The 114,963-nt window shown below is 64.4% G+C and carries 107 protein-coding genes (2 of these 107 running past the window's edge); 52 read left to right on the forward strand and 55 right to left on the reverse strand.

What is annotated here, in order from left to right; genetic code table 11:
* The 4 genes from X741_RS158215 to ftsZ all read right to left on the reverse strand — a co-directional run.
* Positions 1-490, reverse strand: partial view of an AAA family ATPase gene (locus tag X741_RS158215; protein ID WP_023777024.1) — the start only. 590 nt of this gene lie to the left of the window's left edge; only the first 490 of its 1,080 coding nucleotides appear in the window; its start codon is at positions 488-490; its stop codon lies off the left edge, out of view.
* A 31-nt stretch (positions 491-521) separates the two neighbouring features.
* On the reverse strand, positions 522-1,949 hold the full coding sequence (locus X741_RS158210; protein WP_023777025.1) for a DUF5691 domain-containing protein: 1,428 nt from the start codon (positions 1,947-1,949) through the stop codon (positions 522-524).
* Positions 1,946-3,325 carry an SWIM zinc finger family protein gene (locus tag X741_RS158205; protein WP_245272672.1) on the reverse strand — a complete coding sequence of 460 codons (1,380 nt, stop codon included), beginning with the start codon at positions 3,323-3,325 and terminating at the stop codon, positions 1,946-1,948. Before X741_RS158205 ends, X741_RS158210 begins: the two co-directional genes overlap by 4 nt.
* 224 nt (positions 3,326-3,549) lie before the next feature.
* Positions 3,550-4,587, reverse strand: a complete 1,038-nt coding sequence (ftsZ, locus tag X741_RS158200; protein ID WP_023777027.1) for a cell division protein FtsZ — start codon at positions 4,585-4,587, stop codon at positions 3,550-3,552.
* 413 nt (positions 4,588-5,000) lie between these two features.
* Here ftsZ and X741_RS158195 point away from each other — a divergent pair, with 413 nt between their 5' ends.
* From X741_RS158195 to X741_RS158185, 3 genes are all read left to right on the forward strand, one after another.
* A complete protein-coding gene (locus tag X741_RS158195) occupies positions 5,001-7,043 on the forward strand; it encodes a N,N-dimethylformamidase beta subunit family domain-containing protein (RefSeq protein ID WP_023777028.1) in 2,043 nt (680 codons plus the stop codon).
* Positions 7,044-7,227: 184 nt separating this feature from the next.
* Positions 7,228-7,926, forward strand: a complete 699-nt coding sequence (locus X741_RS158190) for a GntR family transcriptional regulator (protein ID WP_023777030.1) — start codon at positions 7,228-7,230, stop codon at positions 7,924-7,926.
* 430 nt (positions 7,927-8,356) lie between these two features.
* Positions 8,357-9,712 carry a glutamine synthetase family protein gene (locus X741_RS158185; protein ID WP_023777031.1) on the forward strand — a complete coding sequence of 452 codons (1,356 nt, stop codon included), beginning with the start codon at positions 8,357-8,359 and terminating at the stop codon, positions 9,710-9,712.
* Between the two features lie 6 nt (positions 9,713-9,718).
* Here X741_RS158185 and X741_RS158180 read toward each other — a convergent pair whose 3' ends face one another.
* A complete protein-coding gene (locus X741_RS158180; protein ID WP_023764791.1) occupies positions 9,719-10,576 on the reverse strand; it encodes a MurR/RpiR family transcriptional regulator in 858 nt (285 codons plus the stop codon).
* A 205-nt stretch (positions 10,577-10,781) separates the two neighbouring features.
* Between X741_RS158180 and murA the strand changes: the two genes are divergently transcribed.
* The 9 genes from murA (at position 10,782) to X741_RS158135 (ending at position 21,635) form a co-directional block, all read left to right on the forward strand.
* The gene (gene murA, locus X741_RS158175) at positions 10,782-12,038 is read left to right on the forward strand and encodes a UDP-N-acetylglucosamine 1-carboxyvinyltransferase (RefSeq protein ID WP_023777032.1); all 1,257 of its coding nucleotides are present in this window, start codon (positions 10,782-10,784) and stop codon (positions 12,036-12,038) included.
* Entirely contained in the window at positions 12,035-12,916 is an 882-nt protein-coding gene (locus X741_RS158170) for an N-acetylglucosamine kinase (protein ID WP_023777033.1), read from the forward strand. The genes murA and X741_RS158170 overlap by 4 nt, the downstream gene beginning before the upstream one ends.
* A gap of 173 nt (positions 12,917-13,089) precedes the next feature.
* Positions 13,090-14,013 carry an N-acetylmuramic acid 6-phosphate etherase gene (gene murQ, locus X741_RS158165; RefSeq protein ID WP_023777034.1) on the forward strand — a complete coding sequence of 308 codons (924 nt, stop codon included), beginning with the start codon at positions 13,090-13,092 and terminating at the stop codon, positions 14,011-14,013.
* A gap of 121 nt (positions 14,014-14,134) precedes the next feature.
* Entirely contained in the window at positions 14,135-15,652 is a 1,518-nt protein-coding gene (locus X741_RS158160; protein ID WP_023777035.1) for an ABC transporter substrate-binding protein, read from the forward strand.
* Between the two features lie 91 nt (positions 15,653-15,743).
* Positions 15,744-16,703, forward strand: coding sequence for an ABC transporter permease (locus X741_RS158155; protein ID WP_023777036.1), 960 nt, complete (start codon positions 15,744-15,746; stop codon positions 16,701-16,703).
* The gene (locus tag X741_RS158150) at positions 16,703-17,542 is read left to right on the forward strand and encodes an ABC transporter permease (protein WP_023777037.1); all 840 of its coding nucleotides are present in this window, start codon (positions 16,703-16,705) and stop codon (positions 17,540-17,542) included. The genes X741_RS158155 and X741_RS158150 overlap by 1 nt, the downstream gene beginning before the upstream one ends.
* Complete coding sequence (locus X741_RS158145) at positions 17,539-19,281, forward strand: ABC transporter ATP-binding protein (RefSeq protein WP_023777038.1); 1,743 nt, start codon at positions 17,539-17,541, stop codon at positions 19,279-19,281. Before X741_RS158150 ends, X741_RS158145 begins: the two co-directional genes overlap by 4 nt.
* Positions 19,282-19,510: 229 nt before the next feature.
* Entirely contained in the window at positions 19,511-20,509 is a 999-nt protein-coding gene (locus X741_RS158140; RefSeq protein ID WP_023777039.1) for a serine hydrolase, read from the forward strand.
* 10 nt (positions 20,510-20,519) lie between these two features.
* Positions 20,520-21,635 carry an anhydro-N-acetylmuramic acid kinase gene (locus X741_RS158135; protein WP_023777040.1) on the forward strand — a complete coding sequence of 372 codons (1,116 nt, stop codon included), beginning with the start codon at positions 20,520-20,522 and terminating at the stop codon, positions 21,633-21,635.
* On the opposite strand, the gene X741_RS158130 is transcribed toward X741_RS158135, so the two are convergent.
* From X741_RS158130 to X741_RS158120, 3 genes are all read right to left on the reverse strand, one after another.
* Positions 21,632-22,054: a GNAT family N-acetyltransferase gene (locus X741_RS158130; RefSeq protein ID WP_023777041.1), complete on the reverse strand. Its 423-nt coding sequence runs from the start codon at positions 22,052-22,054 to the stop codon at positions 21,632-21,634. The genes X741_RS158135 and X741_RS158130 overlap by 4 nt on opposite strands.
* A gap of 325 nt (positions 22,055-22,379) precedes the next feature.
* Complete coding sequence (locus X741_RS158125; protein ID WP_023777042.1) at positions 22,380-23,783, reverse strand: sigma-54 dependent transcriptional regulator; 1,404 nt, start codon at positions 23,781-23,783, stop codon at positions 22,380-22,382.
* Entirely contained in the window at positions 23,780-25,681 is a 1,902-nt protein-coding gene (locus tag X741_RS158120) for a sensor histidine kinase (RefSeq protein WP_245272673.1), read from the reverse strand. Before X741_RS158120 ends, X741_RS158125 begins: the two co-directional genes overlap by 4 nt.
* Positions 25,682-25,923: 242 nt before the next feature.
* Here X741_RS158120 and X741_RS158115 point away from each other — a divergent pair, with 242 nt between their 5' ends.
* Positions 25,924-27,252, forward strand: a complete 1,329-nt coding sequence (locus tag X741_RS158115; RefSeq protein WP_023764778.1) for a dicarboxylate/amino acid:cation symporter — start codon at positions 25,924-25,926, stop codon at positions 27,250-27,252.
* A gap of 120 nt (positions 27,253-27,372) precedes the next feature.
* Here X741_RS158115 and X741_RS158110 read toward each other — a convergent pair whose 3' ends face one another.
* From X741_RS158110 to X741_RS158055, 12 genes are all read right to left on the reverse strand, one after another.
* Positions 27,373-28,392 (reverse strand): ROK family protein, encoded by a 1,020-nt coding sequence (locus X741_RS158110; protein ID WP_023777044.1) that lies wholly within the window; start codon positions 28,390-28,392, stop codon positions 27,373-27,375.
* The gene (locus X741_RS158105) at positions 28,389-29,111 is read right to left on the reverse strand and encodes a ribulose-phosphate 3-epimerase (protein WP_023777045.1); all 723 of its coding nucleotides are present in this window, start codon (positions 29,109-29,111) and stop codon (positions 28,389-28,391) included. The genes X741_RS158110 and X741_RS158105 overlap by 4 nt, the downstream gene beginning before the upstream one ends.
* Entirely contained in the window at positions 29,108-29,941 is an 834-nt protein-coding gene (locus X741_RS158100) for an alpha/beta hydrolase (RefSeq protein ID WP_023777046.1), read from the reverse strand. The genes X741_RS158105 and X741_RS158100 overlap by 4 nt, the downstream gene beginning before the upstream one ends.
* Positions 29,941-30,759: a sugar phosphate isomerase/epimerase gene (locus X741_RS158095; RefSeq protein WP_023777047.1), complete on the reverse strand. Its 819-nt coding sequence runs from the start codon at positions 30,757-30,759 to the stop codon at positions 29,941-29,943. The genes X741_RS158100 and X741_RS158095 overlap by 1 nt, the downstream gene beginning before the upstream one ends.
* Positions 30,759-31,835 carry a Gfo/Idh/MocA family oxidoreductase gene (locus tag X741_RS158090; RefSeq protein WP_023777048.1) on the reverse strand — a complete coding sequence of 359 codons (1,077 nt, stop codon included), beginning with the start codon at positions 31,833-31,835 and terminating at the stop codon, positions 30,759-30,761. Before X741_RS158090 ends, X741_RS158095 begins: the two co-directional genes overlap by 1 nt.
* A gap of 11 nt (positions 31,836-31,846) precedes the next feature.
* A complete protein-coding gene (locus X741_RS158085; RefSeq protein ID WP_023777049.1) occupies positions 31,847-32,668 on the reverse strand; it encodes a sugar phosphate isomerase/epimerase in 822 nt (273 codons plus the stop codon).
* A gap of 99 nt (positions 32,669-32,767) precedes the next feature.
* The gene (locus X741_RS158080) at positions 32,768-33,610 is read right to left on the reverse strand and encodes a carbohydrate ABC transporter permease (RefSeq protein ID WP_013896870.1); all 843 of its coding nucleotides are present in this window, start codon (positions 33,608-33,610) and stop codon (positions 32,768-32,770) included.
* 4 nt (positions 33,611-33,614) lie between these two features.
* Complete coding sequence (locus X741_RS158075) at positions 33,615-34,511, reverse strand: sugar ABC transporter permease (RefSeq protein WP_023777050.1); 897 nt, start codon at positions 34,509-34,511, stop codon at positions 33,615-33,617.
* Between the two features lie 134 nt (positions 34,512-34,645).
* On the reverse strand, positions 34,646-35,893 hold the full coding sequence (locus tag X741_RS158070) for a sugar ABC transporter substrate-binding protein (protein WP_023777051.1): 1,248 nt from the start codon (positions 35,891-35,893) through the stop codon (positions 34,646-34,648).
* Between the two features lie 107 nt (positions 35,894-36,000).
* On the reverse strand, positions 36,001-37,146 hold the full coding sequence (locus X741_RS158065; protein WP_023777052.1) for an ABC transporter ATP-binding protein: 1,146 nt from the start codon (positions 37,144-37,146) through the stop codon (positions 36,001-36,003).
* 89 nt (positions 37,147-37,235) lie between these two features.
* Positions 37,236-38,186: a PfkB family carbohydrate kinase gene (locus X741_RS158060; RefSeq protein ID WP_023777053.1), complete on the reverse strand. Its 951-nt coding sequence runs from the start codon at positions 38,184-38,186 to the stop codon at positions 37,236-37,238.
* Between the two features lie 3 nt (positions 38,187-38,189).
* Positions 38,190-38,990, reverse strand: coding sequence for a class I fructose-bisphosphate aldolase (locus tag X741_RS158055; protein ID WP_023777054.1), 801 nt, complete (start codon positions 38,988-38,990; stop codon positions 38,190-38,192).
* A 161-nt stretch (positions 38,991-39,151) separates the two neighbouring features.
* On the opposite strand from X741_RS158055, the gene X741_RS158050 reads away from it, so the two are divergent.
* From X741_RS158050 to X741_RS158040, 3 genes are all read left to right on the forward strand, one after another.
* A complete protein-coding gene (locus tag X741_RS158050) occupies positions 39,152-39,913 on the forward strand; it encodes a DeoR/GlpR family DNA-binding transcription regulator (protein WP_023764767.1) in 762 nt (253 codons plus the stop codon).
* A 262-nt stretch (positions 39,914-40,175) separates the two neighbouring features.
* A complete protein-coding gene (locus X741_RS158045; RefSeq protein ID WP_023777055.1) occupies positions 40,176-41,324 on the forward strand; it encodes a Gfo/Idh/MocA family oxidoreductase in 1,149 nt (382 codons plus the stop codon).
* 101 nt (positions 41,325-41,425) lie between these two features.
* Complete coding sequence (locus X741_RS158040; RefSeq protein ID WP_023777056.1) at positions 41,426-42,376, forward strand: alpha/beta hydrolase; 951 nt, start codon at positions 41,426-41,428, stop codon at positions 42,374-42,376.
* On the opposite strand, the gene X741_RS158035 is transcribed toward X741_RS158040, so the two are convergent.
* Entirely contained in the window at positions 42,364-43,398 is a 1,035-nt protein-coding gene (locus X741_RS158035) for a LacI family DNA-binding transcriptional regulator (protein ID WP_023777057.1), read from the reverse strand. The two genes, X741_RS158040 and X741_RS158035, sit on opposite strands and share 13 nt — an antisense overlap.
* Before the next feature lie 254 nt (positions 43,399-43,652).
* On the opposite strand from X741_RS158035, the gene X741_RS158030 reads away from it, so the two are divergent.
* The gene (locus X741_RS158030; protein ID WP_023777058.1) at positions 43,653-44,606 is read left to right on the forward strand and encodes a sugar kinase; all 954 of its coding nucleotides are present in this window, start codon (positions 43,653-43,655) and stop codon (positions 44,604-44,606) included.
* On the forward strand, positions 44,603-45,886 hold the full coding sequence (locus X741_RS158025) for a D-tagatose-bisphosphate aldolase, class II, non-catalytic subunit (RefSeq protein WP_023777059.1): 1,284 nt from the start codon (positions 44,603-44,605) through the stop codon (positions 45,884-45,886). Before X741_RS158030 ends, X741_RS158025 begins: the two co-directional genes overlap by 4 nt.
* 13 nt (positions 45,887-45,899) lie before the next feature.
* Here X741_RS158025 and X741_RS0134345 read toward each other — a convergent pair whose 3' ends face one another.
* From X741_RS0134345 to X741_RS157975, 11 genes are all read right to left on the reverse strand, one after another.
* Positions 45,900-47,414, reverse strand: coding sequence for a zinc-binding dehydrogenase (locus X741_RS0134345; RefSeq protein ID WP_023777060.1), 1,515 nt, complete (start codon positions 47,412-47,414; stop codon positions 45,900-45,902).
* Between the two features lie 9 nt (positions 47,415-47,423).
* Positions 47,424-47,861, reverse strand: coding sequence for an SRPBCC family protein (locus X741_RS158020; protein WP_023777061.1), 438 nt, complete (start codon positions 47,859-47,861; stop codon positions 47,424-47,426).
* A gap of 306 nt (positions 47,862-48,167) precedes the next feature.
* A complete protein-coding gene (locus X741_RS158015; protein WP_023777062.1) occupies positions 48,168-50,354 on the reverse strand; it encodes a flotillin domain-containing protein in 2,187 nt (728 codons plus the stop codon).
* An 83-nt stretch (positions 50,355-50,437) separates the two neighbouring features.
* Positions 50,438-52,663, reverse strand: a complete 2,226-nt coding sequence (locus tag X741_RS158010) for an ABC transporter permease (protein WP_023777063.1) — start codon at positions 52,661-52,663, stop codon at positions 50,438-50,440.
* The gene (locus X741_RS158005) at positions 52,656-53,441 is read right to left on the reverse strand and encodes an ABC transporter ATP-binding protein (RefSeq protein WP_023777064.1); all 786 of its coding nucleotides are present in this window, start codon (positions 53,439-53,441) and stop codon (positions 52,656-52,658) included. Before X741_RS158005 ends, X741_RS158010 begins: the two co-directional genes overlap by 8 nt.
* Before the next feature lie 22 nt (positions 53,442-53,463).
* Positions 53,464-54,711 carry an ABC transporter substrate-binding protein gene (locus tag X741_RS158000; protein WP_023777065.1) on the reverse strand — a complete coding sequence of 416 codons (1,248 nt, stop codon included), beginning with the start codon at positions 54,709-54,711 and terminating at the stop codon, positions 53,464-53,466.
* 52 nt (positions 54,712-54,763) lie between these two features.
* Positions 54,764-55,789 carry a branched-chain amino acid ABC transporter permease gene (locus X741_RS157995; protein WP_023777066.1) on the reverse strand — a complete coding sequence of 342 codons (1,026 nt, stop codon included), beginning with the start codon at positions 55,787-55,789 and terminating at the stop codon, positions 54,764-54,766.
* On the reverse strand, positions 55,786-56,787 hold the full coding sequence (locus X741_RS157990) for a branched-chain amino acid ABC transporter permease (RefSeq protein ID WP_023777067.1): 1,002 nt from the start codon (positions 56,785-56,787) through the stop codon (positions 55,786-55,788). The genes X741_RS157995 and X741_RS157990 overlap by 4 nt, the downstream gene beginning before the upstream one ends.
* Before the next feature lie 44 nt (positions 56,788-56,831).
* On the reverse strand, positions 56,832-58,160 hold the full coding sequence (locus tag X741_RS157985) for an amidohydrolase family protein (protein ID WP_023777068.1): 1,329 nt from the start codon (positions 58,158-58,160) through the stop codon (positions 56,832-56,834).
* A gap of 52 nt (positions 58,161-58,212) precedes the next feature.
* Positions 58,213-58,992 carry an alpha/beta fold hydrolase gene (locus X741_RS157980; protein ID WP_023777069.1) on the reverse strand — a complete coding sequence of 260 codons (780 nt, stop codon included), beginning with the start codon at positions 58,990-58,992 and terminating at the stop codon, positions 58,213-58,215.
* Positions 58,989-59,867: a fumarylacetoacetate hydrolase family protein gene (locus tag X741_RS157975; protein WP_023777070.1), complete on the reverse strand. Its 879-nt coding sequence runs from the start codon at positions 59,865-59,867 to the stop codon at positions 58,989-58,991. The genes X741_RS157980 and X741_RS157975 overlap by 4 nt, the downstream gene beginning before the upstream one ends.
* Before the next feature lie 223 nt (positions 59,868-60,090).
* On the opposite strand from X741_RS157975, the gene X741_RS157970 reads away from it, so the two are divergent.
* Positions 60,091-60,762 carry an FCD domain-containing protein gene (locus tag X741_RS157970; RefSeq protein ID WP_023777071.1) on the forward strand — a complete coding sequence of 224 codons (672 nt, stop codon included), beginning with the start codon at positions 60,091-60,093 and terminating at the stop codon, positions 60,760-60,762.
* Positions 60,763-60,855: 93 nt separating this feature from the next.
* On the opposite strand, the gene pobA is transcribed toward X741_RS157970, so the two are convergent.
* Genes pobA through pcaD form a run of 6 tightly spaced genes read right to left on the reverse strand, consistent with a single transcriptional unit; the run spans position 60,856 to position 65,668 of the window.
* A complete protein-coding gene (pobA, locus tag X741_RS157965) occupies positions 60,856-62,028 on the reverse strand; it encodes a 4-hydroxybenzoate 3-monooxygenase (protein ID WP_023777072.1) in 1,173 nt (390 codons plus the stop codon).
* Positions 62,028-63,080, reverse strand: coding sequence for a 3-carboxy-cis,cis-muconate cycloisomerase (locus X741_RS157960; protein WP_023777073.1), 1,053 nt, complete (start codon positions 63,078-63,080; stop codon positions 62,028-62,030). Before X741_RS157960 ends, pobA begins: the two co-directional genes overlap by 1 nt.
* Positions 63,081-63,099: 19 nt before the next feature.
* Positions 63,100-63,714, reverse strand: coding sequence for a protocatechuate 3,4-dioxygenase subunit alpha (gene pcaG, locus X741_RS157955; RefSeq protein ID WP_023777074.1), 615 nt, complete (start codon positions 63,712-63,714; stop codon positions 63,100-63,102).
* Positions 63,714-64,469: a protocatechuate 3,4-dioxygenase subunit beta gene (gene pcaH, locus X741_RS157950; protein ID WP_023777075.1), complete on the reverse strand. Its 756-nt coding sequence runs from the start codon at positions 64,467-64,469 to the stop codon at positions 63,714-63,716. Before pcaH ends, pcaG begins: the two co-directional genes overlap by 1 nt.
* Positions 64,459-64,866, reverse strand: coding sequence for a 4-carboxymuconolactone decarboxylase (gene pcaC, locus X741_RS157945; RefSeq protein ID WP_023777076.1), 408 nt, complete (start codon positions 64,864-64,866; stop codon positions 64,459-64,461). Before pcaC ends, pcaH begins: the two co-directional genes overlap by 11 nt.
* Positions 64,859-65,668: a 3-oxoadipate enol-lactonase gene (pcaD, locus tag X741_RS157940; protein WP_023777077.1), complete on the reverse strand. Its 810-nt coding sequence runs from the start codon at positions 65,666-65,668 to the stop codon at positions 64,859-64,861. Before pcaD ends, pcaC begins: the two co-directional genes overlap by 8 nt.
* Before the next feature lie 92 nt (positions 65,669-65,760).
* Here pcaD and pcaQ point away from each other — a divergent pair, with 92 nt between their 5' ends.
* Positions 65,761-66,726: a pca operon transcription factor PcaQ gene (gene pcaQ, locus X741_RS157935; RefSeq protein WP_023777078.1), complete on the forward strand. Its 966-nt coding sequence runs from the start codon at positions 65,761-65,763 to the stop codon at positions 66,724-66,726.
* A gap of 33 nt (positions 66,727-66,759) precedes the next feature.
* On the opposite strand, the gene X741_RS157930 is transcribed toward pcaQ, so the two are convergent.
* From X741_RS157930 to X741_RS157900, 7 genes are all read right to left on the reverse strand, one after another.
* Complete coding sequence (locus X741_RS157930; RefSeq protein WP_023777079.1) at positions 66,760-68,160, reverse strand: FAD-binding oxidoreductase; 1,401 nt, start codon at positions 68,158-68,160, stop codon at positions 66,760-66,762.
* 214 nt (positions 68,161-68,374) lie between these two features.
* Entirely contained in the window at positions 68,375-69,634 is a 1,260-nt protein-coding gene (locus tag X741_RS157925; protein WP_023777080.1) for an ABC transporter substrate-binding protein, read from the reverse strand.
* 60 nt (positions 69,635-69,694) lie between these two features.
* On the reverse strand, positions 69,695-70,126 hold the full coding sequence (locus X741_RS157920; RefSeq protein WP_023777081.1) for a DUF4440 domain-containing protein: 432 nt from the start codon (positions 70,124-70,126) through the stop codon (positions 69,695-69,697).
* Positions 70,123-71,178, reverse strand: coding sequence for an aldo/keto reductase (locus X741_RS157915; protein ID WP_023777082.1), 1,056 nt, complete (start codon positions 71,176-71,178; stop codon positions 70,123-70,125). The genes X741_RS157920 and X741_RS157915 overlap by 4 nt, the downstream gene beginning before the upstream one ends.
* The gene (locus X741_RS157910; RefSeq protein ID WP_023777083.1) at positions 71,175-71,528 is read right to left on the reverse strand and encodes a TIGR04076 family protein; all 354 of its coding nucleotides are present in this window, start codon (positions 71,526-71,528) and stop codon (positions 71,175-71,177) included. Before X741_RS157910 ends, X741_RS157915 begins: the two co-directional genes overlap by 4 nt.
* A gap of 1 nt (position 71,529) precedes the next feature.
* A complete protein-coding gene (locus tag X741_RS157905) occupies positions 71,530-72,012 on the reverse strand; it encodes a DUF3830 family protein (RefSeq protein ID WP_023777084.1) in 483 nt (160 codons plus the stop codon).
* Positions 72,009-72,740 carry a GntR family transcriptional regulator gene (locus X741_RS157900; protein WP_023777085.1) on the reverse strand — a complete coding sequence of 244 codons (732 nt, stop codon included), beginning with the start codon at positions 72,738-72,740 and terminating at the stop codon, positions 72,009-72,011. Before X741_RS157900 ends, X741_RS157905 begins: the two co-directional genes overlap by 4 nt.
* A gap of 127 nt (positions 72,741-72,867) precedes the next feature.
* Between X741_RS157900 and X741_RS157895 the strand changes: the two genes are divergently transcribed.
* Genes X741_RS157895 through X741_RS157875 form a run of 5 tightly spaced genes read left to right on the forward strand, consistent with a single transcriptional unit; the run spans position 72,868 to position 77,591 of the window.
* Positions 72,868-73,662 carry an ABC transporter ATP-binding protein gene (locus X741_RS157895; RefSeq protein WP_023777086.1) on the forward strand — a complete coding sequence of 265 codons (795 nt, stop codon included), beginning with the start codon at positions 72,868-72,870 and terminating at the stop codon, positions 73,660-73,662.
* Entirely contained in the window at positions 73,659-74,405 is a 747-nt protein-coding gene (locus tag X741_RS157890; RefSeq protein WP_023777087.1) for an ABC transporter ATP-binding protein, read from the forward strand. Before X741_RS157895 ends, X741_RS157890 begins: the two co-directional genes overlap by 4 nt.
* Complete coding sequence (locus X741_RS157885) at positions 74,402-75,310, forward strand: branched-chain amino acid ABC transporter permease (protein ID WP_023777088.1); 909 nt, start codon at positions 74,402-74,404, stop codon at positions 75,308-75,310. The genes X741_RS157890 and X741_RS157885 overlap by 4 nt, the downstream gene beginning before the upstream one ends.
* Positions 75,307-76,290 carry a branched-chain amino acid ABC transporter permease gene (locus X741_RS157880; RefSeq protein ID WP_023777089.1) on the forward strand — a complete coding sequence of 328 codons (984 nt, stop codon included), beginning with the start codon at positions 75,307-75,309 and terminating at the stop codon, positions 76,288-76,290. The genes X741_RS157885 and X741_RS157880 overlap by 4 nt, the downstream gene beginning before the upstream one ends.
* A complete protein-coding gene (locus X741_RS157875; RefSeq protein WP_023777090.1) occupies positions 76,287-77,591 on the forward strand; it encodes an FAD-dependent oxidoreductase in 1,305 nt (434 codons plus the stop codon). The genes X741_RS157880 and X741_RS157875 overlap by 4 nt, the downstream gene beginning before the upstream one ends.
* Before the next feature lie 27 nt (positions 77,592-77,618).
* Here the strand turns inward: X741_RS157875 and X741_RS157870 are convergent, their stop codons facing one another.
* The 4 genes from X741_RS157870 to X741_RS157855 are packed head-to-tail and all read right to left on the reverse strand — an operon-like array spanning position 77,619 to position 81,959.
* Positions 77,619-78,275 (reverse strand): GntR family transcriptional regulator, encoded by a 657-nt coding sequence (locus X741_RS157870; RefSeq protein ID WP_023777091.1) that lies wholly within the window; start codon positions 78,273-78,275, stop codon positions 77,619-77,621.
* Positions 78,276-78,285: 10 nt separating this feature from the next.
* Positions 78,286-79,602, reverse strand: a complete 1,317-nt coding sequence (locus X741_RS157865; protein WP_031249908.1) for an aspartate aminotransferase family protein — start codon at positions 79,600-79,602, stop codon at positions 78,286-78,288.
* Positions 79,603-80,661 (reverse strand): phosphotransferase, encoded by a 1,059-nt coding sequence (locus tag X741_RS157860; protein ID WP_023777093.1) that lies wholly within the window; start codon positions 80,659-80,661, stop codon positions 79,603-79,605. It lies immediately after the preceding gene.
* A complete protein-coding gene (locus X741_RS157855; protein WP_023777094.1) occupies positions 80,658-81,959 on the reverse strand; it encodes an ArgE/DapE family deacylase in 1,302 nt (433 codons plus the stop codon). The genes X741_RS157860 and X741_RS157855 overlap by 4 nt, the downstream gene beginning before the upstream one ends.
* A gap of 173 nt (positions 81,960-82,132) precedes the next feature.
* Between X741_RS157855 and X741_RS157850 the strand changes: the two genes are divergently transcribed.
* The 8 genes from X741_RS157850 (at position 82,133) to X741_RS157815 (ending at position 91,200) form a co-directional block, all read left to right on the forward strand.
* Positions 82,133-82,780, forward strand: coding sequence for a GNAT family N-acetyltransferase (locus X741_RS157850; RefSeq protein WP_023777095.1), 648 nt, complete (start codon positions 82,133-82,135; stop codon positions 82,778-82,780).
* The gene (locus X741_RS157845) at positions 82,777-85,491 is read left to right on the forward strand and encodes a LuxR C-terminal-related transcriptional regulator (protein ID WP_023777096.1); all 2,715 of its coding nucleotides are present in this window, start codon (positions 82,777-82,779) and stop codon (positions 85,489-85,491) included. The genes X741_RS157850 and X741_RS157845 overlap by 4 nt, the downstream gene beginning before the upstream one ends.
* Positions 85,492-85,576: 85 nt before the next feature.
* Complete coding sequence (locus X741_RS157840) at positions 85,577-86,698, forward strand: class II histone deacetylase (protein WP_023777097.1); 1,122 nt, start codon at positions 85,577-85,579, stop codon at positions 86,696-86,698.
* The gene (gene urtB / locus X741_RS157835; protein ID WP_245272674.1) at positions 86,661-87,560 is read left to right on the forward strand and encodes an urea ABC transporter permease subunit UrtB; all 900 of its coding nucleotides are present in this window, start codon (positions 86,661-86,663) and stop codon (positions 87,558-87,560) included. The genes X741_RS157840 and urtB overlap by 38 nt, the downstream gene beginning before the upstream one ends.
* Complete coding sequence (locus tag X741_RS157830; protein WP_023777099.1) at positions 87,557-88,543, forward strand: branched-chain amino acid ABC transporter permease; 987 nt, start codon at positions 87,557-87,559, stop codon at positions 88,541-88,543. The genes urtB and X741_RS157830 overlap by 4 nt, the downstream gene beginning before the upstream one ends.
* Entirely contained in the window at positions 88,540-89,244 is a 705-nt protein-coding gene (locus X741_RS157825) for an ATP-binding cassette domain-containing protein (RefSeq protein ID WP_023777100.1), read from the forward strand. Before X741_RS157830 ends, X741_RS157825 begins: the two co-directional genes overlap by 4 nt.
* 2 nt (positions 89,245-89,246) lie before the next feature.
* Positions 89,247-89,948 carry an ABC transporter ATP-binding protein gene (locus tag X741_RS157820; protein WP_023777101.1) on the forward strand — a complete coding sequence of 234 codons (702 nt, stop codon included), beginning with the start codon at positions 89,247-89,249 and terminating at the stop codon, positions 89,946-89,948.
* An 82-nt stretch (positions 89,949-90,030) separates the two neighbouring features.
* Positions 90,031-91,200 (forward strand): substrate-binding protein, encoded by a 1,170-nt coding sequence (locus X741_RS157815; RefSeq protein WP_023764723.1) that lies wholly within the window; start codon positions 90,031-90,033, stop codon positions 91,198-91,200.
* A gap of 48 nt (positions 91,201-91,248) precedes the next feature.
* Here the strand turns inward: X741_RS157815 and X741_RS157810 are convergent, their stop codons facing one another.
* Positions 91,249-92,895, reverse strand: a complete 1,647-nt coding sequence (locus tag X741_RS157810; protein ID WP_023777102.1) for an acetolactate synthase large subunit — start codon at positions 92,893-92,895, stop codon at positions 91,249-91,251.
* Between the two features lie 115 nt (positions 92,896-93,010).
* Positions 93,011-93,913, reverse strand: a complete 903-nt coding sequence (locus X741_RS157805) for a LysR family transcriptional regulator (RefSeq protein WP_023777103.1) — start codon at positions 93,911-93,913, stop codon at positions 93,011-93,013.
* Positions 93,914-94,015: 102 nt separating this feature from the next.
* Here X741_RS157805 and X741_RS157800 point away from each other — a divergent pair, with 102 nt between their 5' ends.
* From X741_RS157800 to X741_RS157790, 3 genes are all read left to right on the forward strand, one after another.
* Entirely contained in the window at positions 94,016-95,005 is a 990-nt protein-coding gene (locus tag X741_RS157800; protein WP_023777104.1) for a zinc-dependent alcohol dehydrogenase family protein, read from the forward strand.
* Between the two features lie 196 nt (positions 95,006-95,201).
* On the forward strand, positions 95,202-95,495 hold the full coding sequence (locus X741_RS157795; RefSeq protein WP_013896928.1) for a zf-TFIIB domain-containing protein: 294 nt from the start codon (positions 95,202-95,204) through the stop codon (positions 95,493-95,495).
* 72 nt (positions 95,496-95,567) lie between these two features.
* Positions 95,568-96,548 (forward strand): Tim44 domain-containing protein, encoded by a 981-nt coding sequence (locus X741_RS157790; protein WP_023777105.1) that lies wholly within the window; start codon positions 95,568-95,570, stop codon positions 96,546-96,548.
* Positions 96,549-96,595: 47 nt separating this feature from the next.
* On the opposite strand, the gene X741_RS157785 is transcribed toward X741_RS157790, so the two are convergent.
* A complete protein-coding gene (locus tag X741_RS157785; protein WP_023777106.1) occupies positions 96,596-97,693 on the reverse strand; it encodes a lactonase family protein in 1,098 nt (365 codons plus the stop codon).
* 200 nt (positions 97,694-97,893) lie between these two features.
* Between X741_RS157785 and X741_RS157780 the strand changes: the two genes are divergently transcribed.
* From X741_RS157780 to X741_RS157745, 8 genes are all read left to right on the forward strand, one after another.
* Positions 97,894-98,445, forward strand: coding sequence for a MaoC family dehydratase (locus tag X741_RS157780; protein ID WP_023777107.1), 552 nt, complete (start codon positions 97,894-97,896; stop codon positions 98,443-98,445).
* Between the two features lie 2 nt (positions 98,446-98,447).
* Complete coding sequence (locus X741_RS157775) at positions 98,448-99,608, forward strand: CaiB/BaiF CoA-transferase family protein (protein WP_023777108.1); 1,161 nt, start codon at positions 98,448-98,450, stop codon at positions 99,606-99,608.
* Positions 99,609-99,640: 32 nt separating this feature from the next.
* Positions 99,641-100,786, forward strand: a complete 1,146-nt coding sequence (locus tag X741_RS157770) for an extracellular solute-binding protein (protein ID WP_031249911.1) — start codon at positions 99,641-99,643, stop codon at positions 100,784-100,786.
* Between the two features lie 26 nt (positions 100,787-100,812).
* Complete coding sequence (locus X741_RS157765) at positions 100,813-102,000, forward strand: ABC transporter substrate-binding protein (protein ID WP_023764714.1); 1,188 nt, start codon at positions 100,813-100,815, stop codon at positions 101,998-102,000.
* 72 nt (positions 102,001-102,072) lie between these two features.
* Positions 102,073-102,810, forward strand: a complete 738-nt coding sequence (locus X741_RS157760; protein ID WP_023777110.1) for an ATP-binding cassette domain-containing protein — start codon at positions 102,073-102,075, stop codon at positions 102,808-102,810.
* Entirely contained in the window at positions 102,803-103,552 is a 750-nt protein-coding gene (locus X741_RS157755; protein ID WP_023777111.1) for an ATP-binding cassette domain-containing protein, read from the forward strand. Before X741_RS157760 ends, X741_RS157755 begins: the two co-directional genes overlap by 8 nt.
* Positions 103,549-104,499: an ABC transporter permease gene (locus X741_RS157750; protein ID WP_023777112.1), complete on the forward strand. Its 951-nt coding sequence runs from the start codon at positions 103,549-103,551 to the stop codon at positions 104,497-104,499. The genes X741_RS157755 and X741_RS157750 overlap by 4 nt, the downstream gene beginning before the upstream one ends.
* Before the next feature lies 1 nt (position 104,500).
* Positions 104,501-105,472, forward strand: coding sequence for an ABC transporter permease (locus X741_RS157745; RefSeq protein ID WP_023777113.1), 972 nt, complete (start codon positions 104,501-104,503; stop codon positions 105,470-105,472).
* Between the two features lie 10 nt (positions 105,473-105,482).
* On the opposite strand, the gene X741_RS157740 is transcribed toward X741_RS157745, so the two are convergent.
* Complete coding sequence (locus X741_RS157740; RefSeq protein ID WP_023777114.1) at positions 105,483-106,322, reverse strand: amidohydrolase; 840 nt, start codon at positions 106,320-106,322, stop codon at positions 105,483-105,485.
* Positions 106,323-106,388: 66 nt separating this feature from the next.
* Positions 106,389-107,174 carry an IclR family transcriptional regulator gene (locus X741_RS157735; RefSeq protein WP_013896938.1) on the reverse strand — a complete coding sequence of 262 codons (786 nt, stop codon included), beginning with the start codon at positions 107,172-107,174 and terminating at the stop codon, positions 106,389-106,391.
* 170 nt (positions 107,175-107,344) lie between these two features.
* Here X741_RS157735 and X741_RS157730 point away from each other — a divergent pair, with 170 nt between their 5' ends.
* The 8 genes from X741_RS157730 (at position 107,345) to X741_RS157695 (ending at position 114,657) form a co-directional block, all read left to right on the forward strand.
* A complete protein-coding gene (locus X741_RS157730; RefSeq protein ID WP_023777115.1) occupies positions 107,345-108,664 on the forward strand; it encodes a sugar ABC transporter substrate-binding protein in 1,320 nt (439 codons plus the stop codon).
* A 148-nt stretch (positions 108,665-108,812) separates the two neighbouring features.
* Positions 108,813-109,709, forward strand: a complete 897-nt coding sequence (locus X741_RS157725) for a sugar ABC transporter permease (protein WP_023764707.1) — start codon at positions 108,813-108,815, stop codon at positions 109,707-109,709.
* Between the two features lie 2 nt (positions 109,710-109,711).
* On the forward strand, positions 109,712-110,578 hold the full coding sequence (locus tag X741_RS157720) for a carbohydrate ABC transporter permease (RefSeq protein ID WP_023764706.1): 867 nt from the start codon (positions 109,712-109,714) through the stop codon (positions 110,576-110,578).
* A 4-nt stretch (positions 110,579-110,582) separates the two neighbouring features.
* Entirely contained in the window at positions 110,583-111,680 is a 1,098-nt protein-coding gene (gene ugpC / locus X741_RS157715; RefSeq protein ID WP_023777116.1) for a sn-glycerol-3-phosphate ABC transporter ATP-binding protein UgpC, read from the forward strand.
* 3 nt (positions 111,681-111,683) lie between these two features.
* Positions 111,684-112,796, forward strand: coding sequence for a mandelate racemase/muconate lactonizing enzyme family protein (locus X741_RS157710; RefSeq protein WP_023777117.1), 1,113 nt, complete (start codon positions 111,684-111,686; stop codon positions 112,794-112,796).
* A gap of 10 nt (positions 112,797-112,806) precedes the next feature.
* A complete protein-coding gene (locus tag X741_RS157705) occupies positions 112,807-113,136 on the forward strand; it encodes an L-rhamnose mutarotase (protein WP_023777118.1) in 330 nt (109 codons plus the stop codon).
* On the forward strand, positions 113,129-114,205 hold the full coding sequence (locus X741_RS157700; RefSeq protein WP_023777119.1) for a Gfo/Idh/MocA family oxidoreductase: 1,077 nt from the start codon (positions 113,129-113,131) through the stop codon (positions 114,203-114,205). The genes X741_RS157705 and X741_RS157700 overlap by 8 nt, the downstream gene beginning before the upstream one ends.
* Positions 114,205-114,657: a MaoC/PaaZ C-terminal domain-containing protein gene (locus tag X741_RS157695; protein WP_023777120.1), complete on the forward strand. Its 453-nt coding sequence runs from the start codon at positions 114,205-114,207 to the stop codon at positions 114,655-114,657. The genes X741_RS157700 and X741_RS157695 overlap by 1 nt, the downstream gene beginning before the upstream one ends.
* A 22-nt stretch (positions 114,658-114,679) precedes the next feature.
* On the opposite strand, the gene X741_RS157690 is transcribed toward X741_RS157695, so the two are convergent.
* A protein-coding gene (locus X741_RS157690; protein WP_245272675.1) for a GntR family transcriptional regulator crosses the window boundary here: on the reverse strand, positions 114,680-114,963 show its 3' portion. It continues 397 nt past the right edge of the window; 284 of the gene's 681 nt are visible here — the last part of the coding sequence; its start codon lies off the right edge, out of view; the stop codon is at positions 114,680-114,682.

A 114,963-nucleotide genomic window follows, 5' to 3' on the forward strand; every position in this document is an offset into this window, starting at 1 on the left:
CGTCCGAGCCCATGCGCGTCAGTTCCTCGAGGCGGCAGAGCTTGCCGTCCTGCATGGCGCGGTAGAGCGGCGTCGGCACCAACGCCTCCTGGCTGGGGCCTTTGGCGAGAAGCTGCGCATAGTTCCAGCCATAGCGGATCTGGTTCTCGTCGGTGCCGGCCGTGCACTGCACGATCAGCGTCGAATCCCCCATGATGGCAGCCGCAAGATGCTCCGACACCCAGGATTTGGCGGTGCCGGGAACGCCGAGCAACAACAGCGCGCGGTCGGTCGCGAGCGTCGCCACGGCGGTTTCCATCAGCCGGCGGCGGCCGACATATTTGGGTGTTATCAGCGTGCCGTCGTCGGCCTTCCCGCCGAGCAGATAAGTCAGCACCGCCTTTGGCGACAGGCTCCAGCCGGCGGGCTTCTGCCTGTCGTCATTGCGCGCGAGCGCCTGCAACTCGGCCGCGCAGGCCTGCTCGACCGGAAGACGGATGGCTGCGTTCATTTGCTGTTCTCCGCAAGGATCATGTGTTGGTTCAAAGCCCGGCCAAGGATGCGTTGAGACGCAAAAGGCCGAGCGAAGGTGCTGCCGGCGCCATGCCGGCCGCGACGACATCGCCGATCAACTTTTCCGCCGCCTCCGCGGTAGTGAGAAAGCCCAGCGTTTCCAGGAGCTGATCAACGCCTCGCTTCACGGCGTCATCGTTTCCCGCAACGGCGGCGCGAAGTGCCGGGAGCGTCTTGCCGTTTATCAGGTCTCCCCATTCCAGCCAGCCTGCTTCGACGCCTTCGACTTGGGTGAGCGCGCCAAGATGCTGCGTGTCCTTCAGGATCAGCCTGATCAGGACACGCTTCCTGCTTCTGTCCAGACGCGGCATTAAATGGAGGACCAAGAGTGCAGGCTTGCCGCCTTCGGCAACAAGCGTGTCTGCCATGTGCGTGACCGCGGCATCGCTGCCTGACGCCGCGGCCATGCGCGCGACAAGGATATCGGCATTGTTGTCCGCGCCGAACTGCCATGCCCCGATGAAGTCGGATTCGGTGACACCGAAGCGCGCGGCAAGATCAACCATATTGCAGGTTTCGAACAGTTCGGCGCGGCGGCGTTCCTGCGCCGGGGACTTCAGCTTTGCCGGCGTGTAGGTGGTACGGCGGCGGATGAAGCCGGATTTGCCCTCAGCAATGAAGGCCGCGAGCTCCGCCACTGGATCTTCCGGTCCGCCATCGCCTGGCTGGCCGTGCTCGCCCAACCGTGCCAGCAGCCGGCCGGCCAATTCGCGCACCTTGCCGGAGCGATCGGCGGACAGGCTTTTCAGGAAGGGCACGTCATCGGATCCGAGGCCGAAGTGCATGAGTTCGATGAGTGCAAGCCTGACCTCCGCCGGCTCGCTTGGGCCCTTGGTTTCGATCAACTGCCGGGCCGAGGCTGGCGCGGTGCGGCGCATATCGGCCAGCGCACTGCGGCGCGCGGCCGGATAGAAATCGTCCCAGTTCTGCGCCGTCAGTTGCTCCAGGCTTGTGTGTTTTTCGCCATCCACCCCGGCCTGCCAATCGATCCAGGGCCCATAGACATCCGGGCTGGTCTGATCCGACGCGGCGGGCATCCAGTCCATCGGATGCAGCACGAAGCCGCGGCTGGCGACGAGGGCCACCACACGCGACTTGGTTCTGGCGTCGGCGGCGTGTTTCAGCGCTGCCCGCAAAACCGGCCGCAGCCGCTCAGGCAGCATCGGCAAGGCAAGCTCGGGCAACGGCGGGCGCCGCTTCAGCGTCTTCGGCGCGGCCGGCCGCAAGGCGATTTCTAGGGCTTGCGCGGCGATCGCCAACAGCCGGCGTTCACGCTCGTCGGGGTTTGCACTGCCGGCAATCTCCTTCCACGCGGCCGGAGCCAGGTCGAAGCTTGTCCCACCGGTGATCCAGCTGTCGCGCATCGTCGCGAGCCCTGTCTGCTCGATCTCGTTCACGACAGATCAAGCCTCCCGAACCTGCTTTGCGCCGCCAACAAATGAAGCCGGCTGCCGCTCCAAAGCGCGGCCGTCGCCGCGAGGTCCAGCCCAAGTAACGTCGGGCTGACGGTATCGGCGATCGGCAAGGCGATGCCGTGCGGATCATCGGCGGATTGCCACCAGGCATCGCCCCGATCATCCTTCAGGATCGCGCCGGGCGGCAGCATGACAGGACAGTCGGTGAGCCAGGGGGCTCTATCCTGGTAAGCGACATGGGCCGCGAGCGGATCGGCTATGTCAAAGCCGAAATCCGGCCATTCGCCCGACGAGATATCGCTTTTGCGATCGACCACGAGCGCCCGCAGCGGCTGGCGTGCCGGATAAAAGGCCAGCCGGGCATCGAAGCGATCCCCCGGTGTGAAAGCGTTGGAACGACGGCCGGCAGAGGCCGGAAAATAGTCGAGCAGGAGTGCAAATCGCGGACTGGCGCTGTTCAGGTCGAGCAGCCAGGTCGAGTGACTGACGAGACCATCACGGCGAGTTTCGATCTTCTCGCCGAGCACCTCCCAGGCGCTTTCGATCTGCGTCGCATCGGGATTGGCCAGAACCTGCTCGCGGCTTTCGGAGCTCGATACCAGCCGCTTCAGCTCAGCGTCATCAGGCGTCAATCGCCAAGCCTTGGCCAGCAGCACAAGCTTGCCGAGTTCGCGGATCGCCGCGTCCGGGCGCTCCTCGCTGCGCAACCCCATCAGCCGTGACGGAATCTCGTCGATGCGGCCGGCAAGCGCTGTCGCCTTCATGTCGACCAGCCGCGCCGCGATGCGGCGGCAACGATCACTGCTGTTGTCGACAAAACCGGCAAGGCCGAGCCGCAACTGATCCGATATCCATTGATCGAGTTCATCCAAAGCCGCCGAGACCGCGGAGCGCGTATCCTGGGCGCGCTTGCGCTGCGCGGCTTCGCGGCGCTCGACCGAGGCCGCGTCCTCGGCAGCGATCATTTCATCGTCGCGCGAGGCCTCGCCGATGCTCTTGCCTCCCGCACCGGGCGCTGGTGCCTGCGGGGTGGTTTTCCGGCGACGGCCGAGCCAGTCATTCACCCATTCGGGCGTCGAGCCGGCGGCGGCGAAACTGGCTGGCGTGGTGGCGGCGATCCACATCAGCGCCAATGTGTGCTTGCAGGGAAACTTTCGCGACGGACAGGTGCATTTGTAGCCGTGGTCGCCGGTGTCGACGACGACGCGATAGGGATTGGAACCGGAGCCCTGGCATTCGCCCCATATCAGCGCCAGCTGTTCGTTCTTTTCGAGCCGTGGCCAGTTCGATTGCTTGGTCAACTTGGAAGCGGCGCCCAACGACACCTGATCGGGCGCAAGCGCCTCGATGGTTTTCAAGTCAAATTCCAAGCCGTGCCCCTCGTCGCTCGAACGAATGCCGGTCGCCAGTATAGATGGCTATCCGTGACGGATTCTTGTAGCAGCAGCGGGCTATAGATCGATACTGCCGGCCGCATTAATTTTGCGTCGGCCAACCTGATCCTATGCAATGCACGCTACTGTTTAGCGGCCTCCCCCCACGGGAAACAAGTCTCGCCTAGGATGCGCCCGCAAGGGGCAGCTTACTGCAAGATCCGCGCGGCGGGCGGCATGGAATGGTCATGCTGGATGCCGGCATCGGCGTCGCCGACGCCGAGTGCGCGGTCGAGACCGGTCGCCACCACCGAAACCCGGAAGCGGCCTTCCATGCTCTTGTCGAAGATGGCGCCGACGATGATATCGGCGTCCTCGTAAACCTCCTCGCGGATGCGGGTGGCGGCCTCGTCGACCTCGAACAGGGTCATGTCCCTGCCGCCCGATATCGAGACCAGGACGCCCTTGGCGCCCTTCATCGACACCTCGTCGAGCAGCGGATTGGCGATCGCGGCTTCCGCCGCCTTCATGGCGCGGCTTTCGCCGGACGCTTCGCCGGTTCCCATCATGGCGCGGCCCATGCCGCGCATCACCGATTTGACGTCGGCGAAGTCGAGATTGATCAGGCCTTCCTTGACGATGAGATCGGTGATGCAGCTGACGCCGGAATAGAGCACCCGGTCGGCAATGACGAAGGCGTCGGCGAAGGTGGTCTTGGCATCGGCGATCCGGAACAGGTTCTGGTTGGGGATCACGATCACCGTGTCGGCGGCCTCGCGCAGCCGCTCGATGCCTTCTTCGGCCATCTGCATGCGGCGCCTGCCCTCGAAGGTGAAGGGCTTGGTGACGACGCCCACGGTCAGGATGCCGGCCTTGCGCGCCGCTTGCGCAATGATCGGCGCAGCGCCGGTTCCGGTGCCCCCGCCCATACCGGCGGTGACGAAACACATATGCGTGCCGGCCAGATGATCCATGATCTCGTCGAGCGATTCCTCGGCCGCGGCACGGCCGATCTCGGGGAGCGATCCGGCGCCCAGCCCCTCGGTGACGTGAGCGCCAAGCTGGATCAGCCGCGTCGCCTTCGACATGGTCAACGCCTGCGCATCGGTGTTGGCGGCAATGAACTCGGTTCCCTGAAGCTGCTCCGCGATCATGTTGTTGATGGCGTTGCCGCCGCCGCCGCCGACACCGATGACGGTGATCTTCGGTCTCATCTCGGAGATCTCGGGCTTTGTGAACTCTGCCATGCCGCTTTCTCCTTCATGAATTGCGCGCGCTTCACGGCCCACCCGCACATGCCCTTTGAGGGCAATGCAACCGGGCGGCACGACGCGAATCAGTCTGCCCAAGTGGGTACCCCAAAAAGCCAGAGAGCGGCCAGAGGTGCAAGTCCGCGCAAGCTCAAGATTTATGATGAAGGGGCCGACCCTTGCACGACCGACCTGTCCGGCCCCGGCGATCGGGCGCGGTCCGGTGGCTTTTCAGGACGCCTTGCGCTCGAAAACGTGGCTGGGTCGCCCGCTCCATGATCGCCATGAGCGCGAACAATTCCGCCTGCTATGAAAGACGCATTGTTGTAAAAGCTGCTTGCGAAAAGCAGGGATGCGAGCGATTTGTCCAGTATGCCCTCCGAGGAAGTACACAGGCCGGGATCGCGGAAATGAAACGTCCCGTCGATCATGGCGCCATGGCCGTTTCAGGCTACACGGTACCCTGGCACACGGGGGCCGGGACGCCTATCGCTCTCCATGTCTCCTCGTCACGGCAGGTGCGCGATGTGCGGATCGTGCGGCTCGACACAGCCGAGTTCATGGACTGGCATGTCGAACCGACCGGCAATGGCCCGTCGCATCGCGACTTCGATCATGGGTCCTTTCTGAAGATCGCGGCGTCGGAACTGGCCAAGGCTGCGGAAATCACTGGCGTCGCCTTCGAAGTGTATTTGACCCGCAATGACGGCGCCCGCGTGCTATTCGAAAGCGGAAATCTGCGTCTCGGCTTGGAGGACGGACGGCTGACGTGGGGCCATGACGGCAAGCTGCTTGAAAAGATATTGCCGGCAAACACCTGGCTGACGGTCGAGATTTCGTCCGATGGCAGCGGGACAGCACTATGGATAAGCTCGGACGATCTCCTGGCGCCGTTTCGCCTGTATCGTCAATTCAATCGACCCTGGTCCGTGTCCGGCGATATGGTCTTCGGCGCCTGCGCGGCAAACGATGTCAGGTCGCTCAACGCCAAATTCTCGTCGATTGCGCTGCAAACCGAAGCCGGTCGCATCGGTTGGACCTTCCCTACCCTGCTGCCGAGTGGCCCGATCACCTCGACAGGCGGCGATAGCGTCCTGTTTCTGGAACTGGTCAACCAGCCGGCGTTCTGCATGACCTCGCGCCGCTTTGACGGGTCAAGCTTCGATCCAAGGCTGGTGCCGTCGCACTACGACGCGGTGCATTGCCATGACGACGATATGGGCGCCCTGCAGTGGCCCGCCTCCTACCATTTGCAGATCCCGGCGGAAGCGTCTGCCGGCGTTTATGCTTTCGAGGTCGGGCATGGGGGTGGATCGGAGCGCATCGTCTTCTTCATCACTTCGACAACACGCCGGGCGCCGCTGCTGTTCCTGGTGCCGACCGCCACCTATCTCGCCTATGCCGATGAATTCCTGCCGGCGCATCTCTACGAATGGATGTGCGAAGACCGTGGCCATCGCTTCGCCATCGATAACAATCTGAAATCGCTCTACGACTATCACTGCGACCTCAGCGGCGTGTCGATCTCGTCCTACAAAAAGCCGAAGGCGACGCTGCGCGACGACTACAATTATCCGCTGTGTGGCTGCCCGCACAATCTGCCCGTCGACCTGCATTTTCTGCGCTTCTGCCACAGTAACGGCATCGCCTTCGATCTCATCACCGACCGCGACCTGCATGAGCGGGGCGTTGCGGGCCTTGAGGAATACCGGGCGGTCATCACCGGCAGCCATCCCGAATACATGTCGGTCGATATGGAACATGCGCTGCGCCAGTTCGCGGCGGCTGGCGGCAGCATCGCCTATCTCGGCGGCAATGGCTTTGCCGGCAAGGTCGCGTTCCAGGGCGATCTGATGGAACTGCGCCGCTCGCCACTCGAGGCCGCCCGGACCTGGGACGGGCCGCTCGCCGAACAATCGCTGTCGATCACCAACCAGCCGGGCGGCTATCTCCGCGCCAGCGGGCTCGGCGAATTCTCGCTGACCGGCGTTGCCATTTCGCTGATGGGTTTCGATGCCGCGCAGCCCTTTACGCGCACGCCGGAAAGCCATGACGCTTCCGCGGCATGGTTGTTCGATGGCGTCACTAGCGAGACCTTCGGCGACGAGGGCATCGTGCTTGGGGGTGCTGCCGGCTATGAGGTCGACGCCACCGACCCGCATCTTGGCACCTCTCCCGATACGATAGTCATTGCCCGCGCGACCGGCTTCCCCGACAGCTTCGTCCACGACGCGACGCGCTGGTACGAGGGCGGCGCGGACGAACGCGCGTCTCGGCACTGCGCGGAGATGACGCTGCGCCATCTGCCTTCGGGCGGTCTGATTTTCTGCGCAAGTTCGGTCGCCTGGTGCGGCGCCTTGCCTGCCGGCGACGCCATGAACGACGTCGGCAGGATCACGAAGAATTTGCTGATGCATCTGGCGGCAAAGGGCCGGGCGAACCCTGATCGATGAGCGTTCTCGCGCCTGCGAGCCGCATCATGGAACTCGCGTCAATGCCGGCCGAGAACCGAGACCTCATCCGCCTGCGGCATCGCGCGTTGGCTTGCCGGTCGATGATCGAAGCGTCTATCATGCCTCATCCGCGGCTGTTGTCGTCAGGCTAGATTTCAGAACGAGCGAAGTAGCGCCCCCGCCAATGGCCGACAGAACACAATTCGGGTTGACCGCCGTCGACACCGTCCCCTTGCATGAGAAGGTCTATCTGGAGCTCGTGCGGGCCCTGATGTCCGGCCAGTTCGCCCCCGGCCAGAGGCTGACCTCGCGCAAGCTCGCCAAGGAGCTCGGCACCAGCGACATGCCGGTGCGCAGCGCCTTCATGCGGCTGCAGGCGCTGCGGGCGTTGAGCCCGATGCCGAACGGCAGCGTCGAGGTGCCCGTCATTTCTGCCGAACGGTTCTCGCAATTGACCGCCGCGCGCACCATCCTCGAAGGCTCGGCGACCGAACTTGCGACCAAACGCATCAACGGCAACAATCTGCGCGCGATCCGACGCCTTTGCAGCGAACTGACGCTCGCGGCGCGCGAAGGCGACATCGACGACTATCTCAGGAAAAACCACGACTTCAAATTCTCGATCTATCGCCATTGCGGCAACGAGCAGATGATCTTCCTGATCGAGACCGTCTGGATGCAGGTTGGCCCCTTCCTGAGGAACCTCGCCATGGGCTTCGAGGACGACCTCTCCTCCATCCTCGACATCGACTATCACGAGGAGGTCGTCGCTGCGATCGAGGCCCAGGACGCGACGCGCGCCCGTGCGGCCATCGTTCGCGACATCGACGAAGGCGCCGCCCACATCCTGCGGCAAGCCAGGTTTCCGGAATCCAGGAGCTAGGATTGGGACTTCTGATAGGCGGCTATGGTTCTTTCCACCTTGGAGATTGGCTGAAGCCTCTCGTCATCCTATGGCGGAGCAAGGAGCTCCGCCCGTGGATGACGAAATCATTGATGTTTCCGCTAATCGCAAGGCATGCGGTCCATCAACGCAAGGGGATCAAGACTTCCTGCCGAAGGACCAGCATCCACCCAAGAGCTGCGGGCCTAGAAATGCCCCTTGGCTTTCCACCTTCTTGCCTCTATGTTGCGATCGCAGATCGCGCAATTGATTTTTGAAATGCCTCCCGACATCCCCGCTAATGAGTTGAAAAAATAAGGAAAGCTATCCGGCAGCTGCCGGATATGCTTCCCGAAAACTCACAAGCATTTTTACCAGGGATAGCGCAGCCAGCCGGGCTTGGGCACGTTGAAAAACCAGGGGTTTGAAATTGAGCGATGCAATTGCGGACGTGTTGAGCTGGCTTGAAAGCAGAAACGACATACAGAGCCTGAGGGCGGCGGTGTGCGACCTCAACGGCGTCATGCGCGGAAAACGCATCCCCGTCGAGCAGGCGCGCAAGGCGCTGGAGGGCAAGCTGCGCATGCCCTATTCGCTGATCGGATTGGACATCTGGGGCGAGGACATCGAGGGCAACACGCTGGTTTTCTCGACTGGCGACGCGGATGGACTTTGCCAATGGACGGGACGCGGCATTCTGCCGGTGGAATGGACGGCGCATCCGACGGCGCTCGTCCCGCTCTGGCTCGCCGACGAAAACGGTGCGCCCTATCTCGGCGATCCCCGGAGGGCGCTGGCCCGCATCCTCGACCGCTACAAGGCGCTCGGCCTGACCCCGGTCGCGGCAACGGAACTTGAGTTCTACCTGGTCGATCCGCAATCGCAGCGGCCGGTCGGGCCTGTCTCGCCGGTCACCGGGCGCCGCCTCGATTCCGACGCGGCGCTGTCGATCGACGAGATCGACGACTTCGAGGCCTTCATCCACGACGTCTATGAGGCCTGCCGGGCGCAAGGCATTCCCGTCGATACGGCGATTGCCGAAAACGGCGTCGGCCAGTTCGAGATCAATCTGAACCATGTCGCGGACGCGTTGCGGGCGGCCGACGACGCCGTGCTGTTCAAGCGCACGGTGAAGGGCATTGCCCGCAAGCACGGCTTTGCCGCCTGCTTCATGGCAAAACCCTATGGCGACCGGGCCGGCAACGGCTTTCATGTCCATTTCAGCGTGGTCGATGCCGAAGGGCGCAATGTGTTCGACGACGGCACCGATCAGGGTTCGGAAACCATGCGCCACGCGGTCGGCGGGCTGCTCGCGGCAATGGCCGAGAGCACGCTGGTGTTCGCACCGCACTTCAATTCCTACCGCAGGCTTCGCCCGCGCTCCTATGCGCCGACCGCTGTCGCGTGGGGTTACGAGAACCGCATGGTCGCGATCCGCATTCCCGGCGGCCCGACCGCCGCGCGCCGCATCGAGCATCGCGTGTCGGGAGCGGACGCCAATCCCTATCTCGTGCTGGCCGCCATACTGGGCGCGGCACTGATCGGCATTGAAAGGCAGATGTCGCCGGGCGAGCCGACAGGCAGCGATGGACAAGGCGTTGTCCCAGCCAAGCTGCCGCCGGACTGGGCGTCGGCGATCGCGACGTTCGAAAGCGGAACGCATGTGGCGGAGATCTTCCCGGCGATCCTGCGCGACTCCTTCATCGCCTGTAAACGCCAGGAGCTGAACACGTTCGCCCTCAATGTCAGCGACTTCGAGATCGAGACCTATCTCGAAAGCGTCTAGGCCCTACTACGACCGCTCTGCCTTCAGCACCGAGACCGCCGCCTCGCTGTTGTGGACATAGTCGTTGGCGTCCGGCTGCCTCTGCACCAAAAGGATGAACAACAGGTCGGTCAGCGCCAGCTGCGCGTCGCGCGCGGTGATGGAGGAGGAGCGCGCACGCTCCTCGTCGGCGATGGTGTAGAGGCAGATGTCCGCGACGCGGCTCAGCGGATTGTCGTGGAGGCCGGTGACGGCGATCACCATCGTGCCGCGCTTGCGGGCCAGCTCGGCGATGCGCAAGGTTTCGATGCTGGCGCCGGAATAGGAGAGCGCGAACAGCACGTCGCCGGGTCCGAGCGTCGCGGCATTGGCCATCTGGATGTGGCTGTCGCTGTCATGCAGCACATTGCGGCCGAGCTTCATCAGCTTGTAGGAGAAATCGCGCGCCACCAGCGAGGAGGCGCCGACGCCGGCCAGATGGACGCGGCGCGCGCCATCCAGCAATTCCAGCGTCCTGGTGATGATGCGCTCCGTATTGGCGGCGACGGTCTGCTGCATCGACAGAAGCTTGCTGCCGATCAGCTTCTTCAGGATCACCTGGTAGCCGTCGCCGACCTCGATCGACCCGTGGATGACGCCGGCCGGCACCTGCCACTCCTGCGCCTTGGCCTCGCTGACCGCGAGCTTGAGTTCCTGGTAGCTGGCATAGCCGAGCTTCTGGCTGAACTTGACGACGCTCGACTGGCTGCGCCCGATCTCGGCCGCAAGTGCCGCCGTCGAGAGCCGCAGCATCTGGTCGGGATTGTCGACGATGTAGCGGCCGATCTCGCGATCGCCGGTCGCCATGCCGTCGAGCTTCGCATTGATCCTGTTCAGAATGGACAAGGGATTGCCTCGCGCTTTTCGGTCCCGCACGCCGACAGCCCGTTGTCATCGCTCCTGGCTGGCAGCCTATGGAACCAAGGAATAAATTATTCCAATTTCGATTGACAGCCGAGAATGCAGAATTAATTCTCGAACGGGATCGGGTCGAAATCCGGATTCTGAACAGACCCGAACGCCCCGGCTTTCGTCGCACAAGGTTTCAGCCATGGACAGATTGCGGATCGTCGGCGGGCATAGGCTGCAAGGCGCGGTCACCATATCCGGCGCCAAGAACGCCGCGCTGCCGCAGATCGCGGCCGCCCTGCTCAGCCCCTACCCGCTCGAACTGACCAACCTGCCCGATGTGACCGACGTCGAGAACATGCTCGGCGTCGTGCGGCTTCACGGCGCCGAAGTCACACAGTCCGCGCATGCCGCGACGATCGACACCAGTGCCGCCGTTTCGAAGGAGACATCCTACGACACGGTCCGAAAGATGCGGGCGACGGTGCTGGTGCTGGCGCCGCTGCTGGCACGTTTCGGCCATGCGCGGGTTTCGCTGCCGGGCGGCTGCGCCATCGGCGCGCGGCCGGTCGATATGCATGTTTCGGCGCTAGCAGCCTTGGGCGCCACGATCGCCATCGAAAACGGTTCGATCGTCGCGTCGGCGCCGAACGGGCTGACCGGCACGCGCATCGTGCTCAGTTCGCCGTCGGTCGGGGCAACGGAAACCGCCATGATGGCGGCAACCACGGCCAAGGGCGAAACCGAGATCCTCAACGCGGCGCGCGAGCCGGAAGTGGCTGACCTCGCCGCTTGCCTCACCGCCATGGGCGCGCGCGTCGAGGGCGCCGGCACGCACCGCATCCTGATCGCCGGCGACACTTCCTGGCAAGCGGCCAGGCACGACATCATCCCGGACCGGATCGAGGCCGGCACCTATGCCATTGCCGCGGCGATCACCGGCGGCCAGCTCGAGCTCACCCATGCCCGGCTCGAGCACATGGCCTCGGTGGTGCAATTGCTGGAGGCCACCGGCGTCAGCGTCTGGCCCGGCGACCGTGGGCTGATCGTCTCGCGCGACCGGCCGCTTAGGGCGGTCGACCTTACGACGGAACCCTATCCGGGATTTCCAACCGACCTGCAGGCGCAGTTCATGGCGCTGATGTGCTGTGCGGAGGGCGCATCGCTGCTGCGCGAGACCATCTTCGAAAACCGCTTCATGCATGTGCCCGAGCTGATGCGGCTCGGCGCCAACATCAAGTTGCAGGGAACCATGGCGCTGGTGCGCGGCGGCGAGACACTGCACGGCGCGCAGGTGATGGCCACCGATCTGCGCGCTTCGGTGTCGCTGGTGCTGGCGGCGCTGGTCTCCCAGGGCGAGACCATCATCAACCGCGTCTATCACCTCGACCGTGGGTACGAGCAACTGGACCGCAAGCTGCGCCTTTGCGGCGCCGATATCGAGCGGCTGAGCGCATGAGCGGCGGCCGCCCCGATTATTTCCTCGGCGTCGATGGCGGCGGCACCGGATGCCGGGCCCGCATCGAAGACGCTGACGGAACCGTGCTGGGACAGGGCCTGTCCGGCCCGGCGACGACGCGGCTCGGCATCGATGCTGCCTGGGCCTCGATTTCCAGAGCATTTGACGCGGCGGTCGAGGAGGCCGGTTTCGGCCCGGACGAGACCGCCCGCATCCGAGCCGGCATCGGCCTTGCCGGTATCGGCCGCAAGGGCGCGCTGGAGGCGTTGCGGGCGATCGCGCATCCCTTTGCCAGCATCGATTTCGTCAGCGATGGCGTCGGTGCCTGCCTCGGCGCACATTCCGGCCAGGACGGCGCCATCGTCATTGCCGGCACGGGCTCCATCGGCCTGGGCTTTGTCGAGGGCCGCGACCTGCGCGTCGGCGGTTACGGCTTTCCGATTTCCGACGAGGGCAGCGGCGCCGATCTTGGCCTGAAGGCCGTGCAGCTGGCGCTGCGCGCCCATGACGACCGGCACGAGCGGACGCCGTTGCTGGCCGAGGTGATGCAGCGCTTCGAAGACGATCCCATGGAAGCGGTCGCCTGGATGGACCGCGCCAGCGCCACGGACTACGCCGTGCTGGCGCCGATGGTGATGCGCCATGCCGACCAGGGCGACCCGGCCGGGCGGCGCATCGTGCAAGGTGCCGCCGAGCAGATCGATACGCTGGTGCGGGTGCTGTTCGAAAAAGGCGCGCCGCGCGTGACCTTGCTGGGCGGCCTCGCCAGTCCGCTCGAGCCCTGGCTTTCTCCCGATGTGCGGCGCCGGCTGAAACCCGCCGACGGGGACGCCGTATCCGGCGCGATCATCCTTGCCAAAAGGGCGCCTAGCGTCTGACCCCGTAGGAATAATCTATTCCAGATATGTGTTGACGCTACGAATATTCAATTCTAAAAAGTTAACAAAGGCGAGCACGGCGGCAAGCACGGACCTTATAGGCGGTACGCGGCGTTTCAGGCGAAGAGCGCTGCCTCGCCGCTGGCTCCGCCGTATGGTTTGAAAGCATTGGAATGACCGAGCAAGGGTTGATGTCTGAGCTGGATCGGCTGATTTCCGAGGGTCGAAATCCTCGAACTGTCGATATCGACCTGCTGCCGACCATCGACGTGCTGCGCAAGATCAATGACGAGGACAGGGTTGTGCCGGCGGCTGTCGAAAAGGTGCTGCCGGAAATAGCCGCCGCGGTCGATTGTATCGTGCTCGCCTTCCAGAAAGGCGCACGGCTGATCTATTTGGGCGCCGGCACCAGCGGGCGGCTTGGCGTTCTCGACGCCTCCGAATGCCCACCCACCTTCGGTGTGCCCGAAGGTATGGTGGTTGGCCTGATCGCCGGTGGTGCCGATGCCTTGGTGCGATCATTGGAAGGCGCCGAGGACGATCCGAAAATGGGCGCCAGGGCCTTGCAGGAGATCGGCCTTACACAGGACGACGTTGTCGTCGGCATCGCGGTCAGCGGGCGCACGCCCTATGTCGTTGGCGGGCTGACCTATGCCAGGCAGGTGGGCTCAACCACGGTTGCCCTGTCCTGCAATCCGGCATCGACCATTGCCGGTATCGCCGACATCGCGATCTCGCCTGTCGTCGGCCCGGAGGTGCTCACCGGCTCGACCCGGCTGAAGTCGGGGACCGCGCAGAAGCTGGTGCTCAACATGCTGACGACGGCCTCGATGATCCGAATCGGCAAGAGCTATGAGAATCTGATGGTCGACCTCAACCCGTCCAACAGGAAGCTGGTGGCGAGGGCCATCAGGATCGTCATGCAGACAACCGGCTGCCCGGCGCAGCAGGCCAGACAGGCGCTCACCCAGACCGGTAACGACGTCAAGCTGGCGATCCTGGTGACGATCACCGGCATGGGCGTCGAGGAGGCGCGGACAGCGCTCGGCAAGGCTGGAGGATTCCTGCGCAAGGCAATCAGCAACGGGAAGGCATGAAGCCGCATGGGACAGACGGCGTCAGGCCGCATAGACTGGGCCGATACTCCGAAGCATGTGTGTCTGGAAGCGGTCGGCTGAAACTGCAAGGCATCAAGTCAAATCATAATGGGAGACGAAAATGACAAGGCATTTCACGAGAACCCTGCTGTCGGGAATCACAGTTGCGGCGATGCTCGGCGTGGCAGCGGCCTCGGCCCAGGCGGCAACGCTGCACATGGCCTGGTCGCAGGACGCCACCGGGCTTGATCCGCACAAGCAGACGGCCTTTTCGTCGCTGCGGCTGCTGGAACTGATCTATGAGCCGCTGGTGCGGGTCGATGCCAGCCTGCAGATCATCCCCGCCATCGCCACGTCCTGGCAGTTTTCGCAAGACGGCAAGGAACTGACCTTCAAGCTCGATCCCAAGGCGAAATTCCAGGATGGCACGGCCGTCACCTCGGCCGACGTCAAGGCCTCGTTCGAGCGCATCCTCGACGAGAAGACGGCGGCGGCCGCCCGCGCCAATTTCCTGTCGATCGCCAGCATCGACACGCCCGACGCGGCGACCGTCGTGTTCCATCTGTCGCAGCCCGACGTGCCGATCCTGACGGCGATGAGCGACGTCAACGCGGCCATCGTCCCGGCCAGCGAGATCAAGGCCGGCTCGATCGGCACCAAGGCGCTCGGCTCCGGTCCGTTCAAGCTCGACAAATGGGACCCCAACGCCAATGAAGTCTTGAGCGCCAACAAGGACTGGGCCGGGGGTGCTACCGGCGTCGACGGGATCGAGATCAGCGTGCTGCCCGATGAAGCGGCGATCCTGGCCGCCATGCGCAGCAAGCAGATCGATTTCGCGCTGCTCAACGATCCGCTGGTCGCCACGCTGGTGCCGAAGGAGGCCAGCCTGCAGCTCAACCGCGCGCCGGTGCTCGCCTATAACGTGCTGCAGCTCAATCCGTCGCGCAAGCCGATGACCGAGCTCAAGGTGCGCCAGGCGATCTCCTGCGCCATCGACCGGCAGGAGGTGCTGGACACCGCCGCGCTCGGCGAAGGCAAGGTCACCGGCCCGCTGACCATCCCGGCGCTCGCGACCGATCCCAGCCAGCTGTTCTGCTACAAGCGCGACGTCGAGAAGGCCAAGAAGCTGATGGAAGAGGCCGGCTTTGCCGACGGCTTTTCGGCGACCGTGATCGGCGCCACCGGCGAGCCGCCGACGGCGGCGGCGGAGGCCCAGGTCATCCAGTCGCAGCTCGCCGAAATCGGCGTCAAGCTCGACATCAAGATGATGGAGCTCAACGTCTATGTCGACGCCTGGCTGAAGGGCGATTTCGACATGGCGATCGCGCTCAATGGCGGCCGCGCCGACCCCTATACGATGTACAACCGCTACTGGACCAAGGCAGGCAATCTGCAGAAGGTGGCGAACTACATCGACGACACGCTGGACAGCCAGATGCAGCAGGGCCGCGCCGAGACCGATCCGGCCAAACGCAAGGCGATCTTCGCCGCGTTCGAGAAGCACCTCGCCGAGATGTCGCCATGGATCTGGCTCTACACGTCCTACAGCTACACGGCCCAGCAGAAGACCGTCGCCGGCTTCGTGCCGACACCGACGGGCACGCTGTTCAGCCTGAGCAAGGTTACCATCCAGCAGTAGCCGCCTCCAGATCAGTAGATAGAGCGTGATGTCGTCGGAAAACCGCTTCACACTTTTCGGCATCATGCTCTAGGCGAGAGGACTTCTTCGCGTGAACTATCTGATGCGGCGACTGGCGACGTTTCCTCTCGTCCTGCTTGGCGTGTCCATCCTGGTCTTCGTCGCGATCCGGATGGTGCCGGGCGATTCGATCACGGCGATGCTCGGGACCGAAGCCGGCCTGCTGACGCCGGCGCAACGGGATGCGCTCGCCGCCTATTTCGGCATCGACCAGCCCTGGTTCGTCCAGTACTGGCGCTGGATAGGCGGTATCCTGTACGGCAATTTTGGCATCTCCGTCACCTATGGCAGGCCGGTGCTCGACGTCATCCTCGAGCGCTTTCCTCTGACGCTCGAACTGGCCGTGCTGTCGATGGTCATCGCGCTGGCGGTCGGCCTGCCGGCAGGGATCTACGCCGCCACGCATAGTGAAAAAGCGTCCGATCTCGGGGTGCGCATCGTCGCCATGATCGGCCAGTCGACGCCGAGCTTCGTGCTAGGCCTTTTGATCATCTACACGCTGTCGGCGGGCTTCGGCGTGCTGCCGGCGATGGGCGAATTCGCGCCGCTCTGGCAGGATCCGCTGCGCAATCTCAGTCAGCTGATCCTGCCCGCCATCACGCTCGGCTTCGCCTTTGCGGCGTCGGTCACCCGCATCGCGGGCTCGGCCATGCTCGACGTATTGAGCGACGACTATGTGCGCACCGCCCGCAGCAAAGGCGCGTCGGCACGCAGCGTCATCTGGCGGCATGCGCTGCCCAATGCGCTGATCCCGGTGGTGACGCTGAGCGGGATCGAGTTCGGTTATCTCCTGGGCGGCGCCGTCATCGTCGAGCAGATCTATGCGTTGCCAGGACTCGGCCGCATGGTGCTCGACGCGATCCTGCAGCGCGACTACGCGCTGGTGCAGGGAGCCGTGCTGTTCATCGCCTTCAACTTCATGATCGTCAACCTCCTGGTCGATCTCGCCTATGTCGCGCTCGATCCGCGCATCCGGCTGGGAGAGCAATGATGCGCATTCCGCGCGCCATTTTCGGGCACGGCAGTGGCCGCATCGGCGGTGTCATCGTCGGCGTCTATCTCGTACTCGCTATACTCGGCCTGCTTGGGCTGACGCCGCACAACCCGATCACGCAGTTCCGCGTCGACCGGCTGCATGCGCCGGGAGCCGCCTACTGGATGGGCACCGACCTGTTCGGCCGCGACGTGGCCAGCCGGCTGATGGCCGGCATTGGCCAGTCCTTCACGGTCGCCTTCTTCTCGGTCGCCTTCGCCACACTTGCCGGGACGGTTCTGGGCCTGGCCGCCGCCTGGCTCGGCCGTCGTTGGGACGGCGTGGTGATGCGGATCATGGATGTGCTGCTGGCATTTCCAGCGATCCTGCTGGCGCTGCTCATCGTCACTGTTGCCGGGCCGGGCACCTGGACCAGCGTCGTTGCCATCGGCATCGTCTACACGCCGATCTTCACGCGAGTGGTGCGCGGCCCTGCTCTGTCGCTCAAGGCACGCGAATTCGTCGATGCCGCGCGCACCTTCGGCAGCAGTTCGAGCTACATCGTGACGCGGCACCTGCTGCTCAATCTGGTGGCGCCATTGACCGTCCAGGTGACGCTGGCGCTGGCCTGGGCGCTGCTGACGGAAGCGGGCCTCAGCTTCCTCGGGCTCGGCACGCAGCCCCCGGCCGCGTCGCTCGGCCTGATGCTGAGCGACAGCCGCAACCTGATGGAGACCGCGCCCTGGCTGATGATCTTCCCCGGCCTGACCATTATGATCAGCATCCTCGGCTTCAACCTGCTTGGCGACGCGCTGCGCGACATCCTCGACCCGAAGATGCGGAGGGCGCCGGCATGAGCCTCTTGCTATCGATATCGGACCTGCGCGTCGGCTTCGGCCGCGATCCGCAAGCCAACGAAGTGGTGCGCGGCGTCAGCTTCGACCTCGCCGATGGCGAGACGCTGGCCATTGTCGGTGAAAGCGGCTCGGGCAAATCCGTCACCGCGCTGTCGATCAACCGGCTGGTCGATTTTGGCGGCGGCCGCATCACCGGCGGCGCCATGAAGCTGAAGCGCGCCGACGGCAGCCTCTTCGACCTGATAGACGCCACCGAGCCGCAACTGACCCGCATTCGCGGCGCCGAGATCGGCATGATCTTCCAGGAGCCGATGACCTCGCTCAATCCGGTGCTGACCATCGGTTCGCAGATCGAGGAATCGTTTCGCCTGCACCGCGGACTGACCGGCAGGCAGGCTACGGCCGCAGCCAAGGATGCACTCGACCGAGTGCGCATTCCCGATGCCGCGCGGCGGCTGAAATACACGCCCAACCAGCTGTCGGGCGGCATGCTGCAGCGGGTGATGATCGCCATTGCGCTGGCCTGCAATCCGCGCCTGCTGATCGCCGACGAGCCGACGACCGCGCTCGATGTCACCGTGCAGGCGCAGATCATGGCGCTGCTGGCCGAGCTGAAGCGCGAGACCGGCATGTCGATGATTTTCATCACCCATGACATCGGCCTGGTTGCCGGCATTGCCGATAAGGTGATGGTGATGCAGAACGGACGGGCCGTCGAACAGGGCGAGCTGAACCAGATCCTCGACAGGCCGCAGCATCCCTACACGCAGCATCTGCTGCAGGACGTGCCGCATTTCACCAATGGCAGGGCGACACGTGCCGACGGACAGCGCGACAAGCACGTACACTCAGAACCGGCCTTGAAGGTCGACGGTCTTGTCGTGCGGTTTTCGCTCAAGAGCAATTTCTTCAGCCGCGCGACTGGTGCGGTGCACGCCGTCGACGGCGTCGACTTCGACCTGATGCCGGGCGAAACGCTGGCGATCGTCGGTGAGAGCGGCTCGGGCAAATCGACCACGGCAAAGGCGGTCCTTGGGCTGGTGCGTTCCACGCGTGGCAGCTTCTCGGTCGGCACCCGAAAGGCATCGGCGGAGCACAAACCCGTGCAGATGGTGTTCCAGAACCCCTACGCTTCGCTCAACCCAAGGCTGACCATTGAGAGCATCCTGGCCGAGCCGGTGATCGCCACCAGCGGCCGCGCGAATGCCGAAGCCCGAACCAGGATGGCGAGCCTGCTGGAACGCGTCGGCCTGCCCAAGAACAGCCTGGAGCGCTATCCACATGAATTCTCCGGCGGCCAGCGGCAAAGGCTGTGCATAGCGCGGGCGCTGATGCTCAACCCGTCCGTGGTCGTGCTGGATGAAGCGGTGTCGGCGCTGGACGTCTCGGTGCAGGCCAAGGTGCTTGAATTGCTGGTCGACCTGCAGCGCGAGTTCGGGCTGGCCTATCTGTTCATCTCGCACGACATGGCGGTCGTCGAGCGGATCGCTCACCGCATCGCCGTCATCTATGCCGGCCAGATCGTCGAGATCGGCGACGCGACCTCGGTGCTGTCGAAGCCGCGGCATTCCTATACGAAAAAGCTGATCGCCGCCGTTCCGACCATCGAGCGGCGGCGCGAGCATTTCGAGATCGATACGCGCCAGGTACCCTCGCTGGTGCGCCCGCAGGGGTTCGAACCGGCGCCGGCGCGGTGGGAGGAATTTGGCGGGGATCATCGAGCGAGGGTGGAAGGGTGATGCCTGTGCTGCAGAAATATCCAAACTCGGCGGGACAGCACCCCCCTCTGCCCTGCCGGGCATCTCCCCCGCAAGGGGGGAGATTGGATGCCGCCACCGCTTTCGCCAATCTCCTGCGTTGGAAGGGGAGCGGAAGGCCAAAGTTGCCAATCTCCCCCCTTGCGGGGGAGATGCCCGGCAGGGCAGAGGGGGGCGCCGTAGAGCGCCAACTTTCGAGTGGAGGCCGGCCTTGACCGCCCTCGCCCAACTCTTCGACCGAGCATTCCAACCGTTGGAAGCCGCAGTGGCCGCCAGGCGCATTCCCGGCGGCGTGCTTGGCATTGTCGACGAAAATGGCCACCGCAACGTCAGGGCAATCGGCTCCGCGCAGCTCGTGCCGAAGCAGCGGCCGATGACCGTCGAGACATGGTTCGACCTGGCGTCGCTGACCAAAATCATCTTCACCACGCCGCGCATCCTGGCGCTGGCGGAAGACGGCGTGATCGACCTCGACGCCCCACTCATCTCGGTGCTGCCCGACCTTCGCCAGTATGACGCGACGGCCTGGGAGCGGCAGGTGACGTTTCGCCAGTGCCTCGGCCACCAGACGCCGTTTCCGGCGGTCGAGCCGATCTACACTTACGGGCGCGATCCCGAGCTGCTGCGCGCCTTCATCCTGCAGCGCGAATGGCGGGCTCGCGATCCTGTTTATTCCGACATCAATTTCATCCTGCTCGGCTTCGCGCTCGAGCGGTTGTCGGGCAAGACCATCCGCGACATCGATCCCGGCCCGGGATTTGCCTGGTCCGCCGAACCCGACGCGTCAGCCGCGACCGAGGACTGCACCTGGCGTCATCGCGTGCTCTCCGGCGAGGTGCACGACGACAATTGCTCGGCGCTGCAGGGCGCGGGTCATGCCGGCCTGTTTGGAACGGCGGCTTCTGTGCTCGACTTCGCGCAAGGGCTGCTGACCGGCGCTTCCGAACCTTCGCCCACGTTGATGCGCACGCCCTTGTCCGCCACCCGCACGCATGGCTGGGAGCGCCCCTATGAGGGCTGGTCCGGTGGCGCCTTGTGCAGCGAGGGGACCGTCGGCCACACCGGCTTCACCGGCACGGGACTCTGGATCGATTTCGAGAGAGGCAAGGCCTGGACCTTGCTCACCAACCGGATCCATCCGACACGTCATTTCGACAGTGGAATCGTTGCGCTTCGGCAAGCGGTCGGCGATCTCATCAACAGCGACTAAGGAAGCGACCATGGAACCAATCTGGGCCGTCGGACTGATGACCGGCACCGTGCTTGACGGCAACATCGACGTCGCGCTGATCAAGACCGATGGCGAGCGCATCGACGATTTCGGCACCTACCGGCTGATGCCCTATCCCGCCTCGATCCGCTCGCTGCTGGAAGAGACGCTGAAGGAGGCGCGAGCCTGGAATTTTGTCGGACCGGAACCGGCGATCTTCCGCGAGGCCGAGGAAGCGCTGACGCGCGCCCAGTCGGCGGCGGTCAAGGAATTGGTCGAAGGCTACGGCATGACGATGGCCGATATCGGCGTCGTCGGCTTCCACGGCCAGACGGTGCTGCATCGCGCGCCGCAGGCCGGACGGCTCGGCCAGACCCGGCAGCTCGGCGACGGCGAACTCATGCACGCCATCTTGGGCACCAAGGTCGCCTATGATTTCCGCTCGGCCGACATGCGTGCCGGCGGGCAAGGCGCGCCCTTGGCCGCCGCCTATCACACCGCGCTGATGCGCAGCGCTGGCGCCAGCGGCGAGGTGGCCGTGCTCAATCTCGGCGGCGTCGCCAACGTCACCTGGTGGGACGGCGCCGACAATGTCGTTGCCTTCGACACCGGCCCGGCCAACGCGCCGCTCAACGATTTCATCAAATCGAAGGGGCTCGGCGAAATGGACCGCGACGGCGCGCTCGGCCGTGCTGGCAAGGTCGACGAGGCCCGGCTCGCCAAGCTGCTGGAGCATCCTTATCTGACCAAGCCCTATCCCAAATCGCTGGACCGTTTCGATTTTGGCGCTGCGATGGCGGACGGGCTGGACGCCGAGGACGGCGCAGCCCTGCTCACCGCCTTCACTGCGGCGGCCGTCGGCAAGGCGCTCGACCTTTTGCCAAGCCGGCCGAAAAGGCTGGTGGTCAGCGGCGGCGGCCGTCACAACCCGACCATGATGGCAATGCTGGCCAGCCGCGCCGGCGTCGAGGTGGTGCAGGCGGAAAGCCTCGGCTGGAGCGGCGACGCGGTGGAGGCCGAGTGTTTCGCCTTTCTCGCCATGCGCGTCCTGCGCGGCCTGCCGATCAGTTTTCCGAGCACCACCGGCGCGCCGCAACCGATGCGCGGCGGAAAGCTCGCCGGTTAAACCAGTTTCTTCTGCAGGAAGATGCGGCTGCGGCCGACCGGGAAATCGGCCAGCGTGCCGAAGGGCTGGTAGCCCTGGCGCTGGTAGACCTTGGCGGCGTTCGGATTGAAGGTGTCGATCCAGGCGTTCCCGCAGCCGCGTGCAACGGCTTCCTGTTCGGCCGCGTCCAGCATCTGGCCTGCCATGTGCTGGCCGCGCAGCCTTTCATCGACCCACAGCCACTGCACATAAAGCCAGCCCCAGGCGGTGTAGCCCGAAATGCCGGCAACGACCGCGCCAGCCTCGTCACGCACGAACACTGCCAGGGCCTTTCTTTCGGAAGCGCCGACATCGCCGTCGTTGAACGCAGCCAGGCGCTCGCCGAGAAAGGCGATCTCTTCCGGCAAGGGGTTTGCCGTCGTTTCGAGTGTCGTGTTCATGGCTCTGTCCGGGTAGTGTCTCAGTCTAATTTGGGCGTTTACCCTGCCTCAACCACCAGTCTGACGCCCAAAATCCTAATCCGAGCACAATCAATGTTACCGGCCAATAAGCAATCGCCCAAGTAAAGCCGATGAGGGCCGCCCACAGGAGGCCCCCTCCATGGCGTTCTCCCAGGAAAACTTCGAGGATCGACAATCCCGCGAACAAGAAGCCGAGCCATCCAATAATGAGAACTTTAACCTTCAGGACACGCTCCTCCCTTCCTTTCCACGAGGTATAGGCAGTTTCGCCTGCGCGTCAAACGCGACCGATGATCTTCTGAATTCAAACTGAGACGTTATCCTTTTCCGTGATAGGTCGCGGATCGGCATCGCCGCCATTGCGAAATTCGGACGCGGCGATGCCATAGCGCTTGAGCTTGTCGTAAAAGGTCTTGCGCGGCACGCCGAGCGCGTCGATGGCGCCGCGCACATCCCCGCCATGGTCGCGCAGCGCCTCGCGGATGAGCTGTGCCTCGTAGTGGCCGACGCGTTCGGGCAACGGGGCCGCCGGCTCCGGCGATCGCGGAGAAGCCGCCCTCGCCTCATCGTCCGGGCCGAGGCCGAGCGCGATGCGATCGGCGAAATGGGCGAGTTCGCGCACATTGCCTGGCCAGGCATGCGACTGGAGATGATCGCTCACTGCGGCATTCACCCTGGCGACCGGCCGGCCGAAGCGTTCGGCGGCCTTGCCGAGGAAATGGCCGAACAGCATCGGGATGTCGCCGCGCCGCTCGCGCAGCGGCGGGATGCGCAGCGTCACCACGTTGAGGCGGAAATAGAGATCCTCGCGAAAATGGCCGCGCTGGTCCGACTGGCCGAGATCCACCTTGGTCGCCGCCACGACCCTCAAATCGATGCGCCTGACATCATTCGAGCCGAGCGGGGTGAGACTGCGTGTCTCCAGCACCCGCAGCAGCTTGACCTGGACGGCCGGCGGCATGGATTCGATCTCGTCGAGGAACAGCGTGCCGCCGCTGGAATGCTCGATGCGGCCGATGCGCCGCCGCTGCGCGCCGGTGAAGGCGCCCGCCTCATGGCCGAACAGCTCGCTTTCGATGACGGTCTCCGGCAGAGCGCCGCAGTTCAGCGCCACGAAGGGTTTCGCCCGGCGCCGGCCCCACCGGTGCAACAGGTCCGCCACCACTTCCTTGCCGGTCCCGGTCTCCCCTTCCACCAGCACGTCGACGTCCATGTCGGCGATCTGGCGCAAGGTTTCGCGCAGCCGGCTGATGGCGGGCGCTTCGCCGATCAGCGGCAGGCCGTCGGCGGCCTGGGCCGCGGCTTCGCGCAGCCGCCGGTTCTCCACGACCAGCCGCCGCTTCTCCGAGGCTCGTCTCAGCGCCTCGACGAGGCGGTCGCCGGCATAGGGCTTCGGGATAAAATCGTAGACGCCGTCCTTGAGCGCGGCCACCGCGAGATCGACGTCGCCATGCCCGGTGACCAGGATCACCGGTATGTCGGGATCGATCGTCTTGATGCGATCGAACAGTTGCAGCCCATTCATGCCGGGCATGCGGATGTCGCTGACGACCACGCCGTCGAATTCCCGGTCGACGACAGCAAGCGCTGCCTCGGCTGCCTTAAGCGCGACCACCGTGAAGCCGGCGAGATCGAGCAATTGCGTGGTGGCGTGAAGCAGGTCCGCATCGTCGTCGACGAGTGCCACTAACCCTTGTTTCTGCGTCATTCGATCCGCCTCAAGTCGATGGTGAAGGATGCGCCGGTGCCATTGCCGGGGCCGCCGGCGTTGCCGCGATCGAGCCGCAGCGTGCCGCCCAGTTCCTGGGCGATCTCTTGCGAGATCACCAGCCCCAGCCCAAGCCCCTTCTCCTTGGTGGTCTGGAACGGCATGAACAGATTGCCGGCGGCTTCAGGACCGAGGCCGGGACCGTTGTCGCGCACCGAAATCAGCACCCGGTCGTCCCGCTCGGCGAGTTCGATCTCTATGCGGGGATCGGGCCGATCCTTCATGGCGTCCAACGCATTCTGCAACAAATTGACCAGGATCTGCTCCAGCCGGATACGGCTCGCCATGACCATCGGCGAGGCGCTGCCGAGCGGCTTGACGATGGTGACGCCGGAATCGCGGATGCGGCCGGACAGAAGCGACAGCGCGCCGTCGATCGCCTCGCGCACCGGCAGCGGCGAGGCGGCGACACCGGGCCGCCGAGCGAAGGTGCGCAGCGTATTGGTGATGGCGCCGATGCGTTCGGTCATCGAGACGATCGATGTCAGATTGCCGCTTGCCGGTTCGGTTTTGCCGGTTTCGAGAAAGCGTCCGGCATTCTCGGCATAGGTACGGATCGCGGCGACCGGCTGGTTGATCTCATGCGCCACGCCGGCCGCGATCTGGCCGAGGATGGAGAGGCGGTTGGCCTGGGCGAGATCGTCGCGCAGCCGGCGGACCTTGGCTTCGGCGCTCTCACGCTCGGAGATTTCCTCGGCGAGTGCCGTGTTGGAGCGCGTCAGCTCGGCCGTCCGGGTGCTGACCCGGCTTTCGAGCTCTGCATTCATGCGCGCCAAGGCCTCCTGCCGCAACCGGCGCGTACGGCGGCGCCGGGTGAGCACGTAGGCAAGCAAGCCTGTCAGCAACAGCCCCAGCAGCGTTGTCAGGCGCGCCGTGTTGGCGGCCGACGAGAGGGCGGCATCGGCCGGCGTCAGCAGCCAGAGTCGCCAACCGGGGACCGCACCGGGCAGGTCCTGCACCACTTCGACGAACTGGCGCGATTTTCCAGAACCGTCGATCGTCGCCAGGCCGTCACCGGCACCACGCCGTATCGGCAGTGGTTCGAAGGCCGCATCGGCCAGCTGAAGCTGCTCATGCGCGGCGGCGGCAGCGCCAGCGGAGAGCGGCGCCAGCGCGTGAAAGCGCCATTCGGGCTGGCTGGTGGCCAGCACGACGCCGCGTTCGTCGGTGACGAAAACGAGGAAGCCGCTGGAGCGCCAATTGGCTTCGACGCCGTCGAGTTCGACCTTCAGCACCGCGACGCCAAGCGGCTTGCCGCCGTCGTCGACGCGGCTGGCCAGGTACAGACCGGGCTTGCCGCTGACCGTGCCAAGGCCATACTGGCTGGCGGCGCCCTTCGCCATCGCTTGCTGGAAATAGTGCCGAAAATTGTAGTCGATGCCGACAAAGCTCGCCGGCTCGCCGGCATTGCTGGCCGATATCGCAATGCCGGCCGTATCGATGACATAAATGGCGGAGGCCGAGGCATCGCGGGCAATCGCCTTGAGCTTGTCGTTGAGAGCGGCTTCCTGCATCTTTCCGGCCCGGCGCAGCGCTCCGCGCACCGCATCGTCGCGGGCCAGCACCAATGGCACCAGGCGCTGCTTGTCGATTTCGCCGGTCAGCGTGCCCGCCGCCAGCGGCAGGGCGGCAAGCGCTGTATCGCGCAGATTGTCGGCCGCCTGGTCGGAAGCGATACGGCCGGCAATGGCGATCGCGCCGGCCAGAACCGCAAGGGCAATGACGACGACAAGCCAGCGGCCATCGCGCAGCCGGGCCACCGCCTCGCGCAGCAAGTCACGGCCGACGGTCCCCGCGTTGCCGCTATCGGTGCCTGCTTCCGGCGCTGGCTTGTCCATTTGTCCTCGGGTCTTCGCCGCCACTGTAATGCGAAATTCCGCCCAGGCAAACGCTCCTTGTGCGGAAATCCGCACAGGCATTTGCCGCATGAGCGCGAACAACGCCCGAAATCCGGGGATTCCGGGTTTTCCGCGATCTGGCACGGCGCTTGCAAAACTCTCTCCAGCGGCGTGCGACCGGAGCGCCGCGATGGGAGAAGTCACGCAGGGCGGGTTCCGTCCATCCGGCCAGGGAGAGTTCGATGCACATCGCAGATCAATCGGGCGCGCCTGCCGCGCAGCGCAAGCCCCTCTATGCCCAACTCTACGTACAGGTTCTGGTGGCGATCACCGTCGGCATCCTGCTCGGCCACTACTATCCGTCGATCGGCGAGAGCATGAAGCCGCTCGGCGACGCCTTCATCAAGCTGGTCAAGATGATCATCGCCCCGGTCATCTTCCTGACGGTCGCGACCGGCATCGCCGGCATGAGCGACCTGCAGAAGGTCGGCCGCGTCGCCGGCAAGGCGATGCTCTATTTCCTCACCTTCTCGACGCTGGCGCTGATCATCGGCCTTGTCGTCGCCAATGTCGTGCAGCCGGGCGCCGGCTTCAACATCGACCCCGCGACGCTCGATGCCTCGACCGTCAGCACCTATGCCGCCAAGGCGCATGACCAGTCGGTCACCGGCTTCCTGATGAACATCATCCCCGGCACGATCGTCGGCGCCTTCGCGGATGGCGACATATTGCAGGTGCTGTTCTTCTCGGTGCTGTTCGGCATCGCGCTGGCGTTGGTCGGCGACCGCGGCGCGCCGGTGCTCAACTTCCTTCAGGCGTTGATGGCGCCGATGTTCAAGCTGGTCAGCGTGCTGATGAAGGCAGCCCCCATCGGCGCGTTCGGCGCCATGGCCTTCACCATCGGCAAATATGGCATCGGCTCGGTCATCAATCTCGCCATGCTGGTCGGCACCTTCTACGCGACGTCGCTGCTGTTCGTGTTCGTCGTGCTCGGAGCCGTCTGCCGCTACAACGGGTTTTCAATCCTGTCCTTGATCCGCTACATCAAGGAAGAGCTACTTTTGGTTCTGGGGACCTCCTCTTCGGAAGCCGCGCTCCCCTCGCTGATGGAGAAAATGGAAAAGGCCGGCGCCAAGCGCTCGGTGGTCGGGCTGGTCATTCCGACCGGCTATTCCTTCAACCTCGACGGCACCAACATCTACATGACGCTTGCCGCGCTGTTCATCGCCCAGGCGACGAACATCCATCTGTCGATCGGCGACCAGATTCTGCTGCTGCTGGTGGCGATGCTTTCCTCGAAGGGCGCCGCCGGGATCACGGGCGCCGGTTTCATAACGCTGGCCGCGACGCTTTCGGTGGTGCCTTCGGTGCCGGTCGCCGGCATGGCGCTGATCCTCGGCGTCGACCGCTTCATGTCGGAGTGCCGGGCGCTGACCAATTTCGTCGGCAACGCCGTCGCCACGCTGGTGGTCGCCCGCTGGGAAGGCGAGCTCGATGAGGCCAAGCTGGCGAGAGCATTGGCTGGAACAGCCGACGACAGCCTGCCGGCGGATATCGTTCCCGCCGAGTAATCCGAACGGCGCATCACAATGCAAATGGCCGGAGGCAGCGATGCCTCCGGCCATTTTTTCATGCGCTGACAACGTCAGGCGGTTTTGCCATGCGGAGCGAGCGCGCCGCGCAGCTTGAGCTCAGCCCTTGAAGTCCCTCCTGATGTCCGGATAAGTGCTTGGACCGACAGGCATGCGCGCCGCCAGGCTGCCATCATCGAACAGGACAAGGCTGGCCGCGCCAACCAGACCGGCGTGGCGGCCGAGCTGCGCCTCGACAACCGGCACGTCACGGTAGGCGCGCATGGCACGCTGCCGGATGGTCGCCTCGATCACAGGCGCCATCAGGTCGAGGCCATTGGCGATGCCGCCGCCGACAACCAGCACGTCGGGCGAATAGAGATGCAAGAGGTTGGTGAAGCCGATGCCCAGCCAGCGGGCCTCTTCCTCCAGCAGGGCCACAGCGAGATCGTCCTCCAGCCGCGCCGCCTCGACGACGTGGCGGCCGGTCACCTCGGCGTTGGCCGAGAGGCGGCGCAGCGTCGAGCCATCGAACGCCGATGTCGCGGCATTCGCGCGGCGGCCAAGCGCGGTTCCCGAGGCAATGGCCTCGAAGCAGCCGACGACACCGCAGACGCAGCGTTCGCCCTCATTGGTGATGGTCATGTGGCCGATCTCGGCGGCAAGGCCACGGCGGCCGTGCAGGATGCGCCCGTCGACCACGACGCCGCCACCGATGCCGGTCGACACCGTGACGAAGACCAGCGAGCGTGCGCCGTGGCCGGCACCGAAGCGCCATTCGCCAAGTGCCGCCGCGTTGGCGTCGTTCTCCAGCCGCACCGGCAGGCCGAGCCGGCGCTCGAGGATGTCGGCCAGCGGCACGTCCTGCCAGCCGGCGAGCGTCGGCGGTCCGACCGCGATACCGGCCAGCGGATCGAGCGGCCCCGGCGCGCCGACGCCGACACCGACGACGGTAATCGCAGGCGCCTCGGCGTGAACGGTCGCGGCCAGCGCCTCGATCTGCCCGATCACCACATCGGGACCGGCCTGCGCCTGCGTCGGCACGGCCGAGAAGGCCAGGATCTTGCCGTCACGGTCGACCAGCGCGGCACGAAGCTCGGTGCCGCCAAGATCGATCGCGAGGGCGGCTTCGGTGGTCATGCCGCAACCTTCAGCCCATGCAGCCAGCCGATGCGGCCGGCCAGATCCTTGTCACCAAAGGCGAGCGAACCCAGGACCACGGTCTCGGCGCCCGCGGCGCGCAACATGGGCACCGTCTCGTGGCGAATGCCGCCATCGGCGGCAAGAACCACGGCTGCCTCGCGGCCGGCCTCTGCCAGGATGGCACGGGCAGCGCGCAGCCGGTCGCAGGCTTTCTCCGACAGGCCCTGGCCCTTGACGCCGATCGCGGTGCCGAGAAGCGTGACGAAGCCGACCTCGGAGACGAACGGCGTCACCGCCTCGACCGGCGTCTCCAGCCGGAGCACCACGCCGGCTTCGGCGCCGAGTTCACGCGCCAGCCGCACGGCGCGTAATCCCGCCTCGCCGTTTTCGGCGTGGACGCTGATCATGTCGGCGCCGGCCTCGATGAACTGGCGCGTCTGCGCCTCGACGATCCGATCATCGACCATCAGATGGACATGGATGGGTTTCGCCGTCAGCCTGGCGATGCGGGCGACGAGATCGGGAAAGAACAGGAAGGATGGCGCGAAATGACCATCCGCCACATCGACATGGTGAAGGTCGACATAGGGTTCGATCCGCCTGAGATCGCTCTCGATATTGACGAGGTCCGCGGACCACGACGAGAATTCGGCAATCATGCGGTCGCGCGGCAGTGCGGCGATGGCGGCCGGGCCAGAGAGTGGTTTCGAGATCATGATGGGTCCTGGTTGTTGAAATTCATGTCGAGAAAGCCGCCTATGGCGGCACGGATCTCAGCGAAATGGCGGTCCTTGTCGGTCGCCTTTGGTGTCACTTCGGCGAAGATCGCGTTGGGGATGATCTCAGCGAGTTCGCGGGCGGTCGCCAAGGGATGGACGAGATCGAGGCCGCAGCCGATGACGAGCGTCGGGACGGCAAGCGCGCCCGCGGCAGCCCGCGAGACGCCGGGCCCATCGGCTGCGATCGCCTGCATCACCTCGGCAAAGACGGTGGCGTTTTCACGCTCGAAGAAGCCGAGCAGCGAGGCGAGATTATCCGGCGCCCCGCTGCGTAAGCGGGCCGCAGTCGCGGAGGCTGCGAAGGCGTCACGCGCCTCTGCCAATGGAAGCCGATTGATGAGTTCCGCAACTTCGACGTAAGGGCGCATGTTCCGCGGCGCCGCGTCGAAGGTCCAGGCAGGCCGCACCAGCACCAAACCGATGACACGCTCGGGGTGGCGAGAGACCAGGTGCAGCGCGATCGCCGCGCCCATCGAGATGCCGCCGGCGACGAAACGGTCGAGCCCGGCCGCATCGGCGGCAGCCAGCACGTCGTCGGCGAACATTGCTATCGAGAATGGACGCTTGCTGCCGGCGCCGGAGCCACCCTGCGCGCGGCATTCGACGGTCAGCCGGCGGTATGATGGTTGGTCAGGAAAATTCTGTGCCACCTGATTGGCATCGCCGCCGAGACCATGCTGGAAGATAACGGGAAGCCCGCCCTGCCCCGTATCGAAGACGCAAAGCGCGGCATCGTCGCGAAGCATGATCGTCGGCGCCGCACTCATCAAAGCAGCCCGCGCAGGAAGGCAGCGACGCCGGGGGCTTCATCGGCGGACAGCCCGTGGGTGACGAGCGCCCCGTCGAAGCCCACGGCCTTCAGACGCGCGATGAAATCCGGGAAATCGACGATGCCTTGCCCTGCCGTGGCGAAGCGGCCGTCACCATGCCGGTCCTTGGCGTGCGCCATGGCGATGTGGCCCGCCGCCTCATCGATCGCGGCGGCGACGATGGCACGTGCTTCGTCGGGGCTCGCGTGCTCGAACAGGTTCGCCGGATCAAGCACGATCTTGAGGTGCCTGGAGCCCATCTCGACAATCAGCCGCGTCGCATCCTTGGCCGAGGTGACGATGTTGGCCTGCTCCGGCTCGATGCCGAGATCGACACCGGCGGTCTCGGCCAGCGCCAGCGCCTTCGCCATCTCGACGGCCATGTCCGACCAGGCGGCAGGCGTGGCATTGTCCGGGTGATACGCCCATTGATCGGCGGCGTTGCGCGAGCCGGTGCAGAGCGTCACCAGCGGAATGCCGAGGGCGGCCGCCGTCTCGATGACGACAGCTAGACGGCGAAGCCCATCCTCGCGCACGGCTTTGTCGGGATGCGCCATGTTGTAGGTGCCCGAGAGTGCAGCGAGCGAAACGCCTGATGATCGCGCGGCGGCACCAATCGCAGCGACGGCATCCGCAGGCACGGCATCGGGCATCGACGGCAGGCCGGCGCAGGCGAGATTGAACTGCGTCGTCTCATAGCCCGCTTGCCGCACCGCCGTCAGTACGGCGGCCGGCTCGGTGCCGGCAAACGTCTTGGCGAAAATGCCGAGATGCATCAGACCGCACCCGAAACCGAGGCGAGCTCGACCCGTTCGCCCGTTTCCACCGAGCGGGCAATGGCGACCATGGCGCGGATCGAGGCAATGCCGTCGTCGACATTAGCGCCGCGCATCGGTGTGCCGTTGAGCACCGTGTCGGCAAGACCCTCCAGCTGGCGGCGGAAGAAATGGCCGTCGGCGCCAAGCGGTTTTCGCGAGGTCGCGTCCTTCTCATGGAAGATGTCGACCTCGCTGGCCCGGAAGTACCAAGGGTTGAATGTCTTGGCGATGACGGAGCCGTTCTCGCCATAGAGCTGGAACCCTTCGTGCCAGTCCATGCGCACGGCGACGGTGAGGTCGAGATGGCCGAGCGCGCCGCTGGCGAATTCGGTTTCGACGAACCAGCAATAGGCGCCGAAGCGCTCGTTGAGGCGCGCGCGGACGGCCGTGATCTCGCCGCAAAGGAAACGTGCCGTATCGACGAGATGCGAGCCGTGTGCCAGCATGAAATACTGCCTGAGATCAGCCTTGGGATTGCCCGCCGGCTTCTTCGCCAGTTTGCTGGTGACCGGCAGCGGCTGAATGGCGTCGGTGTTGGTGTAGCGATGGGTCGAATCGCAATACCAGGCCTTAAGCGCCAGCACCTCCCCCATCTCGTCGCGGACGAAGTCGCGCACGGCCTCCAGCGCCGGGTCGAAGCGCTTCATGTGCCCGACCTGCAGAACCTTGCCCGAGCGCCTGACCGCCTGCGCCAGCGCCTCGCCTTCCTCCACCGAGGTACCGATCGGCTTTTCGCAGAGAACATGCTTGCCAGCGTCGAGCGCCTTGATCGACATCGGCACGTGATAGGCGTCCGACGTGGCGACGATCACCGCTTCCAGCTCGGGATCGGCGAGCATCGCGTCGTAGTCGGCGTAGATCTTTTGCGGCTCGTAGGTGGCGCCCATGCGGGCGAGCAGATCGGGGGCCGCGTCGCAGATGGCGTAAAGGTCGGCATTCCCGGCCTTCACGCAGGATTGCAGATGCGCGAACTGCGCGATGGGGCCGCAGCCGAGCACACCGACCCTGAGGCGTCTGTCTTGTTTCTTGATCATCGTCTCGTTCTTCAGGCGCCGTAGCCGCGCATTGTCTGTCGGTTGGTCTTGACCGCGCCGGCGGGATCGGCGGCGGCGGTATCGGATTCCTCTTCGAGCACCAGCCAGCCGTTGAAGCGCGGCGCGGTGCCGGCAATCTCGATCACTTGGGCGGTGTCGCAGACGCCCTTGCCGAGCATTGCCCAGGTGCCGTTGGCATCGACGTCCTTCAAATGGATATAGCGGATGCGGTCGCGGTAGGTGCGCAGCGTGTCGGCCATGTCCTTGTGGCCACGCAGGATGTGGCCGCTATCGGGCACCCAGCCGACCAGATCGGGGTCGAGAAGCGCGAAGATCGTGTCGTAGTCGGCGCGATCGAACAGCAGCGTGTTGTGGTGCGAGCTCGGATGCACCGCGACCTCTACGCCGGCCTTGCGTCCAAGTTCGCCGGCCTTGTTGTAGACTTCGGCGGCGATGGCGAACTTGTCGCCGCGCGGACCGTCGGACACGACGGTCGCCGACCCCATCGACACCAGGGCGTTCGGAAGGGCGGCGGCGAAATCGATCCAGCGTTTGGCAGTTTCGAGATCGGCGCCGATCTTCTCCTTCAACGTAAAACCACTGTCCGAGCCGAAGGCGAAGGAGACCAGCGTCAGCCCGGACGCATTCAGCGCGGCGGCGAACTCCGACGGCCGATCCGCGTAGTGGCCGATCATGGTGTCGGTGATCTCGATACCGGCATAGCCACCATCGGCGATCGCCTTCAGCAGATCGTCGGGACCGCCGGTGAACCGGTCTCCCAGCATTTCCCAGGTGAAGGTCTGGCAGCCGACTTTGAGGTCTTTCACGTTCATCCTTTCATTCCTTGATATTCCTGATGCGCCTTGCGTCAGCCGTTCGATGATGTGGCGCTGATACGCGAGGGCCCGCTCCTTCTCCTTGGGAGGGGCATCCTACTTGACCGAGCCTGCGGTCATGCCGGCGAGGAAGTACCTCTGGGCAACGAGGTAGATGAGCAAGAGCGGTAGCGAGCCGAGCACGCTCATCGCCATCATCTGGTTCCATTCGAAGGCGTGCTGCCCCATCAACAGCTGGATACCGATCGGGACGGTGCGCATGGACGTCGACTTCGTCAGCGTCAGCGCAAAGAGAAATTCGTTCCAGCACAACAGGAAGGTGTAGACCGACGTCGCCACGATACCAGGCAGTGAAATCGGGACGATCACCCGCCAAAGCGCCGTCCAACTGGTGCCGCCATCGACAGCCACGGCTTCATCGAGGTCGCGGGGCAAGGTGTTCAGATATCCCGTCATCAGCAGGATCGCGTACGGCAGCGTAAACACCAGGTAGGTCAGGATCAGTGCGACGTAGGTATCGAAGATACCGTATGAGACGACAAGCCCGAAGAAGGGGATCAAAAGTGTGATCGGCGGAATCGTCTGCGTGCTGATGATGATTGTGTTCAGGCTGCCCTTGCCGCGGAAGTTGAAGCGGCTGAACCCGTAGGCAGCCAGCAAGGCGATCAGCACCGTCAGCACGGTCACCGCTCCCGCCACGAAATAGCTGTTGAAGAAGAAGCGCAGTTTCACCGGGTCGCCAAGGATGGCTGCATAGGCTTCCAGGGTGAAGGCCTTTGGCAGGATGGTTGGCGGCAGGGCAAAGATTTCGGTATTCGATTTGAACGAACTGCTCAGCATCCAGTAGATCGGGAATGCCGCGAAAAAGAGCCCCGCTGCAAGCGCTGCATGGAGCGCGACGGTGATCAGCCTGTCTTTCGGCGTATGCCTTTTCCTCATGTGACTACCGAGCCTTTTGATAGCGGATGTAGAACAGCGTCAGGCCGAGAGAGATCAACAAGATGACCACAGCGCTCGCCGAAGCCTGCGACAGGTTGTAGCTCGAAAACGCCAGCTTGTACGTGTAGGTGCTGAGGACCTCGGTCGAGTAGATCGGACCACCGCCCGTCGTTATCCAGATCAACGGGAAGACCTGCATGGTCCAGATGAAGTCGAGCAGCGAGATGCTGATGATGATCGGCATCAGCTGCGGGATCGTGATGAAAATCAGCTTCTGGTAGGCTTTCGCCCCGTCGATATCGGCCGCCTCGTAGAAATCCTTGGGAATGCCCTGCAGGCCCGCGAGCAGGCTGACCATGAAGAGCGGATAGCCCGCCCAGATATTGGCGAAGGTGACGGCGTGCAGCGCGGTCTCGGGCGAGGAAAACCATTCGACCTTGGAACCGATGATGCCGATTTGCATGAGAATGCTGTTCACGACACCGTTCGGCTCAAGCAGGAGGCGCCAGATCACGGCGATGATCACCGCGGTGAACAGCCAGGGCAGTATGTAGAGCACGCGCAGGATATTGCGCAGCGTCGGATTGATGCGGTCGCTGTTCAGCATGAGCGCGAAGACCATGCCGATGGTCATGTGGAAAATGACACTCATGCATGTGAAGTAGAGCGTGTGCCACAGCGAAGCCCAGAACACCGGGTCGTAGAAGATCGCCTGGTAGTGTTTCAGTCCGGCAAAGGATGGGTCGCGACGCAGCACCGCGCTGTTCTGGAACGAGTAGGCAATCACCGTCACCATCGGCAGCAGCATCAGAAGCCCGATTATGAGCAGCGAGGGCGACAGATAGAGGTAGGGTGCGACCGCTCGTTTCAGCTTATGGTGGGAGCGCTTTTGCCGGGTCATGTGCCAACCTTGGGATACGCCTTCAAGAGAAGGTGAGCTTCAAAAACAGGTCCATCTCAAATTGCCGATCCGTTGTTGCCGGGTGGCCTGCCCGAAGTCAGGCCACCCGGTCGAAGCAACTGGGAACGGGCCGATCAGAATTTCGCCATCCAGCCCTTCTGAGCGCTGGCTGCGGCTTGTTCCGGAGACTGTTCGCCTGCCAGCATCTTCTGGGCTTGCACGTCGAACTGGGTCATCAGGTCTTCAGCCACCGGCAGGCCCGTGAACTCATTGGCGAGATAACCGGTCTTGAAGATTTCAAAAGCCTTGCCGAAAGCCTTGTCCGAGGTCACGAAATCGGGCTTGGCGTTGACGTTGCCCGGGAAGGCGTTTGCAAGCGACACGAGCTTGGCGTTCACCTTTTCACTCATCAGATATTGGACGAGTTTCCAGGCCTCTTCCTGATGTTTCGACGCAGCAGAGATGCCGATGCCCCAGGAGGCATAGGGAAGGCCGCGCTTGCCGGTATAGTTTTCCACGACCGGGACCGGGATGAGGTCGAAGTTCAGCTTGGGATTGCGCTTCCGGATGAGGTTCACATGCGCGAGCGAGTCGATCATCATCCCGACGCGGTCGTTGACGAACTCCTCGACCTTTTCCTGCTCGGTCTTGGTGGCGATGCCGGGCGAGATGGTGCCGGCGTCGTTGAGCGATTTGACGAAGGTGAGCATATCCACCACCGGCTTGCCTTCAAGGTCCGGCTTGCCGTTCGCCATCATCGACTGGCCGGAAGCCCAGACCCACGACATCATGTCGTTCTGGACGCCGGACGGCGTTTGCAGCGAAAGGGGCAGCACCCAGCCATACTGGTTCTGGTCGGCGTGCGTCATCTTCTTGGCGGCTTCGAGAAACTCCGCACGGGTCGACGGCAGCTTGGTCACGCCTGCCTTGGCGGCGAGGTCCAAATTCACGAAGACCGGATAGACGAAGGAAGCCACGGGAAACATAACCGCCTTGCCGTCCACCTTGATGATGTCCGCGACTTGGGCTTTGTCGAACTTGCTCGCCTCCATCATCGGGTTCATGTCGGCCAGCGCGCCCTGCGCATTCAGATTGTTCACCCAGGCACCGTCGAGACCGACGACGTCGCTGAGCGTTCCGGTTGCAGCACCAACCGAGATCTGGTCTCGCGTGGTGGCGTAGGGGCCGCTGACCAGCGTCACTTTGATTCCGGGGTTTGCCGCCTCGAACTCATCCATGATTGACCTGAGCGAGCCAGCCGGCAATTCGGGCTCCCACCATTGGGTGAATTCCAGCGTCGTATCCGCCATGGCGCCGGTTGCTCCAAGCAACCATGCGGCCGCGGCTATTTTCAGCATCGCGGGTTTTATGCGAAACATCATTTTCTCCTCCTTCTTTAGGATCGACCGCACAATGCGCCCGATCGTCTGGTTATTAAGAAGTCTCCTTATGCAGGTGCCTCACCCTCACCCGCGTCTGTCGCGTATATTCAGATCGCCAGATGCGTCTCGGGATCGAAGAAATGGAGCTTGGCGTCGTCCAGCGCCAACGTGATTTCCGCGCTGGAGCGGACTGTGCTGACCGGTTCGAATCTCGCCACCGCATTCGACGCCAGGCCGAAATCCTGCACCGCGTCAGGGTCGCCGGAGTCCACCCGGACCGCGTCGATGTTGAGATGGACGATATGTTCGGATCCGAGTTCTTCGATCGAGGTTACCCTTGCCGGTATCGTCTGATACTTGCGGCCGGATTCGAGGCTGCTGTCATAGAGATCCTCCGGTCGTATCCCGAACACGACCTTGCGACCCGCATACGACCTCAAGCCTGGCCTGCGCACGAAGGCTGCATCCTGCAGCCGGATGGCAAAGGCGCCGGACGTCAGTTCGTCGCCCGTCAGGGTCGCCTCGAAAAGGTTCATCGAAGGGGATCCGATGAAGCCGGCAACGAAGGCGTTCACCGGCGATTCATAGAGCCTCTTAGGTGTGTCGACCTGCTGCAGCACGCCGCCTTTCAACACCGCGACCCTGTCACCCATCGTCATGGCTTCGGTCTGGTCGTGGGTCACATATATGGTCGTTACGCCGAGCTGCTTTTGCAGACTGGTGATCTCGGCGCGCATCTGGACACGCAGTTTCGCGTCCAGATTGGAAAGGGGTTCGTCCATGAGAAAGGCTGCCGGCTCGCGCACCATGGCGCGGCCCATGGCAACCCTTTGACGCTGTCCGCCTGAAAGGTTCGCGGGTTTGCTGTCCAGCAGAGATGTCAGTTGAAGGGTTTTGGCGATCTCGTCCACGCGCTTCTTGCGCTCGGCTTTCGGCTTGCCTGCCAGCCGCATCGAAAAGGCGATGTTTTCGGACACCGTCATATGCGGGTAGAGGGCGTAGCTCTGGAAGACCATCGCGATGTCGCGATCCTTGGGCGGCATGTCGACGACGTCTATTCCGCCGATCCGAAGGCTGCCGCTGGTGACGTCCTCCAACCCCGCGATCATCCGCAATGCGGTGGATTTGCCACAGCCGGACGGCCCGACGAGAATCAAGAACTCGCCGTCCTCGACCGACAGGTTCAATTGGTCGATTGCGTGAAAATTGTTCCCGTATGTCTTGCAGATATTCTCAAGAACGACTTCTGCCATATTCCTCCCTCCACAAGTCCAAGCCACTGATTTTTATGGTTGCCTTCGGCTTATGTTCACCTGCGAAATCTTTCCTCGTATAGTTCGGGCTATGTTCCGGTATCGAGCCGCGCATAGTTCAGTTCGACCGCCGACGGCGCTTTCGTCGATGCCAGGAGTTCCGTGACCTGGTCGGCGGTCGGAAGCGCTTCGCGCCCGCCCCGCCCCGTTATCGAAAGGGCCGCCGCCGCGGCCGCGAATGCAACCCGGCCCGCGGTGTCGGCCCCCCGCGTCAAGGCAAGGGCATAGGCGCCATGAAAGCAGTCGCCGGCACCGGTCGAGTCGACGACGGCAACCCGGTGCGGAGGCAGGTGCCAGAGCCCTGTCTCGTCGCGTCCGCGATAGAAGACACCCCTGCCGCCATCCGTCAGAACCACGGCGGACCGCGACGGCAACCACAATGCATCGAGTATCTCGGCCGGCGACCGGCGGCCCGTGGCGGTCCGCGCAAAGCCGAGCGGAAGAATGAGATGGTCGCAGAGCCCGATCAGTGTCTCGGTGGCTGAGCCGTGGCTCCACTCGATATCGCCGAGGATCGCAAGGCCGAGATCGCGAGCCCGAGCCACGACATCCAGCGACCCGATCCCGTAGCTATCGACGATCAGGACGCTCGCGCGGCTGAGGACCTCGTCCGGGAAGTCCGGCGCGGTGCCCAGCATCGCTTCGTCGTCATAGGCGATGAACCGCTCCCCGTCCGACCCGACGGTGATCCGCGAGCGCACCGGGCGCGCGTGCGGGTGGCGCGGCGCGAACGCGGTTTCAACGCCGCTTGCAACGAGGTCGCACAACACGGCGTCGTCGGCGGCACTGCCCAGCCAGCCGACGAACCCGGCGGTGCCGCCAAGCCGCGCGACTGCAGCAAGTGCCGTCGCGACATTTCCCCCGAAAGCTCGGGCACTTTGCAGAACCTTCCCCTTGCCCGCCGACAACGGCTGATCGACATAGACGATGTCGTCGATCGCAATAGCTCCGAAGCCGAGGATTGAAGGGACGGTGGGCATTGTTCAGGCACCAGCCTTGGCCAAGGCGTCTTGCGCCGAAAGGCCGTCATGGATGACGCCCCGAAAGGCAATCGCCGCCTTTTCCGGATCGCCATGCCCCCAGAGATTGCGGCCCACAACGGCACCGCGCGCGCCGGCACGGATGGCGTCCGCCGTCTGCTGAAGGGCGCCGAGCAGCGTGTCGGTCTTCGGACCACCGGCGATCACAACCGGCACCGGACAGGTCCGAACGGTCTCTTGAAACGACTCGAAATCGCCCGTGTAACCGATCTTGATCACATCGACGCCGGACTCGTAGCCGATGCGTGCCGCATAGGCGATCTCGTCGGGGGTGAAGACGATTTTTGCCCCGTCGGTGAAATCGCGAGGGTAGATATGCGCCACCACCGGCATGCCGTAGCGGGCCGCCGCATTCACCGAATCGGTCAGCCAGCGTATGTACTTGCCCTCGGTCGCGCCGCGCACCGGAATGGCCACGGCCAACGCATCGGCGCCAGCGCGCACCGCATCCTCGGGCGTTGCAATCAGTTCGCTGATGCGGTCGTCTGGAGTGAAGCAGCCGGCCTGGATCACCAGGGAGGCCTTGCCCGCGTATTGCGGCCACAGATGGCGCGCGGTGCCAGGCTGAATGCTGACATAATCGGGTTTGCCCACCATGACGCGTGCAAGCGCGCCCGGCAGGTCGGCAAGACCTCCTTTGCGCACGTCGCCATAGCCGACAAAGTGGTCGACCGCGCCGCCAAAAAGATTGCCCGATGGATGTGAGAAGAGGCGCGCCAGGCGCACCTTGGTTCCGAGGCTCATGAGTCTAAAACTCTCCAATCGATTGGTTTCAAAATCCCGGATCCAGTGTTTGCGAAAGAAAAGATAAATGCAATCTTTCGAAAGCTTTCGAATTCGCGTATTTTGGTAGAGTGAACCGAGGCCAGCGCGATCGCTTGGCGCATGGAGGCAAGGACAGGGCAATGTTGTCGGAGCAGAGACGCCAGTCGATCCTGGGTGAGGTGCAACGCAGCGGACAGGTTCGCATCAAGGACCTGTCCGACGAATTTGGCGTGTCGGAAGTCACGGTGCGCTCCGACCTCGAGATACTGGACCGCAAGGGACTGCTGACCAAGACCCGCGGAGGGGCGGTGACCCGGACGACGGATTCGACCACGGCCGCGTTCGCCCGGCGGATGCAAACGAACCTCGACGCAAAGAAACGCATCGCCCGGGCAGCGGTAGACCTGTTCGAGGACAACCAATCGGTCATCTTCGACGGCGGCTCGACGTTGATGCAGGTTGCCATGCTGCTACCACCGCTCAGCAATGTCGTGGTCGCGGCCACGGCGATGAATATCGTGCAGCATCTGATGCATCGGCCGGGGCTCGACGTTCACATGATCGGTGGCCGGGTCTATCCAGACACGGTGAGCACGCTGATCACCGATGCCGACACCGCTCTCGGCGGCCTGGTGGCGCATCAAGTCCTTGTTGGAGCGCATGCGATTGACTCGTCACTGGATGTGGTCGACGTGAACGAAGACATGGCGCGAACCAAGCGAAACCTCGTGCGCATGGCCCGGCGCGTTGTGCTGCTTGCGGATTCGAGCAAATGGGGCGTCAGCGGAACCTCCAAGGCATTTTCGCTGTCGAGCGTCGATGTCGTGATCACCGACGATGGTCTGTCCGACCCAATACGCAGCCAGCTCGATAGGACCGGGGCCAAGGTGATCTATGCCTGACCCCCATCGCGCTCCCTGGCCGCGACGTAATATCTGTGCGCGCAAGCCCACGGGATCCGCATCGGCGGCCGGCCGTTTTTTCATGTCTGTCATTTCCTCCTCCTAGGGCTGGCAGCCTCCAGTGTCGCCAGCGTTTTCGCATGTTCTATAAAAATTTTACGCGCGTCAATATTTAAAACGTTGTATAGCGCTTTCGAAAGCTATCCGTTGCCGGCGCGGCGGATCCGGCAGAGCATGAGCTACAGGGGAGGACCGATCTAAAATGCAGGCAAAATCAAGGGAAAAGCTCGGAATCGGTGTCATCGGATGTGGCAACATCTCGATGACCTATTTGCGCAATGCCGCCCTCTTCGGCGGCATCGAGCTGCGCGCCTGCGCCGATATTTCGGCCGACATGGCGGCGTTGCGGGCCAAGGATTATGGCATTCGGGCACTCGGCGTCGATGCGCTGCTGGCCGACCCCGAGATCGATCTCGTCCTCAACCTGACCATTCCCGCCGCACATTTCGACATTTCGTTTTCAGCGCTTTCGGCCGGAAAGCACGTCTTCACCGAAAAGCCGCTGGCGATTTCGGCCAGCGACGGGCGCCGGCTGGTAGCGGAGGCGGCCAAACGCGGCGTGCTGCTCGGCTCGGCCCCTGACACCTTCCTGGGTGCTGCCGGGCGCCGCGCGCGCCGGCTGATGAACGAGGGCGCCATTGGCCGCCCCGTCACCGGCACCGCCTTCATGATGGGGCGCGGCATGGAGCACTGGCACCCCAACCCGCAATTCTACTACCAGCCGGGCGGCGGCCCAGTGTTCGACATGGGACCCTACTACCTGACCATGCTGGTCAACCTGCTCGGTCCGGTGGCGCGTGTCATGGCGATGACAACGCGGGGCCAGGAGGAAAGGCTGATCACCGCCGAGGGACCGTTCAAGAACACGACGTTCAAGGTCAGTACGCCGACCAATGTGCTGTCGCTGCTCGAATTCCGCTCGGGCGCCACCGTCACCTTCGGTGCCTCGTGGGACGTCTTCAAGCACTCCAACCATCCGATCGAATTGCACGGCACGGAAGGCTCGCTGCGCCTGCCCGATCCCGACACGTTCGGTGGCACCGTCTCCTTGTCCGAACACGGCGCCGAGTGGAAGGATTACGCCAGCGAAGGCGAGCTCTACGGCGCCCGCAACTGGCCTTACGCCGCGCCCGACCGCGCCAATTACCGCATGCTGGGCGTCGCCGATCTGGTGCGCTCGCTCACGACTGGTGCGACACCCCGCGCGTCCGGCAATCTGGCGCTGCATGTGCTGGAGATCATGGAGGCGATCCTGCAGTCGGGCGAAACGAAAAGCTCGGTTTCCATTGCCGGCGATGTCGCCCAGCCGGCGCTGCTGACCGAGGACGAAGCAAGCAGCTTGCTCGCCTAGACTCGGATCACCGTTTCACCGAACGATGATCTGTTGTTCTGACGCAATTCCGGACGGAAAACCGTTTCACACTTTTCCTGGAATGCTTCACGGAGATAACGATGACGCTCGACCCCGATGCCTTGCGCGCCCTCGAAATCGGCCGTGCGGCCGGCAGCGAACCGTTCGAGCATGGCAGCGTGGCGGCGGCGCGAGCAGCCTACAACGCTTCGTTCCCGGCGCAGCAGGGCGAGCACGAGCCAGTCGCATCAACCGCGCAGCTGACGGCCGACGGACCGAACGGCACGGTCACGATCCGCATCCACCGCGGCATCGGCGCGCCACTGACCGCAGCGCGCGCCGTGCTCTATCTGCATGGCGGCGGCTGGGTCATCGGCAATCTGGATTCTCATGACGAGATCTGCCGCTGGTTGGCCAATCTGGGCAATGCCATCGTGGTCTGCCCCGATTACCGGCTGGCGCCGGAACACAAGTTTCCGGCCGGGCTCGACGATTGCGCGGCAACGCTCCGCTTCATGGCGCAGAATGCCGGGGAACTCGGCATCGACCCAGCCCGCATCACTGTGGCCGGAGACAGCGCCGGCGGCAACCTCGCCGCTGTTCTGGCTTTGCTTTCCCGCGACGGACTGGCGCCGCCGCTTGCCGCCCAGATCCTGATCTACCCCAACACCGATGCCCGCCAGACGGCGGACAGCTACCGGCGTTTCGGCAACGGTTTCGGGCTGACCGCCGCCACCATGGCCTGGTTCCGCGACCACTATGTGCGAACGCCCGACGACATCGTGGACTGGCGGGTTTCGCCGCTGCTCGCGTCAAGCCTTGCCGGCGCGGCACCGGCGTTTGTCGCCGTCGCCGGCCACGACATCCTTGCCGATGAAGGCACAGCCTATGCCGAACGCTTGCGGGCCGACGGCGTGCCGCTGGTCTTGCGGCAGTGGCCGGGGCAGATCCATGGCTTCGTCTCGATGGGGCGCCACATCAAAGCCGCGCGGCAAGCGGTGAGCGAGGCGGCGGCCTGGCTGCAGTTGCAGACGCCCGATCAGGCCGATTGACGCATCACCAAGGTCGCGCCGAGCTTGACGTTGCGTGCCAGGCCTTGTCCGGGCGGATCGGCCTCGTCCAGCAGGGCAAGCAAGATCTCGACGCTGCGGCCGGCCATGGTGGCGAAATCCTGCGCCATGGTGGTCAGCGCCGGACAGGTGTAGCGGCTCAGCGGATGGTCGTCATGGGCGGCGACACGGAAGTCGCAATCGGGTCGGCGACCGATCTTCAGCCCGCGCGAAAAGGCGGCCGCCATGACGCCGAAGGCGAGGCGGTCATTGGCGCAGAGTAGCGTGCGGGCCGGCAGGCCGCCATTCTCGAGCGTCTTGTCCATCCATTCATGGCCAATGCGCTCGAAATCCCAGCTGTAGTCGGCCGCCGCCTTGAGCACGATCGGCTCCAGACGAGTGGCTCGCATCGTATCGATATAGCTCTGCAGGCGCTCGCGAGAATTGTGATTGACGTGCGGGATGTCGACATAAACAGGCGGTTCGCCGGACCGGCAGAGATAGTCGACGATGGTCGAGGTGCTCTGATGATTGTCGTTGCCGACGAACGGCGTGTCGCCCTCGATATAGGTGTCGAAATAGACGATCGGGATGTCCTCGCTCATCCGCTCGAAGACGCCGGGTTCGGAGACCGATCCGAGGGGAGCGACGATGGCGCCGGCGACCTTCAGCGACATCAGCGTCCTGACCGATTCCGCCTCCAGTTTCGGCGAACCGTGCGAGGAGATGACGATCGGCCAGAAACCCTCGTCGCGGCAGCGCAGTTCGATGCGGCTGACCATTTCGGCATAGAATGGATCGGTGAGCGCCGGCACGATGATGCCGACATTGCGGGTGCGCTTGCGATTGAGATTGCGCGCGAAAACATTGGGCTGGTAGTCCGACGACCGCAATGCCGCCTCGATGCGCGTCCGCGTCGCCGGCTTCACGCTCGCCGGATCGTCGAAATATTTCGACAGGGTCGGCCGTGACACGCCGGACGCCCTGGCGAAATCATCCATCGTGCGGTGGGTCTTCTCCGCCATCGATATTCCAGGCCCCCTCGTCCTTGCTCGCCAGTCCTTTTTCGGTCTGGCCAGAATCAGTCTTGCGACCGTTGCCGTGAGACAGCATTGCTTGACCGAATTTATCAGTCAAATTTTCGCGTTTGCAGTACAACGCAAAAGAATCGCGCGCGTCAAATTATTTATTGACGCTCTAAAATTGGCAACCTAGGTTTTGAACGCGCATGGCAATAGGGATGGCATCCGGCAACCCGCCACGGGCGAATGGGGAGGATATGAAGAAACTGGTTTGCGCCGGCGAGATCCTGGTCGAGATCATGGCCGAGCGGATCGGCCAGAGCTTCCTTGCCCCCGGCCCGCTCGTCGGCCCGTTTCCATCCGGCGCGCCGGCGATCTTCATCGACCAGGCGGCGCGGCTCGGCCAGCCGGCAGGTCTGATCGCCGCAGTCGGCGATGACGATTTCGGCCATTTGAACATCGAGCGCCTGCGCGCCGACGGCGCCGATATCTCGGCCATCAAGGTGCATCGGGGTGCGGCGACCGGAACCGCCTTCGTCACCTACGAGGCGGACGGCAGCCGGCATTTCGTCTACAACATCAAACAAAGTGCCGCCGGCCTGATCGAGATCGGCGCCGAGGCGCGCGCGCTGCTGGCCGGCGCCGATCATATTCACGTCATGGGCACCTCGCTGTTCTCGCCCGAAGTGATCGAGGTGGCGCGCAACGGGATCGAGGCCGTCAAGGCGCGCGGCGGCACGGTCTCCTTCGATCCCAACATCCGCAAGGAGATGCTCGATCTGCCAGGCATGCGCGACGCCTTGCACTTCGTGCTCTCGAAGACCGACGTTTTCCTGCCGAGCGGGCCGGAACTGTTCATCTTCGCCAAGGCGACCGACGAGGAAGGCGCGGTGCGCGAGATGCTGGGATGCGGCATTTCCACCGTGGTGGTCAAGAAAGGCGCTGACGGCGCCGTTCACTACGACCGGACCGGTCGCACCGCGTCGCCCGGCTTCGCCGTCGATGAAATCGATCCGACCGGCGCCGGCGACTGTTTTGCCGCCGCCTTCGTCTCCTTCTGGCTGCGTGGAGCGACACCTGAAAAAGCGCTCAGCATCGCCAGTGGCTGCGGCGCGCTGGCGGTGACGAAGAAGGGACCGATGGAGGGCATCGCCTCGCTTGCCGCCGTCGAAGCGTTCATCAAGACCGCCAAGACCGGTGCGCCGGCATGAGCCGGGCGACGGACAGGCTGGCGGCGATCGCGGCGCGTCGCGCGGCCGGTGAACGCTGCGGCATTGCCTCGGTCTGCTCGGCCCACCCGCTGATCATCGAGGCGGCGCTGCGTCATGGCAAGGCGCGCGGCGCCGACGTGCTGATCGAGGCCACCTGCAACCAGGTGAGCCACGAGGGCGGCTATACCGGCATGACGCCAGGGGATTTCCGCCGCTTCGTCGAGGCGATCGCCGGCAAGGCCGGCTTTGCCCTGGACAGGCTAGTGCTCGGCGGCGACCATCTCGGTCCCAATCCGTGGAAACACCTGCCGGCAGCCGAAGCCATGGCGAAAGCGTCGCGCATGGTCGGTGCCTATGCCGAGGCCGGCTTCACCAAGCTCCATTTGGACACCAGCATGGGCTGCGCCGGCGAAGGCGCCGCACCGCCAGACGCGACGATTGCCGCGCGTGCTGCCGAACTGGCCGAAGTGGCGGAAGCCGCCACGGAACGAACTGAAGGCGCCAAGCCAGTCTATGTCATCGGCACGGAGGTGCCGGTGCCGGGCGGCGCTCTTGAGGCGATGGACCATCTGGCGGTGACGACACCGGAGGCGGCACGCGAGACGGTGCGCATCCACCGCGATGCTTTCGCCCAGCGCGGCCTCGACCGGGCTTTTTCGCGGGCGATCGGCGTCGTCGTGCAACCTGGTGTCGAATTCGGCAATGCCGACGTTATCGCCTATCAACCGGAGCGCGCGCGGGCGCTGGCCGGCACGTTGCGAGACCTGCCGCAATTCGTCTTCGAGGCCCATTCGACCGACTACCAGCCGATGGCGGCACTGAGCGCGCTGGTCGATGACGGCTTCGCCATCCTCAAGGTCGGGCCGTGGCTGACCTTCGCGCTGCGCGAGGCGCTCTATGGCCTGAGCCACATCGCCGACATTCTCGCTCCCGACGCCTCGCGGGAAAGCCTGCCGGCGGCGATGGAGCGCGTCATGTTGGCGGCGCCCGGCAACTGGAAGAATTACTATCACGGCACCGAGGCCGAGCAGCGGATCGAACGGCATTTCTCCTACAGCGATCGCATCCGCTATTACTGGCCGGCACCGGGCGCCCAACAGGCCGTGGGCGCGCTGATGCAGGCGCTTGGCGACCGCGACATCCCCTCTCCCCTCATCAGCCAGTATCTTGGTCGTCTCGGTGGTGCCGTGGCGAATGGATCCGTCGCGCCGAAAGCGAGGGAATTGCTGATCGCTGGCGTGACGGAGGTTCTCGACATCTACGCCAGCGCGACCGGCTGACCAGCCGATCAGATTACGGCAGCAGAACCAGCGCGCCGGTGGTGCGGCGGGATTCCAGATCGCGATGCGCATCGGCGGCGTCGGCAAGGGTGTAGCGGGTCGGCGCCTCGACCCTGACCACGCCTTGCCGAAGCGCCTGGAAGAACCTGGCGACGTGCGGCGCGAGCTTTTCCGGCGTGTCGGTGTAATGCGCGTAGTTGGGCCGCGACAGGGTGAGCGATTTGGAGGCGAAGCGGCCGATATCCCAATTGCCGACCGGCCCCGAAGCCTGGCCAAAGCTGACGAGATGGCCGCGCACGGCAAGGGCCGCGAGCGAGCCGCCGAATGTGTCATTGCCGACCGCATCATAGGCGACATCGGCGCCCCTGCCCCCTGTCAGTCGCATGACGGCCTCGGTGAAATTCTCACGGGAATAGACGACGACATGGTGCGCGCCAAGACGCTCGACGATCCGCGCCTTGTCATCGCTGGACACCGTGGCGATCACCGTCGCGCCGAGATGGCGCGCCCATTGCACCAGCAATTGGCCGATGCCACCGGCCGCTGCATGGATGAGGACGATGTCGCCCGGCTGCACGGCGTGGACATCATGCAGCAGGAAACTGGCGCTGACACCCTTGAGCAGGCCGGCGGCGGCGATCTCGTCCGGGATATCGTCGGAGAGATGAACCAGCAGTTCGGGCCTCATGTTGCGCCGCTCACTGTAAGCGCCAACCGGCGGACAGGCATAGGCAACGCGGTCGCCGGCGGAGAAACCCGACACCGCCGAGCCAACTGCTTCGACGATGCCGGCGGCCTCCATGCCCGGCACGCCGGGCGGCTGCAGAAGGTCGAAAAAGCCGGTGCGGCAATAGACATCGATGAAATTGACGCCGATCACCGTGTGACGGATCCGCACCTCGTTCGGCGCGGGTTGTGGCAGGCTGATTTCCCGCAGCTGCAATTCTTCCGGGCCGCCATAGCGCTCGACAACCATCGCACGGGTCGTTGCGGCCTGGCCCGATGTGACCATTGGGGCGGCACGCGGCATCTCCACGGATGGTGGCGGCGCGACCCGAAGCGTCCTTGTCTCGACCGGCGAGCCTGTGTTTGCGCGCCGCAGAAGATTGCGCACCGCCGCGAAGCCGGCCTGATAGATGCCTTCGGTGACCAGCTTGACCAGTTCGTCGCGGCGATGCGCCGGCGGGTGGAATTCGGAATTCCATTCCCAGAAGGTGGCATTGCCGTCGGTCACCGGCTTCAGCCGCAGCGAGGCGACGTAACCCATCAGCGGCAGCGGCGCTTCGAGCAGGCAATAGCTCAGCCGCCGGTCCTTGTCGGACAGCGCCAGCAATTGCTCGCGCAGCTCGCCGCCGTCGTTCAGCCTGAAGTGGCGCACGGAGCCGACCGCATCGACCGGCTCGCCGCCCTCGATCTCGCTGAAGGCGATCGCCGGATGCCAGCGGTCATGGCCGTTGAAATCGCGCAGGATCGCCCAGATCTCGTCGACCGGCGCATCGATGATCGTGCTCTGGCGGACCTGGACCATCGGCCGGCGTCAGCGCCCGAACCGGTGCTTCAGCGCGGTCAAGCCGGCCTGGAACACGCCATTGCCGATCTGCTGCATCAGGGCTGCCTCGCGGTCCGGCGCGCAGTCGAACTCCGCCTGCCATTCGGCGAGCGTCAAATTGCCGTCGGTGATCGGCGTCAGCGACAGCGTGGCGACATAGTTCTCCACCGCCATCGGACTTTCCAGGATCGCGTAGCTGCAGGACAGATCGTAGTCGGACAGCGCCAGCAGTCTTTCGCGGATGCGCCCGCCGTCCTTCAACGTGAAACTTCTGATGCAGCCGATCTGGTCGGGCTGCGCGTTCTGTTCGATGCGGCTCTCGGCAACGAACGGCGCCCAGCTTGGCAGTGCATTGAAGTTGCGGACGAGCTTCCAGACTTCCGCCGCCGGTGCGGGAATGACAGAGGAGACATAGACCTTGGTCATGCTTGGGGGCCGGCCATGGGCATGGCAGTCCGCGTATGCATTGTCTCGCGCCGCGCCAGATCGACCCCCACTCCGTCGAGCTTTGCTCGACACCTCTCCCCCGATCGACGGGGGAGAGGAAGGGTGCGAACCGTCCACGGCGGGCTCCCTTCCTCTCTCTCCGGAGGGGGGAGAGGTGGCGCTGCGAAGCAGCGACGGAGTGGGGGGACCACTTGGCAATCATCGCGAACCGACGCAGCATGGCAATCAGGCGCAAGGCATCGTCTCGCACGGCCCAATGAAGCGCGAGGAAACACCGCCCTCACCTCAGTGATCGCGGTCGTCATCGTCGTCCTTGGCGGCCTTGCCCTTGCCCTTCTTGTCGCGGGTCAGGCTGGAAATATCCTTGGCGTCGCGCAGCACGTCGGTCATGCGGCCGAGCGAGCCGCCCTCAATGCCGATCTCCTTCATCAGATTGTCAATCATCGGCGCCTGCACCCGGTAGCGCAGTGCGGAATCGATCACCTCGTCGGTGACGTTGCGGTTGCCGCCGGCGCCGCCGTTGATGCCGTCGACATGCAGGATCTTGATGCCGTCGATCTTCTCCATCGGCTTGACGCTTTCGCGGATGATGCCTTCCATGTGGTCGAGCAGTTTGCCGCGCAGACGCCCGGCCCGCGCGCCTTCCGAAAGGATGTTCTCGGCCTCGTTGAGCTGGCGATGGCCGGCGGCGTCGACTTCGTAGCGCTGGGCGGCGGCAAGAGCGTGGATCTTCTCGGCCTCCGCCGAAGCGACGGCGGCGATCTTCTGCGCCTCGGCCAGGCTCTTCGCCGCCTTCATCTCGGCATCCGCGGCGGAGACGATGCGCAGCGCCTCGCGCTCGGCCTCGCGTTGCGCGCCGATCAGGTCGGTCAGCTTGCGGCGCTCGGCGATCTCGCGTTCGCGGGCGGTGAAGGCCTGTTCCTCGGCCTGGACGGCCTTGGCGCGAACCGCCTCCGACGCGGCGATCGCGGAAGAGCGTTCCTGCGTTTTCTTGGCGATATCGATCGCCTTCTGGATCTCGGCGATCTCGATCTTCTGGTCGCGGTCGACGCCGAGCTGCCTGATGTCACGGTCCTTTATCAGGCGGGCTTCCTCGATGCCGCGTTCGGTGGTGATGCGGGCGCGCTCGACCTCCTCGCTGGCCGAAATTTCGGCCTCCTCGAAAGCCTGGCGCTTGGCGATCTGCAGCGCTTCCAGATGACGCTCGCGTTCGATACGGACCTCGTCGACGACGCGTTCCTGCGCGATGCGCGCCGTCTCGGTCGCCTGGTTCTCGACGATCTCGGCGCGGCGCTTCTCGGCCTCGGCCTTGGTCACTTCCAGCGCTTTTTCGGCCAGCGTAATCTGGCGTTCCAGTTCGGCGACTTCGAGCAATTTCTTGCGCTCGATCTCGAGCTTGCTCTGCGCGCCCTCGCGCTCTATGCGGGCCTTTTCCAGCGACAGTTCGAGCGCGATCTGCTCGCGCTCGGTCAGCTCGCGCATCTTCATCTCGGTCTCGTCGAGCGAACGGCGGCGCGCAATCTCGCGGCGCTGCGTGTCCTCCTCGCTCTTGATGCGCTCCTCGGTGATGTTGCGCTCCTGGTTGAGCCGCGATTTCTCGACGGCTTCACGCGACGAAAGCTGCGCCTGCTCGGATTCCTGGTCGCGCAACGCACGCTCGATGGCGAGTTCAGACCGCTGCGCGGCGCGGCGGATCTCGACCTCGCGTTCCTGTTCGAGGCGGGCATATTCGGTGTCGCGGTCGATCTCCAGCACCTTGCGCTGGGTGTCGAGGTTCTGGTTGCGGATATCGACCAGCGTGCGCTGCTCGATCTCGTTGCGCATGCGCCGCCTTGTCTCGATCGATTCCGTCAGCTGCGTCAGGCCTTCGGCGTCAAAGGCGTTGGATGGATCGAAATATTCGAGGCTGGTCTGGTCGAGATCGACGATGGCGACGCTTTCCAGCTCGAGCCCGTTGGCTGCAAGCGATTCTTCGGCCAGCCTGCGCACCTTGGCGGCGTAGTCGCCACGCAGTTCATGCATCTCTTCCAGCGTCATCTGAGCGGCGACCGTGCGGAGGGCGCCAGCGAACTTGCCCTCTAGCAACTCGCGCAGGCTGTCTGGCTGCAGCGTGCGGCGGCCCAGCGTCTGCGCGGCGGCGGCGACCAGTTCGCGGCTGGCGCCGACGCGCACGAAGAATTCGGCGATCAGGTCGACGCGCATGCGGTTGCGGGTGATCAGCGCTAGCCCGTCTTCGCGCCGCACCTCGATGCGCAGCACGTTCATGTTGACCGGAGTGATGTCGTGCAGCACCGGGATGACGAAGGCGCCGCCATTCACCACCACCTTCTCGCCCATGAAGCCGGTGCGCACGAACGCCGTCTCCTTGGTCGAGCGGCGATAGAGCCACCGCAAGATGTAGACGGCGATCACCACGACGACTGCCGCAACGATCAGCCACAACAGGAAAGCGCCAAAGGTCTGGGCGTCCATGATCTATCCTCCCCAAGACAATGCGGCCGGCGCGAGGCGACCGATTTCAAACATCCACCCGCGCGGTGGCGAAGTCCAATTCTTCATGCCCGCCTCTGCAGCTTCGGCGTGATCGCGTGGAATGAAGCGACCGCCGCGTCGACGAAAGGCGTGTCGTTGATGTTGGACCGCACCCGTTCGACATGGCGCAAAGGTGTCTGGCGAACGGTCTCCTCGATCGCCTCGAACAGCGCGTTGTCGGCTTCCGGATCGTGAAAGGGCTGGCCGGGCGCGTCGAGCATCGAAACACCGCCTTCCGGCAGCAGGAAGCGCACCGGGCCGTTCATGGCGTTGAGCCGCGCGCCGATCCATTCGCCGAAGGCGCGGTTCTCGTCGCGCGTGGTACGCATCAGCGTGACGTTGGGATTGTGAATGACGAATTTGCGGCCCTTGAATTTCTCCGGCACGCTGTCGCGCGGACCGAAATTGACCATGTCGAGCGCGCCGGTCGAGCCGACATAGGGCAATCCGGTGCGGATCGCCGCACCAAAACGATCCTCGGTCGCCGGGAAGACGCCGCCGACGATCATGTCGGCCACTTCCGTGGTGGTGAGATCGAGAAAGGCCGACAGCAGGCGGGAATCGCCGAGGTTTTCCATGGCCCGCCCGCCGATGCCTGTGGCATGGAAGACGAGGCAGTCATAGTCGGCTTCAAGTCGTTTCGTGACAGCTTGCACCAGGGGTGTGGTGACGCCGAACATGGTGATGCCGACGGCCGGCCGCGCCAGCTTGCGCTTTGCCTCCCACGCCTCGGCGTTGGGCAATTGCGCGACCATGCCGGCCATGGCGTGCGCGGCATTGGAGAGCACCTGTTCGGTGATCGAGTTCAGCCCCTGCACATCGGCGACCGAATGGAACATCATGATGTCGGCGCCGCCGACATATTTGGCGACATCGCCGGCCGCCACCGTCGAGACCATCAGCTTGGGAATGCCGACCGGCAGCACCCGCATGCCTGCGGTTGCCAGCGTGGTGCCGCCGGAGCCGCCGGCCGATATGACGCCGCCGATGCCCGGTTCGCGTTCGATCCAGCGCGCGAAGGCTTCCGCCATGGCGCTGACCGAGCCGCCGCGATCATTGGTGAAGACGGCGGATGATCCTCTTGGATGCATGCCGGCGACCTGCATGGCCGGCACATCGGCGCTGGTCGGTTTTCCCGAGGTCGACAGATCGACGGTGCGTACCGGCAGGCCGAGCGACTTCAGCCGGTCGGCGACGAAGCGCAATTCCTTGCCCTTGGTGTCGAAGGTGCCGGCGACCAGCACCGTCCTGCCGATGCGCTCGGCAAAGGGGATGGCGAAGACCTTCTTCAGATCGTCCTGCGGCGCTGCCTTGTCGACCGCCGCCTGGCGCAGTTCGGTCACCGGCACGTTCCAGCGGTTGGGCAGTTCGGTGACCGGGCGATAAACGCCAATCTGTGACACCGCTTCGGTCGAACCGTTGGCGGTGCGGTCGATACGATAGACTTCCGCCAGTTGCTCCTTGGCTTGCGCGGCTTCCGCTGGCGTGACCTGCGCTTCCTCGGCATGGCGTCCGACACCGAGCAGCCGCTGCTGCAATTCGCGATCGGCGGCGAGCGCCTTGGCGTCCATCAGCCTGTTGATGCGGCCGTTGACCATGATGGCGACCTGGTTCGACACAGCGGTCGCCACGCCGATGTTCTGCTCGATCACCAGCACCGCCATCTCGCCTTCGGCGGCGAGATCGACGAGCATCCGCTCGACCTGGTCGACGATGACAGGCGCCAGGCCCTCTGTCGGCTCGTCCATGACCAGCAGTTTCGGATCGCTGAGCAGCGCGCGCGAGATCGCCAGCATCTGCTGTTCGCCACCGGACAGCTGCGAGCCGCCATTGGCACGGCGTTCGGCCAGGCGCGGAAAGGTCTGGTAGACACGCTCGACGGTCCAGCTGGCGTCACGCCGATTGCCGGCGGCGAGGCGCAGATGCTCGTCGACCGTCAGGCTCGGCCAGACGCGGCGCCCTTGCGGCACATAGCCGACGCCGAGGCGGTGGATTTCATGCGGCTCGAGGGACGTGATTTCGCGGCCGTCGACGCGGATCGAACCGGATTTCGCCCGCTTCAGGCCGACGATGGTGTTGCACAGCGTCGACTTGCCCATGCCGTTGCGGCCGACCACCGACAGCACGCCGCTTTCCAGCGTCAGCGAGACGCCCTGCAGCGCATGGCTCTCGCCATAGAAGACCTGCAGGTCTTCTATCCTGAGGATGGCCCTGGTCGGCTTGCCGGAGGAGGCTGGACGCTCAGCCATGCTTGCCCCCGAGATAGATCTCCTGCACCTCAGGATCGGCTTCGATCTCCTGCGGCGTGCCTTCCTTGAACAGGCGGCCATTGTGCATCATCGAGACATATTCGGAGACACGCAGCGCCACGTCGAGATCGTGCTCAATGATGATGTAGCCGATATGCTTCGGCAGTGCGTTGAGGATGGCGACGAGGTCGCGGCGCTCGGTCGGGGAAAGACCGGCCGCCGGTTCGTCGAACAGGATGAAACGCGGCGCGCCGGCGAGCGCCAGCGCGATCTCCAGCTGGCGCTGCTGGCCGTGGCTCAGCGTCGCCACCAGCGTGTCGCGGAGGGCTTCGAGGTGGACGGCGTTGAGGATCGATTCCGCCTGCACCATGTTGACGTCGCTCGTTCCCGGGCGCAGCAGCGAAAAGCGCCGACGCGAGACGCCGCGGCAGGCGAGGAAGATGGAATCGAGGACCGACAGGCCCTTGAACAATTGCGATATCTGATAGGTGCGGCGCAAGCCGCGCCGGATGCGCTCATGCGGCGGCAGGTCGGTGATGTCCTCGCCGAAGAAGCGGATGCGCCCCGCCGTCGGCAGGAAGTCGCCCGTAACGGCGTTGAACAGGGTGGTCTTGCCGGCGCCGTTGGAGCCGAGGACCGCGCGCCGCTCGCCGGCCGCGATCCTCATAGTGATGCCCGAGAGCGCCACCAGCGCCCCGAAATGCCGCGCCACGCCATCGAGCTCCAGCGCATAGGCGCCGGTGCTCTGGAGACGGTTTGCTGCGAAGCTTTCGGTCACTGGCGTCTGCACTCGGCGTCGGTTACGGGCAGCTCGGATTGTCGCGATTGACCGCGCCGAGCTTCATGAACTCGTCTTCGGGAATGCCGAGGGTCTGGTTGACCTGCGGCACGACCTTGACCAGCTTGTTGAGGAGATTGCCGTCGGCGCCTTCAGTGACCTCGGTCAGGAAGATGTCGGCGATGGCGTTGCGGTTCTTGTCGAGCGACACCTTGCCGGTCGGCGTGTCGAAGGACAGCTTCGACAGCGCCTCGCGCAGCTTCTTGCCGCCGTCGGAGACATCGCCGCCGACCTGGTCGAGACCAAGCAGCGTCGCCTTCATGTCGACATAGTAGCCATGGGCGAAGAGCGAGGGCGAGGGAAACGCGCCCGGTTGCTTCTTGTAGGCCTCTACGAAGGTTTTCCAGGCCGGCGCATCGTTGGTATCGGCGGTCGGGCCGGCCGAGGGCGTGCCCTTCAGCACGTCCTTCAACTTGCCTTTCGAGGTCAGCACCGTCTGGTCGACGGTGATCGAGCCGCCGATCAGCGGCGCGGTGCCGCCGCCCTGCTGGTACTGGGTCAGGAAGTTGACCGCATCGGCGCCGCCGAGCGCGACATAGATCGCATCGACATCTTCCGGAATGGCGGCGATGACCGAGGAGAAGTCCTTGTTGCCGATCGGCACCCAGGACTTCGATGGCACGTGGCCACCGGCCTTGCAGAATTCGGCCATGAAGCCGAACACCTGCGTGTAGGGGAAGGAATAGTCCTCGGCGACCGTGGCGACCTTCTTGTAGCCCTTGTCCTTGAAGGCATAAGTGCCGAGACCGGCCATCCACTGCGCACCATCAGTCGAGAAGCGGAAGAAATTCTCGGCTGGATCACGCAATGTGGTGTCCTGCGCGGCCGAGGTGCCGTTGATGAAGGTCACGTTCGGCTGCGTCTTGGCGTAGTCCTTGACGGCAATGCCTTCGTCGCCCGAGAGCGGGCCGACCAGAACCTTGACGCCGTCCTGCTCTACCAGCTTGCGCGCCGCGCGCACGGCGCTGTCGGGCGAGGCGTCGGACGAGCCCTTGACGATCTCGATCTTCTTGCCGGCAACGGTGCCGTTCATCTCCGCAATCGCGGTCATGGCGCCGCGCTCGCCGTCCTCGCCGAGCACCGTGAACGGTCCCTCGAAGGTGGCGAGCAGGCCGATCTTGATGGTGTCGTCGGCAGCCAGCGCCATCGAAGGCGCGGTCAGCCCGGTGAACACCGCCAAAGCGAGCAATGTACGTCTATGCATCCTCATGATCTTTCCTCCCGTTGATTTCATTTTGCAGTGGTTCATTCCATCCCGGTTGCTAGGGCCCGGGACGCAAGGACTCCTGGGCAAGATGTGGCTTGATCCTCCCCCACAACCCAAGAATTCCATCCGGTGAGACGAAGACGATCACCAGGAACACCAGGCCGATCAGCGTGTTGAAACGCTCCGCGCCGACGATGTCGATGGCGAAGGTCTGCATCAGGACGACGACGAGCGCGCCGAGAAACGGGCCGATCGGATGGCGCAGGCCGCCGATGACGGCGATTATCAGCACGTCGATCGCCGCGTCGACGCCGATGGTGCCCGGCGAGACGCGGCCGTTGAACCAGACCAGCAGCACGCCCGCCAGTCCGGCGATGACGCCCGCCAAAGCCCAAGCGAAGACCTTGTGCGCGGTGACGTGATAGCCAAGCGCACGCATGCGACGCGGGTTGTCGCGGATCGCCTGCAAGGTCATGCCGAAGGTCGAGCGCGAGCCGTAGAGCACCGCGGCGTAGGAGAGCACCGCGAGGCCAAGGCAGAGATAGTAGAACGGCTTCGCGTCGCGCCAGCCGATGCCCCAGAACACCGGCGCGCGGATACCGGCATAGCCGGAATGACCGTTGAAGATGGCGTAGTTCTGCTGCGCGAAATAGTAGGTCGCGGTGGCGATCGCCAGCGTGATCATGATGGTGTAGATGCCCTCGGTCCGCACCGAGATCCAGCCGATCAGCGCCGATGCCAGTGCCGCCGCCAGAACCGCGAACGGCACCGCGAGCCACCACGGCCAGCCGAGGCCGAGTATGCTGGAATTGTTGTTGCCCAGGATGGCGATGGCGTAGGCGGAGATGCCGGCGACCGTGATCTGCGCCAGGCTGACCATCCCGCCATAGCCGGCGAGCAGCATCAGCGACAGGCCCAGCATGCCGAAGATCAGCGAATAGCCGCCGATCTGCGTCAGGAAGAAATCGGATGCCACCAGCGGATAGAGCACCAGTGCGACACCAAGGATGATGTGGCCGGCGCCGAGCTTCTCCAGCCAGTTCGGCTGCGTGGCGCTGGCGGTGGCGATGGCCAGGCTCATCGCGCCTTCCCCATGATGCCTTGCGGGCGCACCGCCAGCGTCACCACCATGATGACGAAGGTCAGCACGATGCCATAGGTCGGGAAGTAGACGAGGCCGATCTGCTCGGCGAGACCGATGAGCAGCGCGCCGATGGCCGCGCCTGTGATCGAACCCATGCCGCCGACGATGACCACGACCAGCGAGGCCAGGAGGTAGCGGACGTCCTCGCCTGGCGCGACCGAAAGCGCCGAGCCACCGACGACGCCGGCAAAGCCGGCGAGGCCCGCGCCGACGGCAAAGACGATGGCGAACACCGCGTGCACGTTGACCCCGGATGCCTGCAGCATGGCGCGGTCGTCGACGCCGGCGCGGATCATCATACCGACGCGGGTCTTGTGCAGCATCAGCCAGAGCCCGACGCCGATGACGATTGCCGCGGCCAGAACGACGACGCGGTAGAGCGGATAGGTGAGGAAGACCGAGGCGCCGTTGGAGCGCACCGCGGTGATGACGGGCAAGGTCAAGGCACCGTCAAGCCATTCCGGCGTGGTGATCTGGTAAGTGCCGCCGGCCCACACCGCGAGCATCAAATCGGCGGCGACGATCGAAATGCCGATCGAGACCAGAGTCTGGCGCAGATCGTCGCCTTCGAGGCGACGGAAGACGAAGACCTGCATGACGACGCCGACGATGGCCAGCACGGCGAAACCGGCTGCCACGCCGAGCAGCCAATAGCCGGTGCGGTTGGTGACCTCATAGCCGATATAGGCGCCGAGCAGATAGAGCGAGCCATGCGCGAGATTGACGTTGCGCATCAGGCCGAAGATCAGCGTGAAGCCGCTGGCGACGAGGAAATAGAGGCCGGCCAGCGTGATGCCGTTGAGGATGGCGCTGACGAAAGCCTTCTTGGAAATCAGGATCGCGTTCAGCCAATCCGGCCAGACGGCAAAGACCAGCCACGCGATGACGGCGGCGGCAAGCAGGCCGACGAGGCCCCAGGCCTGCCGGCGCGTCATGCCACCGCTTGAGAGCGACGACGAAGTTGGCTGGTCGAGCAGGCTCATGCAGTTAGCCGCCGGCGCTGCTCGTTCATGCGCGGCGCCTTGTGGAACTTGCCATCCTTCATGATGGCGAGGATGCGGTTCTTGTCCTGCAGGATGCGCACATCCGAGATCGGGTCGCCATCGACCAGCAGGATGTCGGCGAGATAGCCTTCCTTGATCAGGCCGAGCTCGTCGCCCATGTTCATGATCTGACCGCCATATTTGGTGCCGGCCTGGATCGCTTCCATCGGCGAGAAGCCGAGCATTTCGACGAAGGTCTGTATATCCTTGGCGTTGGTGCCCTGCGGCGTCCAGGCAAAGCCGTAGTCGCCGCCGATGCAGACGCGGATGCCGCGCCGGTGCATCTTCTTCATGGTCTCGACGCACATTTCGAGTTCGCGCTCATATTCGAGCGACAGCGGCGAGCCTGGCTTGATGCCCCATTGCTCGGCATGGCGCGCGGTGTTGATCAGCCAGGCGATGCCGGGCGCGACGAAGTGCTTGTCCTTGACCGCCTCGAGCATGTCGAGCGCTTCCTCGTCGGCGAAGGAGGCGTGGTAGATGTTCTGGATGCCGTGGCGGACGCATTGCTTGACCGAGCCGGACGAGCGCGCATGCGCCGACAGCACCTTGTTGCGGCAGCGCGCCTCGGAAGCGGCCATGGCGACCTCCTCCTCCGACATCGGCGTCTCCTCGGCCCCCATGCCGGTGATACTCTCGCCCGACAGGTTCAACTTGATGGAATCGACGCCGTATTTGATCAGCTGGCGCACGGTGCGGCGGATTTCCTCCGGACCGGAGACGACGAGGCCGAGATTGAGCCCCTCATGCGGAATGTGCGACGGCGCGGAATCGCCGAGGCCGCCGACCGTGGTGATCTCCGGCCCCGCCGCGAGATAGCGCGGTCCGGGGAAACGACCCTGGTTGATGAATTTCTTGGCGACGACATCGAGGCGCGGCTTGGCGGCGGCGGCACCCCGGCCGGCGGTGAAGCCGGCGTCGAGCACCAGCTTGGCCATCTCCATAGTGACCAGCATGTGCTCCTCGACCTCCATCATCTGGATGGGATCGATGCCGGGCGCGTTGTTCCAGGACAGATGCAGATGCGCGTCGATCATGCCAGGCATCAGGGTCGCGCCCATGCCGTCGATCACCGTAGCCCCACCACCATAGGATGAAGACGAAGGCGCGCCGAAGCGCGATGAGCCCTTGGTGATCTGCTTGATGCGGTTGCCCTGCACCAGCACCTCGCCGGTGTAGGGATATTCGCCTGTCGCGTCGAGCACGCGCACATTGGTGAAGAGCATGCTGCCCGAGCCGTTTGCGTTCCAGCTATCGTCTGCCATAACAAGCCTCCCAACTTGCCGAGCGCGTAGTTCTACGCCCGATCGGAAATCCTCACCTATCAACCCGTCTCAAAAAATCGGCGAGCTTCGAGCTGCTTTCGCGCGGGCTTTCGACCGTGGCCCAGTGCCCGCACCGATCAAGCGAGGAGCATATGGCCCCCTTGATCTTGTCGGCAAGCGCCTGGCCGACGCCGGGTGGATTGACGGTGTCGGCGTCGCCGGTGACGAGCAGCGTCGGCGCCGAAATCCTTCTCGCATCGACAGCGGTTGCCTTGGCCAGCGCCTCGCAGGTGCGGGCATAGGATTCCGGATCCTGACGGGTGATCGATTCCCGCACGAAGGCGACGGCGGCCGGTGAAGCTTCCCTGGTGTGCGCCGAAATCGCATTGGCGACGATCTGGTCGGCAATGTCGGCGATGCCGCCCGAGCGCGCCAACCGGGCCCGGTTGCCGAGCCCTTGCCTGGTCGCCTCGGTCGGTTCCGCCAGGGCGCCGAACAGTGCCAGAGAGGCGACGAGTGAAGGCTGCGCTGCTGCAATCTGCTGGCAAACGATGGTGCCCATCGAATGTCCGACGAAATGCGCTGATGTGACCCCCATGCCGGCCATGGCGCGAATGACGGCCTCGCTCATGCCTTCAATGGTCAGCGGTTCGATCGGGCGCGGCGAACGGCCCGAACCCGGCAAATCGAGCCGGATGACGCGGTAGCCGGAAAGTGCCGCCATCTGCGGCTGGAACATGTTGGACGTGCCGCCGAGACCATGGACCATCACCACGGCAGTGCCTTCGCCCACGACTTCCGCAACGACGTGGCCAACCGTCACCGTCGTCATTGCACATGCTCCGCAAAGCGGTTTTCCAGCGTGCCGATGCCGTCGATCTCGATGCGCACGACGTCCCCAGCCTTGAGGTATCTCGGCGGATCGAAGCCAATGCCGACACCGACCGGCGTGCCGGTGGCGATGATGTCGCCGGGCCTCAGCGTGATGCCTTGCGACAGCGTGGCGATGATGGTCGGGATGTCGAAGATAAGCAGCGATATGCGGGAATCCTGGCGCAGGTCTTCGTTGACGAAACAACGGATGCCGGCGGTCGCCAGGTCGAGTTCGTCCCTGGTCACCGCCCATGGCCCCATCGGGCAGAATGTGTCCTGCGATTTGCCGATCAGCCACTGGCTGTACTTGCCCTGCAGGTCGCGCGCGGTGACGTCATTGACGATGGTATAGCCCCAGACGTGGTCGAGCGCGTTTTCCCTTGAGATGCCGCGCCCACCCTTGCCGATGATGACGGCCAGCTCCGCCTCGTAGTCTATGGCCGTCGAGACCGACGGATCGATCAGCACGCTGGCATGATTGGCGACGACCGATTCAGGCACCTTGGAAAAGATGATCGGATGCTTGGGGATGGCACCGGTGCCGGCGCTGGAATCGAAGCCGCTGCGGGCGAACTCATGCGCATGCTCGTGATAATTCTTGCCGACGCAGAAGATGTTGCGGCGCGGCTGCGGGATCGGCGCCTCGATCTCGACCTGCGCCAACGGGATCGGTGACAGGGTGCGCGGCACGCCGGCGCCATTGCGCTCGATCAGGGCCAGGATGCCGGATCTGGCCTGGTCGACGGAAATATCGAAAGGCGCGATTGTCTCAGCATCAAGATCGACAAGACCCACGCGACGTTCGCCGGCGATCGAAAAAGTCGCGACCCGCATTCCCATCCTCCCTGAACCAATACTGAGCCAATTCTTCGCTCTTTTGTTACACGCTATCGCCGATTGGTTTAGGCCGCAAGCGGAATCTAGACTGGTCATAGCAAAAAGGAATGCGGCTGTTGCGGCCGGCTCCGTTGGGATGCCGATGACGCGGCACGGTGGACGACAGCATCGGAAACTGCTAACGATGGTTCAATATTGGATCAGATAAAAGTTGCCAGGCATGCCAAAGCTCGTCGCCAACGATATCGCCTCGGCGCTGAAGAAACGGATCTCTTCCGGCGAATGGATCGAGAATGGCCGCATGCCGCCGGAGCGCGACCTGGCGAGCGAATTCGGCGTCGCGCGCAACACGGTGCGGCGCGCGGTGTCCTTCCTCGAGGATGACGGCACGGTGGTGCGGCATGTCGGGCGCGGAACGTTCCTGACCACCACCAATCCGGCGTCGATGGCGGCGGTTGTCGGCCGGATGGAAGGCACCAGTCCGGCCGACATGATGGAGATCCGGCAATTGCTGGAACCGGCAGCGGCGGCGTTCGCCGCCACCAATGCCAGCGCCATGGAACTCAACGCGGTGCGCGAGGCGCACAAGATCGCTTCGGAATCGCAGGACATGCCGACCTTCGAGCACTGGGACGCGGAGTTTCACCACCGCATCTTCGCGTGCTCGCGCAACGACTTCCTCAAGGAGATCCACAACCTGATGCGCATCCTGCGCAATCAGGCGCCATGGTTCGAAATGAAGAAGCGTTCCTTTTCGGAGGAACGCCGCGGCATCTATTGCAGCGAGCACCAGACCGTTCTCGATGCGCTGTTGCGCCGCGACCCCGAGAGCGCCAGCCAGGCCATGCTGGCGCATCTGCGGACCGTCGAGCGCAATCTGCTCGGACGGTAGCAACCGGAAATCGGGAGACGCAGATAGCTGCGCGGCTTTCCCGGTAAAGCCGCATAGCGTTTTCCCTTGGGAATTGCGTCGAAGAAATAGCCTTCAATAGGGAAGGCCGACATAGTTCTCGGCCAGCGCCGTCGACGCCGCCCGCGAATGGACGAGATAGTCGAGCTCGGCCTCCTGGATGCGCTGACCGAAGTCGCCGGTGTCGGGAAAACGATGCAGCATGGTCGTCATCCACCAGGAAAAGCGCACCGCCTTCCAGACCCGCGCCAGCGCCTTTTGCGAATAGGCGTCAATTCCTGCGGTTGATTTCTCGGCGTAGAAATCGCGCAGGCCGGCAAAGAGATAGCGCACGTCGCTGGCGGCGAGGTTGAGGCCCTTGGCGCCGGTCGGCGGCACGATGTGGGCGGCATCGCCGACCAGGAACAGCCGGCCAAAGCGCATTGGCTCCGCAACGAAGGAACGCAGCGGCGCGATCGACTTTTCGAAGGATGGCCCGGTGACGACGCTCGCCGCCGTCCGTTCCGGCAAACGGCGGCGCAACTCGTCCCAGAATCGGTCGTCGGACCACGCCTCGACGCGATCGCCCTCGGGGCACTGCACATAGTAGCGGCTGCGGTGCGTCGAGCGCATCGAGCACAGCGCAAACCCTCTCTCGTGATTGGCGTAGACCAGTTCATGATCGGCCGGCGGCACTTCGGCCAGCACGCCGAGCCAGCCGAACGGATAGTGCCGCTCGAAGGTTTTGAGCGCGCTTTCGGGCACCGATTTGCGGCTGATGCCATGATAACCATCGCAGCCGGCGATGAAGTCGCAGTCGATGCGATGGCTGACGCCGTCCCCGTCATAAGTGACGAAAGGTGCGGCGCCATCGAAATCGTGCAACGCGACGTCAGCGGCCTCATAGACGGTGACGAGCCCGGCCGCCTCGCGTTTGTCCATCAGATCATGCGTCACCTCGGTCTGGCCATAGACGGTGACATGCTTGCCGCCGGTGAGCGCCGACAGGTCGATGCGGTGCAAACGTCCGTCGAAAGCCAGCGAGATGCCCGAGTGCGGCAAGCCTTCGGCATGCAGTCTTGAAGCAGCACCAGCCTCTTCCAGCAGTTCGACCGTGCCCTGTTCGAGAACCCCTGCCCGCACGCGGCCAAGCACATGCTCACGGCTTGAACGTTCCAGAATGACCGTCTCAACGCCGATGCCGGCCAGAAGCTGCCCGAGCAGCAGGCCTGATGGTCCCGAGCCGACGATCATGACCTGGGTGCGCATCAGTGGCCGAGGCTTTCCACCTGGGCGGCCAGTTCGGCGGCAAGGCGCAGCGACGCCGCTGTCGCGACAGCCATCTGCGGCAACAACAGCCCCTCGAGCGTCCAAGCAGCGCCTGAGCGCTCCTGCTCATGAACGAGCGCCTGATGCATGCCGGAAAGCTGCGTGGCGTTGAAGCGGGCGAGCGCCACCAGCGCTTCGGCCTTCACCGGGTTCTGCTTGTGCGGCATGGCCGACGAGCCACCACCGCCGGAAAGCGCGATATCGGTCCCCCCTTGCGCCATCAGCGCAATATCCTGGCCGAACTTGCCGAGGCTGCCGGTCACCAGCGACAGCCAGCCGGCAAAGTCGGCGAGCGCGTCGCGCTGGCTGTGCCATTGCGGCGCGTCCGCAAGACCGAGTTTCGCGGCCAGTGCCGCGCGTACCGCCGCCCCTTCGTCGCCAAGCTTTTCCAGCGTGCCGGCAGCGCCGCCGAACTGCACCACCAGCAAGCGCCTGGACTGTTCCGACAATCGCTCCTGATGCCGCTGCAGCGGCGCCCGCCACGCCGTCACGCGATCCTGCACCTGAATGGGGATCGCCGGCTGCATGCGCGTCATGCCGGTCAGGGCCCTACCCCCAAAGCGTTCTTCGAGCGAGGTGAGCCGTATGATGGTTTCGGTCAGAAGCAGGCCGAGGTGCTCAACGACGGATTTCAGCCGCAGCGTCAGCCCGGTATCGACGACGTCCTGGCTGGTGGCGCCGAAATGCACTTTGTCGCCATGCGGTTCGCCGACCGTCATTCTGAGCTGGCGCACAAGTTCCGGAACCATGACGCCGTCCCTGGCGACGCCGGCCCGCAACAGGGACGTGTCGGGCCGGAACGAGCCCAGCGCCGCCATGATCGCGGCCGACGCATCCCTGGTGATGATCCCGTTCTCCGCCTCCACTTCGGCCAACGCGCTCTCGAACGCCAGCGCCGCCTCGATTTCTGCTTCAATGGAAAAATGCCTCGATGCCTCCTCGTCCCCGAGAAGGGCGGAGAGCAAGGGATGGTCGAAGGGCGATACGGTCATGTCCCGATTCTCCTGAGCATCAGCTGTCGAAGAAGACCGTTTCCTTCTCCCCCTGGAGATGGATATCGAAGACGTAGGTGTCGCCCTGACGCTCGGCGATCAGCGTCGGCACGCGAATGCGGTGCTCGATGCGCGCCAGGATCGGATCCTCAGCATTGGCCTTTTCCTCATCGGAAAAATAGAGCCGCGTGTGCAGGCCGAGATTGATGCCGCGCGCGACGATCCAGAGCGTGATGTGCGGCGCCATCAGGCGGCCATCGCCGAACGGAACGCGTCCCGGCTTGATCGTCTCGAAGGCGCACAGGCCGGTGTCCATGTCGGTCGGACAACGGCCCCAGCCCTGGAAATTCGGATCCGCGGCGCCGCGTATCTCGGCCGGCGAATTGTAGAGCCCATCGGCATCCGCCTGCCAGATCTCGATCAGCGCGTCCTTGAGCGGCGTGCCGGTGCCGTCGAGCACCCGGATCTTGAGACCGATGCGCTCGCCCCTGGTCTTGTCATTGACCATGGCCGCACCGAGGTCGGTCGGATAGACACCGCCGATGCCGCAGAAATTGGGCGTCAGTCCGATGTGGACGTAAGGTCCTGCGGTCTGCGAGGGGCTTTCCCGAAGCCGGTCGAGCGACTGGGCCATCAATTGCCCTCCAGCCGGTTTTCGAACAGCGAGGAACGCCGCCCGCGCAACACGATGTCGAACTTGTAGGCGCGCGCGTCGAAGGGGACTGTCGCCTGCATGTCGAGCGCGGCGATCAACGTCTCGATGGCGGCCTTGTCTGGAATGCCGCGCGCGATGGGGCAGCGCCAGATCAGCGGATCGCCCTCGAAATACATCTGCGTGATCAGCCGCTGCGCGAAGCCGTGGCCGAAGATCGAGAAATGGATGTGCGAGGGCCGCCAGTCGTTCGGCCCGTTCGGCCAGGGATAGGGGCCGGGCTTGACGGTGCGAAAGGCGTAGCCGCCATCATCGCCCGATATGGTGCGGCCGCAACCGCCGAAATTCGGGTCGAGCGGGGCCAGATAGCCGTCTTTCTTGTGGCGATAGCGGCCGCCGGCATTGGCCTGCCAGAATTCGAGCAGCGCGCCGGGCACGCCGACGCCGCGTTCGTCCAGCACCCGCCCATAGACGATGATGCGCTCGCCGATCGCGCTCTCGCCGGGCCTGGCGAAATTGTGGATCAGGTCGGCGTCGAGTTCGCCCAGCATGGCGTGACCGAATACAGGGCCCGATAGTTCCGACAGCGTGTTGTCGAAGGCAAGCAGCGCCTTCTGCGGCGAGCGCAGCACCGAGGTCTTGTAGTTCGGCGTCAGCGGCGGCGGATGCCATGTCCGGTCGCGCTGGAAAAAGGCGCCGGTCTCGGGCCTCCGGTTCGATCCGGATTCAACGGGCATTGTCGGCTCCGTCCATTTCCGAAAACACGTCCTTGGCGATCTTGAAGGCACGGTTGGCGGCCGGCACGCCGGCATAGATTGCGACATGCAGAAATGCTTCGCAAATATCCTCGCGCGTGGCGCCGGTATTGGCGGTGGCACGCACATGCATGGCGACCTCCTCATCATGGCCGAGTGCCGCCAGCAGCGCCAGCGTGACGATCGAGCGTTCGCGCTTGCTGAAGCCCGGCCGCGCCCACACCGTTCCCCAGGCCGCTTCGGTGATCAACTCCTGGAAAGGCTGGTCGAAATCGGTGGCGGCTATCTCCGCGCGGTCGACATGCCGGTCGCCGAGCACGGACCGCCGGACGGCGAGACCCGTCCGATATCTGGCGGCGTTGCCGGGGACTTCATCCATGAGTTTCCGCTCCAGGGGCAAGCGATGCGATAAAACCGCGGATCAGCGCGGTGAGCGCCTCGGGTTGCTCGACGCAAGGAATATGTCCGGCATCGCGGATGATCTCGAAGCGCGAGCCGGGGATCAGAGCGGCCAGCGAGCGGACAAGATCGGGGGGCGTCGAGCCATCCTGGTCGCCGGCGATGCAAAGCGTCGGCACCGCGATGCGGCGCGCGGCGTCGGTGAAATCCGCATCACGAACCGCCTTGCAGGTCCCCACGTAACCGGCCAGTGTCTGCCGGGTCATCATGTTCCAATAGCCATCCAGCTCGGCCCCCCGTGTCGTGTGGAAAGTGGGGGTGAACCAGACTTTCAGCACGCCATCGGCAATGGCCTGGATGCCCTTGCTCTCGACCGTCGCGATGCGTGTGTTCCAGCTCTCCGCCGTGCCGATCTTGTGCGCCGTGTCGCACAGGATCATGGCCTCGACGATCTCGGGGCGCCTGGCATAGAGCCCTTGCGCGACCATGCCGCCGACCGACAGGCCGCACAGCACGGCCTTCTCCAGCCCGAAATGGTCGATGAGCGCCGAGAGGTCATCGACATGATCGTCAATCGAGCCGATATCGCCGATGTCGGACAGCCCGTGGCCGCGCTTGTCATAGACCAGCAAGGGCATTTCCCCATCAAGCGCCGAGATCACGTCGTCCCAAATGCGGAAGTCGCTGCCGAGCGAATTGATGAACACAACCGGAGGCGCCTTGCCGCTTGCCCCGACATATCGGTGATGCAGCGTGATGCCGCCGATGGTGACGAATGGCACGATTTCGATCCTCCATCCCTACATTGCACAAGGCATTTGGTTCGGTAAAATGATATTTTGTGCCGTTTCATTAACTCAGGGGTTATCAGACCATGTCCGAAAGCCGCATCCGGTTTCGTCACCTGCAGGCGTTCCTGGAGGTCGCGCGACAGGGTAGCGTGGCTCGTGCCGCCGACTTCCTGCATGTCAGCGCGCCGGCGGTGACCAAAACCCTGCGCGAATTGGAGGAGGCGCTCGGTGTCGCCGTCGTCGAGCGTGACGGGCGCGGCATCCGGGTCACGAGGCTTGGCGAGATCTTCCTTGGCCATGCCGGCTCGGCGATTACCGCGTTGAAGCGCGGTGTTGATTCCGTTCGCCAGGACAGCGCCATCAATCGCCACCCGATCCGCATCGGCGCGCTGCCGACAGTGTCGGCGAAGGTCATGCCGCAGGCGATGAGCCTGTTCCTGAGGGAAGAAACCGGCGCCGCGATCAAGATCGTCACCGGCGAGAACGCCGTGCTGCTGGAGCAACTGCGCACCGGCGCGCTCGACCTCGTCGTCGGACGGCTGGCCGCACCCGAGAACATGACTGGCTTCTTCTTCGAGCACCTCTACTCCGAGCCGGTGCTGTTCGTGGTGCGGGCCGGACATCCGCTGCTCGAGCCAGGGGCGGACATCTTCGCCCGCCTCGACGAATTCCCGGTGCTGATGCCGACCCGGGAATCCGTCATCCGTCCCTTCGTCGATCGACTGTTCATCACCAACGGCATGACCGCACCGGCCACCGAGATCGAAACCGTCTCGGATTCCTTCGGCCGCTCCTTCATGCGCCAGAGCAATGCGGTGTGGATCATTTCGGCCGGCGTGGTGGCCAATGAGATCGCCAGCGGCGCCTTCGTCGCCTTGCCGGTAAACACCGAGGAGACCAGGGGGCCCGTCGGGCTGACGATGCGCACAGATACTGCCCCCTCGCCCGCCTTCATCATCCTGCTGCAGACCATTCGCGAAGCGGCAAGNGGCAAGGCAACTGAGGTGCTGGACCGTTCAAACAAGCCCGCCAGCCGGCTGGGGTTCTGACCGGGTGGACGCCAGTCGAGGCCGGCGTCGCCCTCAGGGCAAGCCTGTCGGGTCGAGATCGAAGACTCGTCCTCGATTTAGGATGTTCTTCGGGTCGAGCGCTGTCTTCAGCCGCCGCATCGTGGCGATTTCGGCGTCGCTGCGCACCAGATGCAGCCACTGCTTCTTGTCGAGGCCGATGCCGTGCTCGGCCGAAACGCCGCCGCCTGCCGCCGCCACGCCGCGATAGACAATGCCATAGGCCGCCGCCGGATCCGCGGTCATGACCTGATAATGCAGATTGCCGTCGCCGAGATGGCCGAAGACGTAGATGTCAGCGCCGGGGTCGACGGTATGGATGGCGGCGTCCGCTTCCTGCAGGAACGCGCTCATGCGAGCCAGCGGAATGCTGATATCGACGCCGATCAGGCCCTTCATCGAGAACAGGACGCGGTTGGCGTCCTCCCGCACGTCCCACAGCGCCCGGAATTCGCGCGGCGACTGCGACACCACCACATCGTCGATCACGCCATCCTCGACCGCCTGCATCAAAGCCGCGGCGAAGCGCTCGCCGTCGCGCTCGGGTTCGCTGCCCTGAATCTCGGCCAGCACATAGACCGGAGAGCCCGCCGGCAGCGGCGGCGGCAGCGCCATGCTGGCGACCATGACGTCATAGAGCGGCGCGAAATTCACCTCATAGGCGGACAGGAGCGGACCGAGCTTTTGCCGCAGCAACCCGAGCAAGGCGATCGCCGCCTCGAGCGAAGGGAGCGCGCAGAAGGCATTGACCTCTGACACAGGTTTCGGGTGCAACCTGAGCGCGGCGCGGGTGACGACACCGAGCGTCCCTTCCGAGCCGATGAAGAGCTGGCCGAGGTCGTAGCCGGAATTGTCCTTGGGCAGGCCTTTCAGCGAGGTGAGCACGCTGCCGTCGGCAAGCACGGCCTCCAGCCCCAGCACCTGCGCCCGGTACATGCCATAACGCAGCACGCGGATGCCGCCGGCATTGGTGGCGATGTTGCCGCCAATCGTGGCCGAACCGCGTGCGCCGATATCGACGCCGAACATCAGCCCCGCGCCGTCTGCCGCCTCTTGCACCGCCTGCAGCGTCGCGCCCGCTTCGGCAACGATGCTGGCGGCCTGCCGGTCCGGATCGGAAAGGCTGATCATGCGCTCCAGCGACAGCACGACCTCGCCCGGCTGCACGCGCGTGCCGCCAGCCAGCCCGGTGCGGCCGCCCTGGACGACAACCGGCTGGGAGAGCTCGTTGCACATGGCGAGAGCTGCCGCGACAGCCTTGGTGTCGCGCGGGCGCAGCACCAGCTCGGGCAGCATGCCGAGCTTGCCGTCGGGATCGTCGCGATAGCGCTGGTCGACATCGGAGCCGGCGAGGACGCCGCCCGCGCCCAGCCGAGCGCCAAGAGCGGACAGAAGTCGTTCCGTTTCGGGCGCCATCGGGCCTAGCTGCCTGCGTGGCGAAGCGCGTCGTCTGCATCCCTCGACCGGATGGCCCGATGAGTATCCTTGTCCAGCACGCTCGCCATCCTTCAATTGCAGCCCGCCGATCCTATTCGCGATCGTGTGCCGTGCAAGTGGTATCGGGCCTGCCCCAGGCCATGCTGGCATCGATCACGACAAGACGCGATCGATGCCCGAGCACTGTGTCAGCTTACTGAAGCTTGGCCTGCAGGGCGTTGACGTCGTCAGTGGTCATCTCGCCATCGGTGGTCACCTTGCCGTCGACGATTTTCCACAGCCGGAACGGGCCGGTGATGTCGCCATATTTGTCGAAGGCGACCGGACCGATGACGCCTTCATAGCGGATCGGCTTGCCGTCCTTGATCAGGCCGAGCGCCTTGGCGAACTCGTCCTTGCCGGCGAAGATCGGCGCGCCGGCAGGGTCGACAGCCTTGTACATCGCGTCCTTGATCTTGGCCGGATCCTCGGAACCGGCAATGGCGATGGCCAACCCGACGATGGCGCCGGCGTCATAGGAACGGTCGGCCGCCGGGTTCGACGGTTCGATGCCGGAGAACTCCTTGTAGTTCTTCATGAAGTAGTCGGTCGAGGCGGTCGGGCTGGTGCCCGACGAAGTGCCGTAGGCTTCTTTCAGATAATCGGCGCCAACGGACTCGATGAAGTCCGGGCTATTCATGCCGTCATTGAGCAGGAATTTCTGCACGCCGCCCTGCGAAATCCAGGTGCGGGCAACCGTCGCGCCATCGACCGGCGTGCTGACGAGATAGAGCCCGTCCGGCTCGCCGGCCATAGCCGCCGTGACTTCCGAGGCATAGCTCGACTGCTTCTCGTTGTAGGGCGTGTCGGAGACAATGGCGCCGCCGAGCGCTTTGTAGGCGCGCGAGAATTCGGCCACCATGTTGACGCCGAAGTCGTTGTTGACGTGGATGATCGACAGCTTTTTGAAGCCCTTGTCGATGGCGTATTTGGCTGCGGCGACGCCTTGCAGCGCATCCGAGGTGATGGTGCGGAAGAAGATGCCGTTGGTCTTACCGTCGCGGCCGAGCGCCGTCAGCGTCGGCGAGGACGAGGCCGGCGAGACCTGGACGATCTTGGCCGGTGCGGTGACCGAGGTCAGGATCGGTATCGACACCGAGGAGATGATGCCGCCGATGATGACCGGCACTTTCTTGACCTGAACCAGCTGTGTGGCGGCATCGACCGCGATATTGCCCTGGCTCTGGCTGTCGCGCGTGTCGGTCGCCAGATCGCAGCCGCGCACGCCGCCGGCAGCGTTGATGTCGCGGAAGGCCATCTCGACCGACTTGGCCCCGGCCTGGCCGTATTCGCCGGCCGGGCCGGTCAGTTCCATGACGAGGCCGACGGTGATCTTGCAGTCCGCGGCCTGTGCCGCGCCCGCCATTGTTACGAGGGCAAGTGCCGTGGTGAGTTGGAGTATCGTGTTTCTCATTGTTGTTCCCCTTGAGTTACTTGTTAAGTTACTTGGCTGTCTTTGATCTCTGGAGCCTGTTCAGCTTTCCGGCACCTGCAGCCAGGTTTCATGCAGATGTCGCCATTCGACGCCGTTGGGCGCCGATGAACTGATGGTGAAGACGGCACTCGACTGGCGACGGCTGTGCTTGCCCGCGCGCAGCTGCGCCTCGACATAGAAGACAACGATCGTGTCCGCGTCCTGCCAGCCGGGCCGGATGTCCTCGATCGAGATGGCAAAGCCGTCGTCGCAAATGGCGCGGCTGGAGCGGACATGATCGACGACCGCGGCGCGATCGAGCACCTTGCCATCCGGCGTGACCATGCTGAGGCCGTCGCCCATGACGCGTTCGAAGCGGGCGAAGTCCACCGTGTCGGCGCGGGCGGCGACGAACCAGTCGACGAAGAAGCGATGCAAATCGATCACCTCGGCGCTGGCCCTGGAAAACAGCGTCTGGTTGATTGCGCTCATGCCCGGCCTGCATTCAGATTGTAGTGCATGATCGAGCCGTGGCGGCCCTGGCGGTCGCGCTCCAGCGTGTAGACATCGCCCTCGACGCCAGGGCTTTGCGCGATGATGGCAGCAATCCGCGCCCGATCCTCGGCGTCAAGCGCGACATCCATGATTTTGGCATTGGCCAGCGCATGCGCCTGGTTGCGGGCTCCGACGATCACGGCCGCCACTTGCGGCTGCTGCAGCACCCAGGCGCTGGCGATGGTGGCGATGTCGACGCCGTGACGATCGCCGACGGCTTTCAGCGCCGCAAGCAGCTGCTGGAACAGGTCCCAGCCGCCAAAGTCGTCGATGATCAGCTTGTATTTGACCAGGGATCGGTTTTCGAGCGGCGTGGCTGGTTCGGCGGCACCAAGCCATTTGTCGCTGAGGAAGCCGCCGGCCACCGAACCATAGCAGAGAAAGCTGACGCCGTTCTTCACGGCGAGGCCAGCGAGGCTGTTCGCAGGCCGCTGGTCGAGAACCGAGTATTGCAGTTGCTGGCTGACCAGCGGGATGCCGGCGGCGAGGATTTCGGCCAGCCGCGGCGTGTCGAAATTGGTAGTGCCGAGATTGCGCACCTTGCCTTCGCGCCGGAGCTCGTCGAGCCAGCCCATCGCCTCGACATAGCGAGGCTGCGCATAGTCCCACCAGTGGAACTGAACGAGATCGAGCCGTTCGGTCTTCAGCCGCCGCAGCGACTGGTCGACGATGCCCCTGATGTAGTCGCGGCTGATGCCGGCCAGCCGCTCGAGGTCGGGCACCAGCTTGGTGTGCACCTTCATTCTCGCCGCAACGTCCAGTCCGCGCTCGCCGGCCAGCCGCAGGCGCGCTGCGCCGATCAGCTCCTCGACACCGGTGTAAATGTCGGCGCAATCATAGGTCCAGATGCCGGCATCGAAGGTGGCGATCAGGTCGGCTATTGCTTGGCTGCGGTCGATGGCGCCGTGCCCGCCGGCCAACTGCCAGCCGCCGCGGATGACGCGCGAAATGGTGTAGCCGGGCCCGAGTTCAAAGGTCTTGGCGGTCATGTCGGGTCATTCTCCTTCGGCAGCGGCACGGCCGTGGTTGCGGCATGACTGAACCGCCGCTTGGCTAGCCTGACGATCCGCAGCCGGCTGGCGCAATTGGGATCGGGACAGGCGATCTCGGCATCCGATGTCATCCAGTCGTTGGCATGGGTCGGGCGCTGCTTTGCCGCCAGCAGAGGCAGCACGGCGGCGAGTGAGTAGATCGAAAAACCCTGCCCCGCGGGCATCGACAACATCTCGCCCTTGAGCTCGAAATAGTCGCCGGCCTTGGCGCCGCAATAGATCGGCTTGCCCTCGGGGACGACCGCTTCGACGCGCAGATCGAAAAGCTCGAAACTGTCATCTGCCATGTCAGGCCTCCACCAGGCTGAAGGTGACGTCGCAGGCGCCATTGCGCCGGATGACGCCACAGGCGGCGGCGAAGTGTTCCCGCTCGTCGGCTCGCACCTGCGCCACCACACTGCCGGCAAGCCAGCCGATCGGGAACAGCAGGCGCGCCCCCGGACCGTAGTAGAGACCGATATCGAAAATCGCATTGGGATTGCCGCCCCACATGCGTGGCGGCACGTAAGAAAGCACGATGTCGCCCGGCTGTGGCGTCAGCGTCGCGTTCTCGCCCGGCAAGGGTCTGGCATAGGACTGGCCATCGAGATCGGCTGATGGAACCGGACAAGAAATCTCAGGCCCCGTCCACATGGCATGGATGCCGGGGACGACGCGTGGTGCGGCGAGATACGCCATGAGAAAAGCAGCGTTTTCCGGCGCCTTTTCAGGCAGCAGCAGCGCCGTCACGGAAAGCTTCGAGCGTGGCTCGGTGATCCTGATGGAAGTCATGTCTGGTCTTTCCCGGCGGTTTGCAATTTGCTGCGCAGGAAGGTGAAGGGCCGGCTGATGTCGGCGACCAGCGATGCGCGCGCTGCCTGTGCATCCTGCGTGGCCAGCGCCGTGACGATGCGGCGGTGATACTGGGCGGTGTCGACCTCGCCGGCCTCCGAGAAGGCATAGATGGCGACACGGATGCATGGCCCCGACTGCAGCCACAGGCTCTCGATCATCGGGATCAGCACCGCCGAGCCGCAGCAGCGATAGATTTCGAAATGGAAGCTCTGGTTGAGCGTCACCTCGCGATCGACATCCTTCTTGTGTTCCAGTGCCCGCATCTCGTCCCATTCGGCCAGAATGGTCTCGATGGCGGCGATCTTGCGCGGACCCATGCGGGCGGCCGCGAGCGCGATTGCCTCGCCCTCGATCAGGATGCGGGCGCGCAACAGATCATCGATGCGCTCCAGCGTGATTGGCGGCACGCGCACCGACCGGTTGGGCAATGCTTCCAGCGCCTTTTCCGTGATCAGCCGGCCGAGCGCCTCGCGCACCGGCATGGTTGAGGTGACCAACGCATCGGCCAAGCCACGTATGGTCAGCACCTGGCTCGGCTCGAACAGGCCGCCGATCAGGGCGCGACGCAGCTCCGAATAGACGCGATCCTGCACGGTTTCGCGGCCGACCGGCGCAAGCTGGGCAGCGATCGCCTCGTTGTTCTTTTCGATGGCAGCCTTTTGCATGGAATTCCGATCTCGGCCGGTTTTCGGCTTGCGGACGAAATTAAAGCCGAATAGCGTGATCAACGCAAGTGTGATCACAAATCAAAAATCAGGAGACGGCGACGATCGTCTTCGGCCAGAGGGTTCGATGAGCGAGGCAGCAGAACGGCGAGAGCACCGTGCACCGGTTCTGATGGCAAGGAATGTCGTCAGGCGGTTCGGCGGCCTCGTCGCCGTCAACGATGTCTCGTTCGATGTCAAAGCGGGCGAAATCCTCGGCCTGATCGGCCCGAACGGCGCCGGCAAGACGACGATGTTCGATCTGCTCGCCGGCAGCCTATTGCCGACCAGCGGCGACATCCTTCTCAACGGCGCCCGCGTCTCGGGCGAAGCGGCTCATCTGCGCATCGGACGAGGCCTTGGCCGAACCTTCCAGATCCCGCGTCCACTTCCCAATCTGACGCTGATCGAAAACATCATGCTGGCAGCCCAGGGCCAGGCCGGCGAGAAGCTGCTCGCCAATTTCGTCACGCCATGGCGGGTGGCGGCGCAGGAAAGAGCGGCCAGGACCAAGGCGCTCGAACTTCTGGAACTCGTTACCCTCACCCACCTCGCACGGGAGCCGGCGCGCGTGCTTTCCGGCGGTCAGCGCAAGTTGCTCGAACTTGCCCGCGTCATGATGGCCGACCCGGCGATCATCCTGCTCGACGAGCCGGCGGCCGGCGTCAATGCTACGCTGCTCGAAGTCATCATCGACCGCATTCGCGACATCAACAAGCGCGGCATCACCTTCCTTTTGATCGAACACAACATCGACATGGTGACGCGGCTCTGCCACCGCGTCCTGGTCATGGCGAGCGGCCAGTTGCTCAGCGAAGGCACGGCGGAAGAGGTCGCCCGCGACCCGCGCGTCATCGAGGCCTATCTCGGGGGCACGGCATGAGCGAAGCGGTCCTCGATGTCCGTAATCTCGAAGCCGGTTATGAACCAGGCGTGCCGATCGTGCGCGGCGCCTCGATCACCGTCGGCAAGGGCGAGATCGTCGTCGTGCTCGGCCCCAACGGCGCCGGCAAATCGAGCTTCATCAAGGCGATCGCCGGCCTCGTGCCGATCACTGGCGGCTCGGTTTTCCTCGACGGCAAGGACATCACCGCGGCACCTGCCCACACCATGGTTCGGCTTGGCCTGGCTTTCGTGCCGCAGACCGAAAACATCTTTCCGCTGATGTCGGTCGAGGACAATCTCAAGGTTGCCTGCGGCATCCTCGAACGGCGCGAAATCCCCGCCCGCATCGAGGAAATGTATGCAGCCTTTCCCGACCTCGTCCGCCAGCGCCGCACCGCCGCCGGCAATCTGTCGGGCGGACAGCGGCAGATGCTCGCCGTCGCGCGGGCGCTGATCGTCCACCCCAAGGTGCTGGTGCTCGACGAGCCGTCGGCCGGCCTGTCGCCGAGATTCGTCTCGATGGTGTTCGAGATGCTGGCCGGCATCCGCAAATCCGGCGTCACCATCCTGCTTGTCGAGCAGAACGCCAAGGCAGCGCTTGCCATCGGCGACCGTGCCTATGTGCTGGTCGAAGGCAAGGACCGGCACGAGGGTGTCGCCTCCGATCTGTGGAACGATCCGGTGGTGGCCGAACTCTATCTCGGCCAACGTCCGCTCAAATCCGGAGGAGGCGCGGCATGAGCCTGCAATTTGTCGTCGACGGATTGCTGACCGGTTCGATGATCGGCCTGGGCGCCATCGGCGTGACGCTGACCTATTCGATCCTGCGCTTCTCGAACTTCGCCCATGGCGACTTCATGGCCTGGGGCACCTATGCGACACTGGCCGTGGTCAGCGCCATCGGCGCGATGTTCGGCAAGGTGGCGCCGATCGCGCCGCTGTCCTTCGGCTGGCCGCTGATCATCGCGCTGATTGTCGGCATGGCATTCACCGCGCTGTTGGCGCTCCTGCTCGACAAGGTGCTGTTCGCGCGGCTGCGTTCGCAAGGCCAGGCGATCATCGTGGTGATGGCGAGCTTCGGCGCCTCGATGGCGCTTAGAAGCTTGCTCGAATTCACCTTCACTTCTCGGCCGACCTATTTCAGCCGGGCGATCCAGATCGCCATGCCGGTCGGCTTCGGCATTCGCATCACGCCCGACCAGATCGCGTTGCTGTTGCTGACGGCAGTGCTCGTGCTCGGCGTGCATCTGTTGATGACGCGCACGCAGACCGGCCGCGCCATGCAGGCGCTGAGCCAGAACGCAGCACTGGCCCGCATCGTCGGCATCGACGTTGCCAGCGTGGTGCGCGTCACCTGGATCATCGGCGGGGCACTCGCCTGCGTCGCCGGCGTGATGATCGGCATTCTGGTGCAGATCCGCCCCTTCATGGGCTTCGACATGCTGTTACCCATGTTCGCCGCCGCGATCCTCGGCGGCATCGGCAGCATCCCGGGCGCGGTGCTCGGCGGGCTGATCATCGGTCTCGCCGAAGCCGGCGCGGTGCAGCTGGTCGGCGCGGAATGGCGCGCCGCGGTCTCCTTCGTCATCCTGATGGCGGTGCTGTTCGTCCGGCCGATCGGCCTTTTCGGTGTGAGGGAACGCTGATGGACCTCGTCGGCTACGGCGCCTTCTTCCTGACCACCGCGCTGATCTTTTCGCTGGTCACGCTGGGGCTCAACCTGCAGTGGGGGCTGACCGGCCTGTTCAATGTCGGTCTCGCCGGCTTCGTCGCCATCGGCGCCTATACATCGGCACTGCTGACCACACCGGACGATGCCGCGCGGCTTGGTGGTTTCGGCCTGCCGATCCTGGTTGGCTGGGCGGGTGCCATGGTCGTCGGCGGCATTGCCGCGGCGCTGACCGGCATGGCCACATTGCGCCTTCGATCGGACTATCTCGCCATCACCACATTCGGCGTCGCCGTGGTCGTGCAGCTCGTCGCGCTCAATGCACAGAAGCTGACCGGCGGCCCGTTCGGCATCGGCTTCATTCCGCGCCCCTTCGGGAGCCTGGCCGAGACGCCGCTGCTGTTCAACCTGTCGAACCTTGCCGTGGTCGCGGCAGTGACGCTGATCGCCTATCTCGCCCTGGAGCACCTGTCGCGCAGTCCGTGGGGACGCGTGCTGAAAGCGCTGCGCGAGGACGAGCGGGCAGCGATTTCGCTCGGCAAGAGCGCGCGCTTCTACCGTGTCCAGGCCTTTGCGGTCGGCGGCGCCATCATGGCACTGGCGGGGGCGCTGCAGGCGCATTTCACCGGCTTCATCGCACCGGACAACTATCTGCCGATCCTCACTTTCCAGGTCTGGGTGATGCTGATCGTCGGCGGCTCAGGCAGCAATCTCGGCGCGGTGATCGGCAGCATCCTGGTGTGGGGGATTTGGGCTGGATCCGGCACGCTCACCAGCGTGCTGTTCCCGCCAGAGCAGCAGGCGCGCGCGGCCTCGCTGCAGATCGCCGCCATCGGCGTCATGCTCTGCGTGATCTTGCTGATCCGGCCGAACGGATTGCTCGGCGACAGGCCACGGCGGCCGCGCTTCGACAAGCGAGCGAAAGCGGCCGCGGCCAAGAGCAGTTCAGGGTCATGAACGCGATGGCCCGGCAGGAGGCGCAAGGCGTTTCGCTCTGGCAGGCCGTCAGCCGAAACCATCGCCAGCGGCCGGCGCTGCAAGGCGAGCTCGTTGTCGACCTCGCCATTGTCGGCGGCGGTTTCTCGGGTCTTTCAACCGCGCTGCACGCGGCCGGGAAAGGGCTCTCGGTCGCCATTCTCGAAGCCGAATTCATCGCCTGGGGCGCGACCGGCAGGAATGCCGGCTTCGTCGTGCCGAACTTCGCCAAGATGGATCCGGAAAACATCCTTGCTCATCTTGGCGCCGAGCGAGGCAAGAGACTGATCAATTTTGCCGCCGGAAGCGCCGATCTGGTGTTTGGCCTGATCAGGCAACATGGCATCGATTGCGACGCCGTGCAGAGCGGCTGGATCCAGCCGGCGCATTCGCCCGCGGCGCTGGAAAAGGTCAAATCCCGCGCCGAACAATGGGCGCGGCGCGGCAGGCCCGCGGTTACCTTGGACCGTCAGGATGTCGAGGCGCTGACGGGCGCGCGCGGCTACCTCGGTGGCTGGATGGATCGTTCGGGTGGCGTGCTCAACCCTGTCGCCTATGCGCGCGGCCTGGCCGATGCGGCGGAGAAGTCCGGAGCGAGGATTTTCGAACGAACACCGGTCACCACGATCGATCGCGTGGCTGATGGCTGGACGCTGAAAACGCCGTCGGGATCGGTGCGCGCCGGCAAGGTGCTGATCGCCACCAATGCCTATGGCGCGTCGCTCAATCCGCTGCTGCAGCGAACCTACTTTCCGCTGAAGGTTTTCCAGATCGCGACTGGACCCCTGCCGCTCGAAACCCGCACACTTCTGCTGCCGGGAGGACAGGGCGTCGGCGACACCAGGCGCAATCTCTTCACCTTTCGCTTCGACGCCGACAACCGGCTGATCAGCGGCGGCATGCACATCTTGAGCGCCGGCGCCGACACGCGCGTGCCGCAGACAATCTGGCGGCGGCTCGCCAGGCATCTCGATCTGCCGGACCTGCCGCCGCTTGCCTATAGCTGGTCGGGAATGGCCGCCGTCGAACCGGATTTCCTGCCGCATCTCCTGGACCTTGGGCCGGGCCTGATCGCCGGCCGCGCCTGCAACGGGCGCGGCATTGCCATGACGACGGCTATGGGCAAGGTGCTGGCCGACTGGGCCGCCGGCGCCGATGCGCGTGACCTGCCGCTACCGTTCGCGCTGCCGGCACCGATCCCGTTCCATGCCGTGCTGCGGCATGCGCCCAACATGCTGCTTGGCTGGAGCATGCTGCGCGACCGGATGGACGAGAGGGGATAGGTCGTCGACCGTGCCTGGACGCGCGGATCAGTCGGCCGTGCGCAGACTTTCGGAGAGAACCGCGGCAGCCGCCGCGATGTCTTGCTCAAGGGAGGCCCGAACGGCCGGGCCATTGCGCTGCTCCAACGCGCCAACAATCCTGCGATGCGCCTCGTTCGACTGCGGGATGTAACGGTCGGCCTGCATCAGCAGCTTCAGATAGGGCCCGACCCGACCCCAGAGGTCCCGGATCATGTTCAACAGGATCGGCGCGCCGGCATGCTGGTAGATGGCGAAATGAAAGGCCTCGTTCAACGAGAGATACGCCCTGGCATCTCCCGCATCGATGGCGCGCTGCATGCCGGCGAGCATGGCCTGTACGTCGATCAGGCCGCTTTCGCTGATCCGCGACGCGGCCATCTCACCCGCCAGCCCTTCGACGGCGATGCGGATGCGCGTCAGTTCCTCGAAAGCGGGTGCCGACAGCAAGGGCACGATGACCGAGCGGTTGTTTTGCATTTCGAGCAGGCGCTCGGCGACGAGCCTTTGCAGCGCCTCGCGGATCGGCGTCGTCGATATGCCGAAGGTCTCGGCAAGTTTGCGGATGACCAGTGTCTGGCCCGGGCTGAAACCGCCTGAAATCAACTCCTGCTTGAGAGCGCCATAGGCGCGATCGTTCAGGGTTTGATGTTCGAGCTTCAGCATGCGCGGCCGCTCACCATTGCGACAAGGCGCGATCGAGCGTTTCGGCCAATTGCTCGGCATTGTCCCTGGCAAATGGCAAAGGCGGCCTGATCTTCAGCACATTGCCGCGCGGGCCGCAGGAGGAGATCAGCACACCGTCCTCGCGCATGACTTCGACGACCGCCGCTGTCTTGGTGGCGGCCAGCGCTTCGTCGCCCTCCGCCGTGAGCTCGACGCCGAAATAGAGGCCGTTGTGCCTGACGTCGGCAACCATGCCGTGCCGGCTCCGCAGCGCGCGCAACAGCTCCCCGGTGTAGGCGCCGACATTGTGCGCGTTCTCGATCAGCCCCTCGCCTTCGATCACGTCGAGCACGGCGATGCCGACGGCGGCCGCCACCGGATTGCCGCCGAACGTGTTGAAGTAACCGGTGTTCGAGCCGAAGGATGCGACTAGCTGCGGCCGCACGATCACCGCGCCCATCGGATGCCCGTCGCCGATCGGCTTGCCCATGGTGACGATATCGGGCTCGATGCCGTAATTGGCGAAGCCCCACATGCCCTGGCCGAGCCGGCCGAAGCCCGACTGGACCTCATCGGCAATGACAATGCCGCCGGCCCTCCTGACGTGGTCCGCCGCCTCGCGCATGACAGCCGCATCGGGGAAGAAAATGCCGTCGCTGGAGAAGGCCGAGTCGAGAAGCAGTGCCGCCGGACGGATGTTTTGCGCACGCATGTCCTCGATGGCGGCGGCGACATTTTTGGCGAAATCGCGCGCGGCGCGGCCGTGGTCGCGAAACGTGTCCGGCGCTGCCACAGTCCGATGCTGCGCGGGCACGCCCTTTGCCCCGACCGCCGCCGGCGATAGCTGCGCGGTGGCGATCGTGGCGCCGTGATAGGCGAAGTCGGTGATGATGACGCCGGTGCCACCGCTGGAATGCTGGGCAATACGGATGGCGAGATCGTTGGCCTCGCTGCCGGTGCAAGTGAACATGGCGTGCCCGAGATGGGCCGGAAGCATGCCGAGCAGTTTTTCAGCGTAGTCGAGGATGATCTCGCTGAGATAGCGCGTGTGGGTGTTGAGCGTGGCGGCCTGCCCCGATAGCGCCTCGACGACGCGTGGATGGCAGTGTCCGATCGAAGCGACATTGTTGTAGGCATCGAGGAATTTGCGGCCCTGCGCATCATAGAGCCAGACGCCGCTGCCGCGCACGAGATGGATCGGGTTGCGGTAAAAGGCGCGGTAGGTCGGGCCAAGCAATCTGGCGCGACGTTCGAGCAACGCGCGCTCTTGCGCCGAAGCGCCGGCATCGGCAGAGGCATTGGCGGGCGAGGACTGGGACACGAGCATCTACTCCGGATTGGAATGGTCGCTGAAATAGCGGCGGGCCTCAGTGGACGACAGACCGTCCAGCCGTTCGAGCGACGACCAGACCTCGGTCATGAGGCGCAGCACATAGTCGCGCTTGGCCGGGAATCGTTCCGCTTGCCAGCTGGCGATGTTGGCAATCAGCGCAAGGCGCGCACGGATCAGATCGAAAAGAATGCCGATCTCTTCGCCCTCCAGTGGCTGCACGGATTGATAGCCGGCGACAAAGCGCGCGGCGGGTGCCAGCGGGTGACCTTCCGCCGGCCAGCGGTAGACGGCGCCGATGGCGAGATCGCAGATGAGCGGTGAATGGATCATGTCGCCGAAATCGAGAATGCCGCTGACGACCTCCGGCCGCGAAGCGTCCATCACCACATTGTAGGAATTCATGTCGTTGTGAACGATCTGCGCACGCAGGCTTGGAATGACCGGCGCCGCATGCTCCTCGAAGGCGTCGATGACGCGCTCGACCATGGCCCGGTGGCCCGCATGGGGGATATGCGCCAGCATCGGCCGCGTCTTGGCGACCTTGCGGATATCCCAGAGCAAGTCGCTGCCGGCCGCCGGATGGAAGAAACCGCGCAGTGCGCGGCCAAGCCGCGCCAGAAAGATGCCGAGGTTGCGATCCTGCGCCGCTGAGGTCGGTGAGCGCGAAAGCAATTGGCCGGGCAGATAGGTGACCAGCCGGACGATGCGCGGCGCCGATCCACCGACGCTGACCGTGAACTGCGCTTCGCCCTCGAGGTTTTTACGCACCGAGGGAACCGGCAAGATCGGGTCGACCGCAACGATATGGTCGAGCGCCTTGTTCTGGAAATCGGTGAAGGTGGACTCTTCCGCCGGATGGGAAACCTTGAGGACGAACTCGCCCTCGCCGTCGGTCTGGATATGGAAATTGTGATCGCGTTCGCCGGGCAACGGACGCGCGCTGCCGGCGATGCCGTAGTGCCGGCGCAAGATGGCAAGCGCGTCCTCGGGGGAAACATCCGGCGCATCCTCGGCAAGCGTTTCGCCGAATGCATCGGGTACAGCCGCGTTCATGATCTCACCTTCGGATCGATCGGCTCAAGGCCGCACCAGTCGGCGATGAACAAGGCAATCGTCTGGGTAACTTTGCGCACCGAGTCCAGATCGACGGCCTCGTCATAGCCATGCGGCATGCGGCAGATCGGACCATAGACGATCGCCGGCGTGTCGGCATAGAGGCCGAAGAAGCGTGCATCCGTGGTCGCCGAGGTGACGTGCTCGGTCAGCGGCTCGCCCCACACGGCGCTATGGCTGCGGCGCAGCACGGCTTCCATCTCGTCGGCGCCTTCCAGCACATAGCCTTCGGCCATGAAGCCGTTGTAGGTCATCCTGGGCGGGCGGTTGGCGAGGAACGGATCGGCACGGGCCGCATCGGCGATGCAGGCTTCGAGCTCGGCCCTGGCTTCTTCAAGCTTCTGGCCGGGATAGGTGGCGACCCGCATCTCGAAGACGCAGCGCGCCGGGACGCTCGATGTCCACTCGCCGCCTTCGATCTTGCCGAGATTGAAGCGGATCGGATGTGGATGGTCGCAGAAATGCGGATCATCGACCTTGCGCGCGTTCCAGACGATTTCGAGCTGCTTCAGCGCCTGAATGATAAGGAATGCCTTTTCGATTGCGTTGGCGCCAGCGGAAAAGGCCCCCGACGCATGCTGCGGATCGCCATCGACCTCGACCCTGAACCAGATCGGCCCGACCTGTGCCCGCATCAATCGAGGTTCCAGCGGCTCGGGTATGAAAGCGGCATCGGCGCGGTAGCCGCGCTGCAGGCAGGCGAGCGCGCCATTGCCGGTGCATTCCTCCTCGACCACCGACTGCAGGAATAATTTTGCGGCGGGCTGGTAACCGAGATTGCGCAATGCGGCCAATGCGTAGAGGCAGGCCGACAGGCCGGCCTTCATGTCTCCGGCGCCCCGACCATGCATCCAGCCATCCTCGATCGCCGGATCGTAGGGATCGCGCAGCCAGCGGTCGAGCGGTCCCGTCGGCACCACGTCGATATGTCCGTTGAGGATCAGCGAGCGGCCGGTCGCGTTTCGCGGCGTGTGGGTGGCGACGACATTGAAGGCGTCGTCATACGAAACCGCAACCGGTGAAAAACCCGGCAGGTCGCGAATAGCATCGACATCGACGCGCCACATGTCGACCTCGTAGCCATCGGCCTCATAGGCGGCCGCCATGAACGATTGGGCGGCATGTTCCTCGCCGCGCTGCGAAGGAAAGCGCACGAGATCCTGCAGAAACGCGACCTGCCGGGCGAAGCCATCGTCGACCGCGCCCAGAATGGCCTCGTCCGAAATTCGCTCAGGCATTATATTCCGCTTTCATCTGAATGGTGTATCATATCTCATATACCGTCTCTCGCAAATGCAAGAGACTGGTGGGGCAAACTTATGACCCACATTCCGAAACACTTGGCAGGAGCGCGGAATTGGCATCAGCTTAGCGCATGCCGCGAAAGCCGCGAGGCGAAAATCGAGGACAGATGCTGGTCACCGAAGGCACGTTGCCGGATGAAGTCACCGATCTCTCGGCCGGTTACCGGCGCGTGCCGGCCGGCAGGATCATCAATGCGGTGACATGGATGGAGGCGCGCGCGCCGGTGCCGAGCCTTGCCCAACCGCTGGCCATGACCCGGATCACCGAGCCCGACTGCGCCTCCTACCGCACGATCTTCCTGGAAATCGGGGCTCCCTGGCTCTGGGATCGCGCCGCCGAAATGTCGGATCCCGAAATCGCCGCGCAATTCGCCGACCCACGCCACCATCTCTATTACGGCCATGATGAAGACGGCGGCCATGTCGGCATGGTCGAATTCCGCGTGGCCGACGATGACGAGATCGAGATCACCTATTTCGGCCTGTTCCCCTCCTTGACCGGCCGAGGCTTCGGCAAGCGACTGATGGCCGGCGCACTCGATCAGGCATGGCGCCTCGCCCCCGGCCGCGTCTGGCTGCACACCAGCAGTTTCGATCACCACAGCGTCATCGGTTTCTACCGCGCTTGCGGGTTCGAGCCCTATGCGGCCGGTTTCGAAATTACCGACGATCCCCGGATCAAGGGAACCCTGCCGCGCGAAGCGGCCCCGCAAATCCCGTTGATCGAAACGGAATGGGTGCCCGGCGCCAGATGAGACAGCCTCCGCAACCCGCCAGCCAGGCATCGCCGCATCATCGCCGGTGGGTGCGGCGCGAGAGCATCCTGTCAAGGCTGGAGCGACATGTCGGCATGCGCATCGTGCTGTTCGCCGCGCCCGCCGGCTTCGGCAAGTCGACAACGATGGCGCAATGGGCCGCGGAACTCGCGCGCCACGGCCGGTTGACCGCATGGCTGTCCTGCGAGGCGACGGACAATGACGAAGGCGCCTTCCTGTCGCATCTGGTGGGGGCGCTGCGCCACCTCGTCCAGAACCCGGCCGAGCTCGACCTCGCCTTCCAGTCGAGCCCGATCCCGCAGCTCGAGGTGGTGCTCTCTGCACTTGTCGCGGGTTTTGCGGCGCGCGACGCGGAGATCACGCTGTTTTTCGACGACTACCACGTCATCGAAACGGAGGCGGTGAAGCGTTTCATGGAGCGCCTGACGCGGCAGGCGCCCGCCAACGTCGCCTTCGTCATCGGTTCGCGCAACCTGCCCGACCTGCAGCTCGGCAAACTCAGGGTGCTTGGCGACGTTTTCGAAATCGGTCCGGACGATTTGCGCTTCGCCTCGTCCGAAGCCGAAGCCTTTTTCAACGACAAGCTGGGCCTGAGCGTCAGCAGCGGTACCGTCGAGGCCTTGTGCTCGCGGACCGAAGGTTGGGCCGCCGGCCTGCAACTCGCCTCGCTGTCGCTCAGTGCCGCGCATGCGCCCGAAACCGTCCTCGGCAATTTCACCGGCGCCAACCGTAACGTCGCCGACTTCCTGATGGGCGAAGTCTTCCTCGGGCTGCCGCCGGCCCTGGCGAAGTTTCTGCTCCACAGTTCGATCTTCGAGCGCTTCAGCGCCGAGGCCTGCCGGGCAGTCTTGCGCGTGGCGGACGCCGAGGCCGATATCGCCGAGATCGAGACCCGCAATCTCTTTCTCGTGCCGCTCGACGAGGAGCGGCGCTGGTTCCGCTACCATCACCTGTTCCGCGACTTTCTCAGTCGTGAAATGGAACGGCGCGCGCCCGAGATGATCGCCCCGCTGCACCTGGCCGCCGCCGAATGGTTCGGCGAACGCAAGATGCTGACCGAGGCGATCGGGCATGCGCTTGCCGCCGGCGACCAGGCCCGCGCGGCGGTGTTCATCGAGAACAATGCGCTCGAGCTCATCGCCCAGTGCCAGCTGCTTTATGTGCGCCAGTTGCTGGCGCTGCTGCCGAGAAAACTGGTCGACCAGCGCATCCGGCTGCAACTCGTCGTGTTATGGCTGGCGGTGCACTCAAGCCAGCCCGAGATTGCCCAGCAGACGCTCGCCAATGCGCGCAAGCTGATCGAGACCGGGCCGACGGACGGCAAGGATCCGGGCACGCTGACCGGCACCACGATCGAGGCCGAAATCGCAGTCCTGGATGCCGCCGTGCACAGCACGCTGGAACGGTTCGAGGACGCACGCGACACCGCCTTGGCCGCCCTGCGCGTCATCGCGCCCGATGCCTGGTTCATGGAAGGCGCGACGGCCAATGTCATCGGCTACAATCTCTACGCACTGGGCGATCTCGAGGGCGCGCGGGCGGCGGCGGACGCTGCGCGCAAGGCGCATGAGCGAAGCGGCAGCCTGCTCGGCGTCACCATCGCCAATTGCTACATGGCGGTGATCGAGCGCTCGGCCGGCCGCCTGCCCGCCGCCGAACGGCTGCTGCGCAACACGATCATCGAGGCCAGGACTCGGATCGGCGCCAACTCCTATGCCGAGGCCCTTGCCGGAACGCTGCTTGCCGAACTCGCCTACGAGACCAACGCCTCCGGCGAGGCACTGACCCTGGTCGAGAATCTTGGACCGCTGATCGAGGGCGCCGCGGTCATCGTCTATCCCCTTGCCAGCGTGCCGACCTATGCCCGCGTGCTGCAGCTGACTGGTCGCGCAGACGCAGCGCTCGACATGCTGGAGCGCGTCTACCAGCGTGTGCGCGGCTCCGTCTATCGCCGCCTCGCTTCGGTATTGGTGCATGATCGTATCCGGCTGCTGCTCGACCAGAACCGCGTCGTCGAAGCCCGCGCGCTGCTGAGTGAGCATCGCCGTGAAAGCGCTGAAACCGCGCCTACTGTCGCCAACGAATTCGAGTTCTTCGCCGAGGGCCGGCTGCTTACCGCGGAGAAATCCCACGCAGCGGCGGCGGCGATTTTCGACGCGTTGCTGGAACGAACGAAAAACAGCGGACGCATGCGCCGCCACATCCTGGCGCTGATCCTGCGCGCCAAGACCACCGTCCATGACCAGCGCGAGACCGACCGTCACCTCCTCGAAGCGCTGCGCCTTGCACAGCCCTCCGGCTTCATCCGCTCCTTCGTCGACGAGGGCAGGCCTGTTGTGGAAGGGTTGATGCGGCTGCGCGCCGCGCAGGCAAAGACCGACCCTGCCCTGTCGGCCTATGCAACGCGCATCATCGACGCGGCACAGACGATGCCTGTGGCGACACGCAAGCCGGCAGCACCGACGGCCGAAAAAGAACAGCTCACCCAGCGCGAGGCCGAACTGCTGCGCTGCCTGTCTGAAGGCATGTCCAACCGCGATATCGCGGGTGCGCTATCGGTGAGCGAGACGACGGTGAAATGGCATTTGAAGAACATTTTCGGCAAGCTCTCGGTGTCGAACCGCGTGCAGGCGGTGCGCGCGGCGCAGGCGGCCGCGGACCTCCGTCCCCCTCCGAAAGGAGGGGCATGAACATCTGGTGCAGCCCCCTCTTTGGGGTCGGGCCATGGGATCGTTAGCCTGCTAGCGTCGTCCTGCTCCTAGAGGACGATTGCCTATGGCGACAGGCTATGTTTTTCACGAACAGCTGATGTGGCATGACACCGGCTCCAGCGCCGACATGATGCCACCCGGCCGTTTCGTGGAGCCCGGCCGGCACCTGGAATCGCCTGGATCGAAGCGCCGGCTGAACAACCTGATCCAGGTCAGCGGCTTGGCACGCCATCTGGTGCCGATCCTCGCCGAGCCGGTGACAGTCGAGGATCTGCTGCGCGTGCACACGCAGCGCCATGTCGACGACATCAGGACGCTCAGCGAGCGCGGTTCCGGTTTCGCCGGCCCGCAGGCGCCGATCGGCCTCAACAGTTTCGACATCGCGCTCCTGTCCGCCGGCACCACCTATGCGGCGATGCGCGCGGTGCTGACCGGCCGCGTCGACAATGCCTATGCGCTGGCTCGGCCGCCGGGGCACCATGCCGAGCCCGACCAAGCGATGGGCAACTGCCTGTTTTCCAACATCGGCGTGTCGGTGCGCCGGCTGCAGCATGAGGGCTTGCTTGGTCGCGCGGCGATAGTGGACTGGGACGTTCATCACGGCAACGGCACCGAGACGGTGTTCTATTCCGATCCGTCGGTGCTCACCATTTCCCTGCACCAGGACAATCTGTACCCGACCGGGCGCGGCGCGCTGGCCGACAATGGCAAGGGCGCCGGCGAAGGCTATAACATCAACATCCCCCTGCCCGCCGGCAGCGGCACGGGCGCCTATGAGGCGAGCTTCGATCGCGTCGTGGCGCCGGCGCTACGCGCCTTCAAGCCTGACCTCGTGATCGTCGCTTCCGGTTTCGATGCGTCGGGATTCGATCCGCTCGGCCGCATGATGCTCAACAGCGAATGCTTCCGGCGCCTTGCCGCGCGCATGGTCGCCCTGGCCGCCGAGACGTCGGACGGACGCCTGATGATGACCCATGAAGGCGGCTACTCCGAGGGCTATGTGCCGTTCTGTGGTCACGCCGTCATCGAGACGCTGGCCAATCACCGGACCGAAGTGGTCGACCCGCTGTCGGACCATATCGACGAATGGGCCGGGCAGGAATTGCAGCCGCACCAGGCTGCGGTGATCGACGCCGCCGAGAGCCTGCTTGCCGGCCTGCGTCAACGCCTCGCAAGTGCTGCCTGACGCGATGGATTTCCTGATCACCACCCTCCTCAACGCGCTGACGCTGATCAGCATCCTGATGCTGGTCGGGCTCGGACTGGCGATCAGCTTCGGCCTGATGAACGTGACCAATCTGGCGCATGGCGAGTTCGTCACCGTCGGAGCCTTCGCGGTCTATTTCGTTCAGAGCGTCGGCGGTTCCTTCTGGCTGGGGCTCGCCGCCGCGCCCGTTGCCGGCGCGGTGGTCGGCTGCATCCTGGAATTCGCCATCATCCGCCATCTCTATTCGCGGCCGGTGTCGACCGTGCTTGCCACGTGGGGCGTCAGCCTGATCCTGCAACAAGGCATGGAACTGACCTTCGGGCTCGGCGCCAAGCCGGTGACGCCCCCGATCGAGGGCACGTTCGACCTTTTCTTCACCGTCTATCCGGCCTACCGGCTGGTCCTCATTGCCATCGCCATGCTGACCTTGCTCGGCGTCGTGCTGCTGATCAGCCGAACATCGTTCGGGCTCGACATCCGCACCGTCATCCAGAACCGGGAGATGGCCGAGGGCGTCGGCATCAACACGCGGCGCACCTACGCCACCGCCTTCACCTTCGGCGCGGCCATCGCCGGGCTCGCCGGCGGATTGGTCGCACCGCTGGCGATCGTGCTGCCGCAGATGGGCGTCAACTATCTCGCCAACGCGTTCTTCGTCGTCATCGTCGGCGGCGTCGGCTCGATAGGCGGCCTCGTCGCCGGCAGCGTCTTCGTCGGCGGGCTGACCAGCATCCTCAACTACCAGATCTCGCCATCCCTGGCGCAGGCGATCGTGCTGCTGGCAGCCATCGTCGCCGTGCGGCTGCGGCCCAACGGCCTCTTCAACGGAGCTTCGCGATGATCGCCCGCGACCGCAACTGGCTGCTGATCTTCGCCGTCTGTGTGGTGCTCGCGGTTCTCTATCCGCTCTTCGCCGACGGCTATCAGCTGACGGTGATCCGCGACGCGCTGATCTTCGGTCTGTTCGCGGCGAGCCTCGACTTCTTCTGGGGCCGCACCGGCATCTTGTGCTTTGGCCACGCCGCCTTCTTCGGCATCGGCGGCTACATCATGGCGCTGATCACGCTCAACGACGCCATCGCCTTCGGCAGCCTGCTCGGCATCATGGGCGCGGTGGCAGGGGCAGCCTTCGTCGCGGCCATCATCGGTTACTTCCTGTTCTTCGGCGGCATCCGCGGCAGCTACTTCACCATCGTCACGCTGGCGATGGGTGTCATCTGCCAGCAAGCTGCCGTCTCCTGGAGTTCGGTCACCGGCGGCGACAGCGGCCTGATCGGCATCCCGCCGATCGAATTCGATGTTGGCGGGATGCATCTCGATCTCAGCCAGGATCTGCCCTCCTATGTCTTCGTTTCGGCCATCGTCGCGGTGGTGGTGCTGGCGCTGTGGTCGATCGGCCGTGGCCGCTGGGGCACGGTACTGACCGCCATCCAGGACAATGAAGTCCGGGCAGCAGCGCTCGGCCACAACGCACCGCTGCGGCTGCTCGTCACCTTCGTCCTGTCCGCCGCAATCGCCGGCCTTGCCGGTGCGCTCTATGTCTGCATGGCCGGGCTGGTGGCGCCCGATCTCTCCGGACTGCTGCTGTCGACCGAAGTCATCGTCTGGGTGGCGGTCGGCGGGCGCGGCACTCTGCTCGGTCCGGTGCTGGGCGCGATCTTCATCCAGCGCGCGCAGCAGACGATCTCCAGCTTCAACCCGAGCCTGTGGCCGCTGCTGCTCGGCTGCGTCTTCGTCATCATCGTCTTCGTCCTGCCGGACGGCATCCTGTCTGTTTACGCGCGGCTGAAAAGCCTGTTCGAGGGCCGGAGGCGCGTGCAATGAGCGATGTCCTGCTCCAGGCCGAAAATGTCGGCATCCGCTTCGGCGGCTTGCAGGCACTGGAAGGGTTGAACCTGACCGTGCGCGACAAGGAGCTCCGCTGCATCATCGGGCCGAACGGCGCCGGGAAGAGCACTTTCCTCAATGTGCTGACCGGCACGCTTCGCCCGACCAGCGGCAGCGTGCGATTCCTCGGTCATGACATTGCCGGTCTGCCGCTGCACCGCATCGCCAGGCTCGGCATCGCCCGCAAGTTTCAGATCCCGTCGGTCTTTCCCAGCCTGTCGGTCGAAGACAATCTGAAGGTGGCACGGTGGGGGGTACCCTCGCCGGTTCGCCCGGTCAGTGAGCTGCTGGAACTGGTCGCGCTCGGCGATAGCGCCGCGAGGCTGGCGGGCGAACTGGCGCATGGGCAGAAGCAATGGCTGGAGATCGGCATGGCCCTGGCGATCGAGCCAAGATTGCTGCTGCTCGACGAGCCGACCGCGGGCATGACACCGCAGGAAACCTTGGCAACCGCCGAAATGCTGCTGCGGCTGAAGGGCGAATTCTCGATCGTCGCCGTCGAACACGACATTCGCTTCGTGCGGGCGTTGAACTGCGAGACGCTGGTGCTGCATCAGGGGCGTCGGCTGCGCAGCGGTCCTTTCCACGACATCGAGACCGACGAAATGGTCCGCGACGTCTATCTGGGGAGGCGCTGACCATGCTGCGGACACTTGCCGTGTCGGCCGGCTATGGGCTGCTTCCGGTGCTGAACGGCATCGAAATCAGCGTCTCGCCTGGCGAAGTTGTCGGTCTGCTCGGCCGTAACGGCGCCGGCAAGACGACGCTGTTGCGCGTCATCGCCGGCGGCCTGAAGGCGAGCGGCGGCGCCGTGGTGCTCGGCGACCAGGATCTCACCAACGCGCCGGCCTTTCACAGGGCGCGGGCAGGCATCGCCCATGTGCCGCAAGGGCGCGGCATCTTCAACCAGCTGACCGTGCGGCAAAACCTGGAAGTCGGCACGCGTGCCGCCAGGGATCGTGGCGACCGCAGCATTCCGGCCGACATCTTCGGCTATTTTCCGATCCTGCGCGAACGCGAGGCGCAAATCGCCGGCACGCTCTCGGGCGGTCAGCAGCAGATGCTGGCGATCGGCCGGGCGCTATGCGGCCTGCCCTCGGTGCTGCTGCTCGACGAACCTTCGGAAGGCATCCAGCCGAACATCGTACAAGCCATCGCCGAGCTGGTGCCGCGCATCGCGCGCGAACGCGGCATCGCGATCGTGCTGGTCGAGCAGAATCTCGATCTCGTTCTGAAGGCGGCGGACCGCTGCCTGGTGATGGAAAAGGGCAGGATCGTGCACGAGGGCACGCCGCAAGCGTTCGCCGACGAGACCCTGCTGAAGGATTTGTTGGCCCTGTAAAGGCGCGCCTGATGCGCGCCCAAGATTTGTTGGCTTTGCAAGGCGTGCATGGGGCGCGCCTGGACTGGAAGGGAACATAACAATGATAAGCAGAAGAACGATCCTGAAATCCGGCGGGGCTGCCGCCGCGTTGGCCATGGTCGGCGCGCCGTCGATCCTGCGCGCCGCCGACACCGTCAAGGTCGGCCTGTCGATCCCGATCACCGGACTGCAGGCGATCCTCGGCGAGACGCTGCTCAATTGCTACAAGCTCGCCGCGGCCGAGCTCAACGCTGCCAACGGCATTGGCGGCCGCCAGGTCGAGCTGTTCATCGAGGACAACCAGACCACGACCAAGGGCGCCATCGACAAGGCGCGCAAACTCATCAACGAAGACAAGGTCGACGTGGTCATGGGCACGATCATTTCGCCGGAGCGAAGTGCTACGCTTTCGGTGACCTCGAAGGCCAAGAAGCTGTTCTTCTATCCGACCAATTTCGAAGGCGGCGAATGCAACCGCTACTTCGTCGCCACCGGCCCGATCCCGATGCAGCAGGTCGACCCGATGATGCCGTGGGTGGCCGAGAATCTCGGCAAGACCATCTACGTCATGGCCTCCGACTATGCCTGGCCACAGAAGATGACCGAGGCGATCACGGCAGCCTATGAGAAGGCCGGCGGCAAGATCATCGGCGCCGACTATTATCCGTTCGGCACAACGGATTTCGGCCCTGCATTCCAGAAGATCAAGTCGCTGAAACCCGATGTCGTGTGGTCGATGGTGGTCGGCAACGACGCCGTCACCCAGCTCAAGCAGTATCGCTCTTTCGACATCAAGCAGCCGCTGATCGCGCCACTCGACGAGGTCTTCAACAAGGACGCGCTGCCGCCCGGCGTCGCCGCCGGCACCTATGCACCGCAGCCTTACTGGATGGCGCTCGACAATCCGGTCAACAAGAAGTTCATCGCGAGCTTCCGCGAAAAGTTCGGCCAGGAGAAGATGGTCAACGGCATCGGCGAAGCCGGCTACAACGGCCTGCATCTCTACGCGCTGGCCGCCGAGAAGGCCGGGTCGCTGAAGGACGACGATGTGCTCAAGGCGCTGCCGACGATCGAGTTCGACGCGCCGCAAGGCAAGATCCGCGTCGATGCCAGCAACAACCACACGCTCTGCCATTCTTATGTCGGCAAGGCCGCCGCAGACGGAATCAGCTACGAAATCGTCAAGGATTTCGGCACGATCGCTCCGGTCACGCCTTACTGCAAGCTGTAGGAGGTTCGGCAACGGCTCCAGGCAATTCTGACGGCGGCTTTGCCGCCGTCAGGTCGCCTGCGGCGCCGGCAGCCGCTCGCGCAATTCGTCGACGAGCACCCTGGTGTTTTCGGAATAATCGATGGGCACGACGACGAGATGCACGCCGCCGCCGGTGAAGGCCCGTTCCAGCGCCGGCTGCAAGTCGGCGATCTCGCCAACCCTGGTCCCCCTGGCGCCATAGGCCTCGGCGTATCTGACGAAGTCGGGATTGCCGAAGGTCATGCCGAAATCCGGAAATTCGTCGACCGCCTGCTTCCAGCGGATCATGCCATAGGCGTGGTCTTCAAGCAGCAGGACCACGAGGTTGAGCTTGAGCCTGACGGCGGTCTCCAGTTCCTGGCTGTTCATCATGAAGCCGCCGTCGCCGCAGATGGCCATGACACGGCGCCTGGGATAGAGCAGTGCCGCCATCATCGCCGACGGCAGGCCGGCACCCATGGTGGCGAGCGCATTGTCGAGCAGCAGCGTGTTTGCCATGCGCGTACGGTAGTTGCGCGCGAACCAGATCTTGTACATGCCGTTGTCGAGGGCGAGTATCCCGTCCGCCGGCATGACGGCGCGGACATCGTGCACGATGCGTTGCGGCGTGAAGCGATCTTCGGTGGCGCGCGCCGCGATCCGGCTCAAAATGCCTTCGCGCAGCGGCAACAGGACCTGCGCATTGGGGATCTTGCCCTCGATACGGTCGGCCAGCAGCGCCAGCGAAGGGCCGAGGTCGCCGACGATTTCGGCTTGCGGGAAATAGACCTGCTCGACGTCGGCGGTTTGATAGCCGACATGAATGACCTTCGGCCCTCTGGCGCCCATGATGAAAGGCGGCTTCTCGACCGTGTCGTGGCCGATGGTGATGATCAGATCGGCCTGCTCTATGGCCTCGTGCACATAGTCGCGCTCCGAAAGGGCTGCCGTTCCCATATAGAGTTCGGTGCCGCCGGGCACGGTGCCCTTGCCCATCTGCGTGGTGAAATAGGGAATTTGGGTGCGCAGCACGAACTGGGCGACATCGGGCGTCACGCGCGGCCGCGACGCCGCCGCGCCGAACATCAGCAGCGGACGCTTGGCCTCCATGATCATGCGGGCGGCACGATCGAGCGCACCCGCGCTGGCCAGAGGTAGTTCGACCGGATGCGTCGGCACGAGCGCTATCGGCTCGCACTCCGCCGCGGCAATGTCTTCCGGCAGTTCCAGATGCACGGGGCCGGGACGCTCCTCCTGCGCGACACGGAAGGCTTCGCGCACCAGCGAGGGGATCATCTTCGGCGACACGATCTGGCGCGACAGCTTGGTCAACGGCTTCATCGCCGCGACGATATCGACGATCTGGAAGCGTGCCTGCCGCGATGACAGAATGCCCTTCTGGCCGGTGATCATGATCATCGGCATCGCGCCGAGCAGCGCATAGGCCGAGCCGGTCGTCAGATTTAGCGCGCCTGGGCCGAGCGTGGTGATACACACGCCTGCCTTGCCGGTGAGCCTGCCATAGGTGGCGGCCATGAAGGCGGCCGCCTGCTCGTGGCGGGTCAGGATCAGCTGGATCGACGAGCGGCGGATCGACTCTACGATGTCGAGATTTTCTTCGCCCGGAATGCCGAAGATGCGGTCGACCCCTTCATTCTCGAGCGCGGCCACGAACAGATCCGAACCTTTGGTCAACTGTCTCTCCTGCAATGCGTAGATTCCGCCAGCCATCTTCATATGGCAGGGAAAGCGGCGCCGCAAAGGCCGGAAGTGCGCATTGGTTCACGGAAGAGCCAACCGCGACGGGCGATCACGCCATCAATTTCGGCAAGGCGGTCGCCAGCGCGTCGACGGCCAGCCGCACTTTGAGCGGCAGATGCGGCGTCTGCAGCCAAAGGGCATGGCAGTCGTAGAGATAGCGTGGCTGGTCCGGCAACAGCACCGCCAGCGCACCGGCCCGGATGCGCTCGCGAACCAACCACCAGGGAAGCCAGGCAATCCCCATGCCTTCGACCGCGGCATCGGCGATGGCATCTAGGTCGTCGAGCCGCAGCCGGCCGGTTGGCATGATCTCCTGTACGGGCTGCCCTTCACGCGCAAACAGCCATGGCTGAACGACCTGGCCGAGCCGGCGATAGACAATCGACTGATGATCGGCGAGATCCTCGATCCGCCGTGGTTCGCTATGAATTCCGAGATAGGAGGGCGCTGCGCAGACGACCATGCCTTGGCGTGCGACGCGCCGCGCGATCACGCCTGCCTTGTCGTCCAATTCGCCGGTCCGGATGGCAAGGTCGTAGCCGTCCTCGGCAAGGTCGGCGAAGCGGTCGCTTAGCGACAGATCGAGTTCCAGCATCGGATATTGCCGCGCCAGTTGCAGCAGCACGGGCGTCACGCAGTGGCGGCCGAAATGCGCCGGCATGGTGACGCGCAGTTTTCCGCGTGGCTCCGAGAGCTGGTCGGCGGCGAGCGCATCGGTGGCTTCGGCCTCCGCCAGCACTACCCGGCAGCGTTCATAGTAGGCGCGGCCGAAATCGGTCAGGCTCTGGCGGCGCGTGGTGCGGTTGATGAGGCGCACGCCGAGGCGCTCCTCGAGAAAGCGGACGTGCTTGCCGACCATCGGTCCGGACAGATCGAGCGCGACCGCCGCAGCAGCGAACGAGCCGAGGTCGACCGCCCTAACGAAGACAGCCATGCTCTCGAGCCGATCCATATTCGGAACTCCTGGTTTCTACTGCTTTATCTGTACCGCCATTTATCCGCGAGAGCGTTCCCTGCATAGCTCATTCGGTTCAAATGATTTGGAGTATCCCGAATGACACGTGTTGTCCGCTTCCACCAGCATGGCGGTCCCGAGGTACTGCGCATCGAGGATGTCGACCTTCCCCCGCCAAGTGCGGGCGAGGTGCAGATCCGCGTCAAGGCGCTGGGCCTCAACCGCGCCGAGGCATTGCTGCGTGCGGGAACCTATATCGAGACACCGGCCCTACCCTCCGGACTTGGCCTGGAAGCGGCCGGCGTCGTCGAGGCGGTGGGCGAAGGCGTCGCGGATTTCGCAACGGGCGATGCCGTCAGCATCATCCCGCCGCAATCGATGGTTCGCTGGCCGGCCTATGGCGAACTGGTCACCTATCCCGCCGCGCTCGTCGTCAAACACCCGCCATCGCTCGACTGGCGAACGGCAGCAGCGCTCTGGATGCAATATCTCACAGCCTACGGCGCACTGATCGACATCGCCAGGCTACGCGGTGGAGATGTCGTCGTCATCACGGCGGCGTCGAGCAGTGTCGGACTTGCCGCGATCCAGATCGCCAACAGTGTCGGCGCGACGGCGATCGCGGTGACGCGGACATCGGCGAAGAAACAAGCCCTGCTCGACGCCGGAGCGGCAGCAGTCGTGATCCTGGCCGAGGAGGATCTGGAGGCCCGGCTAATGGAAATCGCCGGACCGCCAGGCGTCCGCGTTGTGTTGGATGCGGTCGGCGGCCCGATCTTCGAGCCACTGACAGCGGCCATGTCACCTGGCGGCATTCTCATCGAATATGGCGGCCTCAGCCGTGAGCCGACGCCGTTCCCTTTGGCTGCGGTGTTGGGGAAGACGTTGACGCTGCGTGGCTACCTGGTCCACGAGATCACCGGCAACCCGGCCAAGCTGGAAGCCGCCAAGGCATTTATCCTTGGAGGCCTGGAGACCGGCACGCTGAGGCCAATTATCGATAGGACCTTTGCCTTCGACCAGATTGTCGAGGCCCATCGCTATCTCGAGTCGAACGAACAGTTCGGCAAGATCGTGGTGACGCTCTGAAGGGGCCGCAACGGCGAACAAATCATTCTCGCTGCAATATCGCCCTTGAAGGCGCGGTCCCGCATTCCTAACTGTCCCCTGCGGGCCGGGCCCCTCTGACGATCGTCCTTGGCGATTGTGATGTCGGACCGCTATAACGGGCCCGTTTCCATACCTTTCGGTCAAGCGGGCTCATCCTTCTGGTTTGGAGCCCCATATGACATCTTCCCTTCTTGGTTTGGTTTGTCCCTCCTGCCGCGTCGCGCTCACAATGAGCGAACGCCAGGGTATCGAGATCGACTACTGTCCGCAGTGCCGCGGCGTCTGGCTTGATCGAGGCGAACTCGACAAGATCATCGAACGTTCGGGCAGGGAGGCGTCGCCCGCGCCGCAGCCGGCGCCATTCTCCCAGCCACAACACAGCCAGGGCCGCGATGACGACTATTCCCGCTCGCAGGGCCACCGCTATCCGAAGCGGAAGAAATCATTCTTCGAAGAATTGTTCGATTGAGGCATGGCGCCGCCCGGTACCGGGCCGTCATTTGCTGAAATCTCAAAAACCACATCGATAAGGTCCATCCCGATGATTTCGCGCACAAACCGATTTGCCGCCCTCTTTGCAGGACTGTTCCTGGCGTTCTCCATGGTCGCGATCGATCATGCCGAGGCCCGTCGCGGCGGCAGTTTCGGCAGCCGTGGCATGCGTACGTTCCAATCCGCGCCGCCGACAAGGACCGCCCCGGCGCCGACCGCTCCGGTCGAGCGTTCGATGACACCCAACACCGGTGTGAACTCTGCCGCACGGCAGCCGCAGGCGGGCCTGCAGAGGCCCGGCTTCATGAGCGGCTTCGGCGGAACGATGATGCGCGGGCTGCTGATCGGCGGCCTGATCGGGCTGCTCCTGGGCCAAGGCTTCGGCGGCCTCGCCGGCATGTTCGGCTTCCTGCTGCAGGCCGTGCTCATCGGCGGCGCGATCATGCTGGCTATCAGGTTCTTCCGGTCGCAATCCGCGCGTGGTCCTGCGCTCGCCGGTGCCGGCAATGCCCAGGCTTCGCGGTTTGAGAACCGCGCAACGTCACCGCGGCAATCGGCAGGCTCTTTCACAATCCCCGGCTTTGGCGGCGGTTCGGGTGGAGGTTCTCCGGCCGGCGGCTCCGACGAGATTACGCTGGCCCAGACCGACCTCGACGCATTCCAGCAGCTGTTGACCGATGTCCAGGAAGCATTCGGACGCGAAGACCATGCCGCCCTGCGCCGGGCGACGACTCCCGAGATGGTGTCCTATCTGTCCGAAGAGTTGGCCGACAATGCCCAGAAAGGTCTTAGGAACGAGGTATCGGACATCACCTTGCTGCAGGCCGACATCGCGGAAAGCTGGCGTGAGGACGACCGCGACTACGCCACGGCCGCATTGCGCTACGAGTCTCGTGACGTGATGCGCGAACGAGCCAGCGGCAAGGCCGTCGAGGGTGACGATGACCATCCGACAGAGACGACCGAATTGTGGACATTCATGCGCGAGAATGGCTCGAACTGGAAGCTCTCGGCCATCCAACAGGCCTGAGCCCCGGTCAGTCTTATCCCAGGCTTCGAGGCGTCGTTGCGAGCGGTTCAGCGCACGATCTTGACGCACATCGGCGTGCCGATGCCGATAGCACGTCCGGTGTCGACCAGCATGCCGCTGTCGGCATCGCGGGCGAAGATCGAGATGCGGTCGCCATTCTGGTTGGCCGAGAACAGATGACCGCCTGACGGCGTCAGCGCCAGGTTGCGCGGCGTCGCACCGCCGCAGGGGACATAGCCAACGAGGCTCAGTACACCGGTCTGCTGGTCGACCGCCATGATGACGACGCTGTCGTGACCACGGTTGGAGCCGTAGACAAAGCGGCCGTCCGGCGCGATCTGGATATCGGCGCAATGGTTGCTGTCGCGCGCCTCGGCCGGCACCGCCGGCCTGGTGTCGACGATGGAGAGTTTGCCGCTCACCTCGTCGAACTTCATCGACACCACGGTCGAATCCAGCTCGTTCATGACGAAGACGAAACGACCGTTCGGATGGAGCGCGAGATGGCGTGGACCGGCGCCCGGCGGCAACTCGGATTCGGCAAGCTTGCTCAGGCTTCCATCCCGTTCGATCCGGTAGGACACCAGCCGGTCGATGCCGAGGTCGGCGACGATGGCCGTTCCGCCGGCAATGGTCTCGGTGACGCTGTGGGCGTGCGAACGCTCCTGCCGGGTCGCATTCGGGCCAGTTCCCTTATGCGAGACACTGGCCAGCGGCGGCGTCAACGCGCCATCCTTGTCGAAACCATACACCGCCACGGCGCGATCCGGACCGCCCTCGCCCATGCCGTAATTGGCGACCAGCAGCTTCGTGCCGTCGCGGGTGATGGTGTTGTGGGCGGTGATGCTGCCCAGCGATGGCTGTTTGTTCAAGTAGGTGAGCGTCCCGGAGCCACGATCGAAGCCGTAGGCGGAAACGGTTCCCTCGCGCCAGGTGAAGACTTCCGAATTGGCATAGATCCGTGAGCCATCCGGCGTCACCGACAGGAAGGTCGGGTTGTCGACGTCATTGGTCTCGGCCAGTTTTCTGGTTTCCAGCGTTTCCTCATCGAAGCTGTAGACGCTGAGGCCGGTGCCGCGCGCGCCCTGAAAATACGGCGCTTCCCGGTTCAGGCTGCCGACGAAGACCAGACAGGCGTTGCTCATGATTTCCTCCCTTCCCCGCGGGCGCTCGGGTGCCGCGGGACGGGCCAAAATTTCGCCTGTTCACGCTTGCAACGCAACCCCATATGTGAAAATACTATTTACAAAAGAAGATTGACGGGAGGAGACGTCGTGCATTCCTGCGCCTCGATGCGTGTTCGAACGGTTGCGCGAAGCCTCCTGCGAGATCGCCGGAGCCAGCCATGAACGACTTCGCGCCCACTGTCGGCGTCGCCTCGACGCACCCCAAAAACATGCCGGCCGATCACGCTGCGCTGCCGGTGTGGAATGCCGAGAACTGGTTCTACGAGGATTGGCCGGTCGGCCAGAAGATCCGCTCGTTGCGGCGCACGATGGCGGAAGGCGACAGCCACCTTTTCAACACGCTGGTGCTCGACATCCACCCCTACGTACAGGACCAGATGTTTGCCGAAAGCGAAGGCATTTTCGGCAAACGGCTGATCGCCGGCGCCTTCGTCTTCTCGGCTGGCCTGGGACTGGTCGCCACCAACTGCGTCAACGCCTTTTCCTATGGCTACGACAAGCTCCGCTTCATAAAGCCTGTCTTCATCGGCGACACGATCTATTCGATCCGCTCCAATTTGGACAAGACGCCCCGCTACAAGGAGATGGGCCTGATCCGCGCCAGCTATGAGGTGTTCAAGGGCGAAGGCGAACTCGTTTTGTATTGCGAGCACCTGCAGACGGTGAAGTACCGCAACCCTGCCGATTTCGCAGGCAAGACGGAGAAATAACAATGCCGGCTTTGGCCGAATTGCCGCTCGCCGGTCTCGTCGTCGTCGACATGAGCCAGTTCCTGTCCGGGCCCTACTGCTCGCTCAGGCTGCTCGATCTCGGCGCCCGCGTCATCAAGATCGAGCGCCCGGATGGCGGCGACCTGTCGCGCCGGCTTTATCTCAGCGATACCGAAATCGGCGGCGATTCCACTATCTTCCATGCCATCAACCGGGCCAAGGAAAGCCTCGCCATCGACCTCAAGAACGAGGCCGACCTGAAGGTGCTGCGCGGGCTGCTGGCCCAGGCCGACGTGCTGATCCAGAATTTTCGGCCGGGCGTCATCGAGCGGCTCGGCTTCGACTACGAAGCCGTCCGCAAGATCAATCCGCGGCTCGTCTACGCCTCGATCAGCGGCTATGGCGAAGAAGGACCATGGGTCAAGCGGCCCGGCCAGGACCTGCTGGCGCAGTCGCGCTCCGGGGTGATGTGGCTGAACGGCGACGAGGACCAGGGGCCGGTGCCGTTCGGGCTTGCCATCGGCGACATGCTGGCGGGCGCGGCCTGCGCGCAAGGCATTTTGGCGGCACTTGTGCGGCGCGGCATCACCGGTCAAGGCAGCCATATCGAGACCAGCCTTTTGGAAGCGCTGGTAGATTTCCAGTTCGAGGTGCTGACCACGCATCTCAATGACGGCCGCCGCCTGCCGCGCCGCTCCAGCTTCCGCAGCGCGCATGCCTATCTGTCTGCGCCTTACGGCGTCTATCCGGCCAAGGACGGCTATCTCGCCATCGCCATGACGCCGATCCCGAAACTCGCCGACCTGCTATCGCTCGATGAGCTGGCGCCCTATCGCGATAAACCGGCATCGTGGTTCACCGCGCGTGACGACATCAAGGCGATCATCGCGCAGCGGATCGCCACCAAGACCATCGGCGAATGGCTTGATATCCTCGAGCCCGCCGACATCTGGTGCGCCAAGGTGCTGACCTGGCCAGAAATGCTGGCCAGCGAAGGGTTCCAGTCGCTCGACATGCTGCAGACGGTGACGCGCGAAGACGATGTCTCGATCCTCACCACCAGTTCGCCGCTCAGGGTCGATGGCATCAGGGCCAAGGTCGATCGAGCGGCACCGCGCATCGGTGAGCACAGTGCCGCAATCCGCCGGGAGTTCGGCCTGTGACCACTCTCACTCTGGTGCCCACCCTCAGCGGCATGACCTGGAGCCATCCGCGCGGCTACGACCCGATGGTCGCCTGCTCTGCTCTCTGGCAGCAGAAGACCGGTGTCGCCATCGAATGGGACAAGCGCTCGCTCCAGGATTTCGAATCCTTCCCGGTCGAGGAACTGGCGCGCGCCTATGATTTGATCGTCATCGACCACCCGCATGTCGGCCAGATCACGGCGGAGCGTTGCCTCGCGCCGCTGGATGTCGCCGGCCGTGAGGCCGAGCGCGCCGCGCTAGCCTCGGGCAGCGTCGGCCAATCCTATCCGAGCTACAACTGGCAAGGACGGCAATGGGCATTCCCGATCGATGCGGCCAGCCAAGTTTTGGCCTGGCGACCAGATGCAATGGAGACACCGCCAACGCGCTGGGGTGAGGTGCTCGATCTCGCCCGGCAAGGCCGCGTGCTGCTGCCGCTGCGCCCACCCCATGTGCTGATGGCGTTCTACACGCTGGCCGGCAATCTTGGACATTCCTGCGCGACCGATCCATCCCGCGATATCATCGATGCCGAGGCCAGCAGCGAAGTCTTCGAGGCGATTCGCGAGATCGCGGCACTGGTCGAGCCGGCTTGCTTCGACATGGACCCGATTGCCGTTTCGGAACGGATGGCTGAAGCCGGTTCCCGCATCGTCTGCGCACCGCTGATCTACGGCTACGTCTCTTATGCGGTCGCGGGCTTTCGCGCACACCAGCTGGCTTTCGCCGACATCCCGGTCATCGGCTCCAGCGGTCCGATCGGTTCGGCGCTCGGCGGCACCGGCATAGCGGTGTCGGCCTTTTCCAAAGCCAGGGATGCCGCGATCGACTTCGCCTATTGGGTCGCCAGCGGCGATGTCCAGCGCGGTCCCTACGCCGCCGCGGGCGGACAGCCCGGCCATGCCGCCGCCTGGGAGGACCGGACGGTCAACGCCGTGACCGGCAATTTCTATCGCGATACGCGCGCCACGCTGGAAGGCTCATGGGTGCGGCCGCGCCATGACGGCTACATGGCGTTCCAGCAGGCGGCGTCCGAACGCATCCTTTCCGGCATGAGTTCAGGGCACAAGGCCGCCCAGGTCGTTGCCGATCTCAATCGCCTGTTCCGGGAGAGTTCCCTGGCGCAGGTGTCCGGCGCTGCCGGTGGAGGAGCTTGAAACGAAACCGAACGGAGGAGATCGAGATGACAAGAATGATAAGCGGCCTTTTGGCCGCAACCGCATTTGTATCCATCACAACAATTGCCTATGCGCAGGATGCGCAAGGCGTCATTGGCGGGCTGCCGACCGAACTCAAGGCGCAGTATGACGGCGCGCCGCAGAAGGTGCTGCCTTCGGCTTGGGACAATTTCACCCCGCCGTCGAAGCCGTGGAAGTGGTGCCACTCGGAATCCTACCAGGGCAATCCCTGGCGGGTGACGGTGACCAAGGAGTTGAAGCGGCTCGTCGACGGGCTGATCGCCGACGGCACGGTGTCGAGCTTCGAGGTTTCCGATTCCAACAACGACGCCAGCCAGCAGATCAACCAGATCCGCGCCTTCATCGACAAGAAGTGCTCGATCATCACCTCGATTCCGGGCTCCGCCACCGCACTCGACGACGCCATCGACGCAGCCGCCAAGGCCGGCATTCCGTTCATCACCGCCGCTGGTTCGGTGACCAGTCCGAACGCGATCAATGTCGATTCCAACTATGCGCGCTGGGGCTACGACATGATGACGGCGATCGGCAAGGCGCAGCCGGACGGCGCCAGCATCCTGCTCGTCGAAGGCATTGCCGGTCACCCGATCGTGGTCCAGGAACGCCAAGGCGCGGACAAGGCGCTGGCGGAAAATCCGAAGCTGAAGATTTCGCGCACCGTCAACGGCAACTGGACGGCCAACGTCACCAAGACCGTGGTGCTTCAGGCGATCGCCACCAATCCGGCGCCGATCGATGCTGTGTGGACGACCGGCAGCGAAAGCCGCGTCGTTGCCGAGGCCTTCGCCGAAGCCGGCCGCCCGGCGCCATTGATCACCGGCTCGATCACAGGTGACGCGCTGGGCTACTGGAAGGCCAACCCTGACAAATACCGCTTCGAAGGCCATGCGGTGCTGCCGCATTGGACCGCCGAGACGTTGTTTCGCGTCGGCGAGCGCATGCTCGAGGGCCAGAAGCCGAAGCTGAACACGCTGCTGATCCCGATCCCGCCGGTCCACAACGCCGACCTCGGCCAATGGTACAAGGACTGCATGACGACCGATGCCGTCTCGATCTTTCCGATACCGCCGAACGACCCGATGCCGGAGGAATGGCTCGACGCCTATTTCTCGAACCCGGCGCCGACCAAGGGCTGGGATTATTCGAAGGTACCAGATGCCTGCGCAAAGTGACGCCGGCGACAGGTAAAATTTCAGCGAGCCGGCTCCTTTCGGGGAGCCGGCTTGCCAGCTTCGAAACATGGCATGCTTGAGATCACCAACATATCCAAACGCTATGGCGAGACGATCGCGCTCGCCGACGCTTCGATCGCGTTCCGGGCGGGGACCATCCACACCATCCTGGGCGAGAATGGTTCGGGCAAGAGCACCATGGTCAAGCTCCTGTCCGGCATCGTCCAGCCAGACGGTGGCTCGATCCTCTTGCATGGCAAGCCGTTCTCGGGCACGAGCCCCTCGGCCTTCCAGGCGCAAGGGCTCGCCACGGTATTCCAGGAGGTGCTGATCGCGCCCGATCGCAGCGTGGCCGACAACATCCTGCTCGGCCTCGACGGCCTGCTGCGGCGCGCCGTGCCTCGCAACGAACGCCGCGCCAGGGCGGCCGCCGCGCTCAAGCGCTTCGCCATCACCGACGTGCCCCTCGACAGGCCCGCCGGGCTGTTGCCGCTCGCCGCCCAGCAATTGATCGTTCTTGCCCGCGCGATCGTGCGCAATCCAAGAATCCTGATCCTCGACGAAGTCACCGCCGCGCTCGACTTCGCCGATCGCGAATCCGTCTTTTCGCTGATGCGCGCGCTTGCGGGCGAAGGCTGCCTCATCCTGTTCATCACGCACCGCATGGACGAGGTGATGACGCTTTCGGATCGCATCTCGATCCTGCGCGGCGGCAGCGTGGTGCGCACCGAGGAACGTGGTGCCTCGACCCCGGCGGAATTGCTCAAGGCGATGGCGCCACGCACGGCGGCGGAGCTGGCGCATGGTTGATCGCACCGCTCCAGGCCTGGCCGTCCGCGACCTCGTCATCGCGCCGGGCGCCAGCGCAATAACGCAAACCATCGCTCCGGGCGAGATCGTCGGCCTTGCCGGTCTCGACGGGCACGGCCAGGAGTTGTTCCTCAAGATGCTCGCTGGCCTGGCGTCGCCACTTGGCGGCTCGATCGAGATGTCCCTGCCCGGCGTATCCCGCAAGATCACAGGCTTTCGCAAGGCGGTCGCCAGCGGCATTGCCTATTTGCCGCGCGACCGGCGTGCGAACGGGATTTTCCCGACGCAGTCCGTGCTCGACAATTTCGCCGTCTCGACACTGTCGCGCGACACGCGCCTTGGCCTGATCAGTCCCGCGGCGCGCAAGGCACGCTACGACGTCTACCGCGAAAAACTGTCGATCGTCGCGCCCCGGCCTGACGCGTCGATCACCACCCTGTCGGGTGGCAACCAGCAGAAGGTGCTTTTGGCGCGGGCGCTGGCGCTGGAGCCTGCAATCCTGCTTCTCAACGACCCGACGCGCGGCGTCGACGTGGCCACAAGGCATGTTCTCTACCATGTCTTTCGCGGCCTGGCCGCGGACGGCATGGGGCTCGTCATCCTGTCCAGCGAGATCGAGGAGATTCTTCTCCTGTGCCAGCGCGTGCTGGTGTTTCGCGAAAATGAAGTCGCGGCGGAAATTGCCGGCGATGCGCTGACCACGGACAGCGTGATATCAGCCATGTTCGGACGCGCGGCATGAACTTTTTGACGCACCTCCTGTCGCTTGGGCGAAATGTCGGCTTCGCGGTCGTGCTGCTGGTCGTCCTGCTCGCGGTCAATCTTATCCTCAGCCCGGGGCGGTTCCAGCCGGGGTCGTGGGGCGCGCTGGTCGGACTGGCCGCGCCCTTGATCGGAGCGGCGATTGCGTCGGCCCCGGTCATTCTCGCCGGCCGTGGCGGCATCGACATTTCGGTCGGGCCGCTGATGGGCTTCGTAAACGCCATGGTGATCCAGGTGCTTTTCCTGAATGCCGGCATCTCCTCGCCCCTGCTGCTTGTCCCAGCGGCTTTGCTCATCGGCGCGCTGATCGGCGCGGCGAACGGCTTTCTGGCGACAATCGTGCGCATCCAGCCGATCGTCGCCACGCTCGGCACCTACCTCATCCTCACCGGCATCACGCTGACGATCCTGCCGGCGCCGATCGGTCCCGCGCCGGCCTGGCTCAAGGCGCTGTCCGGTCCGCTGTCGATGCTGCCGCTGGCGGCGATGTTCATCGCCTGGTGGCTGGTGCGGCGCACCCCTTACTACGACCAGTTGATGGCGGTCGGCAGCGATGACCGTGCCGCCTATACCGCCGGTGTGTATGTCACCCGCGTCCGCTTCATCGCCTATGTGATGACCGGCATCTTCGGCGGATGCGCGGGGCTGATGCTGACAGCGCTGATCGGTTCGGCCGACCCCAACATAGGACCGACCTACACGCTGATCGCCATCGCCGCCGTCGCGCTCGGCGGCGTCAGCCTGGCCGGTGGCCGTGGCGGCGTGGCAGGAGCCGCGATCGGCGCGATCGACATCTTCCTGCTGCAGAGCGTGCTGACGACTTTCAACGTCTCGACCTTCGTGCTGCAGATCGCCTATGGCGCCATATTGGTGCTGGCGGTGATGCTGACCGCGCTGCAGGAACGTCTTGCCATGAGGGGGCGCTGACATGGCTGCCAAGCGAAACCTGTTCGCGACGACCAATGCCCGCGTCGTCGGCGCCTTCTGCATCGCCGCCCTTCTGCACCTTGCCGGCGCAGTCCTCATTCCCGGTTACTCTTCGCCGTTTGCCGTGCGCGCCATGCTGGTGCTCGCTTCGCTGCTTGCCGTCGCCTCGATCGGCCAGACGCTGGTCGTCATTATGGGCGGCATCGACCTGTCCATTCCCTTCGTCATCGGCTTTGCCAATGTCGTGGCCGCACAGCTCTACGGCGATGGCTGGAACTTCTTTCTCGTCTGCGGCCTTGTCGGCGTGCTAGCGCTTCTCATCGGCGGGCTGAACGGGCTGATCTCGCGCAGCCTCGACATCCAGCCGCTCATCGTCACGCTCGGCATCGGCATGGTCGTGCAGGGGCTGGTGCTGTTGTGGACAGCCGGCTTCCCCTCCGGCTCGGCACCGCAAGCGGTTTCCAGCTTCGTGTCGATCGGCGGATCGGCCGGGCCGCTGCCGGTGCCATGGCTGGTGCCCAGTCTCATCGTTCTGGCAGCGCTCGTCGTGCTGGTGCTGGAACGGACGCCCTATGGGCGCCGGCTCTATGCGCTTGGCAGCAATCCGGGCGCCGCACCGCTGGCGCTGATCGATCCGGTCCGCATATGGGTCATCACCTATGCGGCGAGCGCCTTCTTCGCCGCCGTGGCGGGCGTGCTGCTGCTCGGCTTCACCGGCTCGGCCTATGGCGATGTCGGCCAGCCCTATTTGTTCCAGACCATCGCCGCGGTCGTCGTCGGCGGCGCGGCACTGGTCGGCGGGCGTGGCAGCTATCTCGGCACGATCGCCGGCGTGCTGGTGCTGACGGAGATCAACACGCTGCTGATCGGCCTCGGCTTCCAGCCCTCGGCGGTGCAGGCTGCCCTGGGCCTCATCATCGTGCTGCTGGTTTCGCTCTACGGCCGCGAACGGCATGTCTCGACGACCATCTGACGGGTTGCTGCTAGGCGAGCCGCCACAGCTTGCGGGCATTCGCCGACAACAGCCTGTCGCGCTCCGAAATGCTGCAGCCTGCAAGCAGCGCATGGGTCGCAGCCACCCAGGTCGAGAGGCCGCCGCCAAGCGTGCAGACCGGCCAGTCGCTGCCCCAGACGACACGGTCCCAGCCGAAGGCAGCGATTGTGTGCTCGACATAGGGCCGCAGCGTCTCGACAGTCCAGCTGCCGGCATCGGCATAGGCGACAACACCGGAAATTTTGGCGATGACGTTCGGACGCCGCGCGATCTCTCTCATATGTTCGCGCCATGGATGCTCGGCTCCGCCCTTGATGTCGGGCACGCCGCAATGGTCGAGGACGAACTGGACATCCGGCGCCAGGTCGGCCAGCGCGATCGCCTTGGGAATCTGGTGCGGCAGCACCACGAGGTCGAAGGTCAGGCCGGTGCCGCCAAGCCGCTTGATGTTGTCCCGGAACAGCGGGCCTTCCGACAGCTCATCCGGCACGACATGGAGGACGCGGCGAAAGCCCTTGACGAAAGGATTCGCCCGCTGGCGTTCGAGATAGGGCGCAAAGCCGGTCTCTTCCGGCCGGCAGGAGGCGATCGCTCCAGCGAGCATGCTGCCTGGTTGCCGCGACAGAACTTCGACGCGGGCGGTCTCGGCCTCGATGTCGGCCGGATCGACATCGACCTCCATATGCAGCACGCGCTCGACGCCGACACGCTGCGCTTCCCCGGCATACTCCCCGTAGGAGAAATCGCGGTCGAGCGCTGGCACGCCGGCAAGCCAGGGATAGCGCAGCACCGAGCGATCGATGAGGTGCAGATGGGTGTCGACGATCATGGCCAAGTTCCTCCCTTCAAGCTTTTTCAGATCATCTCACGGAGGAATTCTTCATTCAAATAAGAATTACGCCGCTGCGCCAACAGCCGATCCGGCTAGGCGTGACAACCTTTCGGCCATGGCCAACAACAGTTCGATGGTCCTGGTAATGTCGGGCGCGGAGGGCGCGTTGACGACGGTGATGTAAGGAATCGACAGCGCCGCGATCGCCCTGCCGTCGGAACTGCGCACAGGCGCCGAAAGGTTGAAGACGCCGGCGGTCTGCATCGAGGCCATCATCTCGTAGCCGCGGTCGCGAATCTGGTCGAGACGGGTGAAGAACTCGGCCGGCTGCGCCATCTTGTCTGTGCTGCGGACATGTTCGGAGATCATCATCTGGCGTTCTTCCTCCGAGCGGAAAGCCAGCAGCACATGCCCCGAGCCGGTGTCGAACAGGCTGATGTGGGATCCCACCCGGATCGAGATGCCCCAGTAGTTCGGGGCCTCCTGCTGGGCGATCACGACGGCGGAACCGCGATCAAAAACAACGAGTTGGTTAGCCTGTTGCGACGTTTCGGCGAGCTCACGCATCAGCGGCGTGGCGTATGAAACGAGCCGTCGCACCGGAGCATGCAGTTGCGCCAGGCCAAACAGCTTCAGTGTCAGCGAATAGCGGTCGCCGTCCAGTCGCGTGACATAGCCGCGCCGCACCAGCCGATCCAGCATGCGGTAGAATTCGTTGGGGCTGCGCTCGAGTTTCTTGGCGATTTCGGCTTGCGTCAGGCCGCCGTCGACGCCGGCCAGCAGTTCGAGGATGTCGAGCCCCTTGTCGAGCGCCGGCGCGCGATAGCGCTCGTCCTCGCTGTCATCCATGGCTCATCCCTCCAGTAAAATCGATTCTTCATATACGCAGGAATGCGGCCGAACGGAAACAAATTTCGCCTTGACGTGCCCGTGAATGTTTTGTTTGTATATGAATGTAAATGCTTCTTGTCATCAGACGAGTTGCGGTCGCCGCTGAGGCGCACCCAGGGAGGATACCAATGAACAGACTGCTTTCCGGCGTGTGCGCCGGCGCATTGATGCTTGCGTTCGGCGCAGGCACCGCCCTTGCCGGCGACCTGCCCGGCAAGTTTGCAGGCGTGACCGTCGACGTGAAACTGATCGGCGGTCAGCAATATGAAAAGCTCTATGAGCGGATCCCGGAATGGGAGAAGGCGACCGGCGCCAAGGTCAACATCCTGACCAAGAAGAACGGCTTCGACATCGACAAGGAGCTCAAGTCCGACATCGCCTCGGGCAGCACCAACTGGTGCGTCGGCTGGAACCATTCGTCCTTCGCGCCGCAATATACAGGCCTCTACGCCGACCTCAGCAAATTGCTGCCAAAGGAAGAAATCGACGCCTTCGTGCCGTCGACCATCAAGGCGGCAACCATCGACGGCAAGCTGGAAATGCTGCCGCGTGCCCAGTTCGACGTTTCGGCGCTCTACTACCAGAAGAGCCTCTACGAGAACGCCGACAACAAGGCCAAGTTCAAGGCGAAATACGGCTATGACCTGGTGCCGCCGGACACCTGGAAGGAAGTCACCGACCAGGCCGAGTTCTTTGCGAACCCGCCCAATTTCTACGGTACGCAGTTCGCCGGCAAGGAAGAGGCGATCAACGGCCGCTTCTACGAGATGGTGGTCGCCGAGGGCGGCGAATATCTCGACAAGGACGGCAAGCCCGTCTTCAATTCCGAGGCTGGCGTCCGCGCGCTCGACTGGTTCGTCAACCTCTACAAGGCCAAGGCCGTGCCGGCCGGAACGACCAACTACCTGTGGGACGATCTCGGCCAGGGCTTTGCCTCGGGCACCGTCGCCATCAACCTCGACTGGCCAGGCTGGGCCGGCTTCTTCAACGATCCGAAATCGTCGAAAGTCGCTGGCAATGTCGGCGTGAAGGTCGCGCCGAAAGGCTCTTCCGGCAAGCGCACCGGCTGGTCCGGTTTCCATGGCTTCTCGGTGACCGAGAACTGCCCGAACAAGGAAGCCGCCGCTTCGCTCGTCTGGTGGCTGACCAACGAGGATAGCCAGAAGCTCGAGGCCGCCGCCGGCCCGCTGCCGACCCGCACCGCGGTCTGGGACTGGGACCTGAAGCAGGCCGAGAACGATCCGTACAAGAAGGAGGTTCTCTCCGCCTTCCAGGAAGAGGCCAAGCACGCCTTTGCCGTGCCGCAGACGCCTGAGTGGATCGAGATTTCGAACGCCGTCTATCCGGAGTTGCAGGCAGCGATCCTCGGCGACAAGACCTCCAAGCAGGCGCTGGACGAAGCCGCCGCCAAGGCGACACAAATCCTCCAGGACGCCGGCAAGCTCTAGAACCGTCTCCCAACGCTGCCTCTCCCATCGGGAATGGGGGAGGCGATCGCGCTTCGCCGGCGAGAGCGCTGAACCATCGACGACAGACTTTCCGTTCCCGGCCCGCGCCTGAACAACGGGCGTCCAAAGCAAACACCACAGGATTCTGATGAAGGGCTTCAAGCCATCCGCGCCATTCCTGCTGCTGCTTCCGGCAATGATCGTGCTGGCGGCGGTCGTCGTGGTGCCGTTGCTGCTCTCGCTCTACTCCAGCTTCACGCCCTTCCGCCTGACGCGGCCCGAGACCTTCTTCGTCTTCGTCGGCTTCAGGAACTATCTTTCGATCCTGTCCAACACCGATTTCTGGTGGGCGTTCGGGCGCACGGTCCTCTTGCTGACCATCGCGCTCAATCTCGAAATGCTGCTCGGCCTCGGCCTCGCCATGCTGGTCGAGAAGGCGACACGTGGCCAACGCATCCTGCGCACGCTGATGATGTTTCCGATGATGTTTTCGCCGATCCTCGTCGGCTTCCAGTTCAAGTTCATGTTCAACGACAATATCGGCCTGGTGAACAACGCCTTGCAGTCGCTCGGCATCACCAGGGATGCGATACCGTGGCTGATCGAGGGCCATCTCGCCTTCATCGCCATTTCGGTCGCCGAGATCTGGTCCTCGACGGCGATCTTCGCCATCCTGATCCTGGCCGGTCTGCTCGCCATGCCCAAGGAGCCGATCGAGGCGGCGCGGGTCGACGGCTGCACGCCATGGCAGACATTCCGCTATGTGACGTGGCCTTTCGTGATGCCCTTCGCCTATATCGCCATGACCATCCGCTCGCTCGACGTCGCGCGCGCCTATGACATCGTCAAGATCATGACCGATGGCGGACCGGCGGGCCGAACGGAGCTGCTCTGGACGCTGGTGGCGCGCACTGCCTACAGCGACGGGCGTATGGGCATGGCCAACGCCATGGCCTATTTCTCGATCCTGCTGTCGATCGCCTTCACCGTCTATTTCTTCAACAAGCTCGCCGCGGCGCGCACGCAGATCGGTGCGGAGTGGTGAGAATGGACGAGAATTCTTCCGCCCGCCTGAAGCGCCGGCTCACCGGCGTCGTCTACCGCATCGGCCTCTTCCTGGCGATGCTGACCATCTGCCTGCCCGGCCTGTGGATCGTGCTGTCGTCGCTGCGGCCGACCGTCGAGATCATGGCCAAGCCGCCAGTGTGGATCCCGCAGGAGATTTCGTTCGACGCCTATGTCTCGATGTTCTCGGGCATCGGCAAGGGCGGCATCCCGGTCATCGAATATTTCCGCAACTCGCTGATCATCTCGGTGACCTCGACGGTGATCGCGGTGGCCATCGGCATGGCCGGTGGCTACGCCTTCGCGCGCTATCGTTTCCGCGGCAAATCGAGCGTCTTCCTCGGCCTGATGCTGACGCGCACCGTGCCGGGCATCGCGCTGTCGCTGCCGCTGTTCTTCCTCTATGTGCGGCTCGGCATCATCGACACGCATTTCGGGCTGATCCTTGCCTATGTCGCGCTCAACGTGCCGTTCACGATCTGGCTGATCGATGGCTTCTTCCGCCAGGTGCCCAAGGACCTCGCGGAAGCCGCGCAGATCGACGGCTGCACGCGCTGGCAGGCGTTCTGGCAGGTCGAGTTCCCGCTTGCTGGGCCGGGCATCGCTTCGGCCGCGATCTTCGCCTTCCTGACCTGCTGGAACGAATTCGCGCTGGCCTCGCAATTGACCCGCTCGGTCAGCGCCAAGACGCTGCCGGTCGGCCTGCTCGACTACACGGCCGAGTTCACCATCGACTGGCGCGGCATGTGCGCGCTCGCCGTGGTGATGATCATCCCGGCGCTCACCCTCACCTATATCGTCCAGAAACACCTTGTCGGCGGCCTGACCTCCGGCGCGGTAAAAGGCTGATCCCATGGCAACGGTTTCCCTCAGCAAGTTGACCAAGCGCTACGGCAATGTCGGGATCGTGCATGGCATCGATCTCGATATCGCCGACCGTGAATTCATCGCCCTGGTCGGCCCCTCCGGCTGCGGCAAGTCGACGACATTGCGTATGATCGCCGGGCTCGAAGAGATCAGCGCCGGCTCGATCGAGATCGGCGGGCGCGTCGTCAACGATTTGCCGCCGCGCTCGCGCAACATCTCGATGGTGTTCCAGTCCTACGCGCTCTACCCGCACATGACCGTGCGCGAGAACCTCGGCTTCTCGCTGAAAATCGCGGGTGCCGCCAAGGAAGACATGGACCGCCGCGTCGCCGAGGCCTCGGCGATCCTCGGCCTCGACACGCTGCTCGACCGCCGGCCGTCGCAGCTCTCCGGCGGCCAGCGCCAGCGCGTCGCGATGGGCCGCGCCATCGTGCGCGATCCCGACGTATTCCTGTTCGACGAGCCGCTTTCCAATCTAGACGCCAAGCTCCGGACGCAGATGCGCACCGAGATCAAGAAGCTGCATGCCAAGGTACAGTCGACGGTGATCTACGTCACCCATGACCAGGTCGAGGCGATGACGCTTGCCGACCGCATCGTCATCATGCGCGACGGTCATATCGAACAGGTCGGCACGCCTGACGAGGTTTTCCGGCGGCCGGCGACGCGCTTCGTCGCCGGGTTCATCGGTTCGCCGCCAATGAACCTGCACGAGGCGACGATCGACGACGGCCAGATGGTTTTTTCCAGCGGCGAGAAGCTGCCGCTGCCCGGCCAGTTCAAGGCCAATGTCGCCACCGGCGACAAGGTCGTGTTCGGACTGCGGCCCGATGACATCTATCCGACGGGACATGGTATCAGCTCCGGCAGTGCGGCCGACGTGCACCAGATCGAATTGCCAATCACGGTCACCGAGCCGCTCGGCAACGAGACGCTGGTGTTCGTCGAGTTCAACGGCGCGGACTGGGTGTCGCGCATGCTGAATCCGCGACCACTCAAGCCGGGCGAGCGAGTGGCCATGAGCCTCGACATGTCGCAGGCGCATCTGTTTGCCACCGAGACCGGAAAGACATTGCGGAGCTGACCGATGGCTAGAATCGAAAAGATAGAGCTGCGGATGGTGGACCTTGTGCCCAAGGTCAAACGCACGGACGCGATCCAGAGTTTCGTCAGCCAGGAAACGCCGATCGTCACCATCACCGATTCCGACGGCGCGGTCGGCACTGGTTACAGCTACACGATCGGCACCGGCGGCTCCTCAGTGATGCGGCTTCTCTCGGACCATCTGGCGCCACGGCTGATCGGCCGCGACCCCGACATGATCGAGGCGATCTGGCACGATCTCGAATTCGCCACGCACGCCACCACGATCGGTGCGATCACCGCCATCGCCATTGCGGCGATCGACACCGCGCTGTGGGACCTCAGGGCGAAGAAACAGAACCTGCCGCTGTGGAAGCTGGCTGGCGGTGCCAAGGACCGCTGCCCGCTCTACACGACCGAGGGCGGCTGGCTGCACATCGAGACGCAGGCGCTGGTCGACGACGCACTCGCCGCCAAGGCCAGGGGATTTCGAGGCTCGAAGGTGAAGATCGGCAGGCCGCACGGGTCGGAGGATCTTGCCCGCCTGTCGGCGGTGCGCAAGGCGGTTGGCGACGGCTACGAGATCATGACCGACGCCAATCAGGGGTTCTCGGTCGACGAGGCAATCCGGCGCGCGGCAAGGCTGCGCGACCTCGACCTTGCCTGGATCGAGGAGCCGCTGCCGGCCGACGATATCGACGGCCATGTGCGGCTGTCGAACTCGACGCCGACGCCGATCGCTATCGGTGAGTCGCTCTATTCGATCCGGCATTTTCGCGAATACATGCAAAAAGGCGCCTGCTCGATCGTGCAGGTCGATGTCGGCCGCATCGGCGGCATCACGCCCTGGCTCAAGATTGCCCATGCGGCGGAAGCCTTCGACATTCCGGTGTGCCCGCATTTCCTGATGGAATTGCATGTCAGCCTGACCTGCGCTGTTCAGAACGGCCGATATGTCGAGTACATTCCGCAGCTCGATGAATTGACCGGCAAGCGTATGCGCATCGAGGATGGGCATGCGCTGGCACCCGACGAGCCCGGCATCGGCATCGATTGGGACTGGGACGCGGTCAAGGCCATGAGCATCGCCGAATTCACCACGGCGATCACCAAATAGGGGAACTGATATGCAGCGGATGGGGATGGTTCTGGGACTGAAGCCGGAAAAGGTCGTGGAGTATGTCCGCCTCCATGCCGCCGTCTGGCCCGATGTGCTGGCCATGATCTCTGCCTGCAACATCAAGAATTATTCGATCTACCTGAAGCGGCCGGAGAACCTGCTGTTTTCTTACTTCGAATACCACGGCACCGACTATGCCGCCGACATGGCCAGGATGGCCGCCGATCCGAAGACACAGGAATGGTGGTCCGTCTGCATGCCATGCCAGGAGCCGCTCACAACCCGCAAGGAAGGCGAATGGTGGGCTTCCATGGACGAGGTCTTCCATCATGGCTGAAGGCGGTTTCGACCCTGCCTCGCTCGTCCAGTCCTGGCCAAAGCCGTCGAAGCCTTGGCCGATCGTCACCTTCGGCGCGGGATCGATCGTCGGCGACGCACATTTCCCGGCCTACAGGAAGGCCGGCTTTCCAGTCGCCGGCCTCTACGATCCGGACCAGGACAAAGCGCGGGCCCTGGCCGAGAAATGGGATGTGACCGCATTCCGCTCGGTGGAAGAAGCCGCAGCCGTCAAGGGCGCGGTTTTCGATCTGGCGACGCCGCCGGGTCGGCACGCCGAGATCCTGAAGGCTCTGCCCGACGGCGCGGTCGCATTGATCCAGAAGCCGATGGGCAACTATCTCGGCGAGGCAACCGAAATTCTCGAAATCTGCCGCGCCAAGAAGCTCAAGGCGGCGGTGAATTTCCAGCTCCGCTTCGCGCCCATGATGCTGGCACTGAAGGATGCCATCGCCAAGGGCTGGCTCGGCGAGATCGTCGATTTCGATGCCTGGCTGGCGCTGGCGACGCCGTGGGAGCTTTGGGAGTTCCTGCTCAAGGCGCCGCGCGTCGAGATCGCCATGCATTCGATCCACTATCTCGACCTGATCCGGCAAGTGCTCGGCGACCCCAGAGGTGTCCACGCCAAGACGCTCGGCCACCCCAACCATAAGGTGGCGCAGACGCGCACCAGCGCCATTCTCGACTATGGCGATACGGTGCGCTGTGCGCTGTCGATCAACCACGATCACAAATTCGGCCGCCGGCACCAGGCCTGCGAATTCCGCATCTGCGGCACCGAGGGTGCGGCCTATCTCAAGCTCGGTCTCAACCTCGATTATCCCCGGGGCGAGCCGGACGTTCTGGAGATTTACCCCAGGGGCGGAACGGACTGGGTCGCGGTGCCGCTCGCCGGCGAGTGGTTCCCCGACGCCTTCGTCGGGCGCATGGCCAATGTCCAGCGTTTTGCCGCAGGCGAAGACGACGAATTGGTCAGCTCGGTCGAGGACGCCTGGAACACCATGGCGCTGGTCGAAGCGGCCTATCGTTCGAGCGCAGCGCCGGCAACGCCGATCGCGGAAAGACCCTGATGGAACAGATCCAGTATTTCGAGGACTACCAGATCGGCGCCTCGCGTATCACCAGCGGCCGCACCATCACCGAGACCGACTTCATCGTCCATGCCGGGCATACAGGCGATTTCTTTCCGCACCACATGGATGCCGAGTTCATGAAGACGACGCCGTTCGGCCAGCGCATCGCGCATGGCACGCTGGTGTTCTCGGTCGGCATCGGGCTGACGGCAACCGTCATCAATCCGGTCGCTTTTTCCTATGGCTATGACCGCCTGCGCTTCATCAAGCCGGTGTTCATCGGCGACACGATCCGCACGCGCACCACCATCGCTGCCAAAGAGAACGACCCAAAGAGGCCGGGCTCAGGACGGGTGATCGAGCGCTGCGAAGTCATCAACCAGCGCGATGAAGTGGTGCTGGCCGCCGACCATATCTACATCGTCGAACGCAAGCCGGCACGGGGCTGAAACCCAAGCCGCTTCCTATGCGCTAGGACTTTCGCGACATACCGCCGCCCTCTATCGCGTTGACGAGCGTTTCGCTGCCTTCGCGAAGATGCTGGCTCAGAATGCTCACGGCCTTGTTGCCGTCGCGCTGCCTGCAGGCGGCCAGCAGGTCGCGGTGTTCTGCCTGCGAGCGGGTGCGATAGTCGAGGTTCGACAACAGGATGCGGACATAGCGATCGGCCGCATTGTGGTGCGCTTCGATCAGGCCGAGCAAACGCCGGTTGCCGCAGGCATCGTAGAGAGCCAGGTGAAACGTCCGGTTGAGCG

The sequence above is a fragment of the Mesorhizobium sp. LNHC221B00 genome (assembly GCF_000502935.1).
In the GTDB taxonomy this organism is placed as follows: domain Bacteria; phylum Pseudomonadota; class Alphaproteobacteria; order Rhizobiales; family Rhizobiaceae; genus Mesorhizobium; species Mesorhizobium opportunistum.

Coding starts and splice junctions, on each gene's coding strand:
- X741_RS158145 (WP_023777038.1), top strand. CDS start 17,539: ATGAGCCTCTTGCTATCGATATCGGACCTGCGCGTCGGCTTCGGCCGC.
- X741_RS158035 (WP_023777057.1), bottom strand. CDS start 43,398: ATGGCGGAGAAGACCCACCGCACGATGGATGATTTCGCCAGGGCGTCC.
- X741_RS157870 (WP_023777091.1), bottom strand. CDS start 78,275: ATGCTGAAGCTCGAACATCAAACCCTGAACGATCGCGCCTATGGCGCT.
- X741_RS157890 (WP_023777087.1), top strand. CDS start 73,659: ATGAGCGAAGCGGTCCTCGATGTCCGTAATCTCGAAGCCGGTTATGAA.
- X741_RS157860 (WP_023777093.1), bottom strand. CDS start 80,661: ATGAACGCGGCTGTACCCGATGCATTCGGCGAAACGCTTGCCGAGGAT.
- X741_RS158115 (WP_023764778.1), top strand. CDS start 25,924: ATGCACATCGCAGATCAATCGGGCGCGCCTGCCGCGCAGCGCAAGCCC.
- pcaG (WP_023777074.1), bottom strand. CDS start 63,714: ATGGCCCAGTCGCTCGACCGGCTTCGGGAAAGCCCCTCGCAGACCGCA.
- X741_RS157740 (WP_023777114.1), bottom strand. CDS start 106,322: ATGATCGTCGACACCCATCTGCACCTCATCGATCGCTCGGTGCTGCGC.
- X741_RS158125 (WP_023777042.1), bottom strand. CDS start 23,783: ATGACGCAGAAACAAGGGTTAGTGGCACTCGTCGACGACGATGCGGAC.
- X741_RS157730 (WP_023777115.1), top strand. CDS start 107,345: ATGAACAGACTGCTTTCCGGCGTGTGCGCCGGCGCATTGATGCTTGCG.
- X741_RS157980 (WP_023777069.1), bottom strand. CDS start 58,992: ATGACGACGGTGACGGTTGGCCACGTCGTTGCGGAAGTCGTGGGCGAA.
- pobA (WP_023777072.1), bottom strand. CDS start 62,028: ATGCGCACCCAGGTCATGATCGTCGGCTCGGGACCATCAGGCCTGCTG.
- X741_RS158170 (WP_023777033.1), top strand. CDS start 12,035: ATGAGCGGCGGCCGCCCCGATTATTTCCTCGGCGTCGATGGCGGCGGC.
- X741_RS157760 (WP_023777110.1), top strand. CDS start 102,073: ATGCTTGAGATCACCAACATATCCAAACGCTATGGCGAGACGATCGCG.
- murQ (WP_023777034.1), top strand. CDS start 13,090: ATGACCGAGCAAGGGTTGATGTCTGAGCTGGATCGGCTGATTTCCGAG.
- X741_RS158150 (WP_023777037.1), top strand. CDS start 16,703: ATGCGCATTCCGCGCGCCATTTTCGGGCACGGCAGTGGCCGCATCGGC.
- X741_RS158030 (WP_023777058.1), top strand. CDS start 43,653: ATGAAGAAACTGGTTTGCGCCGGCGAGATCCTGGTCGAGATCATGGCC.
- X741_RS157795 (WP_013896928.1), top strand. CDS start 95,202: ATGACATCTTCCCTTCTTGGTTTGGTTTGTCCCTCCTGCCGCGTCGCG.
- X741_RS157830 (WP_023777099.1), top strand. CDS start 87,557: ATGATCGCCCGCGACCGCAACTGGCTGCTGATCTTCGCCGTCTGTGTG.
- X741_RS157865 (WP_031249908.1), bottom strand. CDS start 79,602: ATGCTCGTGTCCCAGTCCTCGCCCGCCAATGCCTCTGCCGATGCCGGC.
- X741_RS158025 (WP_023777059.1), top strand. CDS start 44,603: ATGAGCCGGGCGACGGACAGGCTGGCGGCGATCGCGGCGCGTCGCGCG.
- X741_RS157930 (WP_023777079.1), bottom strand. CDS start 68,160: ATGGCGCCCGAAACGGAACGACTTCTGTCCGCTCTTGGCGCTCGGCTG.
- pcaC (WP_023777076.1), bottom strand. CDS start 64,866: ATGGATGAAGTCCCCGGCAACGCCGCCAGATATCGGACGGGTCTCGCC.
- X741_RS158065 (WP_023777052.1), bottom strand. CDS start 37,146: ATGGCAGAAGTCGTTCTTGAGAATATCTGCAAGACATACGGGAACAAT.
- X741_RS157840 (WP_023777097.1), top strand. CDS start 85,577: ATGGCGACAGGCTATGTTTTTCACGAACAGCTGATGTGGCATGACACC.
- pcaH (WP_023777075.1), bottom strand. CDS start 64,469: ATGCCCGTTGAATCCGGATCGAACCGGAGGCCCGAGACCGGCGCCTTT.
- X741_RS157705 (WP_023777118.1), top strand. CDS start 112,807: ATGCAGCGGATGGGGATGGTTCTGGGACTGAAGCCGGAAAAGGTCGTG.
- X741_RS157960 (WP_023777073.1), bottom strand. CDS start 63,080: ATGACCGTATCGCCCTTCGACCATCCCTTGCTCTCCGCCCTTCTCGGG.
- ftsZ (WP_023777027.1), bottom strand. CDS start 4,587: ATGGCAGAGTTCACAAAGCCCGAGATCTCCGAGATGAGACCGAAGATC.
- X741_RS157780 (WP_023777107.1), top strand. CDS start 97,894: ATGAACGACTTCGCGCCCACTGTCGGCGTCGCCTCGACGCACCCCAAA.
- X741_RS158015 (WP_023777062.1), bottom strand. CDS start 50,354: ATGGACGCCCAGACCTTTGGCGCTTTCCTGTTGTGGCTGATCGTTGCG.
- X741_RS157785 (WP_023777106.1), bottom strand. CDS start 97,693: ATGAGCAACGCCTGTCTGGTCTTCGTCGGCAGCCTGAACCGGGAAGCG.
- X741_RS157735 (WP_013896938.1), bottom strand. CDS start 107,174: ATGGATGACAGCGAGGACGAGCGCTATCGCGCGCCGGCGCTCGACAAG.
- X741_RS157985 (WP_023777068.1), bottom strand. CDS start 58,160: ATGGCAGACGATAGCTGGAACGCAAACGGCTCGGGCAGCATGCTCTTC.
- X741_RS157710 (WP_023777117.1), top strand. CDS start 111,684: ATGGCTAGAATCGAAAAGATAGAGCTGCGGATGGTGGACCTTGTGCCC.
- X741_RS157815 (WP_023764723.1), top strand. CDS start 90,031: ATGATAAGCAGAAGAACGATCCTGAAATCCGGCGGGGCTGCCGCCGCG.
- X741_RS157970 (WP_023777071.1), top strand. CDS start 60,091: ATGCCAAAGCTCGTCGCCAACGATATCGCCTCGGCGCTGAAGAAACGG.
- X741_RS158070 (WP_023777051.1), bottom strand. CDS start 35,893: ATGATGTTTCGCATAAAACCCGCGATGCTGAAAATAGCCGCGGCCGCA.
- X741_RS157695 (WP_023777120.1), top strand. CDS start 114,205: ATGGAACAGATCCAGTATTTCGAGGACTACCAGATCGGCGCCTCGCGT.
- X741_RS157910 (WP_023777083.1), bottom strand. CDS start 71,528: ATGGCAGATGACAGTTTCGAGCTTTTCGATCTGCGCGTCGAAGCGGTC.
- X741_RS157775 (WP_023777108.1), top strand. CDS start 98,448: ATGCCGGCTTTGGCCGAATTGCCGCTCGCCGGTCTCGTCGTCGTCGAC.
- X741_RS157895 (WP_023777086.1), top strand. CDS start 72,868: ATGAGCGAGGCAGCAGAACGGCGAGAGCACCGTGCACCGGTTCTGATG.
- X741_RS158000 (WP_023777065.1), bottom strand. CDS start 54,711: ATGAGGATGCATAGACGTACATTGCTCGCTTTGGCGGTGTTCACCGGG.
- X741_RS157845 (WP_023777096.1), top strand. CDS start 82,777: ATGAGACAGCCTCCGCAACCCGCCAGCCAGGCATCGCCGCATCATCGC.
- X741_RS158130 (WP_023777041.1), bottom strand. CDS start 22,054: ATGAACACGACACTCGAAACGACGGCAAACCCCTTGCCGGAAGAGATC.
- X741_RS157820 (WP_023777101.1), top strand. CDS start 89,247: ATGCTGCGGACACTTGCCGTGTCGGCCGGCTATGGGCTGCTTCCGGTG.
- X741_RS158040 (WP_023777056.1), top strand. CDS start 41,426: ATGACGCTCGACCCCGATGCCTTGCGCGCCCTCGAAATCGGCCGTGCG.
- X741_RS158060 (WP_023777053.1), bottom strand. CDS start 38,186: ATGCCCACCGTCCCTTCAATCCTCGGCTTCGGAGCTATTGCGATCGAC.
- X741_RS158085 (WP_023777049.1), bottom strand. CDS start 32,668: ATGAACGTGAAAGACCTCAAAGTCGGCTGCCAGACCTTCACCTGGGAA.
- X741_RS0134345 (WP_023777060.1), bottom strand. CDS start 47,414: ATGGTCCAGGTCCGCCAGAGCACGATCATCGATGCGCCGGTCGACGAG.
- X741_RS157885 (WP_023777088.1), top strand. CDS start 74,402: ATGAGCCTGCAATTTGTCGTCGACGGATTGCTGACCGGTTCGATGATC.
- murA (WP_023777032.1), top strand. CDS start 10,782: ATGGACAGATTGCGGATCGTCGGCGGGCATAGGCTGCAAGGCGCGGTC.
- X741_RS157900 (WP_023777085.1), bottom strand. CDS start 72,740: ATGCAAAAGGCTGCCATCGAAAAGAACAACGAGGCGATCGCTGCCCAG.
- X741_RS157765 (WP_023764714.1), top strand. CDS start 100,813: ATGACAAGAATGATAAGCGGCCTTTTGGCCGCAACCGCATTTGTATCC.
- X741_RS157720 (WP_023764706.1), top strand. CDS start 109,712: ATGGACGAGAATTCTTCCGCCCGCCTGAAGCGCCGGCTCACCGGCGTC.
- X741_RS157700 (WP_023777119.1), top strand. CDS start 113,129: ATGGCTGAAGGCGGTTTCGACCCTGCCTCGCTCGTCCAGTCCTGGCCA.
- X741_RS158020 (WP_023777061.1), bottom strand. CDS start 47,861: ATGACCAAGGTCTATGTCTCCTCTGTCATTCCCGCACCGGCGGCGGAA.
- X741_RS158105 (WP_023777045.1), bottom strand. CDS start 29,111: ATGATCTCGAAACCACTCTCTGGCCCGGCCGCCATCGCCGCACTGCCG.
- X741_RS157905 (WP_023777084.1), bottom strand. CDS start 72,012: ATGACTTCCATCAGGATCACCGAGCCACGCTCGAAGCTTTCCGTGACG.
- X741_RS157850 (WP_023777095.1), top strand. CDS start 82,133: ATGCTGGTCACCGAAGGCACGTTGCCGGATGAAGTCACCGATCTCTCG.
- X741_RS158135 (WP_023777040.1), top strand. CDS start 20,520: ATGGAACCAATCTGGGCCGTCGGACTGATGACCGGCACCGTGCTTGAC.
- X741_RS157995 (WP_023777066.1), bottom strand. CDS start 55,789: ATGAGCCTGGCCATCGCCACCGCCAGCGCCACGCAGCCGAACTGGCTG.
- X741_RS157875 (WP_023777090.1), top strand. CDS start 76,287: ATGAACGCGATGGCCCGGCAGGAGGCGCAAGGCGTTTCGCTCTGGCAG.
- X741_RS158010 (WP_023777063.1), bottom strand. CDS start 52,663: ATGGCTGAGCGTCCAGCCTCCTCCGGCAAGCCGACCAGGGCCATCCTC.
- X741_RS157755 (WP_023777111.1), top strand. CDS start 102,803: ATGGTTGATCGCACCGCTCCAGGCCTGGCCGTCCGCGACCTCGTCATC.
- X741_RS157990 (WP_023777067.1), bottom strand. CDS start 56,787: ATGACGCGCCGGCAGGCCTGGGGCCTCGTCGGCCTGCTTGCCGCCGCC.
- X741_RS158075 (WP_023777050.1), bottom strand. CDS start 34,511: ATGACCCGGCAAAAGCGCTCCCACCATAAGCTGAAACGAGCGGTCGCA.
- X741_RS158095 (WP_023777047.1), bottom strand. CDS start 30,759: ATGCATCTCGGCATTTTCGCCAAGACGTTTGCCGGCACCGAGCCGGCC.
- X741_RS158100 (WP_023777046.1), bottom strand. CDS start 29,941: ATGAGTGCGGCGCCGACGATCATGCTTCGCGACGATGCCGCGCTTTGC.
- X741_RS157925 (WP_023777080.1), bottom strand. CDS start 69,634: ATGAGAAACACGATACTCCAACTCACCACGGCACTTGCCCTCGTAACA.
- X741_RS158195 (WP_023777028.1), top strand. CDS start 5,001: ATGAAACGTCCCGTCGATCATGGCGCCATGGCCGTTTCAGGCTACACG.
- X741_RS157855 (WP_023777094.1), bottom strand. CDS start 81,959: ATGCCTGAGCGAATTTCGGACGAGGCCATTCTGGGCGCGGTCGACGAT.
- X741_RS158080 (WP_013896870.1), bottom strand. CDS start 33,610: ATGAGGAAAAGGCATACGCCGAAAGACAGGCTGATCACCGTCGCGCTC.
- X741_RS158110 (WP_023777044.1), bottom strand. CDS start 28,392: ATGACCACCGAAGCCGCCCTCGCGATCGATCTTGGCGGCACCGAGCTT.
- ugpC (WP_023777116.1), top strand. CDS start 110,583: ATGGCAACGGTTTCCCTCAGCAAGTTGACCAAGCGCTACGGCAATGTC.
- X741_RS157725 (WP_023764707.1), top strand. CDS start 108,813: ATGAAGGGCTTCAAGCCATCCGCGCCATTCCTGCTGCTGCTTCCGGCA.
- X741_RS158190 (WP_023777030.1), top strand. CDS start 7,228: ATGGCCGACAGAACACAATTCGGGTTGACCGCCGTCGACACCGTCCCC.
- X741_RS157915 (WP_023777082.1), bottom strand. CDS start 71,178: ATGACCGCCAAGACCTTTGAACTCGGGCCCGGCTACACCATTTCGCGC.
- X741_RS158160 (WP_023777035.1), top strand. CDS start 14,135: ATGACAAGGCATTTCACGAGAACCCTGCTGTCGGGAATCACAGTTGCG.
- X741_RS158120 (WP_245272673.1), bottom strand. CDS start 25,681: ATGGACAAGCCAGCGCCGGAAGCAGGCACCGATAGCGGCAACGCGGGG.
- X741_RS157745 (WP_023777113.1), top strand. CDS start 104,501: ATGGCTGCCAAGCGAAACCTGTTCGCGACGACCAATGCCCGCGTCGTC.
- X741_RS157920 (WP_023777081.1), bottom strand. CDS start 70,126: ATGAGCGCAATCAACCAGACGCTGTTTTCCAGGGCCAGCGCCGAGGTG.
- X741_RS157800 (WP_023777104.1), top strand. CDS start 94,016: ATGACACGTGTTGTCCGCTTCCACCAGCATGGCGGTCCCGAGGTACTG.
- X741_RS157805 (WP_023777103.1), bottom strand. CDS start 93,913: ATGGATCGGCTCGAGAGCATGGCTGTCTTCGTTAGGGCGGTCGACCTC.
- X741_RS157975 (WP_023777070.1), bottom strand. CDS start 59,867: ATGCGGGTCGCGACTTTTTCGATCGCCGGCGAACGTCGCGTGGGTCTT.
- X741_RS158050 (WP_023764767.1), top strand. CDS start 39,152: ATGTTGTCGGAGCAGAGACGCCAGTCGATCCTGGGTGAGGTGCAACGC.
- X741_RS158045 (WP_023777055.1), top strand. CDS start 40,176: ATGCAGGCAAAATCAAGGGAAAAGCTCGGAATCGGTGTCATCGGATGT.
- X741_RS157790 (WP_023777105.1), top strand. CDS start 95,568: ATGATTTCGCGCACAAACCGATTTGCCGCCCTCTTTGCAGGACTGTTC.
- X741_RS158090 (WP_023777048.1), bottom strand. CDS start 31,835: ATGATCAAGAAACAAGACAGACGCCTCAGGGTCGGTGTGCTCGGCTGC.
- X741_RS157825 (WP_023777100.1), top strand. CDS start 88,540: ATGAGCGATGTCCTGCTCCAGGCCGAAAATGTCGGCATCCGCTTCGGC.
- X741_RS158055 (WP_023777054.1), bottom strand. CDS start 38,990: ATGAGCCTCGGAACCAAGGTGCGCCTGGCGCGCCTCTTCTCACATCCA.
- X741_RS157770 (WP_031249911.1), top strand. CDS start 99,641: ATGACCTGGAGCCATCCGCGCGGCTACGACCCGATGGTCGCCTGCTCT.
- X741_RS157750 (WP_023777112.1), top strand. CDS start 103,549: ATGAACTTTTTGACGCACCTCCTGTCGCTTGGGCGAAATGTCGGCTTC.